This is a genomic window from Ensifer sp. Root423 (assembly GCF_001426275.1).
Classification (GTDB): Bacteria; Pseudomonadota; Alphaproteobacteria; order Rhizobiales; family Rhizobiaceae; genus Ensifer; species Ensifer adhaerens.
The window spans coordinates 279,159-388,909 of the sequence record NZ_LMEG01000001.1 but is presented as its reverse complement, the minus strand read 5'-3'; the positions used below and the strand labels follow the sequence as shown (position 1 = coordinate 388,909).

The following is a 109,751-nucleotide window of genomic DNA, read 5'->3' as shown; positions in this document are numbered from 1 at the left end:
TGGCCCTCTGCTTGCGGCACCGGGCGACGCCAATGATTTTCTCGGCGACGGCTGGGCGCATGAGGCCGACTTGCTGGCAGTCCCGGTCGAACGGCTGGGTCCCCATTTCCTCGATCTTTCGACCCGCGTCGCCGGCGAGGTGTTCCAGAAATTCGTCAACTACCGCATGCGGCTCGCCATCGTCGGCGATATCAGCACCAGGCTCGAAGCCAGCAAGGCGCTGACCGATTTCGTGCGCGAAACGAACAAGGGTGATTCGATCTGGTTCGTGCCGGATTTCGAAACGCTTCGCGCCCGGCTCGAGCGTTTGCCGACCGCCTGAACGCGGTAGTGTCTGACGATCAGTGCGGATCGATGGGGAAACCTCTGACAATGCGCCCATCCGCAGCGAACACTGGAAATCGCCCCGCGGTCACGCTGACGACCGATCGACTCGCGCTGCGCCCGACAACGCCCGCCGATGCGCAGCGCGCCTTTGAGATCCAGTCGGATTGGGACGTCACGCGCATGCTACGCATGGCGCAGTTTCCACCCGATCCCGACGACATGACCGGCTGGTTCGGTGTGCACCGGCAGGAATGGATCGCCGGCACGGCCTTTCGATTTGCCATCGAGCGCAAAGGCCACATGATCGGCCTGGTCGATCTCGACGAGATCGACGGCGAAGAAGGCGAACTCGGCTACTGGCTGGAGAAGCCAAGCTGGGGCCAGGGCTATGCCTTCGAGGCAGCGCAGGCAGTGGTGTCCTTCGCCTTCGAGCAGCTCGGGCTCGCGAGGCTGAAATCAGGCCACGCGGCCGACAATCCGGCCTCCGGCAAGGTCCTGCTCAAGCTCGGCTTTCGCCCTGAGAAAACCATGCGGAAGGCCTCCCGCTCGAGGGGCGAAGAGATCCTCCACCAGAGCTACAGCCTCGCGTCAGAGGCGTGGCGCAATCGGTCGGGTGCCGATCGCTGAGCGGCGGCGTGTCGGTGCGGTCCGTCTCTTGCGGGATCATCACTCTCCCGCTGGCTCCGCGGCGACGGCCCGTTGTGCGCGCCTGAACGCCCTGCCCGCAACGGCAATCGCCAGCGCGGTCACGGTCAACAGCCCAGCCACAGCAAAGGTCACCTGCATGCCCCTGGCGACCAAGGCTGGCGCCGCCCCGGCCATGTCGCTTGCCACCACGGCTGAGGCAAAGACCGCGCCCATGACCGATGCGCCGGTGACGAGGCCGAGATTGCGCGAAAGGTAGAGCAGGCCGGAAACGACGCCGCGCCGGTCCGCGCTCACATCCGCCATGACCGCCGTGTTGTTGGCCGCCTGGAACAGCTGGTAGCCGGGCGTCAAAAGCGCGATCGCCGCGACATAACCGGCAACGCCAAAAAGCCCCGGCAGCAGCACAAGCGCCGCGCAGCCCGCAACCATCGCGGCAAGACCGATCGTGACTACGAAGCCCGCGCCCAGGCGATCGACGATACGGCCGGCGACCACGCCACCAAAGGCCGAGATGACGGGACCGACCGACAGGACGAGCCCGACCATCGCCGCATCCAGCCCCAGCCCGCGCGACAGATAAAACGGCCCGACCACCAGCGTCGCCATCATCACGGTCGAGACCAGCGCATTGGTCGAAAGCCCGCGGCTGAAAACCGGATCACGCAACATCGCCGGCCGGATCAGCGGCGAGGCTACCTTGGTCTCGACCCGCAGGAACAGTGCAGAACCCACAACGGCGGCCGAAAGCAGCGCGACATTGAGCGCGCCGAAACTGCCGCGGCCCACCGTCATCGCCAATGCATAGGCGCCCAGCGAAAGCGCAAGCAGCAAGGTGCCGGCGACGTCGAAGCGTGGGCGTTCCCTGCCCTCATACCCCTTGTCCGCCGGCAGATACCGATGGGCGAGCACGAGCGCCAGAAGCCCCAACGGCACGTTGACGAGAAAGATCGCCCGCCAACCGGGCCCGGCAATCAGCGCGCCGCCGAGCGACGGCCCGAGCGCTGTGCCGATGGCCGACATGGTGCCGAGCAAGCCCATGGCGCTGCCGGTCTTCTCCTTCGCCACCGTCTCGCCGACAAACGCCATGGTCAGCGCAATCATGATCGCAGCCCCGATGCCCTGCATCGCTCGCGCCGCGACGAGCAGCGGGAAAGCGGGCGTCAGGCCGCAAAGCACCGAGGCTGCGATAAAGAGCGCGATGCCGGCAAGCAGAAGCCGCCGCCGGCCGACGATATCGCCAAGCCGCCCGACGCTGACGATCAGCGTGGTGATGGCAAGCAGATAGGCAAGCACCACCCATTGCACCGCCTGGAACGAGACACCAAAAGCGTCCGCCAGCGCCGGAAGCGCCACATTGGCGCTGCTGGTGCCAAGCGAGGAGAGCAGCATCGACAGCGACAGGCTGGTGAGCACGCAGCGAACCGAGGCGGTGGCGGGAGCGTTTGCAGTCTTCGTCGCGCTCATCGACCACCTCCCGCGCGCGAGGTTTCGCGCCGATCTTTTGCAGCACGGGAAATCGCGGGAAAACAAGGCGATAGCGCGCTTTCATGATTCAAAATATGCGGCAACGACTTCCGATCAGACAGGGAAATCGGGGCGGGCATCAGTGGGCATGGGATCATCGGAAAACCCTCCAAGGTCGGTTCTCCGAAAAATTAGACCTCGGCTTCATATGGCGGAAGGCGCAGCATTTGCACTTCATTCGTGCGTTTGACGCCACATCATGAGCCAACTGTGTTATGGATGGGCATGACCAGACCGGATCTCAACCTCCTCGTGACCCTCGACGTGCTGCTTGCGGAAGGCAGCGTCGCCCGCGCCGCCAGGCGCCTGCGGCTCAGCCCCTCGGCCATGAGCCGGGCGCTGGCAAGGCTGCGCGAGGCGACCGGCGATCCGCTGCTGGTGCGCGCCGGCCGCGGCCTCGTTCCAACGCCGAGGGCGTTGGAACTGCGCGATCGCATCGGCCCCATCGTCGAAGCGGCCGAAGCCTGCCTTCGCCCGGCCGAGAGCCTGGACCTGAAGACGCTTTCCCGCACCTTCACGCTCAGGAACCGCGAGGGTTTCGTCGAAAACTTCGGCGCTGCACTGATTGCCCGTGTCGAGCGAGAGGCGCCCGGCGTACGCCTGCGCTTCGTGCAGAAGCTCGACCGGGAAAGCAGCCCGCTTCGCGAAGGAACCGTCGATCTCGAAACTGCCGTTGTCGGCGACATGACGGGCCCGGAGCTTCGCGCCCAGGCCCTCTTCCACGACCGTTTCGTCGCCGTGGTCCGCCCGGGCCATCCGCTGACATCAGGCGAAGTGACGCCCACCCGCTACGCCGAAGGCCACCACATCCATGTCTCGCGCCGCGGCAACGACGTCGGCCCGATCGACACTACCCTCCAGGTCCTCGGCCTTAGCCGCAAGATCACCGCTTCCGTCGGCAGCTTCTCCGAGGCCCTGGCGCTTGTCCGCGCCACCGACCTCGTCGCCAGCGTGCCCGAGCGCTACACCGGAAGCTTGCGCGAAAACCTCGTCACCTTCCCTTTGCCCGTCGCCCTGCCCGAAATCACCATCTCGTTGCTCTGGCACCCCCGCCTCGACGCCGACCCGGCGCACCGCTGGTTGCGGGCCTGCGTGCGGGAGGTCTGCACCGTGTGACGCGCCGCGCGGCAAGAGGCTAGGCCCCGAGCGCATACCGATGCGCCCCCAAGGACCTACGGTTGCCTGCAACAGGCCATCGGGGTATCAGCCCAATCCCGGCCGCAAATGCGCCGCCTCGCCAGCGCACGTCAAACCCGCACACAGGAGAACGCGATGTTCGACCACGTCAAATTCGGTGTCCGCGACTATGCGGCAAGCCTCGACTTCTACCTGAAGGCGCTCGAACCGCTCGGCGTTTCGGTGGTCGATCACGGCGCGCATGGCGTGGAGATGAGCACGGACGGCAAGTCGTCGCTGTGCCTCTACCAAACCGAGGAAACGCCGGCGCATCTTCACCTCGCCTTCATGGCCACGACCCGTGAGCAGGTCGACGCCTTCTACAGCGCAGCCCTTGCGGCCGGCGGCAGGGACAACGGCGCGCCGGGCCTGCGCCCACGCTACCACGCCAACTACTACGCCGCCTTCGTTTTCGATCCGGATGGCCACAACATCGAGGCTGTCTGCCACGAGCTTGAGGCCTGATCCGACCAAGATCGCAGCAAGGAGCCGTCATCTATGCCCGGCAAGCGAGCTGGGCCTTGATGGCGACAGGCTGAAGTCTACGTGGCGTTGCGCCCCCGCTTCAGGGCGGACGGCGCGACGCTCAAAACCAATAGCGTCTCATCCGCGCCAGGAATTCGACCGTCGTCACGGGAAAGCCTGAGCCACTGCCGATGACGGAATCGATGCCGCAACGGGGACAGATCGCCGTTGTGTCATCGTCGATCCATTCGTTTATCTCGGCCGCCGGAAAGATCTCGCAACAATAGAAGCATCCGCAGGACGGGCTCGCTTCGATTTCGGCTCGATGGTTGGCGCAATGCTTGTGCGCCTGGATGACGATTTCGTCCATCCGTCATCATTGGCGCATGTATCAAGGGTTGTCCAGCGAGCGCGACACGCGCCTCCATCGCTCATGCGCCTTTCGAGACGGAATTCCGGGCCACCGCCGGCGCTACCTCGTACCAGTCCCTGGACCTGTTCACGATCCAGACGACCGACAGCATCACCGGCACCTCGATGAGCACCCCGACGACGGTCGCGAGCGCGGCGCCCGACTGGATGCCGAACAGGCTGATGGCGGCGGCAACGGGCGGAAGAGCCAGCCGATGAACAACCATGCCAGCAGGGCCATAGAGAATGGCTTGATCGCCCAGTTGATGAAGAGCGTCACGCCGATGCCGCGCCAGTGGCGCCCCAGCTCGGACAGCGACCGGAAGTCGATCTTCATCAGCATCGGGCCACGGTAGCAATGGATCGGGACATCCCAGCCCGAACTACTTGCCGACCTCGATCACGAGCGGGTAGCCCTCGTCATCCCACTCCAGAAATCCGCCGGCGAAATAGTAGACGCGGGTGTAGCCCCAGGCGATCGCCTTGGCCGACGCATAGGCGGCATGGGTGCAGTTTCTGCCCTGACAATAGAAGGCGACCTCGTCTGCCTTTCCCACCACCTTGGCGAGGCTTTCCTTCGATAGCGCGGTCAGCAGCGACAGATTGACGGCCTTGGGGAGATGGCCAATGTCATAGGTGAGCGGCGCCCGCACATCGATGAAGGTGACGCCGCGCGCAAGCAGCGCTTTCACTTCCGCAACGTCGACCTTTATCGTTCGCTCGACGCTGAGCTCGCCCTTCAGCGTCATGAACTTGGCATAGTCGTCGAAGGCAAGGTCCGTGCCGGCCCCTTCCGGCAATCCGGCCTTGCGAAGTCCCTCCTGCAACCGCGCGATATAGGGCCGGTGGTAGCTGAAGGCGCTGCCATACCAGTCATAGGCGCTTTCCTGGACGGTGAGCGGATCTCCCAGCGAGGACGTCGCCAGTTTGTTGTACTGGTCGACCAGCCTCTGAATGTCGCCCGTGCGGCCGAGATGTCCGTAGCTCGAAGTCAGCGTGGCGTAATCCCCCAAGAGTTCGGAGCTTTTCTCGAGCACCCGCTCGTAGGTGGCGGCGGCCTCGTCGTATTTGCCTTGAGAAAACAGCGAGACGGCGAGCATGCGCAGCGTTGCCCGCGTCGGGTGAGGATCGAACCGCATCGCCAGGCGCGCCTCCTGTTCCGCCTCGGTCGCGCGTCCTGTCGCGTTGAGGATCCGCGCCATGCCGACATGGTTGTCGGGATCGTTGGGCGCAAGCGTCATCGCTCGGTCGATGGCGGCGAAGGCTTCGTCGTAACGCCCCTGCTGCGCAAGCACCTGCGCCGAGACGGCATAGGCAAGCGGCGTCGGCCTCTCCATGGCCTTTGCGAGATTTCTGGCGAGGTTCCTGGACGCGGCCTCCCTGCGGGAATAATCCCAGGAGAGGATGCTCGCCCGCCAGTTTGCTGCCGCCAGCGACGCGTAGGCGCGGCTATAGTGCGGGTCGAGCACGATCGCCTTCTGGAAAAATGCGGAAGCTGCGACCGTTTCCGCTTCGCTGTCGCGGCGAAGATGCTCCCAGCCGCGCAACAGGGTATCGTAGGCCTTCGGGTTCGTCGTTTCCGGCACCGCCGCCACGTTCTTTTCGGCACTCGTCAGCTTCACGGAGAGCGTCGAGACGATCTGTCCGATCACCTTGTCCTGCAGCCCGAACACGCCGCTCATTTCCCCATCATAGCGCTCGGCCCACAGGTGGTGCCCGTCGATCGCGTCGATCAATTGGGCATTGACCCGAACCTGGTTTCCCTCCCGACGGACGCTCCCTTCGAGGATATAGTGGACGCCCAGTTCCGCCCCCACCTGCTGCGCCTTGGTGGGCTTGCCCTTGTAGGCAAAGGTCGAGTTGCGCGCGATGACGAAGATGCCCGACAGTTTCGACAGTTCGGTGATCAGGTCGTCGGTCATGCCGTCGGCGAAGTAGCTTTGCGCTGAATCGGAGCTGAGATTTTCGAAAGGCAGCACCGCGATCGAGGGCGTCTGCGGCAGCGGCAAGGCGCTCCGCGCAACGGACGCGGGCTCGACGCTCTCGCGCCTCTGCACCAGCCACGTCGCGGCAAGGCCGGTCGCAACGATCACGGCCAGCGCAGCCGCAATGCGCCAGCCGCGAAGGGTCTCGAAGGTGAAGCGCCGACTCTTGAGATCTCCGTCGAACTGCACCCGGTAGACGCGGACGGGCCGCTGGATGTTCTTCACGTGATGCTCGCCAATGAACTCCAGCGGCAGTTCGAACTTGCCCTGCAGGTGGTCGAAGGCGGTGCCGGAGACGAACAGGCCCCCTGGCTCGCACATCTGCTCGAGGCGGGCTGCGACGTTGACGCCGTCGCCGAGCAGATCATCCCCCTCGACGACGACATCGCCGAGGTTGATGCCCATGCGCAGCAGCAGCCGATGCTCGCGCGGGATATCCGCCTGGCGCGCCGCAACCCTGTTTTGCGACGCGACCGCACAGGCGACGGCATCGACGACGGAGCCGAATTCGACGATCGCACCGTCGCCCATCAGTTTGACGATGCGGCCGTGGTAGTCCTGCATGAGGGGATCGAAGATGTCGCAACGCCACGCCTTGATGGCTGCGAGCGTACGGGCCTCGTCGGCCTCCATCAGCCGCGAGTAGCCGACAACGTCGACGGCAAGAATGGCCACCAGCCGCCGTTCTGCGCGAACTGCTTCCATAGCCACCTCTCCCGACGGTGCAGCAGGCTCCGCAATTGCGTTGTCAGGGGCGGAAACGCATCCTCCTCGCCTCCGGATCCGTGCTTGCGTCCACGCGCAGGCCTTGAGCGCGCGGGCCCGCTTTTCACCCCGCCCCCGCCTTCACCAGCCCCTCGCGCAGATGCTGCAGGTCCTCCTCCTGCGCATAGTGCATGGTCGCCAGAAAGGTCTCGATCTCGAAGCTCGGCGCCAGCGCCTTGACCTTGCCGATATGCGCGCCCGCCGCAATCGCATCACCGCGCCAGCCGTGGCAGGCGGCGACGAAGGCGTGCTGGGTCTCGTCCATCGAGGTCAGGTGCATGAAGGCCTCGATCGCCTCGCCATATCGGCGCGCGGCGAAATGCGCCTTGCCGAGGTGGCTCCAGAAGCGTTCCGGGTGGTGCGGGTTGAGGCGCATCGCCTTCAGGATCCATTCCGCTCCCTCCTCCGGCCGGCCGAGCCAGGTCAAGAGTTCGCCCTGCTGCACCACGACGAGGTCGTAATTGGGGTTGAGGAACAGCGCCCGCTCCTGGTGATAGCGCGCCGTCTCAGTTCGTTGGTGTTGACGTTGACGGCGGCAAGGATGCGATGCACGTCGGCGTCGTTGTCGTCGAGCGCAAGCGCCCGTTCGAGCTCGGCATTGACCTCGGCCCAGGTCGCCTCCTTGTCGGCACACCAGCCGTAGACCCAGGATTGCCCGAGGATGCAGGCCCGCCAGGCATGCGCGTGGGCATAGCCGGGATCGAGCGAAACGGCACGGTCGATCAACGCCTGCGCCTGCCTGTTGTCGTCGGCACTGCTGCGGTGATGCAGCACCTTGGCGGCAAGCGCACATTCATAGGCCGCCATGTTGGCCGGCTTGGTGCGCGAAAGCTGGTCGCGCTGGGCGGCCTCCAGCCGACCGGGCACGGTCGCGGCGATCGCCGCCGTCACCTCGTCCTGAATGGCGAAGATGTCGTCGAGCTGCCGGTCGTATTTGTCGGCCCAGATGTGTGCGTCGTTGACCGCGTCGATCAACTGGACGGTGACGCGCACCCGCTCGCCGATCTTGCGCACGCTGCCTTCCACCAGATATTGCGCCCCGAGGCTGGCAGCCACCTCGCGCACGTTGACCGACTGGTTCTTGTAGACGAAGGAGGAGTTGCGCGAGATGACGAAGAGCTCATGCCTTCGCGAAAGCTCGGTAATGATGTCCTCGGTCAGCCCGTCGGCGAAGAACTCCTGGTCGGGATCGCCGCTCATATTGTCGAAGGGCAAGACGACGATCGTCGGTTTGCAGACGCCCTTTTTCGCTTCGCTCCCTCCCGTCGAGGCCGGAAGGTCCAGACCCTCGAGACCGACGCGGTAGAGGCGCACCGGCCGGCTGATGTTCTTCAGCGTCTTCTCTCCGAGATCTTCGATCGGCAATTCCAGCCGGTCAGCCACTTGTGTCGCCACCGCCGCTGTCACGCAGATGCCACCGACCTCGGCCAGCTGCTCGGCGCGCGCGGCAATGTTGACGCCGTCGCCGAAGATGTCGTCGTCCTCGAAGATGATGTCGCCAAGATTGATGCCGATGCGGAATTCGATCCGCCGGTCCTCCGGCACATCGGAGTTCCGCCTCTTCATGCGCTGCTGGATCTCGACCGCGCATTTGACCGCATCGGTCACGCTCTGGAATTCCACCAGCAGCCCGTCGCCGGTGGTCTTGATCAGCCGCCCCTTGTTCTTGGCGATCGCGGGATCGATGAGCTCGATGCGGTGCGTGCGGAGCCGCGCAAGCGTGCCCGCTTCGTCGGCCTCCATCAGCCTGGAGTAGCCGGCCATATCGGCCGCCAGCACTGCGGCTAATCTCTGCTCCATGGGCTTGCCAAACACGTTGAAAAGCGGCCCGTTCCGGACTTCCGGACCTAAGAGATATCCGATCCGATATTATCGCAGCCTGAAACGATCTCCTACCTAAATTAGCAAATGCAAAAACCAAAAGGGGGCGCACATGCGCCGGCGCTCGGCAGCGGGCGGTCCCGCAGGCCTTGGCGCATTCCTGCTTGACAATACTTGCCTTAGGCAACTAATTATCTGATCAAGGCAAACTCATAAAGGCATCCCATGTCTCCGCAGCAAATCGATGACCGCGCCCAGACGGTGCGGCACTTCAACCGCTTTTACACCCGACTGATGGGCCTGCTGCACGAGCATCTGCTCGCCAGCGCCTTCTCGCTGACCGAAGTCCGCATTCTCTATGAGTTGGCGCATCGCTCCGGTCTGACGGCGAGCGACCTCTGCCGCGAACTCGGCCTCGATGCGGGATATCTCAGCCGCGTCATTACCGGCTTCGAGAAGAAGGGGCTGATCGAAAAGACCCGTTCGCCGGCCGACGGCCGGGTCACGCAACTCGAGCTGACGGACGCGGGGCGCGTGATCTTCCAGCCCCTGGAAGATGCATCACAGCGCGAAGTCGTCGCCATGCTGGAGAAGCTTTCGGTGCCGGAACAGAAGCAGCTGGTGGGCGCCATGGGCGAGATCGAAAGCCTGCTTGCCGAGGAGCGTACGCCGGGCTTCATCCTGCGCGATCCGCAGCCGGGCGACATGGGCTGGGTGATCCACCGGCAGGGCGCGCTCTATGCGCAGGAATATGGCTGGACCACCGCGTTCGAAGCGCTGGTCGCCGAGATCGTCGTCAAATACATGCACGACTACGATCCGAAGTCGGATCGATGCTGGATCGCCGAAAAAGACGGCAAGGTCGTCGGCTCGGTATTTCTCGTCCGCCACGATGAAACGACGGCGAAGCTGCGCCTGCTCTATGTCGAGCCCACCGCCCGGGGCCTCGGCATCGGCCGTCGGCTGGTCGAGGAATGCATGCGCCACGCCCGCCTTCTGGGCTACCACCGCATGATCCTGTGGACCAATGCCGGCCTCGACGCCGCCCGCCACATCTACGAGAAGGCCGGCTTCGCGCTGATCGAGGAAGAACAACACCACAGCTTCGGCAAGGATCTCACCGGCCAGATTTTCGCGCGGGACCTGTAGGAACGGCAGGCACGCCATCCGCTTGAAGATCGAGAAGGCCATTAAGAGGCGTCTTCTGCTGGCCTTGCAGGAAAGCGGCGGTCCGTCGGTCACGCCCCCGACGACGGCGGGCTTCGGCACCAGGCTTATCGAATTCTCCGTGAGAAGCGAATTGGGCGCGCGCGTGGAACTGAACTATGCACCAAAGGGTTTGGCAGCAGAGATCGCTACGCCCCTGTCACCGGTCTCCAAAGACAGAGACTGGTTTCATGTCCAAGTCCGTGCTTCTCGTCGAGGATGAGTTCCTGATCGCCATGGACCTTGAGCTGCTGCTGGAAAGGCACGGCTGGCATGTCTTGGGACCCGCCGCGACGGTAAAGCAGGCCCTGCAGCTCTTGCGAAGCGCCGAGCCGGCGGTGGCCATTCTGGACGTTACCCTGAAAGACGGCACCGTGACGCCGGTGGCGGAGGCGCTGCGGGCGCAGAGCGTGCCCTTCGTGCTTGCCAGCGCCTATGAAAAGCCGGAGCAGGTCGGCGGAGAGGTTCTGGCGGGGGTAGTCAATGTCGGCAAGCCGGCGGATACGCGGGCGTTGCTGAGCGCTCTGGAGCAGGTGATGCAAACGTGATGCTTGCGCAGTCCGCGTCTGCCTTTGGCCGATAGCCCTCCAACCGCGAAGAAACGTCGATCCACCGCGGCGGCCACTGGAAAAGCCCGGGAGCCGACCGAGGTGCCGCGCTGGTGCTTTCACTCGGTAGCGGACGCCAGTTGTCGGCCGGTCGATATGCCGGTGACGAGGCTGAACGTCCCTTCGCCGAGACGATAAAATCCATCCTGCGGCACCGGCAGCTCCAGCATTTCCCGCCTGGAGAGGCCGGCATAGACGCCGCGCAGCAACCGGCCGAACAGCCCATGGGAAATCGCGACCGTCGGCCGCCGGATATCCGCAAGCCAGCTTTCCGCCCGCGCACAGGCGGCATCGAAACTCTCCCCATCCGGCGAACGGAAATACCAGTCGAAGACATCGGAACCATCGAGTTTGCCCGGATACTCCATGTCGATCTCGAACTTGGTCATGCCATCCCAGCAGCCGACCGAAACCTCCATCAACCGCGCATCCTCGCGGCTCGCAAGCGGCAGCACCCGCTGCACCCTTTCGGCGGTTTCGCGGGTCCGTCCGAGCGGGCTGACATGCATCTCGAACGACGGCACCTCATCACCAATCTCGGCGCGAAGGAGGTTGGCGACAGCATCTGCCTGCTCGACGCCAAGCCTCGTCAGCGGCGAATCCAGCTGCCCCTGGAACCGACCGAGCGTGTTCCAGACGGTTTCGCCATGGCGGAGAAGATAGAACAAGAGCTGGCCTTTCCATGAGCCTGTGGCTGGCGCAGGCAGCTAGATCAGGTCGCCAAGACAATGTCGAGCACTGAGCTTGCGCTCCCGTCAGGCGATACGACGCTTTTCCAGGCCACCCCTCTCGCACAACACAAAGGATCGTGTTCAGTTTCAGCCGCAATCAAGGAAGGCATCGATGTCACAACGGTACATATGGACGTTAGCTGCTCACATTGGGCGCAAGCTCCAGCGTGCCTCTTCCGGCGTCCGCTGAGCCGGAAATAGCGGCGAACTGTGCGCTTCTCCGCCATGAAGACGTCGCGGGTATCGCTGCTACGGTCTATCGATATGAGCGACAGATCCAAAAGGACTATAATGTCCGTGTCGAAATGTGGATTTCCAAGGAAACCGGGTTGCCGCTAAAATCCCATTTCAGGGCGCTGCCTCTCGATAACATCTCTGAGCGCCGTCTGACCTACACCTACGGCGATGACGTAAAGGCACCGATTTGAGGCGGCAAAGCTGCAGCGGGAGGATCGTGAAGGTTGCCAAAACAATCGTTCACGATATCGCCTTTATCATCATCGCGTACATCGTGTTTCAGGTGGTTATGGCACTTGCGATCGTGCCGTCATTGCTTTGGGCTCAATGGACGAAGTGAAGCGCTTCCCCTTCAATCCACCGGATCCAAGATATCCGGCGTATCGTTCTTCGGCGAGCCGACCTTGCTGCCGATCTTCCACATCGTCATGAGCTCAGGCGGAAACGGCTTCATCAGGTCAGGGGCTTCCGGCTCCGGCGAAAGCCAGCGCTCGTAATCGTCGGGATGCAGGATGACAGGCATGCGGTCGTGGATGTCGGCCATCATCGCGTTGGCGTCGGTGGTGACGATCGCAAAGGTGCGGATATCCTCGTCGGTATCGGGGTTCCGCCAGCTCTCCCAGATGCCGGCAAGGCAGAACGGCTCGCCCGTTTTCATGGCGATTGCATAGGGCTGCTTGTCCTTGCCGGTCCCGTGAATGTCCTTCCATTCGAAGAAACCGTCGATCGGCACCAGGCAGCGCCGGCGCTGGTAGGACGAGCGGAACTTGCTGGCGATCGTGTCGGAACGCACGTTGACGAGCGGCCTGCCCGCCTTCGGATCCTTCGTCCAGCTCGGGATCAAGCCCCAGCGGGCCGAGACGAAGACCGGCCCGAAGAGATCGGGATCGCGGATCACGTCGCGGATGATGATCGGATAGGTGAGCGTCGGCGCTCCGTTATAGCGCGGAAACTGGTTGGCGATCGTCTCGACGCCGCCACGCTCGGCAAAGCCGAAGGCGCGCAGCACCCCCTCCAGATTGGTCTTCAGATAGACGCGTCCGCACATGGTGGCTCCTTCCGCCCGCGGCTGCATGCATAGCTATGGCTCCGCCGGAATGCGTCAACACCGTCACTTTGCAAGTACGGCATTTGCAAGCGCTACGGCATCTTCTCCACGTCGGGCAGCTTCCAGCTTTTCTCGAACAGCGGCTTTTCCGGGCCGTAGAGCCTGAAAAGCAGTTCGAACTTGCGGGCAGGGTCGACGGGCACGAAGTTCGCCTCCTTGCCCGCAGGCGCCTTGGCGCCGAAATAGACGTCGACCGAGCCGTCGGCATTTTTCTTCACCCCCTCGCCGATCGAGGCGACGCTCGCCTTGTCCATGTTGCGGATCAGCGCATGGGTCTCGCGGTCGTAGGCGGTCACCGACCAGTACTGCTCGACCGGCGCATCCTTCGGCACGACGAGGCGGTAGTTAGCGCCGCCGTCGAACGGATTGCCGTCCTTGTCCTTGTTGGCCATCAGGTAGAACTGCGCCGTGCCCAGCCGCTTGATGCCGGTGAAGCCGAGCGTATAGGTCACGCCTCGGGCATCGACCGGATAGAGACCGGGATCGGCATAGGCCTCCGAGGCGGCCTTCACCATGTCCGGCAACCCGGCGGGGAACCAGCGGATGCCCTCGTTGATGACAGGAAAGCCGGCGTCATAGCGCGCCGAAAGCTCGGCTCTGGCTTCGGCCGCCGCCTTGTCGAGCAGCGCCTTGGTTTCGGCGCTTGGCTGGAAGGGCTTGCCCTTCTCGATGCCGAGCGTCTTCAGCTGGTCGATCATCGCCCGGTCGCGCTCGAGCCACGGCTCGGTCTGGACGACCCGGTTCAGATTGTCGAAGAAGCTGGCGTCGAAGCGGATGGTGCTGTCGAACAGCACGTCATAGGCGTCGGTAAAGACCGTTTCCGGCGGCTTGTCGGTCACCGGCATCGGGTAGATCTTGATCTTCTTGCCATAGGCGACCGACTTTTCGATATCGGCGTCGGCATGGCTCTTCAGGTTGGAACGCAGCAGAGCAAATCCGGTGAAGGTGTCCGAGCGAAGCGGAATGAAGCCCTCCGGCACCTCGCCCATGTAATCCGGCGGCAGGATCAGGTACTTGCCGCCCTTGCCCTCGTCGGCGCCATGCGGGCCGGCATCTTCGAGCGGCATCTGCCAGGCGTTGACGATGTTGCCGGCGATCGATCCGCCCTCGGCCGGTGGGATCTCGATGACGATGGGCCCTTCCTTCACGTTCCAGAAGGACATGAAATAGATCGAATCCGGGTTCGGCGTCAGCGTCTGGTTCTTCCAGTTGACCGGGCGAGACCAGTAGACGACTTCGTTGGCCCTGGCCTTCGTCGTCGAAAGCATCGTCTGCAGCATCAGGTCGGCATTGACCGCCGGCATGCCCCAGATCACCGCCTCCGTCGCCCGGCGGGCGATCGCGCGGTCCCGGAGTTCGGCCGGCAACATATCCTGCGCCGCGACGTTCGTCGCGCCGGCCAGAAGCACCACCCCTGTGAGTATAAATCGCAGCATGCCGAATCTCCCTCATACGCCGCGGCCGGCGGCCTTGAAATCTCTCGACCGCCGCTGCCTCGCAAACTCCATTGCGGGCCACCAATGCGAAATTTAGTGCGAATGCATGCCGAGCAGTAGACCCGTTGCGTGCGACGCGCGGAAGTACGTTACGGTTACAGCCGCAAACACAAACGGCGGCGATCGGCCGGCGCATCACCGCATCCTCATCCCCTTTGAAAAACACCGCGTCACTTGACATCGGACCAAAATAGGTAGATCGGTCTACCTAATAGATTGGAGAAAGCGATGAGCGACAAGGCGCCGGCGCGCGAGCGGCTTTTGAAGGCGGCAGCCGAACTGTTCTACCGGGATGGGGTCGGTGCCACGGGCATCGATGCGATCACCGCGCATGCGGGCGTCGCCAAGATGAGCCTCTACAACAACTTCTCGTCCAAGACCGATCTGGTGAACGCCTATATCGAGGCGCGCCACCGGGAATGGCAGGAGCTTTACCGCGAGCGCCTGGCTCATGCGGCAACGCCGAGAGATCGTGCGCTGGCGATCTTCGACAGCTATGTCGACCACGCTGAAATGGCCTATTCCTGGGGTTTCCGCGGCTGCGGGCTCCTGAATGCCGCAGCCGAGCTTTCGGTCGGCGATCCCGCCCGCGACATCGTCGCCTCGCAGAAGGACGAGGTGGAAACGCTCTTCAAGCAATATCTCGCCGAGATGAAGCCCGACGCGGGTGCCGCCATCGACGAGACGGCGGAGCACCTCTCCTTCCTGCTCGAAGGCGCGATGTCGCGTGCCGGACTCGACGGACATGACGCACGGCTGAAGACCGCGCGCCGGATCGCCATCTCGATCATGGACCAGCTATGACCTCCCGAAATTCCGCTTCTCTCGTCGGCTTTGCCTGCGTGCTCACCGCCTCCGCGCTCTGGGGCACGACCGGCACCACCGCCACCTTTGCTTCAGGGGTCAGCCCGCTTGGCATCGGCGCCGTCGCCATGGGCCTTGGCGGCCTGCTCTTGGCGCTGACGGCGCTGCATTCGATCGTCAAAAGCAGGGCGAAGATCGCCGCGCAGTGGCCGATGCTGATCCTCGGCTCGCTCTCGGTCGCGATCTATCCGCTTGCCTTCTACTCTTCCATGCATCTCGCCGGCGTCGCCATCGGCACCGTCATCTCCATCGGCTCGGCGCCACTCGCCGCTTCGCTGATCGAGCGCATCTTCGACGGTCAGAAGCTCACCACTCGCTGGTTGCTGGGTGCCGCCGCCGGCCTTGGCGGCGCCGTGCTTCTCACCTTTTCGGAAAGCCACGGCAGCGCCGGTGCTGCCGACGCGACGGCGGTCCTCTACGGCATCCTGCTCGGCCTGGTCTCCGGCCTGCTCTACGCGCTCTATTCCTGGGTGGCGCGGCGGCTGATGCAGGCGGGCATTCCGCCGCGTGCCGCCATGGGCTCGATCTTCGGTGTCGGCGGCACTCTGCTGTTGCCGGTGCTCGCCTTCACCGGCGCGCCGCTTTTAGCGTCGTCGACCAATGTCGCCGTCGGTATCTACATGGCGCTGGTGCCGGTGCTGGTCGCTTACGTGCTCTTCGCCTATGGCCTCGCCCGCGTGTCGGCCACCATGGCGACCACGCTGTCGCTGCTTGAACCGGTCATCGCCGCCGTGCTTGCCGTCGTCATCGTCGGCGAGCGCCTGCCGGCCGAGGGCTGGGCGGGCATCGGGCTGATCGTCGGCTCGCTCTTCATCCTCACCCTGCCGATGCCGGCCCGGCGCCGCCGCGCCGAACGCCCGCGATCCGCCGCCGCCATCGACGCGGCCCTCCCCAGCCGCTAGAGCCGGAACCCTTGATATGAGCGACGTCGCTGCGCTGCCTTCCCGCCGGCCAAACCGGATGTGGGCCGTCGTCATCCTGATCCTGCTCGAGGCCGCGCTGGTGATCTCCTGGAGCGCCGGCTTCGTCGGCATCCGCTTCGCCATCGATCACGCGCCGCTCTTCCTGATCCTCTTCTGGCGCAGCCTCGTCTCCGGTCTCATACTGCTGCCCTTCGCCCTGACGGTCGGGCCAAAGATCCGGTTGCAGGACGCCGTGCCGCAGATGCTCTTCGGCGCGCTTGCCATGTCCGGCTATCTCGCGGGCTTTGCGCTGGCGATTTCCTATGGCGTGCCCACTGGCCTCGTGGCGCTGATCACCGACATGCTGCCGCTTGCCGTCGCCATCCTCTCCTGGCCGGTCCTCGGCCAGGCCTTGACCGCCCGCCAATGGCTCGGCTCCTTCATCGGGCTGACCGGTGTCTTGATCGCCTCCGGCTGGTCGCTCGATATCGGCAACGTTCCGCTCTGGGCCTATGGCCTGCCAGTTCTCGGCACCCTGTCGCTGGCGCTGGCGACCCTGCTGCAGAAGCGCAGCCCGGCGGGCGCCATGCCGGTGCATCAAAGCCTCTCGATCCAGTGCCTGTCGGCGGCAGCGATCTTCGCGCTCTTTTCCTGGCATGAGGGCAGCGTTCTGCCGGTGCTCGATCCGGGCTTTGTCGGCGGTATCCTCTGGCTCGTTTTCGTCGCCACCTTCGGCGCCTGGAGCCTCTATTATCTGGCGCTGAAAAAATCCTCGCCCGCCCGCGTCACCGCCATCCTCTATTTGAGCCCGCCCGTGACGATGATCTGGGCCTTCGTCATGTTCGGCGAGCCTCTCTCCTGGGCCATGGCCGTCGGCCTCGCCGTCTCGCTCGTCGGCATCGTCATTGTCGCACGAGCACAGCAGCCGGCCGGCGGCCAAAGTCCGGCGCACGCCTAGGAAAGCCATCCACTGACCGCTTGCATCTTGTGGTGGTGTCTGCGACAGCTTCGCCAAAACCACCGGGGGACAGCGGCCATGAGCTTTTCCGAAGTCAAACCACGTCACGTGCTCTGCCTGCTCGGCGGAGAACGCCCCTTCTCCCACCTTTGCGAGATGATCCAGTCGGCGATCGACGATTTCGCCCTGGGTTTCGAGATCGACTATACGTTTTCCGAGGACGCGCCGGATGACCGCATGCCGATATCCTTCGAAGTCTGCCGGGATCGCGTCAAGAAGGGTGCCTGGACCGAAGCCGACGAAGAGGCCGTCAGCGACCATCGCTCGGTCATCTATGTGCTCGGCCCGCCGATGACGGCAGAGGATGCGGTCAAACATTCAGTCATCGCACTTCGGCTGGTCGCCCACACCCTCGATAACGGCATCGTCGCCGCCAAGGGCGAGAGCGCCGGCGTCGCCCACGGCGTTGAGAGGTGGAAAGAGCTTGCTCGCGACGCCGAAGGCCAAACAGGCGCTGCACTTGCCCGCCCCTGCCGCCTCGCCTTTGCCAAGCGGCCGATCGGCACCGACGAACATCTCTACAGCATCGGCTTCCATCTGGTCGGGATACCCGAAGTCTACGCGCCGAAAACCCTCTCCGACGACGAACTGGCCTTGAGCGCGTTGATCGACACCGTTGCCGACGAAGTCTTCAGCGACGGCGTCGAGACGGTGCTGAAGCACCGCGGCGCCCAATTGCTGCCCGTCGACGCCTATGACGAGGACGAGTTCAAGTACAATCCCTTTGGGGCCATCCATCTGGCGTCATAGATTCGAACCGCCCCAGCAATGAAGGTACTTATGCCAGCGTCAGATCGCGAGAAACGACTGCTCCTCAGCGTGCAACGCGCCTTGCTCGGAACAGTCCCGCCGACGATATCGGCCGTAACGTGCGGCTGGAACAACGACAATATCGTCCTCGAGTTCTTAGTAGACTCAGCTTTTGACGATGAAGATCGAGAACGTTGTGAAGTTGTTGCAACTGAGGTGGTCGCGGATTTCAGCTATGAAACGATAACGTCTGTCTTCACGGTACAAGCTTCCGGCGGACCGAAGACCCCAGTCGAAGAGCGGTGGTGGGCATACCGGCGATCTTAGCCGAATGCGCTGACAACAGGAGTGGCACCTCGTCAGGCAAGCCTCTGTCGCTTGGCACTTTTAGGCGTGAGCTAGAGGTACCGCTTGCATCGTACTTCGATTCGTAATAATTGAAGTTACATGAAAAAAGACAGCCGCCTTTCCTCCGTCCTGCACGCGCTCCTGCACATGGCCGAGCGCGGCGAGCCCTTGACCTCGGACGAGCTTGCCATGTGCATGCGCACCAATCCGGTGGTCGTTCGTCGCACCATGGGTTTCCTGCGCGATGCCGGCATCGTTTCCTCCGCCCGCGGCCATGCGGGCGGCTGGGCGATCACTGCCGATCTCAAGACCGTGACGCTCAGGCAGTTGCACGAAACACTCGGCGAACCCGCGATCTTTGCCATCGGCAACCGGCAGGAAATGCCGGAATGCCTCGTCGAACAGGCGGTCAACGCCGCCCTCGATACCGCCTTTGCGGAGGCCGAGGCGCTGCTGCTCGACCGCTTCGCCCACGTGACCCTTGCCGACCTAGCCGAGGACTTTGCCAGGCGGCACCGGCTCCGATCGCACTGACAGCAGCCGATCGATCCGTCCTGACGTGATCGATCCCGACACATCCGATTACACCGGGACCGCATAAGCGGTTTCCGGCCGGAACCCTATTGCCCAAAGCCCGGGTCGAGACACTGGTTCAAGAAACCGGTGGGCTGGCCTGCGCCCAACCGAAAGGAAGACCCATGCAACAGGACGTCATCATCATCGGCGGCAGTTATGCCGGCATGGCCGCCGCCCTCCAGCTCCTGCGCGCCCGCCGGCGCGTGACGATCATCGACGAGGGCATTCGCCGCAACCGTTTTGCCAGCCATTCCCATGGCTTCCTCGGTCAGGACGGCATCGACCCGTCAGAGATTGCCGCAACCGCGTGGGCGCAGCTCTCCAAATACCCCACGCTCACCTGGATCGACGGCCGTGCCGAGAAAGCCAGCGGCAAGCAGGATGCCTTCTTCGTTGCCACCGCTGACGGCGCCTCCTTCGAAGGCCGGCGCCTGCTCTTTGCAACCGGCGTCAAGGACGGCCTGCCGCAGATCGAGGGGCTGACCGAGCGCTGGGGCAAGAGCGCCTTCCATTGCCCCTATTGCCACGGCTACGAGCTGAACCAGGGCGAGATCGCCGTCATCGCGGCAAGCCCCATGTCGATCCACCAGGCGCAGCTCATTCCGGAATGGGGCAAGGTGACCTTCTTCACCAATGGCGCCATCACCCTCGACGCCGAAGGCCGTGCCGATCTCGTCAGGCGCGGCGTGACCATCGACGAAACCCCGGTCGCACGGCTCGAAGGCCATGCCGACGTGGTGCTGACGGATGGCCGCCGCCTGCCCTTCGCAGGCCTTTTCGTCGCCACCCGCACCACGCCCTCATGCGACATCGCCGAGCGCTTCGGCTGCGAGATCGAGGAGACCCCGATGGGCCTGCAGATCCGGGCGACGGCCGCCAAGGAAACCACCATTCCCGGCGCCTATGCCTGCGGCGACGTCGGCCGCGTTCCCCACTCCGTCTCGCTTGCCGTCGGCGACGGCGCCTGGGCCGGCGCGCAACTGCACCGCTCGCTGGTGTTCGGATAGAAGGCACACCGAGCAGGGACGCTGGCATGAAGGAATACCGAACGGACGCAACCGCATTGCGCCGTTCGGCTTCCAGCCTTGCCAAATCGACGGCCTCTGTGCTTCGTTCGCTGCAAACGCGAGTTGGAGCCGCCATCGATGCCCATTGCCCTCACCTGCTTTCAGGGTCGCGCCGGCGATCACAACGACCTCGGCATTCCCGGCGCGAAGTCCGTTGCCGCCCATCTCGCCCGAAAACTCGGCCTCGAAACGGTCACGGTCGGAGATCCGGAACCGGCGCTGAACGGCCACTGGGCGGTCGAGCTCGAAGCCGCGATGCCGGCTCTGAAGCGCATGCGAGATCGCTTCGATGTGGTCTACGCCGAGGGATCGTTTTCGCTGGCAGCGACCAGCCGCTGTGCCGTCTCGCTCGCAACCCTGCCTGCCCTTGCGAGGCACCACGGCAATGCGGTCGTCGTCTGGTTCGACGCCCATGGCGACCTCAATACGCCTGAGGCCAGCAGCACCGGCTATCTCGGCGGGCTGGCGCTGTCCGGGCCCTGCGGCCTCTGGCAGTCCGGTCTGGGCGGCGGGCTTTCGATCGAAAATATCGTGCTCGTCGGCCAGCGCGACCTCGATCCCTTCGAGGCCGAACTCATCGAGGCGAAGCGCATTCCGCATATTCGTCCCGGTGCCAATCTCCCGCAAAGGCTGACCGAAGCCGTCGCCGGCCGACCGGTCTATATCCACCTCGACTGCGACGTGCTGAGCCCCGGCATCGTGCCCACCGACTACCAGCATGAAAACGGGCTGTCGCTCGATGACCTGCGTGCAGCCTGTGCTGTCCTTGCCGGGAGCGAAGTCGTCGGGCTTGAAATCGCCGAGTTTCAGAATGCTTGGGAGGAAGGCGGCGATCCGGTTTCGCCCGAACCGCTGATCGAGGCGCTGGAACCGCTTTTGCAGAAGCTGCGCCGCTGACCTGACCAGAGCCTGCCGGCAGGTTTGCCTAACCGCAGGGGGCTCAGCCGGCCAATCCATCGGCGGCGGACCCCCCATTGCGCTAGGTCGGTTTGGGCGTAGCATGGATATCCCGCTCGCCTTCGGTATCGGCCGCCATGAAGCTCGGATCGACCCTTCTTGCCTACGTCTGCCTTTTCTGCGGGAGTGCTTCCGCCGAACCGCTCCGGGTCGATCTCGAACTGGTGCTCGCCGTCGACGTTTCCTATTCCATGGAACTCGACGAGCAGCGGCTGCAGCGGCAGGGCTATGTCGCGGCCTTCCTGGAGCCCGCCCTCATCGAGGCGATCGAGAATGGTCCTGTCGGCCGCATCGCCGTCACCTATGTCGAATGGGGCGGCTCGGCGGTGCAGGCCACGCCCTGGACGCTGATCGACGGCCGCGGCACGGCCTCGCAATATTCCGAGCTGCTGCGGCGGCAGCCGATCCGGCGGATCGCCTTCACCTCGATCTCCAACACGCTGGCCTTCACCCGACGGCTGTTCGACTACAGCCCCTTTGAGGGCAGCCGCCGCGTCATCGACATCTCGGGCGACGGTCCCAACAATTCCGGCGTCCCCGCCCCTGTCGCCCGCAATTCCACCGTTGCCCGCGGCATCACCATCGACGGCCTGCCGATCATGCTGAAGACGCACGCCGCCTCGGACTCCGCCGCGATCCCCGATCTCGACGCCTATTACCGCGAATGCGTGATCGGCGGCGACGGCGCCTTTCTGGTGGAGGTGACGGACAGCGGCGAGTTCGCCCGCGCCATCCTGCGCAAGCTGATCATCGAAATCTCCGGCCTGGAGATAAGCCGCCTGTCGCCCGAAACGGTGCGCGCAGCCCGGTTCGGTGAGGGCTACAATTGCTTCATCGGCGAAGAAATGCAGGAGCGGATGATCGGGCGGTAGGGCAGGTCTGCCGCCCCATCCACAGCCGACAACGAAGAAGCCGTTGACTCTAATTAGGCGCCTTATTATCTGTCGCCTTATGACAATGCTGGAACAAAAACACCGGGCCATGTTGCAGGAAGCCGAGCGTCGTGCGGTCGCCGAGACCGGCAACATGCGCGCCTGCTTCGAACTGCTGGCGCTGTCAGGCGCGATCGACCGGGATTGCGCCACAAGACTGGCGCCCCACCGGCTTTCGGAAGGCAAGTTCGTTATCCTCTTCCTGCTCAACGATCAACCCGAGGGCCTGTCGCCGCACGAGCTTGCCGATCGCGCGGGCGTGACGCGCGCCACCATCACCGGGCTCCTCGACGGCCTGGAGCGCGATCGCTTCGTCGAGCGCCGCTCGGGCCTTAATGACCGGCGCAAGATCGCGGTAATGCTCACCGAAACCGGCCGCAGGACTGCCCGCGATCTGCTGGGCGAACACAGCGCCTGGATCGCCTCGCTGTTTGCCGGTTTCAGCGCCGATGAACACCAGACGTTCCACCGGCTGCTCAAGCGCATCTGGCAAAATCTGGAGACCGGCGCCACGCCCAAGAACACGCCGGAAACACAGACGTGAGCGAGAGCAAGACCAAGAAACGCGGCGCCAGCGGCATTGGCGCCGAGCGCCTGGCGCAGCTGAACGCCGGAGCGCAAGCCATCACCTTGACCGAATGCCTCGCGGTCGACTTCGCAGCGCTGATGGGCAACATCGTGCCCGGCATCGACGACGATGCCCTTGCCGAGATGACATCGGCCGCGTCGGCCGGCATCTCCCGGCGCATGCCGCTTGCCGCCCGGCTGATCGGAGAGCGCCTCGGCCCCTCGACTTTCGAGACGCTCAAGCAGCATTCCTCGGACACGGTGCGCGGCTGGGCCTGTTTCGTGGTGGCGGCCAGAGAAAACATGACCCTCGCCGAGCGGCTGGCCGCGATCCGGCCGCTGGCCGACGATAGCCATTTCGGTGTTCGCGAATGGGCCTGGATCGCCGTTCGCCCGCATCTCGCGGCCGATCTGGATCAAGCGATCGCCCTGCTGGCGGCAGAGTGGACATCAGATCCATCCGAGCGCATCCGCCGTTTCGCCTCGGAATCCATCCGCCCGCGCGGCGTCTGGTGCGCCCATCTCTCAGTGCTCAAGAAAGAACCCGAACGCGCGCTGCCCGTGCTCGAGCCGTTGCGCGCCGATCCCTCGCCTTACGTGCAGGATTCGGTCGGAAACTGGCTGAACGATGCGGCCAAGGATCGGCCCGAGTGGGTCCAGGCGCTGGCGGCACGCTGGTCCGCCGAAAGCTCAGGACCCGCGACATCGCGCATCTGTCGCCGCGCGCTTCGATCCATCCCCACCAGATCCAGTTCCGGAAACGCTTGAGAGCGCCCGGAATGGCATAACCTCAGACTGACAACAAGAAAGCAGACTATGCCTCACTACCTGACCGAACTTTACAGCGCCAAGCCGGCGTGGCTCGCCCTTCCCCGTCAGGGGCGCCAGCAGTTCCTGGCCGCGATCGGCTCCGCCATGCCGGGCCTGTCGGCGCTCGGCGTCGAGCTCATCACCTTCGGCAAGGTCGACCAGTCGAAGCTGCATGCGGCATCGCAGACCTTCTTCGCCGTCTGGCGCTGCCCGGACGCGACAGCACTCGAAGCCCTCGTCGCCGGCATCGCCCAATCCGGCTGGCACGAATATTTCGACACGATCAACGCCGCCGGCCGCGGCACCGACCTTGCCGGCCACCTCGCCGAGCTCGGCGCGGCCGCCTGAGCCCCCACGCTATCCACCCCCTCAGGTCACGATCGGCTTGGGGGGCTGTAGAAAACGATCTCCGGATCGTTCTCGTCGAGATTGTCGATGTAGCCGCTCGGCCGGAACCCGGCCTTGACCAACAGGTCCTGCATCGGACGGTTCGACATGTTGGTCGAGCTGAAGAGTTTCGCGCCCGACGACATGGATTGAAAGTGGGCGATCAGCGTCCCAGCCAGACCACGCCGGCGCCAGGACGTCCCCACCATCAGCATTTCGATGAAGGCCTGGCCAAAGAAGTGGCGGGTCAGCACGCCATAGGCGGCAGCCTCCCCCTCGATCTCGATGAGATGGCAGCAGCCCTGCTGGATCCAGTCGGCAATGTCGGCGCGTCGCTTCAGATCGTCGGCCGCAACGCTGTCGATCGCGCAAAGCGCCGGATGGTCGTCCTTGACCGCAGGTCGAATTCGCATGGTTCAGCTCCCGGCAGATTTGGCGGGAAACTAGGATGTGGTGTCGCTGGGCGCAATCGCGAAAGCGCTATCTCAACTGCCCCTCTCGCGGCGGCAAGACGAAGTCGCGACCGGACCTCACTGCGACGGCGCGGCGCCCGAAAATCCCCGCCGCGTCCACTGAAAATCCACGACGTCCCCTGTTCTGTACCGGATCGCTCACTGTCCAAGGCCGATGTTCTTCGCCGGGTATTTCTTGAAGGTGGCGGCATGCGCCTTCATCTCGGCCAGCATCGAGGCGAGGAAGGCATTCATCCGGTGGCCGACGGGATATTCCTCCTTCGGATCGATGTAGAGATTGAAGAGCCACGGGGCGAGGCCAACGTCGCTCACCGTCGTCATGTCGATGTTCAGCCACTGGGCCTTGGTTTCCACCACCTTCACGTGGATCTTGTACTCGTACATGCGCATCGCCATCAGGTTCTGCTCGTTCCAGACGAACACCTTCTCGCGGTTCGAACGGCCGTCGTCGGCAAGCAGGAACGAGGTCTGGTCGATGCCGTCGATGTAGCGGTCGACCGGCACCTTGTCTCTGATGCCGCCAAGGCTCAGCGACGTGTTGAAGAGGTCCATCAGGTCGAAGAGCTCGTCGCTTTCGCGGCCGGGCTTGATCATGCCCTTCCAGTAGGCGATCGCCGGGATGCGGATGCCGCCCTCCCAGGCCGATCCCTTGGCGCCGCGAAACGGCGTATAGCCGCTGTCCGGCCAGCTATCGAGCTGCGGGCCGTTGTCGGAGGTGACGAAGATGAAGGTATTGTCCAGGACGCCGGCCTGATCGAGCGCGTCGACGATCTCGCCGATATAGGCATCCACCTCCACCACGTCGTCCTTGTAGGGGTACTTGCTGCCGCTCTTGCCTTCGAAGGCCTTGGAGGCGAAATTGTCGGCGTGCACTTTCATGAAGCAGTGTTCGAGGAAGAACGGCGCCGTTCCCGACGCAAGCTCCTTGATCTTCTTCACCGTGAATTCCTTGAGCATCCGATCGCCTTCGGCCATCTTCTCGATGCTGTCGATCTCTTCGACTTGGCTGACTGGCCCGCCCTTTACCGCCTGTACCAGCGCCGTGCTCGATCCGGTCTTCCTCAGCATCGCCAGCCGCTCCGGGTTCAGCACCAGATCGGGGTAACGCCGCTTGTCGACCCCTTGGGTGATTTCCTTCTCGGCCTCGTAGAAGCCGTAGAACTCGTCAAACCCGACCTCGTGCGGCCGCATGCCTTCGCTTTCGCCCACATGCCACTTGCCCGAGAGCACGGTCTTGTACCCTGCCCCACCAAGCAGCGTCGGCAGGGAAACCTCGTCGGCCCAGGGGTTCTTGGTGATCTTGTCGCCGGCAAGGATCGGCCGCGTCAGGCCGGTGCGAACCGGCAACCGGCCCGTCAGGATCGCCGAGCGCGTCGGCGTGCAGGTGGGTTGCGAATAGGCCGAGGTGAGCCTCAGGCCCTCGCGCGCCAACCTGTCCATGTTGGGTGTCGCAGCGCCGATCGCAGCACCTCCGCCATAGGCGCCGGGGTCGCCATAGCCCATGTCATCAACCACGAGCCAGACGATGTTCGGCCTCTTGCCCAGCCTGGTATAAAGCGTATCGAGCTTCTGTTGCGCCGCGGACTGCTGGTCGGCATGGATCAGCGCTGGCTCCTGCGCCTCGCTCGTGCGTATGGCCTGAGTCATCACCGATTGTGCCGGCGCCACTGTCGGCAACGCCACCAGGATCGCCGTGTGTAGGGCAAGGGCACGCAGATTCCGCAGGCACATCGCACGCTCCTTTTTGCGATCGAACGCAAGGAATTACGCAAGGGATGCCGCCGGACCTTGATCCGCGGCAAGAGGTGGCGGCCTTTTTACAAGCCGCCGGCGCTTTGCGTCCCGCCGCCAGCGGTCGCCGGCGGCGGAGTCTTTCCGCTCTTTACCGCGGCGCCAGGCTTTCCAGTTCGCCCAGCCGCTTCATCGCTGCCTGCTGCGCAAGCCAGCCATAGTTGATGCCGCTGGCGTTCAGCGTGCTGCCGGCCTGGTACGGATAATCGTTGAAGTCGGCGAAGAACTCCTTGATCTTGCCCTGGATCGGCACCAGCAGCCACATGTTGCGGGCGAGGAACTCGATCGCCCCGCCGCCGTCTTCCATGCCGCGCTCGTAGGGGTCCATGCGCAGGTTGGCGATGACGGCCCAGCTCGGCACCTCACGGGTGGCCGTCGCGATGTTGCCGTGGCTCGCCTGGGCGAAGCTCAGCTTCCAGTCGTTCCAGCGGATAGCGTTGAGGTTGCCGCCCTGGTCGAAGTAGTAGACCGAGTCACGCGGCGGCTCCTTCGCCTCGCCCTTCAACAGCCCCGTCAGGTCGTAGCCGTCGAGATGCACCTTGAAGGTCTTCGACGTGCCCTTGAAGCCCTTCTTCATCTCTTCCTTGACGTCGGCGATGCCGGCGGCGGTCGCAAAGGTCGGCAGCCAGTCCATCAGCGTCACCGGGTCGTTGATCTGCGTGCCCGGCTTTACCACGCCCGGCCAACGCACCATCATCGGAATGCGGAAACCGCCTTCCCAGGTCGTGCCTTTCTCGCCGTGGAACATCGTCTGCGCGCCGTCCGGCCACAGCGCCAGTTCCGCGCCGTTGTCGGTGGTGTAGAGCACGATGGTGTTCTCGGCGATGCCGAGATCGTCGAGCTGTTTCAGGAGCTGGCCGACGTGACCGTCATGCTCCACCATGCCGTCGGCATGGATGCCCTTGCCGGTCTTGCCGAGCGAGTCCGGCTTCAGGTGGGTGAAGACATGCATGCGGGTCGAGTTGAACCAGCAGAAGAACGGTTTGTCGGCCTTCACCTGCCGGTCGATGTAATCCTTGGCAGCCGTCAGGAATTCCTCGTCGATCGTTTCCATGCGCTTGGTGTTGAGCGCGCCGGTGTCCTCGATCTTGCCGTCGGCGCTCGACTTGATGACGCCGCGCGGGCCGAACTTCTTCTTGAACTCCGGGTCCTTCGGATAGAAGTAGCCTTCCGGCTCCTCCTCGGCGTTGAGGTGGTAGAGGTTGCCGAAGAACTCGTCGAAGCCGTGTGCGGTCGGCAGATGCTCGTCGCGGTCGCCGAGGTGGTTCTTGCCGAACTGGCCGGTCGAATACCCCTTGGTCTTCAACACGTCGGCGATTGTCGGCATCCAGTCCTGGATGCCGTGCGGGTCGCCCGGCATGCCGATCGTCAAGAGCCCGGTGCGGAAAGGCTCCTGGCCGAGGATGAAGGAGGCGCGGCCCGCCGTACAACTGTTCTGGCCGTAGCTGTCGGTAAAGATCGCGCCTTCGGCGGCGATCCGGTCGATGTTGGGCGTGCGATAGCCCATCAGCCCCATCGTGTAGGCGCTGATCTGCGGAATGCCGATATCGTCGCCGAAGATGACGAGGATGTTTGGCGGCTTGCCGCTCGCCGAAGAAGAGGATTGCGCCTTGGCAGGGCTTACCGAAGCAGCGCCTGCCACCAGCGACGCGGCTGCAAAAATTGTTCCACTTAGAAGGAGATCGCGGCGGCTGACATCCGTTACCCCATTCTCGGCCATCGCTGGCGCAGCCTTGTTATCGTCATGCATGCTCATCGTACTCTCCTAGTTAAGGCGATCGGAAATGCACTGCTGTCGAGGACCGGGCGGATGATGCGCGTGCGGGGGTGGGTGTCCAAGTACGTAACAGTTACGACGTGCCGGCTCGCAACCGTTACTGCGACGCGCGACGCGGGCAATCCGTTGCAAGCCCGGGTAGAACAGCACTGGCAAAACTCACCCAGCGTAACCTCTGACAGATTGACGCAATCGCCCATTCGGCCTCTGGCGCGACGCCCCCGCATGCCTATATGCAAGACGCCAAAGATAAGGGCCTGGGCCTGAGACATGGGCATTGAGACAGGGACATCGGGATGGACGACAACGACTTGCAGGGCCGCGCCGCTCATGTCGCAGCAATCCGCGAACGAGCGGAAGCCGAGATGAAGGCGATCGGCATCGATGCGGCCTTCATCGATCGTCTCGTCGAGACCTTCTACGCCCGCGTGCTCGCCCATCCCGAACTCGGCCCCGTCTTCGACGCCAGGCTTTCCGGCCGCTGGCCGGAGCACATGGACAAGATGAAGAGCTTCTGGTCGGCCGTCGCCTTCCGCAACGGCGCCTATGGCGGCAAGCCGGTGCAGGCGCATGTCGGCGTCGCCAACATGACGCCGGATCTCTTTCCGAAATGGCTTGATCTCTTTTCCACGACGCTCGACGACATCGCCCCGAACGGCGAGGCCAAGGCCTGGTTCATGGCCACGGCCGAACGCATCGCCCGCAGCCTGACGCTTTCGCTATTCTACAATCCGGCGATGGACGATCCGGCGCTGAAGCGCGGGTAATTGCCGAGGCCTTTACGCCCGATGCCGAAGACGGGCGTCAGGGTCAGGAACAGCGCAGCCGTGCTCACCGGCAGGCGCTTGAGGCCGATCAGGTAGAGCCAGAAGGCGAGCGCGTACTGGACGATGCCGGAGATCAGGGCGAGCGCCAGCATGCCCGCCCCCGCGGCGGCAAGGTCCTTGCCGATCGCCTGAGGCCTGACCCAGGCGAACAGGAAGACCAATCAGACAACACGACCTGCCCCCTTGGGTCAGAGCGAGCGGCCTGCAAACAAAATGTCCTCGGCCTCGTCGACCGACATCGCAAAGACCCGCTTGCCCAGTTCGAAGCTGAAGCCGCCCCGGGCAAAGGCGGAGAGCTCCTTGGCCGTACGCTTCTCGTCGAGCGCCGCCTTGCGGAACGGCCCGAAGGCGCGCTTTCGCGCCAAGACGACGGCCGCATAGAGATCGTCGGCTTCCGCCACCGCCGCAGCGACGGCGTCCCGTGCGACGCCCTTTTCCGACAGCTTCTGGGCGATCGCCCGCTTCGACTTGCCGCCGCGCATGGCCGAGCGGGTCTTGATCTCGGCATAAGCTTTGTCGTTGAGCGCGCCATTGTCATAGGCAAAGGTCACGGCGGCAGCCGCCAGCAGCTCCACCTGGTTCACGCTGATATCCTCGAACTTCTCCCGCGCCTTGCGCGAGATGGCGTCGAAGAGCTGCTTTTCCGTCAGCATCTGCCGCGCCAGCCGATAGGCCGCTGAATTGCGCGCCCAGGCATACATGCGCGGCGTCGGTTGATCGGATTGCGCTTGATCGTCGATGAGGTCCAAGCCTGCCCTGCCCTCGAATTGAACCATTGATGGCACCAGTCGATCCGCAGGATGGGATAGACGTCGCCCCAAGATGCGAAATGACCTGACTCTCCGCGACAAGGCAATTGCGCACCCGAGCCCACGACATGTTTTCCCGGCCTTGTTCCGCCGGCATGAGGGCGGCAGGCGCCCCTCAAGAGAGGCGCGCCTGAGGTAACCGCAGCAGGGCCTGCGCGGATCTTTTGATCCGCCGGCCGAGCGTTCCCGTCGTGATGCCCGAGCAAAGGCACCGGAAAGCGTGATGTCTATTCGAACTTCTCGGTGCTGTCGGCCTTGCCCTTCACCCAGTAGCCGGAAGCTTTTAGCCAGCTGAGCGGCAAGCCGCGCTCCTCGACGAGATGGGTGCGGATCGCCCGGGTGACTGCGGCTTCGGCCGCGATCCAGACGAAGGTGCCGGGCTCGAGCGCCACTTGACGCACGACGGCAAGCAGCGCTGACGGATCGTGCGCTTGATCGAGCGGGCGATAGGCCCAATGGGTGGTGAGCGCCGCCTTGGTGCGGAACTTCTGCCGCTCGTCCAGCCCGGTGACGGCGGCGACACTGGTGATCTGATGCCCCGCCGGCGTCTCCTCGATCCGCCGCCCGATCGCCGGCAGCGCCGTCTCGTCGCCGATCAGCAGCCATCGCGTGAAATCTCCAGACACGACCGCCGAACCGCGCGGCCCGCCGATCTCGAGCTTGTCGCCCACGGAGGCCGCCATTGCCCAGGCGGTCACGGGGCCTGCCTCGTGCAACGCGAAATCGAGCGCCAGAACGCGCGCGTCGGTGTCGTAGCGCCGTGGCGTATAGTCCCGGCGCTCTTCGGTGCCGTTTGCGCCGGGCACGAAGATCTTGATGTGGTCATCCGCCCCGAGGCTGACGAAGTCGGCGAGATCCTCACCGGAAAGCGTGATCCGGAGCATGCCCGGCGTCACCCGCTCGATGCCGGAAACGACGAGCGAGCGGCGCTTCAGCTCATGGCGAACACGCTCGATGCGCGGCGTCGGGAGATGGGAATAGTTGGGAGAATTGTCCATTTGCATCCTTTGGAGGGCCTCGAAAAGCTCGATCCGCAGGACACAGTCGCGCAGATCGAAGCCGCTTCTGGCCGTTCGATCATACGCGTTGAGTGACGTTAACGCTTACGTGGCCGGGGGTGGCCCGGTCATGTCACGTTCTAACTATCGGAAGGCCCCGCTTCGATCAATGCGTCATCTTGACTAAAGCACGAAGGTTTTACCAGCCAAAAGAAAAACGCGCCCACAGGAGCAAGCGCGTTTCTCAAAATGAAGAAGGTCTGACGAAGCCTTAAGCCGCCAGAGCCGCAACTTCGCCACGGATGAGGTCGCCGAGCCGGCGGATGCCCTCGTCGATCATCTGATCGTTGGCGCAGGAGAAGGAAACGCGCAGGGTGTTTTCGCCCGAGCCATCGGCAAAGAAGGCGCGACCGGGAACGAAGGCGACCTTGGCGGTCTCGATCGATTTTGCAAGCAGTGCGGCGCCGTCCATGCCCTTTGGCAGCGTCACCCAGACGAACATGCCGCCTTCCGGCTTCGTCCAGGACACGCCCTCGGGCATGTACTTTTCAAGCGCTGCGAGCATGGCGTTGCGGCGCTGCTTGTAGACCCGGTGGATCTTCGCCACCTGCTCATCGAAGCCGCGCTCGGCAACGGTGCAGATCGCCATCTGGTTGATTGTCGAGGAATGCAGATCGGCTGCCTGCTTCAAGAGCACGAGCTTGCGGATCACCTTTTCCGAGGCGCAGACCCAGCCGACGCGAAGGCCGGGAGCGAGCGTCTTCGAGAACGAGCCGCAATAGATCGTGCGGGTGTTGTTGATGTCGCCCTTCTTGGCGATTTCGAGCGCCAGGATCGGCGGCACCGGCTCGCCGTCATAGCGCAGCGACTGGTAGGCCGCGTCTTCGATGACGGCAATGTCGAGCTCTTCGGCAAGCGTCAGCACGCGCTCGCGGCCGGCCCGGTCGACGGTCTCGCCGGTCGGGTTGGCGAAGTCGGCCGAGAGATAGGCAAACTTGACGCGGCCGCCCGCCTCGCCCGCCGCCTGACGGTAGGCTTCCGGCGTGCAGTTGCCGTTGGGGTTCAGCTGGTCGTAGGTCGGCTCATAGGCGTTGAAGGCCTGCAGCGCGCCGAGATAGGTCGGCCAGGTGACAAGTGCGGTATCATTCGGCGACAGGAACAGCTTGCCGAGATAGTCGAGGCCCTGCTGCGAACCGGACGTGATGAAGATGTTGTCGGCGCCGGCGGGAATGCCGAGATCGGCCATCTGCTTGGCAAGCCATTCGCGCAGCGGCTTGTAGCCTTCGCTGACCGAATACTGCAGTGCGGCACTCACGGCCGGGCCGGAAAAGATCTCCGCATAGGCGTCCTTGAATTCCGCATCCGGAAACAGCGCGGGATCGGGAATGCCGCCGGCAAACGAAATGATGTCGGGGCGATCGAGCAGCTTCAACAGTTCGCGGATTTCCGAAGCGCGCATCCGGTTCGAGCGCGTCGCGAAGATATGTTCCCAATCCAGCATGGGGTGTTTCCTCAGAGATTATAAGCGGAAAGCGGTTCTCCGCTTCCTCCCGCGTCATTCTAGAGCGCCGTGCGTTCGTTTGAACGCACAAAGCACGCTCTGGTTTTTTGTTTAGAGCATCTTTCCGCTTCGGGCGATCCCCCTGGAAGGAAGGATGCTCTGGACGGTGATGCGACAGGACCATGACGACCAATTTATGTCAATATTATTGACCTAATTCCGTGCGCTTTTCGGGCCTTTGGGGCTCCGCGCACGTTACGTCCAGGACCTGACGTTACGTCAGCTTGAGCCGAATGCCACGCGCCATGAGGTAAAGCAAGCCATCTGCTCAACCGCTACGCTCGCGCCGCTTGGCCCCAATCGCACAGACGCCCGTCGTCCGCTTGTCCTTGCGCCGGCAGCGGCACCCGGCGCCTGATAACCCAAAGTGGCAAATTGCCGGAGAAGGAGGCGAAGCGTAAAATTTCTCCCCTCAATTCGACCGGAGGGACTAGGCCATGAGCAGACTGTTTATCCTGTCGGCTGGCGCCGCCCTGGCGCTGGCACAAGCGGCGCCGGCGGCACCCGCAGCGCCGGAGACGCGACCCCTCAAGATCGCCAAGGAGTGCAGCCAGTTCACCGGCGACACCCCGAGCTTCTGCACCATTACGGAATCGAACCTCGAAGCGATCCCGGCTGGCAGCAAAATCCTCTACTATGGACCGGTGGTCGCCAATCCCCTCTTCTCCAGCAGCACCGCCGTCATCGCTGTCGGAAACGGCGACTCGGCGCTCGGATACTGCGTCGTCTACGATACGGCCAAGCCGCCGTTCGGCACCTGTGCGTTCCACGCCGGCAGCGGCACGCTCGCTGGCTTCCAGGCGATCGTGAAGGTCACGGTTGACGACAAGCAGATCTGGCACTGGGACGGAGACTACGTGCTCGGCACGACCCAGGCGGCCAAGTGAGACGGTAGGCATTGCCGGCTCCACACCCGGCCAATCGAGACGACGCGGCAGAAGACCTAGGCACTCTGCCATCAAGCAACGTCTTTCAAGTGCTGTCCCCGCCCAGCGGGGACAAGCGCCGCCTTACGTTTTGACCGCCGGCGCGCTGGCGTTGTCTGCAAACAGGAGCCGGAAGCCGAGCCCCAGCATGACGGCGCCGGTAAAACGCTGCTGCCAGACGAGCAGCCGCGGAAAACGATAAAGCGCCTGCCCGACCGTTCCCGAAGCAAGCGCTACCGAACCGAGCGAAAGGATGCCGGCAAGCTTCTGCACGGTGCCGAGCACGGCAAGCTGCAGCCAAACGGGGCCGGCGGTCGGGTCCACGAACTGCGGCAGGAAGGCGAACATGAAGAGCAGCGACTTCGGGTTCGTCAGGCTGTTGATCGTTCCCTCGCGGACCGCGCGCCAGTCGGACACCTCGGTCGCCGCCAGCCGCTTGCTTTCGGCCGCATCGCCGAAACTTGACCAGACCATGCGCGCGCCGAGATAGAGCATGTAGGCTGCCCCCACCCACTGCAGAAGCATGAGCCCGGCGGGATAGGCCTTCAGCAGCGAGGCGACGCCGAGGACCAGCAGGCCTACCTGCACGACGCCGGCGACGAAGATCATGCCGACCACCGTCAGCAGCGCCACCCGGCGCCCCTGCCCGATCCCGCGGGCGAGCACCAGCATCATGTCCGGACCGGGCGTGATCTCCAGAACGAAGAGTGCAGCAACGAAGGTCAGGAGAATGGGGAGATCGGCCATCGAAGGTTCCGGCTGAGGACAACTGCCACATGCTTATCCGGAAGCGTCAGGCCTGTCGACCAGCCCGCTTTAACCGCAGCATGCCGATATTTTTTGCTCCGCCTGCCGCCATCTTCGTCTAGTCTGCTCTCGGGCTTCGAACGGAGAAAAACGATCCATGGCGAAACGCTGACGGAACGGATTTCGCAGCCCAAGGCAATCGCCCTTCCCACGCCGGCGCCAACGCCCAGAAAGCATCGATGACAAAACCCGACGACGACACCCTCGCCTTCTATCGCGACAACGCCGCCACCTATGCGGCGCGCGAACGCAAGCCGCCGGCAACCCGTCTCGCGGCCTTCATGGCCCGTCTCGCCCCCGGCGCCTCGGTGCTCGATCTCGGCTGCGGCGGCGGGCATGACAGCCTTGTTCTGCTGGACCATGGCTTCGACGTCAGCGCCTGCGACGGTTCGGCGGAACTGGCGCGGGAAGCCGAAGTGCGCATCGGCCGCAAGGTCGAGGTCATCACGTTTCAGGAGATCGTTTGGGAAGGACGGTTCGACGGCATCTGGGCCGAGGCCTCGCTTCTGCATGTGCCGCGCACGGAGCTTGCCGACGTGCTCACACGCATTCGCCGGACGCTGAAGCCGGGCGGTCTTCTGCAGGCGAGTTTCAAGGCCGGCGAGACGGAAGGCCACGACCGCTTCGGCCGCTACTTCAACTACCCCTCAGCCGAATGGCTGCGCGCCTGCTTCGAAGACGCCGGCTGGCCCGAGCCTGACATCAGCGAGGCCGATGGAAGCGGTTATGACGGCGAACCAACCCGCTGGTTGCATGTCTCGGCAAGGCGCACGGCTTGAGCCGGTTCAGCGCTACGACCGTAAAGCCATGCAGATCGAAGTGCACGACGCCACGTGTTGTCGCGGTTCAGCGACGGCAAGCTTGAAGCGCCCGCGCCATTGGAACCCCTCCGGGTCGTCCACGGATCCCGTTTTGCTTCCCCGCGCCCTCAGGCCTCGCGGCTGAAGTAACTCAGGATCAGAAGCGTGCAGATCGCCGCAACGATCAAGGCGTCGAAAAGTGCAAAGTGCTCGAAGAACGAGAGCATGGCATGTCCTCCTTCCAACTAAACCTATGAGAGCACATATTTTCCAAACTTGGAAGAAGTCCTGGAAAATATACTGACCAAACAACGCAATTCGCCCGAATAATATTTGCACTGCAGCATTATTTATTTGCACTGCACAAAGCTTAATTCCATGAAAATTATCGTTGACAGTGCCGCGACAGCTCAACGATACAGCCGTCGATAGGCCGTCAACGACGCGCCATTTCCCCCCTTTGCCACCACGACAATGTTAATTGACGGCGCTACCGGAAGGTGCAGATATTAGAAAAATCGAATAGAAGATCCGCTGTCCGGTCGGGTCGCATTTCCAGGGGGTGCGCATGTCTGAACTGCAAGCGAACAACGCCCGTGCAAACGCATGCGGCGGCAAGACGGCTGAGGCGGATCCGGAAGCCGGCCTGACCCGGCGCGACATTCTCATGAGCAGTGCGGCGATCGCCGTTGCCGCCGGGCTGCCGGCGAGCCTTGCGGCTCTTGCCCCGAATGCGGCGCAAGCAGCCGGCGCGACGGCGCCGAACATCGTCTACATCATCGCTGACGATCTCGGCTGGGGCGATGTCGGCTTCCGCGGCTCGGACATCAGCACACCCAATCTCGACAGGCTGGCGGCGACCGGCGTAACCTTCGACCAGTTCTACACCCAGCCGATGTGCACGCCGACGCGCGCAGCCTTCCTCACCGGCCGCTACCCGCTGCGCTATGGCCTGCAGACGGGCGTGATCCCCTCGCCCGGTACCTACGGTCTGGCGCTCGACGAATACCTGCTTTCCCAGGTCATGAAGGATGCCGGGTACAGAACCGCGCTGGTCGGCAAGTGGCATCTCGGCCATGCCAAGCCGGAATATTGGCCCAAGCAGCGCGGCTTCGACACCTTCTATGGCGCGCTGGTCGGCGAGATCGACCACTTCAAGCACGCCTCCCATGGGGTGAAGGACTGGTACCGTGGCAACAGGCCGCTCGAGGAGACCGGCTTCGACAACACGCTGATCGGCGACGAGGCAGCCCGGGTGGTCGAAAGCCACGATCCCGCAAGCCCACTCTTCCTCTATCTCGCCTTCACGGCGCCGCACACGCCCTTCCAGGCGCCCGATGACTATCTCGAGCGCTACAAGCACATCGCCGACAAGAACCGCCGTGCCTATGCGGCGATGATCTCCGTGCTCGACGACGGTATCGGCAAGCTGCTGGCGTCGCTCGAAAAGCGCGGCATGCGCGACAACACGATGATCGTCTTTCACAGCGACAATGGCGGTGTGACGAGTTCGCTCTTTGCCGGCGACAGCAAGGTGAGCGGCGAACTCCCGGCCGACAACGGCCCCTATCGCGACGGCAAGGGCACGCTCTACGAGGGCGGCACCCGCGTGGTCGCGCTTGCCAACTGGCCGAAGAAGATCAAGCCCGGCAAGGTCGCAGGCATGGTCCATGTGGTCGACATGTATCCGACGCTGGCAGCGATCGTCGGCGCGACGCTCGACAAGAACCAGCCGCTCGACGGCATCAACCTCTGGCCCTCTTTGAGCGAGGGCAAGCCGACGCCGCGCACCGAGGTTGTCTACAACGTCGACCCCATGGGCGGCGCCGTGCGCCGGGACAACTGGAAGCTCGTCTGGAAGGCGACGCTGCCGCAAAAGGTCGAACTCTTCGATCTTGGCGTCGACCCGTCCGAGGCACACGATGTTTCGGCCGATTACGCCGACCGCGTGCGCGACTTCCAGGACTGGATCACCAGCCTTGCGGTCGAGATGGACCAGCCGCTGCTGCTGATGGACGCGGCGCGCCTGACCTTCTACGCAGCGCCCGTCGTTGCCGATCCTTCGACGCTGTTCAATATTGGTGATTGACGGCCGGCAGCATGGCCGCGGCCGGGTTGTCTGCTAGACCGGCGTGACCGACTTCACGCTGCCGGCGGTGTCGACGATGCAGGTGAACTTGCGGCCGGCGGCGTCGAGGTCGACGCTGTAGGAGGCGGCATCGAGCGCCCGCGAACTGGTCGGCAAGACCTTGGCGCTGTCGACCTGGGCAGCACCGGCGGCCGCATGGGCACACAGAAGCTGCAGATCAGCCGGCGCCGTCTGCAGGCTGGTGCGCGCCATATCCTCGGGCTTGGGCGCGGACTGGCAACCGCTGATCGCGGCCGTGGCCGCCAGCGCCAGAACAAGGCCTTTCATACGCAATATCCCCTCGCTCACCACGTATCCTCCCCTTCGCATCTTCTGTCCCTGTTTCTTCGCGCGATCGACCACCCGTGTCCCCGGCGGCCGATCGGTTCTTTCCTGGCGCCCGCAAGGTGCCTGCGCCGACGCGCCGCTCTCAAGCGACCCGTCTTGCCTATACTGCCTCAAACGCCCTTGTAGAGCGCTGCCCCCTGCATCAGCACGATCACCTTGGCGCCGATCTCGATGCGCGAATGCAGGTCGATGACGTCGTCATTGTTCATGCGGATGCAGCCGGAGGAAACGTCGAGCCCGATCGTCCAGGGCTCCACCGTGCCGTGGATGCGGTAGATCGTGTCCTGGTCGCCCTCGTAGAGATAGAGCGCGCGGGCGCCGAGCGGATTGTCCGGCCCGCCGGGCATGCCGGCCGCCCATTTCGCCGCATTCGGGTCGCGCGCCACCATCTCGGCCGGCGGCGTCCAGGTCGGCCATTCGGCCGTGCGCCCGACGCGCACGATGCCGGCCCAGCCGAAGCCCTCCCGCCCGACGCCGATGCCGTAGCGGATCGCCTGGCCGCCGGGTTGCACCAGGTAGAGGAAGTGCTGGTTGCCGTCGATGATGATCGTGCCCGGCTGTTCCGCCGTTCGGAAGGTCACCACCTGGCGGCGGAACGCCTCTGGCAGCTGATTGTTGCGGGCGAAATACTGCCGCGCTTTCTTCTTGTCGTAGTTCACCCATTTCTTGGTGCGGGCGTCGTAGATCTGGGTCTGCGCCCAGGCGGCGAGCGGCCCGAGCGTAAGGGCGGCGGCAAGCACCGCGACACCGAGCCTGCGCCGCGTCCACAGGGGCCGGTCCGTGCCGGCAAGGCGATTGTCGTCAGAACGTCCGCTCATGGCTTGGCCCACCCGTCGATGCGCGCCGCATTGTCTTCGGCCCATTTCTTCGCGTAGTCGGCCGGCGCCTGCCGCTCGACCTCCAGCGCGTAGCTCATCTTCGTCACTTCCTCCGGCGAGAAATCCACCTTCTCCAGGAACTTCGCGACATCGGGGTGTTTCTTGCCGAAGGCAGTGGCATAGGCAATCTGGAAATGTGCCGCTTGCCAGGCGGTCGAGGCGCTGGATTTCGACACCCAGAGCGGGTCGCTCGGCGGCAAGATCTTCCACTTGGCGGCATCGTGCGGCGGCTCTTCGAGCCGTGCGATCGGGTGCAGCTCGAACACGTGATGCGGCGCGTAGCAGTAGAACACCATCGGCCTCTCGGTCGCGACGGCCGCATCGACGGCAGCCATCGCCACCTCCTCTTCCGCCTCGAACAGCGTCAGCGTCTTGTCGTAGCCGTAGCCGGCCGCCCGCGCCCGCTCGATGCCGGTCGAAAGCCAGGTGGCGGCGCCGATCCACATCTCGCCCTTGCCGTCGCCGTCGGTGTCGAGGACCTTGGTCTTTTCGGGGTCGCTGAGATCGGCGGCCGACTTGATCGTCTTGGCCGCTTCCGGCGTGGCGCAAAGGCCCTGCCAGGCCGGCACGCTGCGTTCGGTCAGCTGGCCGACCCCCTTTTCGGTCACGTATTTGCGCACGACGTCTTCGAAGTTCGGTCGCCAGACCTCAGGCTGAATGTCGACCGTGCCCGCCTCGAAACCGACGAAGGCATTGAGCGTGCCGAGCTCCTTGACCTCGGCATCGAGCCCGAATTTCTTGGCGATGCCCACTTTCAGGATATTGGCCGTCGCCTGGCCCGACGGCCAGTTCGGCATGGCGATCACCAGATCGGCGGCAGTGGCAGGCAGCGCCACGGATGCGGCCAGCATGGCAGCCAGCACCGCTGGCAGAAACCTCGACTTTTCCTTCACAATCCCCTCCGACCTCGAGCAATCGATGCGAATGACGTCGTGAATGCGTATGTCGTGCTCAAGCGACGCTGAAACGCGTCGCAACTCTGCAGGTTTCCCTTGATCGCGAGCCCCTGCAGCTCTTCAGAATGCCATGGCGACCTGGCGAGACGCACGGGCGCCGTTTGCGAATGCGAAGCTTATCAATGCCTTGGGCCTTTGGCCCTGCTCTTCCCGTGCCGTATCCGGCATCTTCGTTCGTTGGCCGGCAGGATGCATAGAACCGTGGGCTTCGTCAACGTATCAGCGATACCACACGTTGCACGAACACGTCTGCCGATCGTCTATCACGCGCCAATGCCACGGGAGACCTCGGAGACAGTGCGGTCACAATTTCGTTGCTGCGGTAGGGCTCTCCAACGCACGAAGGTTGCCTTGGAGGGGATGAGGCGGGCCGCACCCCCGGCCCGCCCGCCCGCGAACGGCAGGGCATGATCGCCCCGCACGTCCCGCTTTATTCCCTCAGGCGGCCCGCGCGTCGGTCGCGCGGCGACGGTCACCCATGCCGCCCGTTGCCGCTGCCGTGCCCGCCTCGCGCCGCTCGGCACGGCGGTTGAGCTGGAAGCGGTTGACCAGTTCCGTCAGCCGCTGCGCGCCTTCGGCCAGCCGGACGCTGACGTCGGCGGTGCGCTCCACCATGCCCGCATTCTTCTGCGTCATGACGTCGATGTCGTTGACCGCAGCGTTGATTTCGCCGAGGCCCGCCGTCTGCTCGGTCGCAGCCGTCGCGATCGCTGCGATCCGCGTGTCGATCGCCGCGACGAAGTCCTCGATTTCCTTCAGCGCGCTGCCGGTATCGCCGACGAGGCGCACGCCTTCGGCGACTTCGGCGACCGAATTCTGGATCAGCGCCTTGATCTCCTTGGCGGCCTTGGCCGAGCGCTGGGCGAGCTCGCGCACCTCCGAGGCAACGACCGCAAAGCCCTTGCCGGCATCGCCGGCGCGCGCCGCCTCGACCCCGGCGTTGAGCGCCAAAAGGTTGGTCTGGAAAGCGATCTCGTCGATCACGCCGATGATCTGGCTGATCTCCTCGGAGGCCGCCTTGATGCGTTGCATCGCCGTCACCGCATCGCGCACGACGCCGGAAGAGCTGTGCGCCGATTGCCGCGCATTCTGCACCAGTGCGCGGGTCTGCTGGGTATTCTCGGTCGAGGTGCGCACCGTCGCCGTCGCCTGTTCCAGCGCCGCCGAGGTCTGCTCCAGGGCTGCCGCCTGCTGGCGCGTGCGGTCGGCAAGATGCTCGGCGGCATCCTTCATCTCGTGGCTGTTGCTGTTGAGGTCGCGGGTCTGGCTGAGCACGGCCGACAGCGTTTCCTGGAACATGCCGATCGAGGTGTTGAAGTCGCGCCGAAGGATTTCGAGCTCGCCGACGAAGGGCTCGTCCAGCGTCATGCGGATGTTGCACTCGGCTAGGCGGCCGAGCCCGGCGCCGATCTCCTGGACCGCAAGCACGCGGTCGGAAACGTCGACGGCGAATTTCACCACCTTCGACACGCGACCGGCATCGTCGAGGATCGGATTGTAGGACGCCTGGATGAAGACCGTCTTGCCACCCTTGCCGATACGCTTGAACTGGTCGGTGACGAAGCGCCCGGCCGCAAGATCGCGCCAGAAGCCGGCATAGGCGGGCGAATGGACATCGTCCGGCTCGCAGAACATGGAATGGTGCCGGCCGACGATCTCGGGAAGCGCGTAGCCCATGGCCGAAAGGAAGTTTTCGTTGGCGGTGATGATCTCGCCCGAAGGCGTGAATTCGATGATCGCCTGGGCCCGCGACAGGGCGTCGATCTTGCCCTGATCGTCGGTGCTCTTTGCCTTCGACGCGGTGATGTCCGTCGCGAACTTCACCACCTTGTAGGGCTTGCGGCCGCGAAACACCGGATTGTAGGAGGCCTCGATCCAGATCTCCCGCCCGCCCTTGCCGATGCGCCGGTACTGCTGGCTGTCATATTCGCCGCGGGCAAGGCGTGCCCAGAAATCGGTATAGGCAGCGGACGCCGCCTCCTCCGGCTGCACGAACATGCGGTGATGCCGGCCGACAATCTCGTGGAGATCGTAACCCATCGCGCGGCAGAAATTCTCGTTGGCGGTCAGGATCGTGCCGGAAAGATCGAATTCGATGATCGCCTGCGACCGGTTGATCGCATCGAGCATGGCTTTGGCATCGGACGAAAAAAGAAACGGCAGGCCAGTCATGAGGGCGGGACCTATAGCTAACAAATCGAAAAGGGATACATGCGAATTGTAGCTATTCGTATGATAAATTTCTTAAGCGATTCTTTTCGCGCCCCCTAGAATTGCCCTGCTTTTGCTCTCATGCGGCCTCGGTCCCGATCGTGCGCCGCGCTCTCAAATCGTGCAAAGCGAAATGGCCGGCCAGCAGCCAGATCAAAACTTCGAGCGCAAAGGTCCAGTGCAAGAGGAAGTTCAGGTACCAGGGTTTGTAGACCGCCTGCACATGCACAAGGTTCACCCTGAGATCCACAAAGGGAAAGAACCAGCGGATATCAGCCGCGACAGAATCCATCACCAGATGCAGGAGCACGCTCGAAAGCCCGACACCGACAAGGACGAGCTGTTTGCGCCGCCCGGTGGCGATGAGAACAAGCGCAACCGTCGCCGCCAGCACCAGCCAGAAGATCGGCGTGTGCACCCAGTAGTCGTGATGCGGCGTGCGGCGCTGGTCGATCAGGTAGAAATAGGCGAGATCGAAATCCGGCAGGACGGGACAGACAAGCCCGACACCGAAGATGGCGCGGGCCTGCGACGGGCTGCGGCGCGCAAACGGGCGGCACAGCAGATACCCGGCCGGCAGATGTGCAATGAACAAGCAGGTTTCCTCCCGAAGCGCGGCGATACCCGCGCCCAACGGGCGCAGTCTTTACGCGAACTCCGGAGGATTTGCAACCAAACTTGTCGCTTTGATGGCTTCCACCCACAGGCATCGCTGCCAGCGGACGTTACCAGTTGCCCGGATCTGCCGTGTGGTCGACGCTCGCGAATTCGTCCGCCTTGTCGCGCTCGAGCGTCAGCCTGGTAATGTTCTTCGCCTCGTCGGTGACGGCGTAGGAAAGCGGCGCCGGCTCGCGGGTCAGATACTGGTACATCAAAAGGGCCGCCTCCTCGGCGCTATCGGCCTCGAATTCCTTGGCGACGCTGACGAAGAACCTTTGCATGGCCTGCCCCTGCCCGTTTGACTGCGCTGAACGCCTGGATATGACATCTGGATATGACATGGAGCGCTCGCGCCGGGCGTCAATGCGTCGCCCGCCTGTCGGCCGTATTCCAGGCGGCAGGCCGGACGTTCGGCGTCCCTCAAAAACTTCCGGCGAGAGCGGCGGCAGCCAGCAGCCCGCCGGTCAGGATATTCGCCAGAAACAGTCGATAGCTGATTTCGGGGCGATCGAGGTCGAAACGCCGGGCCTGCCACGCGAGATGGGCCGCGATCACCACCATGCCGATGGCATACAGGCTCGACATGCCGAGCATCCAGCCGCCAACAGACCAGGCGGCCAGCGTCAGGCCGTAGAACAGGGCGATACAGGCCTTGCCGCGAGAGCCGAACAGGATCGCCGTCGACTTGAGACCGAGACGCGTGTCGTCTCGCACATCGACATAGGCGTAGGCCGTATCATAGCCGATCTGCCACGCAACGGCGCCGGCCCACATCAGCACAGCGCCCGCCGGAACATGTCCGGCAACCTGCGACCAGGCCATCAGCATGCCCCAGTTGAAGGCAGCGCCCAAGACCGCTTGCGGCCAATGGGTGAACCTCTTGCAGAAGGGGTAGAGGAACACGAGCGGCACGACGCACACCGCAAGCACACGGGTCGCGGGGCTCAGGAAGACAAGGAGCGAAGCGGCGAGCGCAAGTTGCGCAATCAGGAAGACAACGGCCCGGGACATGCCGATCTCACCATTTGCAAGCGGACGAAACCGCGTGCGCTCGACATGCCCGTCGAAATTGCGGTCGGCCATGTCATTGATGGTGGAGCCGGCACTGCGCATCAGAAATGCGCCGAGCGTGAACACCAGAATATCCCGAATCTCGGGAAGGCCATGCGCCGCCTGGAAAAGCGCCGCCCAACAGGGAAAGAGCGTCAGCCAGATACCGACCGGCCTGTCGAGCCGCGCAAGACGGGTATAGGGCCGCACCGCCCGCGGCAACCGGCGATCCACCCAGTCGCCGCGGTGAATGTCTGTCAGGTCGGGGCGGCTTGCTGCGGTCATGAGGCGGGTCATCCAGTCAGCGTGCGGCGCGCTCCGGCGGCGGCCGCAAACAGCGGCACTATAGGCGCGGGCGTGCTCAGATAAAGGAGGGATTCTGTCGCAGAGGAAGCAGGCTTCCGGCGCGGGGTTCGCCGCTCCGGCAACCATGGGTCGTGGGAATGGAAGCTAAACGGCCTCTCCGCCGCCCCCCAGAGGCGGGGAAAAGGAACCGCGGAAAGCACGCCAACGTCCCTTCTCCCCGCATGCGGGGAGAAGGCGCCGGCAGGCGGGTGAGGGTCAGCTCCCTCACCGCGAGATGAGGGGCAGCCCCCTCGTCACGGAATGCGGATAAACCCTCACCACCAGCAACGAAGGACGAACCCGTACGCGGGCGCTTCCGCGCCCTGGCGAAATGTCAGCCCCGCCTCAGCCCTTCGGCTGCGGCACGATGCGGATATAGGGCTTCGGCGCGCGCCAGCCCTCCGGATAGACCTTGCGGGCATCCTCATCCGTGACGGAGCCGGCGATGATCACGTCGTCGCCCTGCTGCCAGTTCACCGGCGTTGCCACCTTGTGCTTGGCCGTCAGCTGCAGCGAGTCGATGACACGCAGCACCTCGTCGAAGTTGCGGCCTGTCGTCATCGGATAGATGAGGATCAGCTTGATCTTCTTGTCCGGGCCGACGACGAAGACGTTGCGCACCGTCTGGTTGTCAGCGGGCGTACGCTTGGTCGGATCGCCGGAAACCGGCGCCGGCAGCATGCCGTAGAGCTTCGAGACGGTGTAGTCGACATCGGCGATCATCGGGAAGTTCGGCGCATGGCCCTGTGTCTCCTCGATATCGGCGGCCCAGCCGGCATGGCGGTCGAGCGGATCGACCGAAAGGCCGATGATCTTGACGCCGCGCCGGTCGAATTCCGGCTTGATGCGCGCCATGTAGCCGAGCTCGGTGGTGCAGACGGGCGTAAAGTCCTTCGGGTGCGAAAACAGCACCGCCCAGGAGTCGCCGATCCAGTCGTGAAACCGGATCGTGCCGTCGGTTGTCCCGACCTCGAAGTCCGGTGCGAGGTCATTGATTGCAAGCGTCACGATACCCTCCAGTTGTGTATGCACCGCGCCCATCCGGAGCGGTGGCAGCGCTTAGATTTTTGGCAACGCGGCGTCCGAAAAGGCGCTCAAAAAGCCCGCTGTATTCCTCTGGCTTTTTCCAACATGTGTTTTCCGACGGAAATCGGCCGGAGAGAAATCCTTTAGAAAAACAAAATATTACAGTGGCCTCCGCCCTGTCATTCAGACGCTTGGCGCCGTCGCGCGAGGCTCAGTGTGCCACTTTTGCCGGTTAAGGCAACTGGAAAGACGGGCGTCGCCAACGGCCCGGTCGAGCCCCGGGAAAATGCCCGCAACGGGGGCCCGGCCGCTGCCCGCCGGAAGCGTCCCTTGCAACCTTCGTCAGGCGAGCAACTTCGCCGCCCAGGCCGAAACATCATCGCCGCTGCTCACGTCCGGCCGCACGATCCCGTCGATCATGAAGGTCGGGGAGACGTGGATGCCGTTCTGGCGGGCGTACCGGCAATGCCATTTGATCTCCCGATCGAGATCGGGGATCGCAAAGGCCGCCTTCAGTTGCACGCCGCTATAACCTTCCAGTCGCTCGATGATCGTGTTGGGGGTCACGTCCATGTTGGGCCCGCCGGCGTGGTGGGTGAACTCGAACTCCTCCCGATGCGCAGTGACGGCCGCGATGACGGTCTTTGCGGTCTCCTTGCCGCCCGCCAGCGTCGAGGCCGCAAGAATACAGCGAACGACGACGCCGGAATACATGTGCCAGGGCTGCGACTGCAGCCGGATCTTGATGGTGATCCTGTCCGCGCCGGCGCGGGCGAGAAGGGCATCGAGCTTGCCGAATGCCTTGGCCGAGTAAGGATCCGTCGGTTCCAGAAAGACCTCGAAGAGGTGCGGACCGGTGCCCCAGGTGAGTGGATCGGCGTGCCAAGGTGCGTCTGTCATGTGATGTCCCCTTCTTCAAGCCGCCTGATCTGTTCGATGAACGTCGAGAGCCATGCGCCCGGTCTGCAAGGCTTCGACGAAATGGCGGGCACCAGGACGGCGGTCCGGGTAAAGTTCACGTCGCCTGCAGCAGCGCGCCGTAGGTCGCCAGATCGACATTGCCGCCGCTCAGGACGATGCCGACGCGCTTGCCGGCGCAGGCAAGCACCCCCTCGAGCACGGCGGCCGCCGCAAGGCAGCCGGTCGGCTCGACCACGATCTTCATGCGCTCGCCGAAGAAACGCATGGTTTCGACCAGCTGTGCGTCGCTCACCGTGACGATGTCGGCGACCGCGCGCTGGATGATCGGAAAATTGTGGGCGCCGATGCTGGGGGTGAGCGCGCCGTCGGCGATCGACTTCGGGATGGCGATTTCGACGATCCGGCCCTGGCGCAGCGACTGCTGGCCGTCATTGCCGGCCTCGGGCTCGACGCCGACGATGGTCGCGCCGGGCGAGCGCTCCCTGGCGGCGAGCGCGGTGCCGCCAAGCAGCCCGCCGCCGCCGAGCGGCGTGACGATCAGGTCGAGCTCACCCACCTCCTCGATCAGCTCAAGAATTGCCGTCCCCTGGCCCGCGATCACGTCCGCATGGTCGAAGGGAGGGATCAGCACAGCGCCGCGCTCGGCCGCCAACCGGGCGCTGATGGCCGAGCGGTCTTCCTTGTAGCGGTCGTAGAACACGACGTCGGCGCCATAGCCGCGCGTTGCCGCCACCTTCATGTCGGGCGCATCGGCGGGCATGACGATCGTCGCTGCGACGCCCTGCAGGCGCGCGGCATAGGCGATCGCCTGGGCATGATTGCCGGAGGAAAAGGCGACGACGCCCTGCCTCGATCCCTTTTCCCTGAGCGCGGCGATGGCGTTATAGGCGCCGCGGAACTTGAAGGCGCCGCCGCGCTGGAAGTTTTCCGCCTTGAAGAACAGCCGGGCGCCGGTGGCGGCATCGGCCGTGCGCGAGGTCAGGACCGGCGTTCGGTGCGCGATCCCGGCGATCCGGTTTCGGGCCATCTGCACGTCGTCGAATGTCGGAATGCGCAATGCCTCGTCCGCCGCTGAAACTGCCATCGAGTCTCTCCCCTGAGCCTGCTTTCCGGAGGCTAGTAAAGACCGCCATGCAAGGCAAGGACGTCAGCCGTGTCCCCCATTTTTGGACACCTGCCCATCTTGGGGCGGGACCGTGCGGTAATGGTCGACGGCGAAGCTGAAGAGCACCTTGAGCATGAAGAGGCCTGAGACCGCCATCATCGCCGGCGTCAGACCGGGCAGAAGCGGCAGGCCGGCAAGGCCAATCGCAGTGAGCAGCCCGCCGACGAAGGTCTGCGCCTCCCGCCCCGCCAGCCGGTTGACGAGCGCGGCCGCTGCGATCGTATAGGCCCAGACGACAACCGCGGCCGCGATCCCGCTGCCAAGAAGCAGCGCGACGAGGACGATGTGGAAATGGATGGCGATGAATATCCAGCGGTTGCGCGGCCGGGCTGCGTAGAAATCATTGGTCGACGGCGTGAAATTGGCGACGCAGCCGGCGGCGATGTCGAGCACGAGAACAAGCGCCAGCGCCGCCCGCCACCAGGCAAGATCGGCAAGCATCGACCCCGTAGACAGCGCAAAGACGACGGCAACGCCGGCTCCGAACAGGAGTATGGCGGCGAGATAGGCGAGTGGTTGCTCTTCACCGAAAACGTCGTGCAGGTGGGGATGGATGCGAAGAGATCTCATGGAGGTCGCCTGGGCAAACGCGGAATGGCCGCCACTATGAAGGGACGTTGGCCGGGCGCAAGCGGCTAACCGTAACGTGCCGCCGGGATGCCCAGCCGCGCACGGGCTCCGCTCCGCCCGCTCCCGACCTAAGACGGCTTCGCCTCCGCCTTCTCGTCGCCCCAGGACCGCAACACCTGCGCAAGTGCTGCCACGCCCTTGCCGATCTCGGCCGCCTCGAGGCTCGCATAGCCCATGACGATGCCGGCCCGGTCCGGCCGGTGGCCGGCATCACCTGCCGCATAGAGGGGCGAAACCGGATAGAGGCCGACGCCAGCCGCCCGCGCTCGCGCGATCAGCGCGTCTTCCTGCGCCTTTTCCAACTGCTCGAACCAGACGACCACATGCAGGCCGGCATCGGCGCCGGATATGGTCACCGCGTCGCCGAGCTCCGCCTTGAGCGCCGTCAGCAGGGCCTCCCGCCGGCGGCCATTGTTGCGCCGGCTGCGGCGGATGTGGCGCTCATAGGCGCCGCTTGCAATCATCGCCGCCAGTGCTTCCTGCTCGAGGCTTGGCGAATGGCGGTCGATCAGTTGTTTGGCGGCGGCAAAGGCCGGGACAAGCGGCGGCGGCACGACGAGATAGCCGAGCCGGAGCATCGGCGACAGGCTCTTGGAAATCGTGCCGAGATAAAGCACGTTTTCCGCCTGTCCCATGGTCTGGAGCGGCGGGATCGGCCGGATGTCGTATCGATATTCGCCGTCGTAATCATCTTCGAGCACATAGGCCCCGGTTCGCCTGGACCAGGCCAGAAGCTCCTGCCGCCGCCGGGCCGAAAGCACGCTGCCGAGCGGGAACTGATGCGAGGGCGTGACATAGGCGAGCCTGGCATCCTCCAATTGTTCGAGGATGTCGGTCCTCAGCCCTTCCGCGTCGACCGCGAGGGGAACCACCGCGGCGCCGGCGGCGGCAAAGACCCGGCGCGCCATCACATAGCCCGGATCCTCCATCGCCACCCGGTCGCCAGCATCGACGAGCACGCGCGCCGCAAGGTCCAGCCCCTGCTGCGAGCCGTTGACGACGACGATCTGATCCGGATCGCAACTGAGCCCCCGCGCGCGCCAGAGATAGGCCTGCAGGGCCATGCGCAGGGCAGACGAACCGGCGGGGTGATCATAGGCAAGCCGCGGCCTTCGCCGGCGGAGCGCCGCGTTGACCGACTGCCGCCACGCCTCCTCCGGAAAATCCGCGGCCGACAGGTCGCCGTAACGAAAGTCGGCAATCAGCCGAGCAGAAACCGGCGGCATCCAGATCGGCCCGTCGCAAAGGGCAGCCCCCAGGCGTGACAGGCGAACCGCCGCCGCACCCTTGTCCCGATGCTTCTGGCTCGCTGGGCGCCCGGGCGCGGCCACCGAGCCGGGACCCTGCCAGGCCGCAAGCAACGCAACCCGCGAGCGCGCGCCCTGCCGGCTTTCCAGATACCCCTCGGACAGAAGCTGCTCATAGGCGGCCGTCACCGTCGTGCGCGAAACGCCAAGCTCGGCGGCGAGCGCCCGCGTCGACGGCAGCAGCGCCTCGGCGCCATAGGTGCCGTCAAGGACCTGTGCCTTCAGCGCCTCATAGATCCGCCGGGCGGTCCCGACCGTCGCCTCTTCTTTCATCGTCACAAACTGGCCCACGTATTTATACGGAAACTGGATATTCTTGGCCGTCCAGTTTGCCTCTATGACGGGACGAGCACAAGGAGCGAGATCATGTACACACCGCCTGCCTTCAAGGAAGAAACGCTGAGCGTGTTGCACGACATCATCGAGGCGGCTTCGCTTTCGACCCTCGTCACCGCCACGGCCGATGGGCTGCTTGCGAGCCCGCTGCCGCTGCTGCTTGATCGCAACGAGGGGCCGAACGGCACGCTCTACGGCCACGTCGCCCGCGCCAACCCGCAAGGAACGACACCGGTCATCGGCGCGGCTATGGCGACCTTCATGGGGCCGGACGCCTATGTCACGCCCTCCTGGTATGCCTCCAAGCGCGAACACGGCAAGGTCGTGCCGACCTGGAACTATGTCGCCGTGCACGCCTATGGCGCGGCCGAATTCTTCACCGACGAGGACCGGCTGCTCGACATCGTCACGCGGCTGACCAACCGGCATGAGGCCGGACGAGCCGAGCCCTGGCAGGTCAGCGACGCGCCCGCCGCCTTCGTCAAGGCGCAGCTTCGCGGCATCATCGGCCTCAGGCTGCCGATCGAGCGTCTCGACGGCAAGCGCAAGATGAGCCAGAACCGCAGTGCCGAGGACCGCACCGGCGTCGCGGCAGGGCTTGCCGCCAGCGCCCGCCGCGAGGATCGCCTCGTCGCTGAGGAAATACCGGTCTGACCACGGACGAACGGACCGCCGGCGGCTGACCCGCCGGCCCGAGCACTTGTGATTTTCCTTCAACTTTCCCGCGCAAGCCCTTACAACGACTCCCGCAAGAGGCCACGCAGCAGCAGACGAGGTATAACCGCATGCCATCGCTCGACATTCTCCTCACCTTCTTCGTCACCACGGCGATCTTCGCCTATATCCCGGGCCCGGCCATGCTCTACGCCGCCGCGCAAACCGTGGCCCGCGGCCGCTCTGCCGGAATGATGGCCTCGCTTGGCATTCATCTCGGCTGTTACGTGCACGTCATTGCCGCGGCTGCCGGCCTTTCGATGCTGTTCCATGCGGTGCCGACGCTGTATCTGGCAGTGAAGCTTGCAGGGGCCGCCTATCTCGTCTGGCTCGGCTTCACGCTGATGCGTACCAAGGCGACGGGCGACGGCAGCCTGCCCCTGACCGAGGCGAAATCGGCACGCCGCGCCTTCTTCGAGAGCATCACTGTCGAAGTACTGAACCCGAAGACCGCGATCTTCTTCGTCGCCTTCCTGCCGCAGTTCACCGATGCGTCTGCCGCCTTCCCGATCTGGGTGCAGTTCCTGCTGCTCGGCGCCCTCGCCAATCTGATGTTCTCCTCGGCCGATATCGTCTGCGTGTTCCTCGCCGGCGCCGTCGTCTCACGGATGCGCCGCTCCGGCAGGGCGCAGCGCCTGATGCAGCGCGCCGGCGGCACAGTGCTGATCGGGCTTGGCGCCCACCTCGCCTGGCAGCGGACCTGATGCCCGTCCGTTGAGCCGGCGCAGCGCCAGCCGATTGGCGCTGGCCGACTGGTGCTGCGCCGGGTGGCTCGCCATGCCCCGGTTGCACCGGCGCAAGTTGCCGCTATCATGCCCTTGAGGGCCATCGAGGGATACGCGCATGGGAGAAGGCGGCCAGGGAATTCGCACCACCGGCGCGGATGTGCTTGTCGATACGCTGCTTGCAAACGGCGTCGACGTCTGCTTCGCCAATCCCGGCACCTCGGAAATGCACTTCGTCGCGGCACTCGACCGCAAGCCGGAACTGCGCTGCATCCTCGGCCTCAGCGAAGGCCTCGTGACCGGCGCCGCCGATGGCTATGCGCGCATGACCGGGCGCCCGGCAGCGACCCTTCTGCACACCGGCCCTGGCCTTTCCAACGGCCTTGCCAACCTGCACAACGCCCGCCGCGCCCGGGCGGCTGTCGTCAACATCGTTGGCGACCACGCCTCCCATCACCTCCCGCTCGACGCACCGCTGACGACCGACATCGAGAGCTTGGCCGCGCCGATGTCGAACTGGGTCCGGCGCGTGAAGGATCCGGCTGATGTCGGTCCCACCGTTGCCGCCGCCGTTCAGGCCGCGCTGACGCCGCCGGGTGTCGCCACCATGATCCTGCCCGCCGACGCCGCCTGGGGAACGCTTGCCCTTGCCACCGCGCCACAAAAGGCGCCCATCGAAGCGCCGCGGCCGGCCAGCGCCGAGACGGTGCGCGAGGTAGCCCGCCTGATACGTTCGAATCCTCAAGGGATCGCCATGGTCGTCAGCGGCGCTGCGGCGCAGGCCGATGGCCTGGCCGTCGCCGGGCGGATCGCGGCTGCGTGCGGCATCCAGCTTTTCAACGAGGTTCTGGTCGCCCACACCCAGCGCGGCCGCGGACGGGTCGCGCCGGCGCGCATCCCCTACCCGATCGACATGGCGCTCGCCACGCTCAAGGACGTCCGCGTTCTCATCCTTGTCGGCGCGCCCGAGCCGGTCGCCTTCTTCGCCTATCCCGGCATGCCGGGCCGGCTGGTGCCGGAGGGCTGCACGGTCGCAACCCTTGCCCGCCATGGCGAAGACCTGAAGGCGACACTGGAGGCGCTTGGTGACGAACTCGGCGTCAGCCCGACCGGGCCGCTGCCAACGGCAGGCACCCCCACCGACACCGGCGAGCCCTCGGGCCCGCTCACCGAAGACGCGATCGCCGTCATCGTCGCGCACAAGGTGCCGGAGGACGCAATCGTCTGCGACGAAGGGGTCACCTCGGCGCGGCGCTTCTTTGCCCTGTCCGCCTTCTCCGCACCGCACGACCTCATCATGCAAACCGGCGGCGCGATCGGCGACGGTATCCCGCTTGCGACCGGCGCGGCCATCGCCTGCCCCGATCGGAAAGTGATCTGCCTGCAGGCCGACGGCAGCGCAATGTACAACATTCAAGGCTTGTGGACCCAGGCGCGCGAAAACCTCGACATCGTCACCGTCATCTTCTCCAACCGCACCTATGCCATCCTGCATGCCGAGATGCGCAATGTCGGCGTCGGGGAGATCGGCACCAATGCGCGGCAGATGCTGAACCTCGACAACCCCGCGCTCGACTGGGTGTCGCTTGCCCGCGGCCTTGGCGTCGAAGCTGCCGTTGCCACTTCCTGCGAGGCCTTCGCCGCGCTCTTTTCCGCAGCGCTGTCGCGGCGCGGACCGTTCCTGATCGAGGCGCGCCTGGCGTGAGTTTCGGCGCCGTTTTCGCAGTCCTTGGGACGGCGATTGGCGAGCAGCCGCGGTACCCCAGATCGCCTGGAAAAGGACCGTCCAGCACCCGATAATCACAGGGTAAGATATTGATATAAATATGATTTTTACAAAGATTCGGGCGCAAACTTGCGCCTGCGGACTTCTCGCTTATATTAGCGACGCCCTAGGTTCGCACTCATCTGCCTTGAGTCGCATTTCAGTTTTGGGCCCCCTTCAACCGGCAGCGTTCTTTGCCGGTGGACCAACGAAGGAGACACTTCATGTCCTTTAAGAAAGACCTAACCAAGGCTCCAGGCGCATCTCTGTCCCGCGTCAAAATCGGAGCCGCCATCAAGCGTTCGCGTGAAACCGCCGGTTATTCGGTTGACGATCTGTCGGTCACGACAGGCCTGACGGAAATTGAAATATCCAAGATCGAGCTCGGCGCCGATACCGATCCCGCCAAGCTGCAGCGCATCGCCGCCGCACTGCAGGTCTCGCCGCAGACCTTCACCTGAAAAGCGGGGGCGGTGCGCGACAGATACGCGTACCGCCGCCTGACCTCCCCTGCCACCGCTGGCCGGCGTGTTTGCTTTACCCCGTAGCCGATTAAAGGACAAAAGCATGCAGGATTTCAAAGTTCTGCAGCGACCTTCGCCCTTCTGACAAGACGCCCGGCGCTGTCGGGCGCGATGCGGAAGGCCAAGCCAGACTTCTCCCGACAGCAATCACACAAATGCACCGCCTCCAAAGCGGTCGCGCTGTCGGCTGACCCATGCGCCATATTCAGTCTCCATTGGCAGGGACCGAGCGTTCAATAGAAAGAAAAATAGCGGCACGAAAACCCGCATTTTCAGGCCTTTGACAAGGCTTATACAAGGACGGGAAAATAGATAATTTAATATTTTCATTGAGTTTCAAAAAGTATCGTCTATATATCAACTCATCGAATATTGCTTGTGACCTTTGACACAGCGCTTATGCGCGGCCAGATCTCCTCTCAAATATCGATCACCGCCAGAGAAATATTTTCTGGCAAACTCCACGATTGAAAGGAAATCGTCATGGCTTCGGGCACTGTAAAGTGGTTCAACAGCACCAAGGGCTTCGGCTTTATTCAACCGGATGACGGCAGCACCGACGTGTTTGTCCATATCTCCGCAGTAGAACGCGCTGGTCTGCGCTCGCTCGCCGACGGTCAGAAGGTGACCTTCGACGTCGTCGCCGACCGCAAGTCGGGCAAGAGCTCGGCCGACAATCTGCGCGCCGAATAATTTGTCATTCGCCCTTCTCTGACCACGGATGTACTGGCAGGAAAGGCTTGAATGACGGGAAGAGGTCGGGGAACAACCCGGCCTTTTTGCATCTTTGGCCCCTTCACTTCCGATATGGAGCTCGTCATGAGCCGCACGGCCTGCGAGATCGGCGACAGGGTCAAACTGAGGGCATCCGCCACACAGTCGGCCTTGGTCAGCCCCTTCGGCGTCATCGTCGGCCTTTTGCCCACGGAAGATCGCGGCGAGCCCCGCTTTCGCGTACGGGTCGACGGTGAGACATTTGAACGCTCGGTCCTTGCGACCGACATCGAACACGCCGAGACCGCCACACCGGACCCCGCTCAGGCGGAAGCTACCGGCCCCTGGCTCAAGAAACTGAGCGCCAAGCGCGGCAGATAGGCGCATGCGCCTCGCCCGCGCTGCAATCGACAACAGGAGAACATGTTTTGCAGGTACTCGTTAGAGACAACAACATCGACCAGGCTTTGCGCATTCTGAAGAAGAAGATGCAGCGCGAAGGGCTTTTCCGCGAGTTCAAGGCCCGCAGCAGCTATGAAAAGCCGTCGGAAAAGCGCGTGCGGGAAAAGGCGGAAGCCGTCCGACGCCAGCGCAAGCTGGCGCGCAAGAAGCTGCAGCGCGAAGGCCTGCTGCCCAGCCCCAAGAAGGCGGCGCGCACGCGCTGACCCCTCTGGGTCGGCAGCACCCGCCCGTTTCAGGAGACAGGTCATGACGCCCAACGCTAACGCAGCATTCAAGCCGGCCAAGACCTCCGCGAGCGACAAGGCGGCCGCAACCGATCATACGGCGAGAGCCATCGTTGCGGCTGAAAAGATCGCCCGCGACAAGAAGACCGAAAAGCTCAAGGCGCAACGCCTTGAGCGCGCCGCCGCCGAACCGGCCGCGGAGGTGTCCGCAAGCAAGCCGGCCCGGAAATCGCGCCGGTCCTGACTGACACAGAAAAACACACACCCTCCTGGCCGCCGGCAACGGGCGTCAACCCTGAGGTCATCCCAGCACGGTCCACCCGAGACGGAAAGACGCTCCGGGGGTAGAGTTCCTGGAAGCGCGCCTTGGGCGCTCGCACGCATGCGCCACGCAAACGACAGTTCCCATCAACAGGAGGGGCCTATGTCATCCGCAGAGCAGCATCCACTGATTCCCTCGGACCTTGCCATGCTCGACGGCGTGCTGCGGCGCGCGGGCTTTCACCAGCATGTCGACCTTGATGACCAGGAAAGCCTCCGTCTTGCCGCCGTCTTTCTGATCGGCAGGTTCCAGGCGGGCGTTATCACCGCCGATGCCCTGCTTTGCGAGCTTCAGGGCCGGAGCGGGCAGCGCACTCCGCGTCAGATTGAAACCGCAAATCTCGAACAGTGGGAGAACGATGGCGGCGCGCCGCAAAGGCGCAGCGCCGTTACCCGCTACACCGGCGCCCGACGCCTCCCCTGGCCGGAGGCCATGCCGCCCCGGGACCTGGCCTCGTTTGCTCGTAAAGGCCCCAAATCGGGATGAGGCTTGTGTGCTGGAACGCAAAAGGGTGCCGCCAAGGGGATCTTCCTTGTGCCGGACACTTTTGAGGCGCATGGTTTGACGATCGACACGGGCCGACTTGGCTTATCGCGGTGTGAGGGGCTCTCGAGCCGCCATATCCTCCTTTATCGACAGCAGCGCATGCGCGCGTTCGCGCCAAGGCGAGCCGCCGTCTGGCCAATTTCGCGGGCTGGGTAGCAATTGTCGTCACTGCCGAATTGCGGGCACCGCATTTCGCTCGAACGAACGGCGACGAGCCGCCGCTTACTCACGATTGGACGAACCCATGTTCCACACGCTGACACACAGACTTCGCCGATACGACTATACCCTGGCGGCAATCAAGGCGTCACTCGTCCTGTCCCTGCTCTTCGTCGCGTTCGTGACGCTAAGCGGCCTCTTGTGGTGACGGCCGCCGCAAATCCATGATGTTCCGTGAGATGACACGCAGCCATCCGCGACGGAGTGCTTCCCCATATTGCGCCGACGTGGCGATCGGGGGCAAATTGCCTCACGATTCTCCCTGAGCTCCGTCACACCGGGGCACCCATCGGCATCGCGCCCGCAACGGAACATCTCATGCCACTTCACCTCGAAACTCCGCTGATCGAATCCCTGCCGCTGGGTCTTGCCTCGGGCCGCTCAATCTTTCTGAAGATGGACGCGCTGCAGCCACCGGGTTCGTTCAAGATCCGCGGCGTCGGCGCTGCCTGCGAGCACCACGCGCGCGCCGGCAAGCGGCGCTTCGTCTCCTCCTCCGGCGGCAATGCCGGCATGGCGGTCGCCTATGCCGGGCGCATGCTTTCGATCCCTGTATTCGTCTTCGTTCCCGAAACGACGACCGAGCGCGCGAAGGGCCTGATCCGCCAGCAGGGCGCCGACGTCATCGTGCACGGCACCGCCTGGGATGAGGCGAATGCAGCCGCCCTCGCCTCCCTCGATGCCGACACCGCCTTCATCCATCCCTTCGACGACCCGCTGCTGTGGACCGGTCACGCGACGATGATCGACGAGGTCGCGCGATCCGGCCTCGCCTTCGATGCCGTGGTGCTTTCAGTCGGCGGCGGCGGACTGTTTGCCGGCGTTGCCGAGGGGCTCGCGCGCAACGGGCTTGGCCACGTGCCGATCCTTGCCGTCGAGACCGAAGGCACCGCTTCGCTGGCCGCCTCGATGGACGCGGGCTCGCTGACGGAACTCCCCTCCGTCAGCGGCATCGCAACGTCGCTCGCCGCCCGCAAGGTCAGCGAGCGCGCCTTCGAGCTGAGCCAGACGCGCCCAGTCGAGAGCGTCGTCGTCAGCGACACGGACGCCGCGCAAGCCTGCATCCGCTTCCTCGACGACCACCGCGTGCTGGTCGAGCCCGCCTGCGGCGCCGCCCTCGCCGTCGCCTACGCCCACGCCGACCGGCTGGCGCGCTTCGAGCGCATCCTGATGATCGTCTGCGGCGGCGCGACGACCACAGTCGAGCGGCTGCAGGCCTGGCAGGAGTTTTGAACCAAGCGCCCGAGCTCCCGGCCATTGATATCAGGTTGATCTGGAAATCACCTCTGCGCGAACTTATGTCCGGTACGTAACCACAGCGTGTTCCGGCTCGCGGCAGGGAAGGCAGATGCTTGATACGTTCATTCGCCATGCGACGACCACCCTCCGGGTTCTCTGGTGGATGACGATCGTCGGCACGGCGACCACTTTCGGCACCCTTTACGGCTGGCAGGGTTACGGCTTGGACGGCGCAATCGGCTTCGGTCTGGTTGGTTTCACCGCTGGCGCGGCCTTTGCCGCCCTGTTCCCCGAAATCTGTCTTGAGCTGTTCGGAAGGGTCTTTCTGGGCGTCTTTCGGCTTCTCTGGGATTAGTCTGACCCAATTCCAGGAAAAGCGTGAAGCTATCCGGGAGATGTATGCCAAACGAAAAAAGCCGGAGCATGCGCCCCGGCTTTTCTCATTCAACCGTTCGATAATGCTTAGTTCTTCGCCTTGTCGACCAGCTTGTTCTTGCCGATCCAGGGCATCATGCCGCGGAGCTTGGCGCCGACTTCTTCGATCTGGTGGCTGTCGTTGACGCGGCGGATGCCCTTGAAGCGAGCCGCACCCGACTTGTATTCCTGCATCCACTCGGAGGTGAACTTGCCGGTCTGGATGTCCTTGAGGACGCGCTTCATCTCGGCCTTGGTTTCTTCGGTGATGATGCGCGGACCCGTGACGTATTCGCCCCACTCGGCCGTGTTCGAGATCGAGTAGTTCATGTTGGCGATGCCGCCTTCATAGATCAGGTCGACGATCAGCTTTACTTCGTGCAGGCACTCGAAATAGGCCATTTCCGGGGCGTAGCCGCCTTCGACCAGCGTTTCGAAGCCGGCGCGGATGAGCTCGACGAGACCGCCGCACAGAACGACCTGTTCGCCGAAGAGGTCGGTTTCGCACTCTTCCTTGAAGTTGGTCTCGATGATGCCCGAACGGCCGCCGCCGACGCCGCAGGCGTAGGAGAGAGCGAGGTCAAGGGCGTTGCCCGAAGCGTCCTGGTGAACGGCAACGAGGCAGGGAACGCCGCCGCCCTTCTGGTATTCGCCGCGAACCGTGTGGCCCGGGCCCTTCGGCGCGATCATGACGACGTCGAGCGAAGCCTTCGGCTCGATCAGGCCGAAGTGAACGTTGAGGCCGTGGGCGAAAGCGATCGCAGCGCCGTCACGGATGTTGCCGGCGATTTCGGCCTTGTAGATTTCGGCCTGGAGTTCGTCCGGGGTCGCCATCATGATGAGGTCGGCCCACTTGGCGGCTTCTGCTACCGAGAGAACCTGGAGACCGTCGGCCTCGACCTTGGCAGCCGTTGCCGAACCCGGCTTCAGAGCGATGCGGATTTCCTTGGCGCCGGAATCCTTGAGGTTCAGCGCATGGGCGCGGCCCTGGCTGCCGTAGCCGACGATGGCGACCTTCTTCGACTTGATCAGGTTGATATCGGCATCACGATCGTAATAGACGCGCATTGTTGTGGTCCTTCCCGTTGTTTGTCAGTTGCTTCCGCTGCATTACCCGGGAGCTCCGGGCCCTGCAGCAATTCCTGGTGTCGCAGCGACCTTTGCGCTTCTTTCGAAGCGCGGCGCTGTGACTTTTCTTTGCCGCAGCGACCTTACGCTTCTTTCGAAGCGCGGCGCTGCGGGCCGTTACCTTTTCGTGCCGTAAAGCGAAAGGAAGGCGGATACCGCCTGCTCCGCCTTGCGGCCAAAACTTTGTCTCATCTCGCCGGCCTCTTCGCCGAGCAGCATCTTCAGATGCCAGTCGGAGACGATCAGCCCATAAAGCGCGCCATAGGCCTCGTCGGCATCGTCGAACGTCAAGAGGCCCGCCTTGCGGCCGGCTTCGAGCAGCGCTGCGGCCCGGCGGCCGATCTGCCGACGCCCGCGTTCCTGCAGCATGTGGCCGAGCTTGGAGCCGTCGCGGCTCGCCTGGCCGATCGCCAGACGGTTGAGCGCCAGCGACACGTCACCGGCGAGAACCTCAAGCAGATCCTTGGCAAAAACGATCAGATGCCGCTGCAGGCTCTCGGCATCGAGCGCGCGGGCGGCAACGTCCTGCGTGCGCACCTTGCTCGCCTGGAAGCCGATCATCGCCGAAATCAGCCCGTCGCGATCGCCGAACCACTTGTAGAGGCTTTCCTTGGAGCAATTGGCAGCACGCGCGATGCCGGCCGTCGTCAGCGCCTTTTCGCCGCCGTCGACGAGAAGTCGCAATGCCTGCTCGAGAACGGCGCCCTGACGTTCCGTCAGCCCCTCCCCGGCATTCGCCTCTCTCATCGCCACAGTCATCTGCACGCTGCCTCGCCCTCGATCAGTACCGTACGGTACGGTTCGCAGTGTTCTAGTGAAGCCTCTCCAGAGCGTCAAGACGATTCTTGCAAAGGGGCGAAATTTCGACGGTGACGGCGCAGAAGCCGCGCCATAGGGTGCGAACCGACGGAATGGAGGTCGACCTGCCCTCGTCAGACGTAGGTGTTTGATCGTGGCGCGGTCGATCACGCGATCGATGGAATGGAGTCCAACGCATGCAGCAGCCGGCCCTCGGGATCCTGATTGGAGGAAGCTCGCATGTCGGGAAGTCGACACTCGCCAGGGCTCTCGCAAGTTCGCTCGGGCGGGAGCTGATCTCGACGGACGATCTGGGCCGCCATCCCGGCAGGCCCTGGCCGTCGGTCCGTCCTCAGGTCGCCGAGTACTATGCAAGCCTGACCGACGAGACCATCCATTGGTTCCTGAAGGTGCACCACGAAAACATGTGGCCGCGCATCCGCCAGATCATCGAAAGCCGCCTAAAACACGCTCAACCCTTCGTGCTTGAAGGTGCCGCGCTCCGGCCGGAGTATATGGCTCAATTCGAACAAGAGGACATCCTCCCCCTGTTTCTCTACGCGGATGACGCTTTCCTGCGCCGGCGTATGCTGGAAGAATCTCGGCGCGCAGATGCTGACGGGACGAAGGCCGCGATCATCGACAAGTTCATCGAGCGCTCGATCCGCGAAAACAGAGAGATGCTGGAGGCTGCCGGAACCGCCGACATCCGGTGTATCGATGTCGCGGCGCCCGGGACGCTCGACGCCTTGGTGAAAGAGTTTTCGGCGGCCTGATCACCGAGGTCGGCCAACCGAACGTTACATGCGCCGCACCGGCTCCATTCCAAGAAGCTCCAGACATTTCCCGATGACCTGTGCGACGAGCCTGCATGTGGCAAGCCGACCCGACGGATCATCTGCCTTCAGCACCGGGCAATCCGCGTAGAAGCGGCTGAACGCATCTGCCACCTGGTAGGCCCGGTCGGCGATCTCGAAGGATTCGAGCTGATGCGCCGCCTGCGAAAGCGCATGCGGATACCAGAGACATTCCATCAGCACGGCCCGCTCGGACGGATGGCTGATCGAGACCATCTCGGCTGGAACCATGCCCGCCTCCTCGGCCTTGTCCAGGATCGATGAGATCCGGGCGTAGGCATATTGAAGATACGGACCCGTCCGCCCCTCGAAGGAGGTCATCCTGTCGATGTCAAAAACATAACCTGTGTTTCGCGGCGTGGAGAGGTCGGTAAACTTCAGGGCGCCGAGACCGACGGCCGTGGCCGCCTCGCCGTCAGTCACCTTTTCCGACGACTTGGCAAGCGCCAGATCGATCATGTCGCCGACCGATGCGGCCGACCCGTCGCGGGTCTTGAAGGGCTTGCCGTCGCTGCCACGAACGGTGCCGAAGGTCGCGTGCCGCAGTTCGACGCCATCGGCATAACCTGCCGTCCGCGCCGCCGAAAACACGCTGGCAATATGCAGCGCCTGCCGGTCGTCGGTGCAATAGACGATCTGCTCTGTACCGAGATCGCGCACCCGCTGGCGCAGCGTCGCGAGATCCGTCGTGCCGTAAAGCGCAGCGCCGTCGCTCTTCTGAAGAAGCAGAGGTGGCGCATTGTCTGGAAGTCCGTCACCGGCGACATCCATGACAAGAGCACCGTCGCTCTCCCGAGCGAGCTTGCGGGCAACGAGGTCGGCAAGCATGGGCGCGACTTCGGCATGCGCATCGCTTTCCCCCTTGAACAGGTCGAAATGCGCCCCTAGCACCTCTGCTGTGGCCGAGATCGCGACCAGGGAAATGGCCCGCATGCGCCCCCAGGCCGCGGTCAGGAGTGGATCTCCGTCCTGCAGTCTCGTGGTCAGCATCCGCGCCTGCGCAAGCGACGTCTCGTCCTCGCAGGCCGCATTGCCCGACCTGTAGAGAATGCCAAGTTCATCGACGGTCATGGCATCGAATGCGCGGGGATCGATGAAGGGCGCGGGATCGCCGGCTTTCCATCCGGCGGCCAAGGCCGCACCCAACAGAAGCTTGCCCATCTGCAGGCCCCAGTCGCCGAGATGGATATCGGACAGCACGTCGTGGCCGATCTCAAGCAGGATGCGCCGCAGGCTTTCGCCGATGACGAAGGAACGCAGGTGCCCGACATGCAACGCCTTGGCGACGTTGGGTCCGCCGAAATCGATGATGGTGCGCAGCGGCTGCACCTTCTCGGCGGCAAGCGACCCATCGGCCAGCATCGCCGTCGCCTCCGCGGCAACCGCCGCATCCGTCAGCCGGACGTTGATGAAACCCGGACCGGCGACGGACACTTCCGCGAATTCTTCGCCGCGTGCCGCCTCGGCAACCTCAGCGGCAAGTTCGCGCGGATTCCGGCCGGCGGATTTTGCCAGCCGCATCATGTCGTTGCATTGGAGATCGCCGAACTCGGGCCGTGTCGACCGGGCGATGGAGGGTTCGGCTTTAAGGCCGTTCAGTTCATAGGCGCGAGCAAGGGCTGCGAGTGCTGCCGATTTGACGGACATGGATCATTTCCTGAAATTGCATGAAAAGGAGCGCAAAAGCGTTGAGAGCTTCAGCGTCGTCGTTCTGCAATTTTCGGAACCATGTTCATGGCAAGCCTCGAGATTGGAGCCCTTCAATAGTCCGTTCGGTGACCGCTGGCAATGTTATGATCGGCTGCGCCGTCACTACGTTGGTGTGGCTCAGAAGGCCCCCTCTTCCGCCTGACGGCACCCACTCGCCCAACAAGGCCCGCCCGATTTCCCGCTAATCGCGGACCCCGTTCGCGGTGCCGGCAGCATGGCACGTCACCTATATCCCCGCCCGCGGGGAGAGGGTTATTCCTCGGGTTAAACCCGATGAGCGGGGCAATGCCTCTGGACACGCGAACACCACGCCTCAACCAACACCTACTTCCACCCCCGAACCGCCTCTTCGATGAAAGCCGCGACCGCCGCCACGCTCGGCACGCGCGCCCGTTCCGGGTGCATCATCAGATAGACTGGGCGCTCGGCGGCCGCCCCCGGTTCGTCCACCGCCTCGAAACGCGGATCGCGTGAGGCCGAAACCTCCGGCAGCATCAGTTCGGCGCCGAGCGAAAGGGCCGCCTCCATCAGGATCTCCAGCTTGTCGGCCGTCAGCGCCACGCGGGCATCCGGTCTGAGCCGGTCAAGCGCCTGCATCTCCGGCACATGGGCGAGTGCCGGGCCGTAGCGCACGACCGGGCATGGGCCTTCTCCCTGCCCCCTCGGCCGGAACAGGCGGAAACGCAGCGTGCCGAGGCTCTTCACCCGCACACTGTCTTCGCCGGTGCGGGCCATGCGGATGGCGATGTCGGCCTCGCGCCGCTCGATGCTCAGCATCTGGTTGTCGGCAACGAGATCGAGGGTGAGGCCCGGATGGCGCTGTTCGAGGCGGGCAAGCGCCGGCGCCAGGATGGCGCTCAAGACGAAGCCGATGCTGGTCACCCGTACCTGGCCCTGCAGTTCCGCCGTGCGCCGCAGCAGCGTCGCCAGCGACAGCGACGCCTCCTCCGAGATCGTCCGAAGCCGCTCGACGACGGGGGAAAGCACCGGCGTCGGCGTCAGCCGGCCGTCGATGCGGTCGAAGAGCGCCGCCCCCACCCGCCGCTCCAGCGCCGCAAGCCGGCGCGACACCGTGGTCTGGTCGACACCAAGCGAGCGCGCCGCCTGGCTGAGCGTCGCACCGCGCACCAGATGATCGAGCAGTTCGAGATCCGCCCATCCCCCTGCATTCATGCAGATAGTCCTCCGAAAAATTCGGATCACTCTGCGCCAACGCAGCCGCTAAGATCAAGCCCATAGACCGACCGCTTCGACGAACCAACGCCAGGGCTACGGCCCCGAAACCACCGCCCGGCCAGGGCGGCCTTCCACCAAACACCCTGCACCGTCCGCACAAACAAGGAGCCTTCCCATGTCCGATTCCGCGCCCGCAGCAACCCTTTTCACACTTGCCGGCGTCACGCTCGCCCCGCCGCCGCTTGGCGAAGCGACGCTGGTGCTGATCGACTACCAGAACGAATATCTGGCCGGCCCCGTGCGCCTGGTCGAGCCGGAAGCGGCGATCGAAAAGGCGCGGCAGTTGCTGGTCGCCGCTCGCGCCGCCGGCGCGAAGATCATCCACGTCGCTCATAAGGGGGCCGCCGGCGGCATGTTCGACCGGGGGGCGCACCGCGGCGCGATCGTCGATGCGCTGACGCCAATCGCCGGCGAAGCGGTGGTCGAGAAGATCCGGCCCAACGGCTTTTCGGACACCAACCTTGCCGAAATCATTGGGCCGGCCGGCACGCCGGTGATCTTCGCCGGCTTCATGACCCACAATTGCGTGTCGTCGACGGCCCGCGCGGCCAAGGATCTCGGCTACGGCATCACCATCGCATCCGATGCCTGCACCACACGCGACCTGCCATCGGCAAGCGGCACCATCTCCGCCCGTGCCCTGCATGACGCCGAACTTGCCGGCCTTGCCGACCACCACGGCGCGGTCGTCAATGTCGCCGCGCTGATTGCGGCACGCAGCTGAGAGACCCGTCGTTCCCTTCGAAAACGGGCGTCCGCAGCTGCGGGCGCCTTTCTCTTGCCATGCAGATGGCGAAGATTACGAAAATATAATGATCTCAATGCTTTTCGCCGGGTCCATTCGCTTCTATTTTTGAACCTATCCATTTTGGCATCGGCGATGCCGGTTAGGCGCAAGCGATGAACAAGACAGCCAAGACGGCGCGAGCCGACACCACGCCCCGAGACGATGCGGCGCCCAACGTCACCTTCATTCCCGGTGCGGTGAAGACGGTGAAGCGCAGGCGCCGCTCGCGAGCCTGGCTGTGGCTGCCGGTCATCCTCGCCGTCGCCGGCGCCGGCTATTACGGCTGGACGCGCTATGGAGAGAACCCGGCCTCGACCGCAATGGTGACCGAGGTGGTGACCCGCGGCGACATCGAAAACAGCGTGACCGCCGTCGGTACGCTCGACGCGGTCAATTCCGTCGATGCCGGCGCCCAGGTCTCCGGCCAGTTGAAGGCGCTGCATGTGGCGATCGGCGACACGGTCACGCAAGACCAGCTCGTCGCCGAGATCGATCCGGCCACCATCGAGAACCGCATAGAGATCGACCAGGCGGAGCTTGCCAACCTTCAGGCCCAGCTCATTTCCAAGAGGGCGCAGCTCGTCCTCAAGCAGGCCAATATCGACCGCCAGCGCAATCTCGTCGAAACCCGGAGCGTGGCGCAATCGACGCTCGACCAGGCGATTGCCGATCTCGCCGCCGCCGAGGCCGACGTCAACGCCATCGAGGCGCAGATCCGCAAGCAGCAGGCGACCCTTGCCGGCGACAAGGTCGATCTCGGTTACACCAAGATCTACGCGCCGATCTCGGGCACCATCGTCGCCAACCCGGCCAAGGCCGGCCAGACGCTGAATGCCAACCAGACGACGCCGACCATCGTCACCATCGCTGACCTCTCGACCATGACCGTCAAGGCGCAGGTGTCGGAAGCAGACGTCACCCGGCTGAAGGTCGGCATGGATGCCTATTTCACCCTGCTCGGCCAGCCCGGCAAACATTTTGCCGGCAAGCTTCGCCAGATCCAGCCGATGCCGGACACGGCCAACAACGTCGTGCTCTATTACGCACTCTTCGACGTGCCCAATCCCGAAGGCGAACTGATGATGTCGATGAGCGCCCAGGTGTTCTTCGTGCAAGCCGCCGCCAAGGACGTATTGATCGTGCCGAGCGGCGCCTTGAGCCATCCGGCCAAGGGTACGGGAGATGCAACGGGTGAGAGCAACGGCCGACGCGACGGCCAGAGAAACGGAACCGGAAGCGGGCCCCGCAAGGCGCAGGTGACCGTGGTTACGGCTTCCGGCGCGCTCGAAACCCGCGACGTCGAAATCGGCATTCGCAACCGCGTCAGCGCCGAGATCAGAAGCGGCCTCCAGGAGGGCGAGAAGGTGGTCGTCAGCACCGGATCGACAGGGAGCGGCAACGCCCGCGACAACCGAAACCAGCGTGGCATGCGCATGCCGCCGATGTTCTGATCCAAGCTCGATAGTGGCCATGACCCCGCTTCTCTCACTCAGGCACGTCAGCAAGACCTATTTCAACGGCGACCTCGCCGTCGAGGTTCTGCACGGCCTGTCGCTCGATATCGAGGCGGGCGAGTTCGTGGCGATCGTCGGCCAGTCGGGTTCCGGCAAGTCGACGCTGATGAACATACTCGGCTGCCTCGACCAGCCGACCGGCGGCGACTACCTGATCGATGGCGAGAGCGTCGCTACCCTCGACAGTGACGAGCTCGCGGCCCTTCGCCGCCGCACCTTCGGCTTCGTCTTCCAAAGCTACAACCTCATCCCGACAGCAAGCGCCAAGGAAAATGTCGAAGTACCGGCCGTCTACGCCGGCATGTCCGCCCGCGACCGGCACGACCGCGCCGAGGCGCTGCTTGAAGCGCTGAAGCTCGGCGAGCGCCTCGACCACCGGCCGGGCCAGCTGTCGGGTGGCCAGCAGCAACGCGTCTCCATCGCCCGCGCGCTGATGAACGGCGGCCGGGTGATCCTGGCCGACGAGCCGACCGGCGCGCTCGACAGCCAGAGCGGCTCGGATGTGATGGCGCTGTTGCGCGACATGAACGATCAGGGCCATACGGTCATCGTCATCACCCATTCGCGCGAGGTCGCCGAACAGGCCGACCGGCTGATCGAGATCCATGACGGCCGCATCGTCGCCGACCGCGCCAAGAAGGCCCGCGTCAACGCCGAAGGGGCGGCCGCCCTCGCCCGCCATGTCAGCGAAGGCTCGGCCGCGATCGCCGATGTCACCGAAGCCGTCAAGATGGCGTTCCGGGCGCTGAAGGCCAATCTGTTCCGCACCATCCTGACCCTGCTCGGCATCGTCATCGGCGTCGGCTCGGTCGTCGCGATGCTGGCGATCGGCACCGGAGCGCAGGATTCCGTTCTGAGCCGCATCTCGTCGATGGGCTCGGACCTGCTGGTGGTGCGGCCGAGCATGGCGAATTTCCGCGGCAGCGCGGGCGGCAGCAACGTGACGCTGGTGCCCGCGGACGCGGACGCGATCCTGGAGGTGCCGAATGTCGCCTTCGCCGTGCCGGAGATGACCAGTTCCGTCACGCTTCGCCGCGGCAATGTCGACTATCAGACCACCGCCAACGGCACCGTACCGCAGTTTACCACCGCCAAATCCTGGAAGATGGCCAAGGGCGAGTTCATCAACCAGAACGACATGGACACCTACGCACCTGTGGCCGTACTCGGCCAGACGGTCGTGAAAACGCTTTTCCCCGACGGCGACAACCCGATCGGACAGTATGTGCTGGTCAACAAGATCCCCTTCCAGGTGATCGGCGTGATGGCGGAAATGGGCGCCACCTCCTTCGGCAACGACCAGGACGACGTGGTGCTGGTGCCGCTTTCGACCGGCAGCATCCGCCTCTTCGGCCAGCGCAACATCCGAACCATCACCGTTCAGGTGAAGGACGGTTCGGCGATCGACATCACGCAGCAGACGATCCAGGCGCTGCTCGACCAGCGCCACAAGCGCCAGGACACGCAGATCACCAACATGTCCTCCGTGCGCGAGGCCTTCACCGAGACCTCGAACACATTGAAGCTGTTCCTCGCCTCGGTGGCCGCGATCTCGCTGCTCGTCGGCGGCATCGGGGTCATGAACATCATGCTCGTCTCGGTCAGCGAGCGCACCCGAGAGATCGGCGTGCGCATGGCGACCGGCGCCCGCCAGCGCGATATCCTGCTGCAGTTCATCATCGAGGCGCTGGTCGTCTCGGCGATCGGCGGCACGCTCGGTGTGGCGCTCGGGCTTGGCACCGGCGCGCTTGCCGGCCAGTTCGGCATGCCCGTTTCCTTCACCCTCGGCCCGGTGGCGCTCGCCTTTGCCTGCGCCTTCCTGACCGGCCTCGTCTTCGGCTTCCTGCCCGCCCGCAACGCCTCGCGCCTGCAGCCGGCGGTGGCGCTGAGCGCGGATTAGGCAAAAGCCACGCTCCTGCCCGCCAGACGATAGACAAGTGTCGCGACACGACCCAAGATGGCAGGCACTGCATGCTTGGGGGATGATTCGCGATGTGGAAGGCGTTTGCAGTTCTCTATGGGCTGCTTTTCATTTTCATGCTGTCATCGGCTTTCGTCACGCTACCCCCTGAAATCGCGGTGCAGCTGTCGTCCGCCGACCGAGCCCTGTTCTATGCGGGCCTGGCCGTGGAATTTGCTGCCATGATAGGCGTCTTTGCCTATGCCTTCGGCCTGAGGGTCCCGCCCTTGTCATTCTGGCGGCCATTCAGCTGGGTTCTCGCCTGCTGGTGTCTCTACACGTTGATGGCCGATGCCTGGGATCTCGTCACGCTCATTTCCAGCCCCCAGCCCGGAGACGAAGGCCTGCTGTCGGCCTCCCTCGGTTTGCTGTTCCTGCTCCTTCTCAGCTATTTCGGCTGGCTCGGCGTCTGGCGCTATGGCCGCCGCATAGAGCAGCAGCCGGCCGCCATCGGCTGACAGCGGAACGTCAGCGCGCCAAGCACTCCGGTGAAAGAATGAGAGAGCGGGCGGCATGCAGGCCGTTTGAGGCGTAAGGCCTTGCGACAACCTCGCCCGCCGAACGATAGACAAGGCGCCCATCACCGCCGAAGCTGCCACCAACGCAGATACAGGATGATTCGCGATGTGGAAGGCATTTGCAATTTTCTACGTGCTCAGCCTTGCTTTCGGCCTGGTCATAGGCGCGACGCTGCTCCTGAGCTTTTGGGACGAGATGGCATACGGGATCAAGATCCTCGGCGGCGTCAGCCTGGTCATGGCGCTGGCAACGGCGATCGGTCTCGTCGCTTACGCCTTTAATCTGCAGGTCCCGCCGTTCGGGTTCTGGCGGCCCTACAGCTGGCTGCTCGGCATCCTTCTCGGCGGCCTGTCGCTGATCAGCGTCGTGCGATTTGCCGGTCAGTTCGAAGGCGGTGACGACCTCACCACTCTGCTCTGGCTTTGCCTGTCGCTTCTCGTCAACTATTTCAGCTGGCTCGGGATCTGGCGTTACGGCCGCCGGGTGAAGGCGATCGCGGGCTAGCCCGAGCGAACCGGGCTATGGCCCTTCGTCACGACAGGAAAGACATGCTCAACCTCGTCCTCTATAGCGACCAGATCGTGCCCGCCTGCTCGGCGATCGACCTCAGGCTTGTGGAGATGATGGCGGCAGGCGGCGCTGGAAAACGCATCGCCTATGTCGCCTCCGGTCCGGAACGGGACCGCGGCTTCTTCCTTGCCGGGCAGGCCTATTACGGCAGGCTGGGTCTCGATCTCGCGCTGTTCTTCGATCTCGACGAACCGCATTCGGCAGACGACATTGCAGCGCTCTTCGCCTCAGACGCCATTCACCTTGCAGGCGGTCACACCGGCGGCTTTCTCGAACGGCTGAAGCGAAGCGGCATGCTCGGGCCGCTTCGCGACTGGGCACAGTCCGGCGGCATCCTCATCGGCGTCAGCGCCGGCGCCATTCTCATGGCGCCGACGATCGCGACCGATGCGCTCTTCATCGGGCTGGAGCCGGAGGAAATCACCGACGGCGATGCGCTTGATCTCGTGCCCTTCGAGTTCTTCCCGCACCTGAGCGACGACAAGAGCTACCTGCCCGCTCTCTTGCGCTACAGCCTGTCGACGCCGCGACCGATCCTTGCCTGCAACGACGGCGACGGCATCGTCGTTGCGGGCACTCGGATCGAGTGCTTTGGCGATCCTCTATGGATCTCCGCGGGAGCCGCGCGAGCGCCGGCGGAACGCATGCTTCAAGGCTTCATGCCGATGCATATTCCATGACGGACCTGCAGACTATCATCCTGAAGAGCCCGCTCTTGGCTCCGATCCTCGATCGCTGGGTCCGGATTGCCCTGCCCGATGGCTGGCTGGCGGCCGGCGCGATAGCGCAGACCGTCTGGAACCATGCGTTCGCCCTGCCGCCGACGCACGGCATCGGCGATATCGACATCGTCTATTTCGACGGTGACGACCTCTCGCAAGAGGCGGAGGCCACGCATGCGAAGCGGATCGAAGGCCTGTTTGCGGATCTACCCGTGCGGATCGACGTCAAGAACGAGGCACGCGTTCACCTCTGGTACGAGGAAAAATTCGGCACGCCGATCAGGCCCTATCTATCGGCGGAAGAGGCGATCGCGACATTTCCGACGACTGCGACCGCCGTCGGACTTCGCCCGTCCCGGGGCGGACTGGAGATCTGCGCCCCTTTCGGCCTTGTGGACCTGCTCGCACCGATCGTGCGCGCCAACAAGAGCCAGATCACCCGCGCCATCTACGAGCGCAAAGTGGAACGGTGGCGCGCCCTTTGGCCGGGCCTTGCGATCGAAAGGTGGGACGTGAGGCCGGCTTGAGACGAGACGCTCCTGTCACTGGCGCCCCACCAGTTGTGGTCGGGAACAGTGCGCGGGCCGAAACCGCTACATCGCGCCCGCCCGTGCGGCGTCCGCATGCGGAACGACGACGGCCCCTTCGCGCGCCGGAACCGGCGCAACCTTGCGCCTTCCCAGCTGAGCTTCCGCCTCCGTCAGGCCGATATCGGCCAGATGCTCAGCATCCAGTTCGCGCAGTTGCTGCAGTTGCCAGTACCGCGAGCGCGGCGAAGCAACGAGATAAAGACCGAGTTCCCGGATCATGTCGAACATCCATGTTTCTTTTCCAACCATGGACACAGTCTGCGCCTCGACATCTCCTAAAAGAAGCTTAGCATTCCTATTCCACGCATAAGAGAAACTTTGACAATAAGAGAAACCTGGCCATGAGTGCTCTCAACCTCGATTATCTCAAAACCTTCGCGCTGGTCGCCGAACTCGGCAGCTTCTCGGCCGCCGCCGAGCGCCTGGGCCTGACCCAGCCGGCGGTCAGCCTGCAGGTGCGGGTGCTGGAGAAGCAGCTCGGCGTGCGCCTGGTCGAGCGGGTCGGCCGCAGGGCGCGGCCGAGTGCGGCCGGCGAGGAGCTGCTGGCCCATGCCGGCAGCATCGAGGCTGCCACCAGCCGGGCGATCGAGGCCGTCGCCCGCCACGCCAAAGGCGTTCTCGGGCGCGTCCGGCTCGGCACCGGCGCCACCCCGTGCGCCTTCCTGCTGCCGCCGCTTCTGGCCGATCTCAAGCGCCGCTTTCCTGATCTAGACATCACCGTGACAACCGGCAACAGCGCCGACATCGTCCGCGCGGTCGACGAGAACCTCATCGACATCGGCCTCGTCAGCCTGCCCGTTTCCGGCCGCATCTTCGATATCACGCCGCTCTTCGACGAGCGCTTCGTGGCGATTGCGCCGCTCGGAAGCGCCCTGCCCGATACCGTCACGCCCGCGATCCTGGCTGAACGGCCGCTGATCCTCTACGAGCCCGGCGCCAACACGCGAAGGATCACCGACGAATGGCTGGCCACCACAGGCACGACCGTCAAGCCGGTGATGGCGCTCGGCAGCGTCGACGCGATCAAGGAGATGGTCGCCGTCGGCCTCGGCTCAGCCCTCGTTCCGGAAATCGCCCTTCGCCCCGGCGACCGGGAACGGCTGGTGGTGCGGCCCGTCACCCCAACGCTCTTCCGCCGCTTCGCCCTGGTGCTTCGAAGCGACAAGCGGCTGGACCGGGCGCTGCGCGAAACGCTGGCCGCGCTGAAGACAACGGCGACTGGACTAGATACGCCCGAGGGCCGGACGCAGGGCCGCCAAAGGCGCCGCAGCGACGACGGGCGGGCTGTCGAAGCATGCCAGAGCCTTTACGATGTAGGTCTTGACCTCATCGCTTAGTTTTGGTTTGGCCATTGATCTGTCAAAGTGCAGTCAAAGGAGCAAGCAGTGACGAAGTACGATCCCGACAGATTGAAACTCCGCATCCAGGGACGCGGCCTGAACACATGGAACTGGCAGCTACTGCTTGATGGCAAGCAGCTCATAAAATCCGGAACCATCTCGGGCTCAAGACGCAATGCCGAAGTCGCGGCTGAGGCAGTCATGCGCGATATGTCAACTGCGCCGGATAAAGACTAAGCGAATAGAAGCTGGCAGGTGCCGCAGGCATGGGCGATCTGCACTCTGGCGATCTCGGGTTTCTGGTTGGCTGTATCGACCATGGCCCGGACGCCGGCAGCATCTGCACCATTATGTCTGACCACGCCGGCGAACGCCTCGGACGCCGTGTGCACGGATGACGAAGACTGGGCGGCCGGGTTGTGGCCGCGATAGTCGGTCAGTGCCGCCTCCCCGGTGATCAGCCGGAAGGCGTCGGGCTTCGCCACCATCGACCAGAGCCGCCTCTTCATGCAGGCCGTGCCGTTGCATTCTCCGTGCCGACGCTGAAGTCGAGGTCCGTCTCGATCCGCGCCGCGCCGCAATGGCGGCTGCCGCCATAGGTCCTCAGCATCCCTTCTTCCCTGCCCTCGTTGTCGGCCCGGACTATGCCACCGGGGCGATTGAGAATCTGCGCCGTCACAATCACCGATCGGAAATCGGGTGGGCGCTGATGCCCGCCGGCAGTAGTCAGGGCGCATCAATCAAGAGAAGGGAAAAGTCCATGACCATGCTGCAAGACAAGATCGTGATCGTCACCGGCGCCTCCTCCGGCATCGGCCGTGCGGTCGCCAGGCTCTTTGCCGCCGAGGGTGCGAAGATCGTCGCCAACGCCCGCGGCGAAGAGCAGCTTGACGCCGTCGTCGAAGCGATCCGCGAGGACGGCGGCGAAGCGATCGCGGTTGGCGGCGACGTCACCGCGGAAGAAACCCATATCCGGCTGGTGGAAGCGGCGCTCAAGCATTTCGGCGGCCTCGACATCGCCGTCAACAATGCCGGCGCGGTCAACGTCATGAAGCCGGTCGCCGAGATCACGTTCAAGGAATGGCAGCAATCGCTTGCCACCAACCTCACCTCCGCCTTCCTCGGCGCCCGCCACCAGATCCCGGCAATGCTCGCGCGTGACGGCGGCTCGCTGGTCTTCACCTCCACCTTCGTCGGCACCAGCGTCGGTATTCCCGGCATGGCCGCCTATGGCGCGGCAAAGGCCGGCCTGATGGGCCTCGTCAAGGGCATCACTGCCGACTATGGCGCAAAGGGCATTCGCGCCAATGCGCTCCTGCCCGGCGGCGTCGACACGCCGGCGGCCGGCAGCAAGGAAAACAAGGAATGGGCGGCCGGCCTGCACGCCATGAAGCGCATCGCCCAGCCGGAAGAAATCGCCCAGGCCGCCCTCTTCCTCTCAGGCCCGATGGCAAGCTTCGTCTCCGGTGCGGCGCTCTTTGCCGATGGAGGGAACGCTGCGGTGAAGTAACGGCAGCTCAAGCGCCGGGGGCAGATTTCCAGTCATGCTCCCGGTCAACCGGCCTTTTCGGTCCAGATAAGACGACGCCTGTCAGAATGGTATAGCCGGAAAACGCCGGGTTGTGTCACACCAGAAACAATCATTGCGAGCGTTGCCAAATTGCAAGATCTTCGGCTTTGCAAAAAATCGGGATTCATCGAAGACGAGAGTTGAGCTTCGCTCAGCAAGCGCAGGGTTTCGCAAATGGCCTTCATCCCCTTCAAGGGTGCAAAAATCGCATTGCTCTTTCAGGGGCTTTTGATTGCCTACCAGCGTGATCAGAAGCCGGAAATCCCCTTCCCCGGCATGTGGGATCTTCCGGGGGGCGGACGGGAGGATGATGAGAGCCCGGTCGAGTGCGCAATCAGGGAGACCCGCGAGGAGTTCGATATCGCGGTCGATCCGGCGTGGATCGTGTGGACGCGGTATTATCCGGCGCAGAATACGATCGCCCCTGGAAGTTACTTCCTTGTTGGCAAGCTCGAAGAGGGTTTCGGGCCTGTAAGGTTTGGCGACGAGGGCCAGCAGTGGGCAATGATGTCGATCGCTGACTTCCTGAAACACCCTGAAGTCGTCGAGAGTTTGAAGATTAGATTGCGCGATTATCTCGTCGAAAACACTTGATCGGGATCCCGTCGGGACCGCCGGCCCGCCAGCGCCTGTCGTTTCGGGTCGTCCCCCGTGGTTCGGTGTCTTCTCACACCGGTATCTCCGTCGTCTCCTTGCCGGTACGGATCACGAAGGCGGTGTAGTAGCGCGCGACATTGGTTTCCTCGCGAAACAGCCGCTCGGTCAGCGCGTCGAGCTCGTCCATGTCTTTCAGCCGCAGCATCAAAATGGCGTCGGTCTCGCCGCTGACGCTGTAGGCCTGGATCACTGCCGGCTCCTTTTCCGCCATGTCGAGGAAGCGGCGGATATATTGCTCGCCGTGGCGCTCGAGCTCGACTGTGATGATCGCCTTCATGGTGCGACCAGCCTTTGCCGGATTAAGCACCGCGACGATCCGGTCGATGACGCCGGTCTCGTGTAGCCGCCTGATGCGACGCAGGCAACTCGATGGCGAAAGGCCAACCTCTTCCGCAAGCTCGGCATTGGTGCGAGAGGCATCCACCTGCAAGAGCCTCAAGAGCTTGCTGTCGATCTTGTCCATCCCCGTCCGTCCCCCTGTTGCGGTCATTTGCAATTTTATTGCACAAAGGTGCATATTTTGACCACAACTGCGAACGGCCTGGCGTTAGTCCTTGGACAACATCCCAAGGAGAGACAGCCATGACCGTCCTGATCATCCTCTACCGCAAGACCCTTGCTACCCTCGAAGTCTACTTCGATCTGGTGCGCATCATCGTGCCCGTCACCATCGTCACCCATGTGCTGCAGGAACTCGGCGTGATCCGCGCGGTCGCACCCGCCTTCGAGCCGGTAATGACGGTGATCGGCCTGCCGCCCGAGTTTGCCTTCGCGTGGCTCACCGGCCTGCTCGTCGGCATCTGGGGCGCCGTCGTTGTGGTCTTCGCGCTGGTGCCGGTCTCGGAACTGACGACTGCCGACATGACGGTGTTTTCGGCGCTGATGCTGGTGGCCCATGCCATCCCGATCGAACAGCGCATCATCCAGAAGGCGGGCCCAAGCTTCCTCGTCACCGCCGCGATAAGGATCGGCGGCGGCCTCATCTTCGCAGCCCTCCTGCATCAGCTCTTCGCCGTCACCGGATGGCTTGCAACCCCGCTCGCCCCCACCTGGATCCCGGCCAACGAGGGCTCCGGCTGGGTCGCCTTCGCCTTCGGCACGCTGAAGACGCTTCTGACCATGCTCGTCGTGCTGCTCGTGCTCAGTTGGACGATCGAGATCCTCAAGCTCGTCGGCATCCTCGCATGGCTGAACCGGGGCATGGCGCCGCTCTTTCGCCTTGCGGGCGTCAAGACCGAGACCGTGCCCTTTGCCGCCGTCGGCGTGCTGCTTGGCATTTCCTATGGTGGCGCGCTTCTGATCCGCGAGGCGCGCGAGGCCAAGGTCGAGCCGCGCCAGGTGTTCCTCGCCTGCGTCTTCATGGGCTTTGGCCATAGCCTCATCGAGGACACGCTGGTGGTCGTGGCGCTGGGGGCGGATTTCACCAGCGTCTTCTTCGGCCGGCTGGTCTTTGCCATCGTCGCCACGGCCATCGTCGCCCGGATTGTCGCCTCCGCGCCCGACGCCGTGTTCTTCCGGTCGTTCTTCCGCAAGGACGACTTCAACCTTGCGTCCCCTCAGGCCGAGCTCAACGGATGACCGTGTGACAGGGCGGCGAACGCCGCCCTGTCACATTGTAGCCCTGGTTCACCCGACGAAATTGGGCGTGCGCTACCGGGCGCACGCCTTGGGGCGAGCACCCATCGTTCTAGCATGCCCCTGGATTTTTTAACTGTTACGTACTTACGGGCTTGCCGCTTTTCTGTCTTGCTCCGGCACGCACAACGCAGTGTCGGAAATGCAGTTCGGCCATGCCTGAAACCAGAGCCGCCAAGTCCGGTCGCAAGGACGGGCAGGTGCGCACCAGTTCGGCCATTGCTTTCAGGACTGCACGTGGCTGGAGCCAGAGACGGATCCAGACCGACTGAAAGATCATCGACAATCCCATACCCCAATGAGGAGTACGATTGATGAAGGCCTTCAACTATCTTCTCTCTTGTTCCCTTGCAGCTTCGTTCACGTTGCTCGCCACCACGTCGCACGCCCAGGAGGCAAAGGGGTGGGACCGTACGGTCAGAACCGCGGACTATCTGGAGCCGGCCATTCCGCGCCCCGCTCAGGAGCAGACGGCCGCGGACCGGCTTCGCGAGTTTGAGACGAGGACCGGTCGCAAACCCAACATCCTGATCCTGCTCGTCGATGACCTTGGATATGGCGACCTGGGTGCGTTCGGCGGCGGCGCGATGCTCGGGGCTCCGACACCGAACATCGACAAGCTGGCAACCGAGGGCCTGAAGCTGACATCGGCCTATGCGACGCCGGTGTGCACGCCCTCGCGCGCGGCCCTGATGACGGGTCGTATTCCGGCGCGAAGCGGCCTTACGCGTCCCCTGCTTGCGAGCGACCACCCCACCAAGAACCCCTGGGCCGACGAGGTCTCGGCGGCAAAGCTCCTGAGCGACAACGGCTATGTCACCGGCCTCTCGGGCAAGTGGCACATCGGCGAAGCCAAGGGCATGCAGCCCCAGGACGTCGGCTATGACGAATTCCATGGTTTCCTGTCGGTCGTCAGCGAATACACGCAGTACATGGACAGCCGGAAATATTCGCAGCTTATGCTCGATCCGCAGCGGCTGGAGACGTTCAAGAGCCTCAGCGAGTATAACGGCGTGGTCGAAGGCAAGAAGGGCGGCGACCTGAAGATCGTCTATCCGCTGGAGACGCAGAAGCAGATGGGAAATGTCGACCAGGATTTTGCCAACTGGTCGGTGGATTTCATCAAGCGCGCGGCCAAGGACAACAAGCCGTTCTACCTGATCCACGCCTTTGCCAAGGTCCATTTCGACAACTATGCCGCTGATGGCTACGAGGGGCGCAGCCCCGCCAAGCTGCCCTACCGCGACGCCGTGGTCGAGGTCGACGACATCGTCGGGCGGCTGACGAAGACCCTTCAAGACGCCGGCCAGGCCGACAACACCTTCGTGTTCTTCACCTCCGACAACGGCCCGGAGGAAGACAGCTACCCGGACTCCGGCTTCACCCCGTTCCGCTCCGGCAAGGGCACGACCTGGGAAGGTGGCGTGCGCGTGCCGGGCATCGCCTACTGGCCCGGCATGATCAAGGCGGGGCGCATCAGCGACGGCCTGTTTGACCTCATGGACCTGTTCAACACGTCGCTGGCGCTTGCCGGCATCAAGGACAAGATCCCGACCGAGCGCTATATCGACGGTGTCGACCAGAGCAGCTTCCTGCTGGCCGACGACGGTCAGACGTCCCGCCAGGCGGTCTTCTCCTATAACCAGGCCGAGTTCTCGGCCATCCGCTGGGAAAACTTCAAGGGCTATTTCAAGGTCATGCAGTACGACCAGCCATTTTCCAACATCAGCATGTCGACATTCTCGCCGGTCGGCGTCGCCCCCTGGATCTTCGATATCTATCGTGATCCCAAGGAGCGCATCACCCGCAGCAATGGCGACTATGAATGGCTCTACGGCCCCATCCTGCAGCTGCAGACCCAGCACGCAGCGACCTTCGTCAAATATCCGAAGAAGGACATCGGCCTCGGGATCGGCGGCGGCGGCGATCCCAAGTAGGCTAGCATACCCGGCTGACATTCTAGACCGTGACTGGCGGCCCCCATCGAAATCGGTGGGGGCCGTTGTTTGAGGTGGGATGCGGCACCGACGATGCGGCCTATTCCGCAGCGACCCGCCCAAGCCCGCCTTCAGAAATCGCCATCCGTCCGAAGGCGGCACGGTAGGCGGCGGGTGTCGTCGAAAGCTGCTGGCGGAAGTGATGACGCAGCGTCTGGGTGGAGCCGAAGCCGGAGGCTTCCGCCACCTGCTCCATGCCGAGCGCGGTCTCCTCCAGCAATTGCCGGGCGCGCGACAGCCGCTCGGACAAAAGCCAGCGCGCCGGCGTCGTGCCGGTCGCCGCCTCGAAGCGGCGCAGGAAGGTGCGCTCGCTCATGCCCGCAGCCTTTGCCAGCGCCGCAATCGAAAAGTCCTCACCGAGCCGTTCGCGCATACGGTCAAGCAGCGGCCCGAGCCGGGCGCTCTCATGCACGTCGGGCACCGCCCGCTCGATGAACTGCGCCTGGCCGCCATCGCGATGCGGCGGCACGACGAGACGGCGGGCGACGCGGTTGGCCGCCTCGCTGCCGAAATCGCGGCGGATCAGGTGCAGGCAGAGATCGATGCCGGCCGCACTGCCAGCCGAGGTCAGAACCTCGCCGCCATCGACATAGAGCACATCCGGCACCACCTCGATGTCTGGATAAAGCGCTTTCAGCTTGTCGGTATAGCGCCAGTGGGTCGTCGCCCGCCGGCCCGATAGCAGCCCGGCAGCCGCCAGCACGAAGACGCCGGAGCAGATGGAAAGCACGCGCGCGCCCCGCGCGCAGGCGTCCCTCAGCGCCTGGCACACCGCCTCGGGCACGGGCTGATCGGCGCCGCGCCAGCCGGGCACGATGATCGTGCCGGCCTGGCCCAAAAGCTCGATGCCGCCGTCGGCGACAAAGCGAACGCCGCCGGTCGCCCTAAGCTCACCCGGATCGACCGAGGCGACGGCAAAACGGTACCAGCCCTCGCCCATTTCCGGCCGCGGCAGGCCGAACATCTCGACGGCGACGCCGAACTCGAAGGTACAGAGCCCGTCATAGGCGAGCGCCACGACGAGCGGGTTTGTGAGTGGTGCGGCAACGGAAAACGACTTTGGCATGATCTTGAGCATATATGGCAATGTTGCCAACTGCCAGCCCTGATCCAGTGCTGCTACACATTTCCTCGTCAACGCGCACCGAGCCAAGGAGAACCCCGATGAGCACCGTCACCGAAATTCCCGCCGCATCGCCTGAGATCGCCATTGCCCATTTTGCCGGGCGGCTCAGCGTCGAGACCGATTGCTCCGACGTCGCCCAGGCGCTGAAGAGCGGCGAGCAGGACTTCGTGCTGCTGCACGTCGTCGGCTCGGATGCGGCCTATGCGCGCCGCCACGTGCCGGGCGCGATCCACCTGCCCCACCGGCAGATCACTGCGGAGCGTTTGGCAGAGTGGCCGGCCGATACCCTCTTCGTCGCCTATTGCGCCGGCCCCCATTGCAACGGCGCCGACCAGGCCGCACTCAAGCTCGCCAGGCTCGGCCGGCCGGTGAAAATCATGATCGGCGGCATCACCGGCTGGGAAGACGAAGGCCTCGCGTTTGCGACCGGCGCTACCCCCGGCGAAGCGCTGTCTCTGCTCGCTGCTTAAGCCGGCGCCAAACGCCCTTTGCAGCGCCGCACGCCTTGCCGGATGCGCGGCACTGCAGCATTTTGGATCGCGATCGATTTCAGCCTGAAATCGATCGCGATTGCGGCAAATGATGCGGCAAGTTCGGCCTTCCACCGGCCCTCGGTAACCCGCCCCGGCCAGCTAACCCCTTTGCACGAGATATCGCGATGCCCGCGTCACCCGTTATCGTCCGCCCATTTAAACGAGATGACGTCGCCTGCGTGCTGCGGCTGATGCGCGGCCTTGCAGTCTTCGAAGCTTATATTGACGCGTTCCGCGTGACCGAGAGCGATCTGATCGAGCATGGGCTTGGCGACAACCCACGCTTTGGCGTGCTGGTCGCGGAGTTTGGCAGCCGTGTCATCGGCATCGCTGTGCATTACGTCATCCCCTGGACCTACGATCTGAAGCCGACGCTGGTGCTGAAGGAACTTTTCGTCGATGAAACAGCACGTTCCCTGGGGGCCGGCGCGGCGCTGATCGACGCCTTGAAACGTCATGCCGCAGCGATCGGCGCACCGCGCATCGAATGGTCGGTGCTTGCGAGCAACGAAAATGCCAAGCGCTTCTACCTGCGCCAGGGCGCGATACACGATGCGATATGGGAGCCCTGGACGCTGCCGATCGGGACCGACGAGACCTAAAAGGGAGTGTGGGGGATTTGTCTTTGTCCATGCGGGCTACCGTCAGGAAAATCCTGACCCGATTGGGTGAAAAAGCTGGGGATTTTCCCGTAACCCAAATTGACTATTAAAATCCCCTTAAAATCCATTGCTTTCAGATCACGCTTTTGCCACACTGTACTTGCGATTGCGCCCCGGAAGTATGCAATCCCCGGAAGAGTATGCATGCTTGTGGTTATATTGCAGTGCAGTTGCTTTATTAATTTTATTGCGCGCTTGAGCCTCCGTCCCCACGGGGGCTCAATCATTTTTGGACACCCCTTTTCCCTCCGTGACGGCCCGGCGCTCTCGGGGCCTTCCAGAGAAGGAGGCAAGGCATAGACGCAACGGAAGATAGCGCCGCATAGATCGCTCCCGCAAACATTGCGGCCTTTCAGGTGGGAAGCTGTCCGTTGAATTCCACGCCCTTGAAACCATCGATCCCGGCAAGATCGACGATGCAGCCGAAGCGATCTTGCCGCGCGAAGATGCGCTGTCTCGCATCGCAATTCGACGGCACACGCGACCGCTTCAACCGCGAGGACCCCGCGCGGGCTTTGGCGCTGGAAGATGGGACCCGCCTGCAAGGAGGGGGTTCAACGTTTGCAGGCCGATCGGACGAGGCTGAAGGAAGCGGTGGCCCGCCTGAAGGGGAATATCTGCAGGCGGCAGGCGCCGGCCGGGATCGGAAACCCCGGCCGCGTGTCTTCGTGCTTAATGCCCGCCGAGCACCAGCGTCTGCACCGGCAGCATCAGCGCCTGAATGCGCAGGATCGCCGCATGCACGAGGCCAACGGCATCGACACCGTGCAGATAGGCCCACTGCAGCGTGCTGATCCCCGGCTTGTCCAGTTCGTCGTGGTTGCTGGTGTAGGCATTGGCGATGCAACTGCTGCCGGGCGGAACGTCGTCGAGCACGCCGGGATAAAGCGGCTCCATGACCACGGTCAGCGTGCCGGGTTGCGAGATCTGCGTAACGTCGATCAGCTGGTCGCTGGCGCGCACCTGGCCGGAGGCAATCACGTCCTGCACCTCTGTGACGACGAGCGGAATGATGGTGAACGGCTTGCCGACGCAGGTCGCCTCGCCGATCATGCCGGGCTTCATCACCTGAGCCTCGATCTGCCCGAAGCCGGCCACCAGCCGGGCCCGGCCCGCGTCTTCCGGCACGAGCACGCCCGCTGGCCTCAGCAGCGGGTTGACGATTTCGCCGACCCGAAGCGTGAACTGCTGCAGCGTGCCGGACACGCCGGCGCGCACGGTGGTCTTGGTAATATCGACCTCCGCCTGCTTCAGCGCCGCTTCGGCGCTGGCCTTCTGCGACGGCAGCAGCGATTGCAGCTTCGTCTCCAGCGTCTGCTTGTTGGAAAGCACAGCGGTCAGCGCGCCCTTGCGCCCTTCGAGAAGCACCTGCTTGCGCTCGATTTCGCGGCGGGCAACGACGTTCGGGTTGAGCCGGTTAAGCTCCACCTGTGTGTTGTATTCGTCCTCGGCCTGCTTCACGTCGGCCTGTGCCTGGACGATCGCGCCATCAGCGGCAACAAGCTCGGTGCGACCGACAGCCAATTCGGCGTCAACCTCGGCGATCTGGCGGCGGGCGACCTCGGCGGCCGCTTCCTCCTCCGAACTGTCGAGCTTGAACAGCGGCTGGCCGGCCTTCACCTTCTCAAAGCGCGTGGCATAGATCTCCGTGACGCGCCCGTTGGTCTCCGGCAGCACGGCGACCGTACGGAACGCGGCCGTCACGTTCTTCGTCGACGGATGGAAGTAGAAGATCAGCGTGATCAGCGAGATCGTCAGCACGATGCAGGCGGTGATGCCCCAGCGCAGCTCGAACCAGACCGAATAGATGGTGATCTCGCGCCCGATGCGTTTTCCCTGGCCGTAACGGCGGAAGAGATAGTCGGGCAGGATGGTCAGCATCGAGCAAAGGATAAACTCGAACATGGCTTATGCCTTCCCTTCCGTCGATGGCTGAGCGGGCGATGCGTGGCCGTGGCCGGGCAACGCGTGCGGCTGTGGGTGGCTTGCTGCAGGCTCGGCCTCCACGTCCCTCGCCTCCGGCACGGTCGGCTGGTCCACCTTACCGGCAATCCGCTCCAGCGAACCGGCGATCGATGAAAGCGGCGAGGAGAAATCGGGAAGGTCGATCAGGGCGAGAAGCAGAGCTGCGCCCCACAGGAGGTTGTTGTGGGTGAGCAGCGACAGGAGCGCCAGGACCGCCACCAGCTCCAGCTGGATCTTGTTGGTCTTGTGCGCCATGACCTCCGGCAGCGAATGCAGCCTGAGATAGAGTGTACCGAGCGCGAAAATCGCCACGATCAGAAAAACGGCAACCGCATTCAAAAGCCAGTCGGACTGGCCCGGGGCTGTAATAAAGCCCGGCAGGTGATGGATGGCTGCAGGATGGATGGCTTCGGACATTACGCCTCCGCAAATCGGACTGGACCACGAGAATCGAACATTAGCACCCCTCAAAAAAAACGAAATAGAAGCTTGCACTTCAGCCGCAACTTGACCTTGCGGCAACACGCGCCCTATCAATCGACGCGCCGGCACTTCGAAGCGCCGCCGGTTTCGAGCAGGATCGAAAGGCACATGCTGTTCCCGCGGTAACGGCACCGGATGCCCACTCGCCCTAACGCGCGCAGACGCCCGCGCCTCTCGCGCGGCGGGTGCCGGCACAAGCACAGCCAGAAGGAGAGACCGCCATGGCCCAGAACATCTATGATCGTCAGGAGTTTTTCGAGGGCTACAGCCAGCTCGGGCGCTCGGTGCATGGTCTTGCCGGGGCCGCGGAATGGCCGGCGATTCGCGCGCTCCTACCGGATCTTTCCGGAAGCCGCGTCGTCGATCTCGGGTGCGGCTATGGCTGGTTTTCGCGCCACGCCCGCGAGGCCGGTGCCGCCCATGTGCTCGGGCTCGATCTCTCCGAGAAGATGATCGCCCGCGCCAAGGCCGACACATCAGATCCAGCAATCGACTACAAGATTGCCGATCTCGACCAGCTCGACCTGCCCGAAACGAGCTTCGACTTCGCCTACAGCTCGCTTGCCTTCCACTATGTCGAGGATTTCGGCCGGCTGGTCGCGACCATCCACAAGGCGCTGGTACCCGGCGCCCATTTCGTCTTCACCATCGAGCACCCGATCTACATGGCCTCGCACAATCCCGGCTGGCGCATCACCGATGGCGAGCGCACCTGGCCCGTTGATCACTACTCAGCCGAAGGCCCGCGCACGACGAACTGGCTGGCCAAGGGCGTGATCAAGCACCACCGCACCATCGGCACGACGCTGAACACGCTGATTGGCGCAGGCTTCGCCATCCGCCACGTCGAGGAGTGGCGGCCGACGCAAGAGCAGATCGCCGAGATCCCGGCTCTGGCCGAAGAGATGGACCGGCCGATGATCCTGATCGTGAAGGTGCAGAAGTAAGCGACGACGGCGGCCGTTACATTGGCCGCCTCTCGCCCTTACCCCTTCTCCTTCAGCGTCTCCTTCTGGGTGATCAGCCGGGCACTGTGCTGTCCGCTCAGATAGGTCCAGAACCAGCTCCAGGCGACGGCGAAGCGGCTGCGCGTGCCGATCAGGAAGTAGATGTGGGCGATGCCCCAGATCCACCAGGCAAGCGCGCCCTTGAGCTTGAAGCGGCCGAAATCGATGATCGCCGCGCGCCGGCCGATGGTGGCAAGGCTGCCCTGGTGGCGATAGCGGAAGTCTCCGGGCGGCTTGTCGCCTGAAAGCCGTGCGCGGATGACGTCGGCCACATAGGCGCCCTGCTGCTTGGCGGCGGGCGCAATGCCCGGCACCGGCTTGCCGCCGTCATAGGTGACGGCAGCCGTGTCGCCGATGACGAAGACGTCGGCATGGCCGGGAGCCGTGAGGTCAGCGCCGACGATCGCCCGGCCGGCGCGGTCGGCCGGGATATCCAGCCAGCGGGCAGCGGGCGAGGCCTGCACACCGGCGGCCCAGACGAGCGTACGGCTGCCGACGAATTGGTCGCCGATGACAACGCCCTCTTCCGTGCAGGATGTCACGGGTGTACCGGTGCGAACCTCGACGCCGAGCCGCTCCAGTTCCTTGACCGCATAGGCCGAAAGATCCTCGCTGAAGGCGGCGAGAATGCGCGGCCCCGCTTCCACCAGGATCACACGGGCCTGCCGCGTGTCGATGCGGCGAAATTCGTCGGGAAGCGTGCGGTGCGCCATCTCGGCGATGATGCCGGCAAGCTCGACGCCGGTCGGGCCGGCACCGATGACGGTGAAGGTCAGGAGGGCGGCACGGAGATCAGGATCCTCTTCGAGCTCGGCGCGCTCGAAGGCGAGCAGCACCCGCCGCCGGATCGTCGTCGCGTCTTCCAGGGTCTTCAGGCCGGGGGCAAAGGGCTCCCATTCGTCATGGCCGAAATAGGCGTGCGTCGCCCCGGTCGCCAGCACCAGCGTGTCGTAGCCGATCCGCTTGCCGTCCCTGAGCACCACGGCCTTTCCGGCCTCGTCGACATCGCTCACCTCGCCAAGCAGCGTCGTCACCTCGGGCCGGTCGCGCCAGAGGCTGCGGATCGGCCAGGCGATTTCGGAGGTCGCGATCAGCGTTGTTGCCACCTGGTAGAGCAAGGGCTGGAAGAGATGATGGTTGCGCCGGTCGATGAGGGTGATCCTCACCGGCGCGCCGGCAAGCCCCTTGACGAGTTGCAATCCGCCAAACCCGCCGCCGACAACGACCACGTAATGCCTGTCCTGCATGTTCTTTCCAGTCGGCTTTGCGACCGGCCTTCCGTTGGACATGCCACAACATTGGGGTTGTGACCGCCAAGGACAAGCGCAACCACCTCATGTCACCCTTGCAAAAAATCAAGAACAGCCCGCAACCGTCAGCGCTCGTCCGGCGCGAGATGCCGGATCCGCGCCACATGCGCCGCAATATCCTCAGCCGTAAACGGTGAATGGCGACGTACGTCGCTGGCGGGATCAAAGCCGAGACCCAACCGCTTTTCCGGGCGAAAGGACCGCTGGGGCCGGATCGGCCTTGGCGCAAATCCGCCGCCGCAGGTCGGGCAGACATTGTGAAGCACCGTTTCCACGCAGCTTGCGCAATAGGTGCATTCGTAAGAGCAAATGCGCGCGTCCGCGGACGCCGGCGGCAGGTCGCGGTCGCACAGTTCGCAGTTCGGTCTGAGTTCCAGCATGGTCGGCTCCATCGGTTGCGGATGATGTCCCCGCTTGCTCCCATGAAAAGCCTTTGGCATAAATGACAATATGCCCTCGTTTTATGCCAAACCCGAAAAAGACGTGCGAACGGTCGCGATCGTGCTCTTCGACCGCACCAAGCTGATCGATGTGACCGGCCCGTTGCAGGTCTTCAACGACGCCCGCACCGCGTCGGGCTCCCGGGCCTATTCCATCGCGCTGGTCTCCGAGTTCGGCGGCCCGGTCGCAACGGACACAGGCGTTGCGCTCGATACCCGCCCCTTTTCCGATTGCGCCGCGCCCGACACGCTCATCGTCTCGGGCGGGCAAAGCGCGCTCGAAGCGGCGAATTCGGAAGGGCTGCAAGCATTCCTGGCGGCCATGGCCGGCCAATGTCGGCGCCTCGGCTCCATCTGCCTCGGCGCCTTCATTCTCGCGCGCGGCGGCCATCTTGATGGGCGGCGCGCAACGACCCATTGGGAAGATTGCGCCCAGTTGCAGCAGGATTTCCCAGATATCGACGTGCGCGAGGATTCGATCTACGAGCAGGATCGCGGCATCTGGACCTCCGCCGGTGTGACCGCCGGCATCGACATGGCGCTTGCGATGGTCGAAGAGGACCTCGGCCGCAGCGAGGCCCTGCGGCTCGCGCGCTCCCTGGTGCTCTACGTCAAGCGCACGGGCGGCCAGCGCCAGTTCAGCGCCGCCCTGCACCAGCAGATGACGAGCCGAGGCGACCGCTTCGATGCGCTGGTGGCCGAGATCCGCTCCGATCTTACAGCCGACCTCTCCGTGCCGCGGCTTGCGGACATGGCGCGCATGAGCGAACGGAGTTTCTCCCGCCTGTTCACGCAGGAGGTGGGCGCAAGCCCGGCGCAGTTCGTCGAGGAATTGCGGGTCGATGCGGCCTGCGAGGCGATCGAGCGCAGAGACGTGTCCGTCTCGCAAGCCCCGTTCCTCTTCGGCTTCGGCAACGCCGAGCGCATGCGCCGCGCCTTTCAGCGCCGCAAGGGCATCGCGCCCTCGGACTATGCGGCCCGCTTCGGCCCGCCCTGACGGACGAAACCCGGAGGGGAAGCTTAAGCGGACGGAGACGCGACGGCGAAGGCGATGTCTTCCACCGCATCCGTGAGCACGATCTCGTCACCGAGCGACCATTCGGCCGCGCGTGCGGCGAGACGCGCAGGCACCATCGGCGAGCGGCCAGGACCGGGCGGCACGTCATAGGTGGCGTGTGCGTCATTGGCGAGGATCACGGTGAAGTCCTTCGCCATGGCCGTGCGGGCTGTCGCCGCCAGGCACATTTCCGAAAGCATGCCGCAGATCGCGATCGTCTCGACCTTGCGCGCCCGGAGCTGGTCTTCGAGATCGGTGCCGTCGAAGCCGTCGTCGTGCCGTTTGCGCACGACCACCTCGCCTGACTTGGCGGCAAAGAACAACTGCCAGCCATCGGTCTCCGGTTCGTCGACAGCGCCCTCAGGCCCATCGTTCTGCAGGAAGATCACCGGCACGCCGGCCGAACGCGCCTTCTGCAGAAGCAGGCCAACGGCCCGTTGCAGATCGACATGGCCGGGCACGGCTTCAGGCCCGGAAATGAAGGCCCGCTGCACATCGACAATCACCAGCGCATCGGCAACGTCGCCACCGACCGCCTTGCTCACAGCGTCATTCGTCATTTCGCCTCACACCGCATAATCGACCGGCACCGCCGTGCCGCTCTTCAGGATTTCCATCGAGATCGAGGCGGAGACGTCGAAGAGTTCGACCTTGCGCACGATCTGCTTGTAGACCACGTCGTAGTGCTCGACACGCGGCAGCACGACCTTGACGATATAGTCATGATTTCCCGTCAGACGATGGGCCTCGACGATTTCGGGGATATCGCTGATCGCCCGGCGGAAGGTCTCGATCCATTCGTCCGAGTGGTGCGCCGTCTTGATCAGGGCAAACACGGTCGTCGGCACGCCCATGCGCTCGCGGTCGAGCACGACGATGCGCCTGGCGATGTAACCCGCCTCCTCCAGCCGCTGGATGCGGCGCGAACAGGCCGAAAGCGACAGGTTCACCCGCTCCGCCAATTCGCCGACGGCCACACTCGCATCCTGCTGCAGCAGCGCCAGCAGCTTTCTGTCTCTATCGTCGAGCACGCCGATCCCTCCCATGATCAGAAATTCATACGCTACATAATTGCACATTCACTCCAACATGCGCAAACCATTCGCGCGCATGGCCGCTTTTGCTCCCATTAAAGCGAACCATTGCCGCCGACCCTGCGGCATAGTTCAGCCCATCAAACGACGGTCGCCACGGACGGCGGCGGTAGCGGACAGAGAGGAATGGTTATGCGCAAGATCGGTCTTATCGGCGGCATGAGCTTCGAAAGCTCGGCGGTCTACTATCGCATGGTCAACGAGGCCGTTCGCGACCACCTGGGCGGGCTGCATTCGGCCGAGGTGCTTTTGCATTCCGTCGACTTCCAGTCGATCGTCGACCTGCAGAAGGCCGGCCGCTGGGAAGACGCTGCCAAGCGGCTTGCCGATGTCGCCCAGAGCCTCGAAGCGGCCGGTGCGGACTGCGTGCTGATCTGCACCAACACCATGCACCTGATCGCCGATCAGGTTCAGGCAGCAATCGACATCCCCCTCATCAACATCATCGACGAGACGGCAGCGCGCCTGAAGGCCGCAAGCAGCCGCCGGCCGCTGCTGCTTGCCACCCGCTACACCATGGAGCACGGCTTTTATGCCGAGCGTATGAGAAGCCACGGCATCGACATCCTGGTGCCGGATGCGGACGGCCGCACCCTCGTGCACGATGTCATCTTCGACGAGCTTTGCGCCGGCAAGGTGCTGCGCTCGTCCCGCCGGGCGCTGATCGAATTGATCGACAAGGCCGAAGCGGAAGGCGCGGACGCCGTCATCCTCGGCTGCACCGAAATCTGTCTGACCCTCGACCCGAGAGCCTTGCCGCTGCCGGGCTTCGATTCCACCGCGATCCACGCGGAAGCTGCCGTCGAATTCGCACTGGATGGGGCTTGCCTCAAGCGGGCCGCGTAGTTAGCCGAGGGCTAGGCTAGGCTGCCCAATCGCGCCACATCGATCAGCCGCCACAAAGACGGCTATCGGCGGCGCGCAAGCGGCTGCAGGAAGACGCGCTCATAGCTCACGAACGGCGGATCGTCGGCGTAAAGCGCGTTCGCTGCCATCCCATCGGGATCCGCGGCCACATCGCTGCGATAGCGCAGATACGCCGCCTCGTCCGCAAAGGTGAAGAGCGCGACGGCGATGTCGCCGGCTCCGTCTTCGCCCACCCCCGGAAAACTGGCGCCGACGCCCTCAGGTTTTTCGCGCGGCACGAAATAGCCGTGATGCGTCCCGCCGTGCCGCTCGATCAGCGTCATCCAGGTTTGCGCATAGGCCTCGAATTCCGCCAGGCGGCCCGGTTTCAGCCGGTAACGGATCTCGCAAGTGACTGTTGCTTGCACCATGGCGGACCGATCTCCTGTCATCCGGTCTTCGCGGTCGACGATCGCGTCGACGAAGCGCGTCTTCTCAGCGGTGTAGCGATCGCCGTCATATCGATAGGCCTCGGCGAGGCGTGCCTTCAGCGCCGCGTAGGCCAAGGCGGTGTCCGCATGGCTGCGCAGATGGTCGCGGAAGACAAGACGCCGTCGATGGGTCTCGTTGTCCGGCGGGCAGAGATAGACGCGCCGATTCGGCTCGACCCCCTGCAGCATAAAGGCCCAGACATCGTCGTCGTACCGGTTGCCGCGCGCCTGGTAGCCGGCCGCAACGAGCAAGGCGCTGGCAGCCGCAATGTCGGGCAGCCCTCTCAAGGTGACATCGATGTCGATGACGGCCTTTGCCGCCATGCCGGGAACGGCCGTGCTGCCGATATGATCGACGGCGATGACCAGCGCATCCAGGATGCGCCTGAGATCCTGCGCGATCTCCCGGTAACGCTGCGGCCAGATGGGATCATAGGCAACGATTTCCACCCGTGTCGCCATTCAGAGCTCCGTCTCGTGGTCGATGCCACCCTTTCCCGGACGCGGCCCACGAAGGCCGATACAATTGCCCCAGGGGTCGCGCACCTGGCACATCCACAGCCCCTCCTGGATCGCCATCGGCCCGCGATAGAGATGCGCGCCGAGCGCCTCGAAATGGGCGAGCGCCCGATCGACGTCCGCGACCGCCCAGTAGACGACGGAACCGGCAGCACCGCTCGCCACCTTCTCGTCGGCCTGGACGATCTCGAGATCGATGGTGCCGATCCGCAGATAGGAAAAATCAAAGGCGGCAAGAAACCGATGTTCAGCGTCAGGAAATGCGCGCTGATACCAGGCAAGACCCGCCTGCGTATCGGCCACATGCACCAGAATGGCCGCCACGCCGTCCGCCATCACCCCCTCCATCCGCCATCCGGATCGCCTTGATACAGGATTCGCGGCCGTCTCAGGTGGAAATCGCCGGAGCGGCCGCTTGGCCGCGCCCGTCCGCGCCGCCCCGCACCGCCTGCCAATCGCATTCGGCAAGCCCCGCCGGCTTGAACGGGTCGATCAGCGTGCCCGAGACGATCGAGGCGAGCAGCCCCTGCATCGGCGGGGTGCGCGCAACTGTGGCTACCAGCCTGTCGCGCAGCCAGGCGAGAGCCGTCGAGTCCGACTGGTAGAAGGGCGTGAAGAGGAGCGACAGCAGCTGGAACAGCGCGACGTGGTTGCGGCGTGCGGCGGCATAGGCGGCAAGTGCGGCATCGAGATCGCCAGCCGTCTCCAGCGCATGCGAAAGTGCTGCGACGTCGAGCAGCGCCATATTCGCCCCCTGTCCGAGCTGCGGGCTCGTCGAATGGGCGCTGTCGCCGACAAAGGCGATGCGGCCGGAGACCGGCCGGCGCATGGTGCGGTGCGCATAGCGCGCCAGCGTCAGTTGCTCCCAGTCACTGATCTGATCCAGCAACGGCGCACAATCCGGCCAGTAATCGAGAATGCGCGCCTTCCAGCGATCGAGCCCGGCCTGCCATATCACGTCTGTGTCCGCGACCCTCAGGCTCCAGAAGAAGGCGACGCGGTCGCGCTCACCCATCCGCGCGCGGCCCGCCGGCAGGATGCCGATCATCACCTTCGCCCGGTCGTAGCGCTGCACCAAAGCGTGCGCATCATGATTGAGGCCGTCGCTGTCGAGCGTCGCCCAGAAGGCGCCATAGGCAAGCTCGCGCACCTTGGGCGCGGCGGTCGAACCGGCAGCAAGCGCCGAGCGTGCGCCGCTTGCATCGATCACCAGATCATAGGCGCCCGCCTCATGCCCTTGCGCATCCAGCATCACGGCCTTGCCGCCAGCCATGCGAACCTCGGTCAGCGTGACGCCGGTCTTGACCGGCAGCCCGACCGCGGCCACGGCATCGTGAAGCGTATTGAAGAGGGCCGCGCGCTGCACCGCCAGCCCGAAGCGCCCACCGGCGAGCGCATCATAGCGCACGTCGAGCACGGTGCGCCCGGATTTGGCATCGGCGCCATAGAGCCGGTCGATCCGGCTGCCGAGGACCAGCATCGGCTGCAACAGGCCGAGTGTGTTCAGGACCGTCAGCCCCGTCGGCTGCAGCATCAGCCCGGAACCGACAGGTGAAGCTGCGTCGAACCGCTCGAGGATCTCCACCCGATGACCGCGCCGCGACAGCATCAGTGCCGCTGCCAGCCCCGCCGGGCCGGCGCCCGCTATGCCGATATGAAGTGTCTTCATGGTTCCCCGAGGTGACGCGGATGATCGGCGAAACTATAGGGAAAATCAAAGTGCTAGGGCAAGGTCACGCTACCGGGACACGACGTCGCGCGTGGCGCATGACGTTGCGTCATGCTGCAAAGGAGTGGCCGCCCCTCATCCGGCCTGCCGGCCATCTTCTCCCCGCAGGCGGGCGAAGGGTACGCGTGGCACCCGCTCGCTCCATCGTCGCTCCCGCCAGTTGTGTCACCGTGGCAACGATCGGCGCGCCCTCGGTCTCATCTGACGGCTGCCCCACTCGGCAACGCTCCGACCGGGCGCGTCCCCTCTCCCCGCGTGCGGGGAGAGGGTTAGGGTGAGGGGCAAGCCCCACGAAACGATCACCGGACACGAAAATAGCAGGCGCGCCACAGCGCAACCAACCCGCGACTAAGGGGCATCATCGCCGCTACGAAACGCCCTACCCCTGCGCGTCATACACCTCGCGCGCGGCCCGAATGGCGCCGTGGTTTTCCACCGACCAGTCGACGAAGTGCTTGAGCAGGCCGAGCAGCGAGCGCCCGAGATCGGTCAGCGCATATTCGACGCTCGGCGGCTGTGTGGGGTAGACGGTGCGGTGGATGTAGCCGTCGCGCTGCAGGTCCCGCAGCGTCTGGGTCAACATGCGCTGGGAGATGTCGGGGATCAGCCGGCGGAGCTGCGAGAAGCGCAAGGGGCCGTCGGCGAGCGACAGGATCATCAGCGAGTTCCACTTGCCGCCGATATTGTCCATGACGTCGCGGACCGGGCAGTTTTCCATATCCATCGGCACGCCGCAGACGATCGCCACGCGCTTGCCCTTCATGTCCCCGGTCGGCTTGTTCATCGGCGGTACCCTTTTTGTAACCACAGCAGAAAAAACTGCCTCCTTTACAGCCCTACTGCGATTACGCGATAAGAGCAAGTCTCAAAAAGAGACCATGTGCCGAAGCATCTCCCAGGCAACGGCAGGAAGAGCCGGCGAGGCCTGCGCCGCGGCGTTCTGCGCGCGTTTCCGTCTCGGCCAAAACAGAAAAGGTAAAGACCATGTCCGATACATTGCTCGTCACCGGCGCAACCGGCCAACTCGGCAAGCTCGTGCTCGACCAGTTGCTTGCGTCCGGCATCGCACCGGCCCGGATCATCGCCACCAGCCGCGATACGACGAAGCTCGCCAATTATATCGCCAGGGGTGTTCAGGCCCGCGTCGCCGATTTCGACGATCCCGCTTCGCTCGACCAGGCCTTTGCCGGCGCCGACCGGATCCTGATTATCTCTACCGACGCGCTGGACCAGCCCGGCAAGCGGCTGAAGCAACATCTGGCCGCCGTTGCGGCTGCGAAGAAGGCCGGCGCCAAGCACATCGTCTACACCTCGATGCCGAGCCCGGAAACCTCGGTCATTCCCTTCGCACCCGATCATCTCGGCACTGAAAACGCCATCAAGGCGACCGGCATTCCCTATACGATCCTGCGCAACGGCTGGTACATGGAGAACCTGTTCATGGCGCTGCCGCATGCCCTTGAGACCGGGCAATGGTATTCTTCTTCGGGCGAAGGCCGCCTCGCCCACATCGCCCGCGGTGATGCCGCCAAGGCCGCAGCCGCAGCCCTTGCCGCCTCCACAAGCGAGAGCCACACCTATACGCTGACGGGCGGCGAGCTGCGCTCGACGGACGAGATCGCAGCCCTCGTCGCCAAGGCGACCGGCAAGTCCCTCAACGTCGTGCACATCTCCGACGAGGCGCTCGCAGGCGGCCTGAAGAGCGCCGGCCTGCCGGACTTCCTGATCCCGATCGTCGTTTCCTTCGACGCCAACACCCGCGGGGGCCACATCGACATGGTGACGGGCGATGTCACCGCGCTGACCGGCGCGACGCCGGTGACGCTCGCCGCCTTTCTCGAAGCGAGCAAGGCGCGACTTGCCAGCTAAGCGGTAAGCCAGGCAGCGGGAGCCCGGCCGTTTGCGTCGGGCTCTCGAAACGACCTTTGCCATGCTGTCGGCACCGGGAGGGCACGAGCTGCCCGCCCTGCCGGCCAGACAATCTTCGCCATGGTCGTCACCGCCATTTGTTCTTGCTTTGTTCACGTTTTCGCTCTATGAATTCTCCTGGCTTCACCGCTTAAAAAAGGGGAAATCATGAGCGTTTATCTGACCGTCGGTGCATTGGATTCCGCCAGGTCCAATGCCTTCTACGATGCCACCCTGGCGACGATCGGCTGGAAGGCGCACACGGACTTTCCGGACTGGCGCGCCTATTCCGAAGGCGGAACCGGCAATGGTCCCGTGCTGTGGGTCTGCAAGCCCTTCAACAATGAACCGGCAAGCGCTGGAAATGGTTCGATGGTCGGCTTCATGGTCCAGTCCCGTCAGGACGTCGATGCCTTCTACCAGGCAGGCATGGCCAATGGCGGAACGGATGAGGGCGCCCCCAACCCGCGGCCGCATTATGGGCCGCACTGGTACGCGGCCTACATGCGCGATCCCTCCGGAAACAAGATTTCCGTCGTCTATAACGGTTAGCCCATCGCTGCCTTGGCCGGGCACGGTAACCGGGCATCCGAAGCACCGCGCTCGCCGGCATGGGAAGGCTGATGCCTGGCACGCGGGCTTGCCAGCTTTTGCCGTCGCCTACCGGAAGGCCTCCACCGGCGAAGCATCAGCCCTCAGCGCAAGCTCGGCCAGAACGAGCGCGCCGACGCCGGCGAGAAAGAAGCCGGCCGAAAGATTGAGCGTCGTGCCATCGTAGAAGGCGCCCACCGCGATCGAAAACACCGTCGCCACGAGGCTGGAGCCGGAGGCGATCAGCGATGCGCCGAGCCCGGCCACCTGCCCGAGCGAACGCATGGCCATGGCGTTGAGATTGCCGAACAGCACGCCGACCGCAAAGAAGGCGGCAAAACCGAGCACCAGCAGGATCGCAAGCGGCGGCCGCCCGCCCCAATAGAGCGATGCCGCAAGCATCGCCAGCCCTGCCGCGGCAAGGCCCACAAAACCTCGGCGCGCCATCGCCTCCGCGCCGAAGCGCTGCACGAGCTTGGCATTAAGGAACGAGGCAAGCCCGATGCCCGTCGCCAGCATGGCAAAATAGAGCGGGAAGGTCTCACCGATCCCGTAGGCGTCGAAGAAGAGGTCGGCCGCCGTGCTCAGATAGAGAAGCTGCGCGCCGAAGACGAGCCCGGTCGCGACGATCAGCAACGTCACCCGCCGATGCGACAGGATGCGCCGCCCGTTCGATACGAGCAGCCCCAGGCGAAAGGGAATGCGTTTGTCGGCCGGCAATGTTTCCGGCTGCCGCATCACCAGCCACAGGCCGAGAACGCCCGCCGCCGCGAGATAGACGGCAAAGATGCTGCGCCAGCCGGCTACAGTGATGATCCCCTGCGCCAGTGTCGGCGCCAGCATCGGCACCAGAATGAACAGCGTGAACATGAACGACATGACGCGGGCCATCGCGTCACCCTCGAACTGGTCGCGGATCATCGCCCTCGTCGCGATCTTCGGCCCGGAGACGCCGACACCCTGAAGAAACCGGCCGAGGATGACCATTTCGAGCGAGTTCGCCACCATGGCGATGACCGTTCCGAGCGCATAGACGCCAAGGCCCAGGACCAGCGCCCTCTTCCGCCCCATCGCATCGGAAAGCGGCCCGAGCAGCAGTTCGCCGAACGCCATGCCGAGAATGAACAGCGAAATCACATGCTGGGTGGAAAGCGGCGGCGCGACGCCGACGTCGGCGCCGATCTGGCGCAGACCCGGCAACAGCGCGTCGATGCTGATCGAGGTCAGCGATGTCAGAAGCGCATAGAGAACGATGCGCTCGCGAAAACTGGTCTGAATGATCATGGGCCGGAGATGGGCGAGAGGACGGGCTTACTCTATAGCAGCCCCCGTTGCAGATTGCATTGCGTTCGCGCCTGCGTAGCCCTGAGTATTTTCAGGATGTTACGGCGTCTCATTTGCCAGATGCGCGGCATCCGCCAGGCAGACGACGGCGCGATTCCTGAAAAAATCATCCTCGCGCAGATGAGTGATGCTTCCGGATTTCGCCGGGAAGCTCAAGAAACCGGCGGCCTCGATCGGAACCTTCATCCAGGCCGCCATCACCAGCGTCAGCGTGAAACCGTGGGTAACGATGATCTGCGTCGGACAGGGCCTGGCGACGATGGCCTCGACGCAAGGGTAGACCCGAAGCGCCACGTCGCGGCGGGTTTCCGCGCCGTCGATACCGCAATCATGATCCAGCCGATTGTCGTCCGGCGCCGCGGTATAGCGCGCGTCGAGCCAGGCCTGCGGCCCGCCGCCGGCCACGCCATAGCTGATTTCGCGAAGAGCGGCGGTTTCCGTCACGGGCGCGGCAAGGCGCGCGGCGATCGCCGCCGCCGTTTCAGCGGTGCGCAAAAGGTCGGAGCTGAAGATCTCGACCTGCCTCCCGCCGACAAGGGTCGCAAGACGCTCGGCCGTGGCCGCCGCATCCTTTCGGCCGCGCTCGCTCAGGCCGGTATCGTACCAGCCGCCCACCCTGCCCTCGACATGGTGGACGGATTGCGTGTGGGTGACGACGAAGAGTTCCTTCATGCGAAGGCGCCTCAGACCTCCTGCCCGCAGGCGCGACGGAAGCGGCGCACGGTCTCGGCCATGCCGTATTCCAGCGCATCGGCGGTCAGGCCGTGGCCGATCGACACTTCGGCAAGGTTCGGAATGTGCCTGGCAAGCAGCGGCAGGTTGGCGACAGTCAGGTCGTGGCCGGCATTGACGTCGAGACCGAGCTCGGCCGCCAGCGCCGCCGTGCGGCCAAGCTCGCCGGCGATCTTCTCGGCCTTTTCCGGATCGTCATAGCAGCCGCCATAGGGGCCGGTGTAGAGTTCGATGCGGTCCGCACCCGTTTCCTTGGCGATGCGCAGCGCCTCCATGTCCTCGTCGCCATCGGCAAACAGCGAAACGCGAAAACCCTTCTTCTTCAGCCGGCCGACCACATGGCCGAGCAGATTGTGGTTCTTGCGGAAATCCCAGCCGTGGTCGGAGGTCGCCTGCGCCGGATCGTCGGGCACCAGCGTCACCTGTTCCGGCCGGTGCGCTTCGACGAGACCGAGAAACTCCTCGTTCGGGTAGCCTTCCATGTTGAATTCCGTCTCCGGGAATGCGCCGTCGATCAGGTCGCGGATCGGCTGCAGGTCGGAAAAGCGGACATGGCGCTGATCCGGCCGGGGATGCACCGTCAGGCCGGCGGCGCCGGCTTCGAGCGCAATGCGCCCGAGTGCGGTGACGGAGGGCCAGGGTAGATCGCGCCGGTTGCGAAGCATTGCGACGGCATTCAGATTCACGGACAGTTTTGCAGGCATGTCTGAACTTTCCAGAGGCGGGGCCGCTCACGGCCCGATGCGGGCAATGTGGATGCAATGTTCTACTGCATATTTAACGAAAGCAGAAACGGTTTGAGGTCGGGATTATGCAGCAATTCCAAGGAGTACCAATGCAATATCCGCGTCAATGGCGCGCAGTGCGTTTGCCCGCCTTGTCTTGATCAAATCTTGACAATCGATCTCTCTAATATGCAGGAAAGCTGAATCACCGGAACGAAACCTTCGGGCCGCCGGCACGCCGGCACTGGGCGAGCGAGCACCGCTACGATCTGTCACAGGGATTGAGGACGCAATTTTTACGTTTATTTCAGAAAAAACTCAAATTTGGCGTCTATCACCCCTGACAACCACTTCTTTTGGCCTTAAATTTCCGAATCAGATCGAATGGCCCTGGCCTACGCCGCGATCGCCTTCATAGATTTTTAGATCACATGACCCTGGAGCAAGCACCGATGACGACGGTCGAAAGACCCTGCGATGAGACGATACGGCGGACGCTCCGTCGCATCCTCGAAAGCAAGGCTTTCGCGCGCTCCGAGCGCTTGCGGGCGTTCCTCGCCTATGTCGTCGAAAAGGAGATGATCGGCGAAGGCCATCAGCTCAAGGGGTACTCGATCGCCATCGACGTCTTCGACCGGCCACAGGCCTTCAACGCCGACAGCGACCCGCTGGTGCGCGTGCATGCCGGCAAGCTGCGCAAGCTGCTCAAGGCCTTCTACGAGGGCGACGGCGCCGACGAGGATTGGCGCATTGCCATTCCCAAGGGAACCTACGTTCCGGAATACCGCCACGCGCGGACGGAAGTGGCCGAAACTGCCGCCCCCGCGCCGCGTCAGCCGAAGCCGGCCAAGCGGCGCTTTGCCGGGCATCGCCCCGCCTGGCCGCCAGCCCCGCTCTCCTCGCCGCTCTCCGTTCTGAGCGTCCTGCCGCTGTTGCTCTTTGCACCGATGCCGTCGCAGGAAATGACGCTGGACCTCGACGCCCAGGCCAAGCTCTTCAACGCCCGCCACGCAACCGAGCGGGTGCTGCCCGCCGTTACCGTGAAGCTCAGCGGCGCCGAAAACAGCGATGCGAAGGCCTTCGCCACGGCGCTGCGGCTTGCCGCCCAGCGCCACAAGACGCTGGCGCGCGCCACCGATGGCGACACCGGCCGACCGGTCTCGCGCAACTCAGCACTTTCCTTCACAGTCCAGGTGACCTGGTACGACGCACCGGCCCAGGGCATTCGCGTCACCCTCTCCCATGACGGCGAGAACGTGCCGATGCGCCAGGACTTCATCACCTGGAAGCGGCTCGAGACCGAGCCTGACCTGCTTTTCGAGAGCATGTCGCTCGCCGCCGAACTGTTTTCGCTCGATGGCGAGATCTATAATCACGCCCGCGAAGAGCAGATCGAAAGCCCGCTGATGGGCTGCATGGCCGCCACCCAGCGCTATCGCAAGCACCTCACCCGCGACACCTTCGAGACCGCCTGGTCCTGCCAGCAAAAACTCTCGCCGCTGCGCGGCGACGAGCCGCTGTTCATCCTCAGCGCCAACAGCCCGCTCAAGGTCATCGGACACTGAGCCTGCCCGGCGGGGCGGGCAAAGGCCGGTCCGCATGAAGCGGCTGCGACCCCCGGTCCGCCACATTCGCCTGCCATACTGGGACTGGTCATATTAGCGATTCGCGTATACGGTACACGCATGCGTTGGGAATGGGTGCCTGGGTGCTCGTCAGGCAAGCATCGATGTCCTGAGTAAACCGTGCCTTGCGCGCGGAGGTGCCCCAACCGAGCAGCAGGTATTGTCGTTGACGATCAACGAGTGCCTCACCGCGCGGATCCGTCCGCACCTTTGAGACCCGACGATCGCCACCGCTTCCGGACGCGGATTGCGCGCGCCCCTGGGTCGGTCTCGATTCAGGAAATTGCAGAAACAGCGCGTCGAAAGACGCGCAGGCTGTAGACCGGGGACCTTCGACATGCCGCGAGACCACTGGAAATTCGAGGGCGTGCTGGCCGCGCCCGATCGTGTCGGCTTTCTGCCCGACCTGCCGCTTCCCCACCACGACCCCACGACGCCGCTGGCGATCGCCGACATGGCCGACGCTTTCGGCGTCACCCATCGCACGCTGCACTTCTACGAGGAAAAGGGGCTCCTGACCGCCGCCCGCATGGGGCCGATGCGGGTCTACAACGAAGATCACATTCGCCGCATGGCCGTCATCAACGCCTGCCGCGAGATCGACATGCCGATCTCGACCATCCTGGAACTGCTGACCGGACTTGCGGGCACCGAGGAGCAGGCCGAAGCCGACAAGCTGTTTCGCGACGCCCTGCTGGCCCGACGGCGTGAGCTTGCCGCCCAGCAGGCAAACCTGCGCCGGCAGATGCAGCGCATCACCGAGCTGCTCGAAACCACCGACGGAGGCGAAGCCACCGATGAGGACGGCCATGTCCATCTCTCGCCGATCGAAAGCGAGTGCCTGACCTTCATGGCCGACGGCTATCCGGCGGCGCGCATCGCCGGCCTGATGGACATGGACGTGGCAGCAGCGCTTACCCTTGAAGCCGGCATCATCCGCAAGTTCGGCGCTAACAACCGCTTCCAGGCGATCGCCAAGGCGGTGCTTTCAGGCATGATCTCGCCGGAATAGCGAGGACACGGCAGCCTCCCCCGATGCCTTGCCGTCCGCATCCTCGTGCGTGAAGAGGACGAGGTCGCGTTGCGCCTCGCCTCGGTCACGACGCTCTCCTGCAGCCCCCTGCCCGCAGGCCTGCCACAGTAAGGCGCGCCGAACAGTTTGCAGGTCCACGCGGCACAATTCTCTTGAACGGCAGACATTGCGGTGTCGCCATTATCCCGCACGTGTTACGAGGGCGCCTGAACAAATACGGACGAGAGACCCCGATGCTTCCCTGGATAGAGCTGGACCGCGCAACCATTCCCGGTGACGGCGACGAGCTGCGCCTGAAGCAGCGCGGGCAGGAATTCTCGATCATGCTCGGCTCGAACGAGCTGATGAACAGCCGGTTGAGCGGCTCGGAAGAAGCGCTGGCGACGCTCGCCCATGAGCGCATCGCCGGCGGCAAGAACCTGAGCATGCTGATCGGCGGCCTGGGCATGGGCTTTACCTTGCGCGCGGCCCTTGCCGTGCTGCCAGGCGATGCCCGCGTGACCGTCGCCGAACTGGTTCCGGCCGTCGTCGACTGGGCTCGCGGCCCCATGGCCGAGCTGCACAAGGGCACGCTCGACGATCCCCGCGTCGATATCCATGTCGGCGATGTCGGCGCACTGATCCGCTCGAAGAAGGCCGCCTACGACGCCATCCTGCTCGATGTCGACAATGGCCCGGATGGCCTGACGCGCCCCTCCAACGACAGCCTCTACAGCCACACCGGCCTTCGCGCCGCGCAAGCCGCCCTTCGGGCTGGCGGCGTGCTTTCCGTCTGGTCGTCGGCACCCGACAGCGCCTTCACCCGCCGCCTGCGCGAAGTCGGCTTTGCCGCCGACGAGGTGAACGTGCGCGCCAACGGCAAACGCGGCGGCGCCCGCCATATGATTTGGATGGCAACGAAGCGGTAACAGCTCAAGACGGCTGCACCTCAGATCTTGCGGAAGGCGCGGCTCGATATCGAGATCGGATTGCCTGATGGGTCCTTCGCATTGGCGAACTGATAGCCATCGGCCTGATGGATGGCCCCGAATACCAGCCCTTCCTGAGCGCACCCTCGGCTGAAGGCTTCGACATCCCTGACATCGAACACTAGCTTGATGAGGGATTGGCCTTTCCGCGCGCCCTTGGCGGTCGGATGGACCATCAGGCTGGCGCCACCGTCTTGCGGGATCAGCTCGACGATACGGTCGCCCGCCTCGCGCGATGCCTGGAAGCCGAAGTGTTTTTCGTAGAAGCGAACCGTCGCTTCCACGTCATGGGCGTAGAGAATGATCCTGTTGATCGGCACGTCCGCATCCCTTCCGGCAGTGCGGTCTAGCGAACGATGGTCAGCCGCTCCGCAGCGCGAGTGATCGCGGTATAGAGCCAGCGCTCGCGGGTATCGCGGAAGGCCCAGCTTTCGTCGAACAGCACGACATTGTTCCACTGCGAGCCCTGCGCCTTGTGCACCGTCAGCGCGTAGCCGTAGTCGAACTCGTCGTAGCGCTTGCGCGTCGTCCAGGGGATCTCGCCCTCGACATCCTCGAAGGCCGCCTTCAACAGCTTGATCTTGGCGGCACCGCGATCCATGTCGTCGTCTTCGGGCCGGATCATCAGGTTGATCCCCGGCTTCACCGTCTCCTTCGAAGAACTCATCACCTGCCACAGCGAGCCGTTGAGCAGGCCCTTGGCCGGATCGTTCCTCAGGCACACGAGCTTGTCGCCCGATTGCGGATACTCGCTGGTAAAGCCTTTCAGTTCGCGCAGACGCTGGTTGTAGCGCCGGCGGGTCTTGTTGGTGCCGACCAGCACCTGGTCGGCCTCGAGCACCAGTTCCTGGTTCACCTGAGAGCGACCGATCACATGCGTCGTGCCATAGTCGCCATGCATGATTTCCTTGCCTTCGCGCACCTGCATGGCGAGCTGGATGATCGGATTGTCGCGCGCCTGGCGGTGAATGTCCGTCAGCAGGTAGTCCGGCTCTTGATTGGTGAAATAGCCGCCGCCCGTAACCGGCGGCAGCTGGCCGGGGTCGCCAAGCACCAGGATCGGCGTGCCGAAGCTCATCAGGTCCTTGCCGAGTGCCTCGTCCACCATCGAGCATTCGTCGACGATGATCAGCGCCGCCTTGGCGACCGGGCTCTGGCGGTTGATCGCAAACATCGGCGCGATCGAGGTCTTGCCGGTTTCCTCGTCGGAAACCTCCTCTTCGCCGCGCGGCCGGTAGATCAGCGAGTGAATGGTCTTGGCGTTGCTCGCGCCCTTGGAGCGCAGCACCTGCGCCGCCTTGCCGGTAAAGGCGGCAAACAGCACGTCGCCATCGACATGCTCGGCAAAATGCCGGGCCAGCGTCGTCTTGCCGGTACCGGCATAGCCGAACAGCCTAAAGAGCGGCGAGCGGCCCTCTTTCAGCCATTGCGAAACGGCCTTCAGGGCCTCGTCCTGTTGCGGTGCGAATTGCATGAGGTTGAGTGTCAGGATTCGGGCCGCACACGCAAGCCCGGAATTGCGGCCCCACCGGAGGACCAGGAGCCGCCAGCTTCGCGAGCGTCACCGCCGTGCGCAAAATTACCCCGTAAAATCAAGGCCGCGCCTCGTCACCGCTCCTTCCGGCGCGGCTTACGCCCGGCCGAATCTGTTCACGTTTTTTTCTCATTTCGCCTCCTGCCCGCACGGTGCTCGCATTGCCCGCTGGCAATCCTGTGGCACTTTCTTGCTCTGCCCCTTGAACGCAACGCCGCATTGTTGCTAACGAGCGTGACGTGATGGCGCCCGCGCTTCTGCTGGCGAAGACCATCGCTCAAAGCCCGTCAAGGCCGGCCCCGGTGGCCGTTCCCGCCTTTCCGGGTCATGCCGGAGAGTGCCCGTGAAAACCGACAAGCCAGCTGCGCCGCCCACCCCGGACAAGGTCGGCATCGGACGGTTCGCGCCCTGGCTGCAATGGAGCCTGCTGCTTGCGGTCTCCATCGTCCTTGCCTCGTTTTTCGAATTCATCGGCCTTCCGGCCGGGCTGCTCATGGGCCCGATGCTGGCCGCCGTGCTCGTCGGCATGAACGGCGGCACGATACGCCTGCCGCGCCAGCTGTTCTTCTGCGTGCAGTTCATCCTGGCAATGATGATTGCCGGTGCCATGACGCCGGGCATGCTCGCCACCTTCTCCGGCAACTGGCCGCTGTTTCTCGCCGTCATCCTCTCGGTCATCGCCGTCAGCACGCTCTGCGGCTGGGTCATCACCCGCATGCGCATCCTGCCGGGCACAACCGCGATCTGGGGATCGTCGGCAGGCGCCGCCTCGACCATGCTGCTGATGGCTGACGCCTATGGGGCCGATGCACGCCTCGTCGCCTTCATGCAGTATCTGCGCGTGATCTTCGTCGCCAGCACCGCGACCGTGGTTGCGCATATGTGGGTCACCGGCGCCGAAGCCGAGCAGACCACCCACTGGTTCGCACCGATCGACGGCCTGCTTTTCCTCGAGACAATCGCCGTCGGCCTTGGCGCAGCGCTCGCCGGCCGCTTCCTGCGCGTGCCCGCCGGTGCCTTCCTGCTGCCCTTCCTTCTCGGCGCCGTGCTGAACGTCTCAGGCGTGATGACCACCGCGCTGCCGCAATGGCTGCTGGCGATCTGTTTTGCCATGCTCGGCTGGAACATCGGCCTCGGCTTCACCCGCCAGATCCTCATCCATGCCCGCCGCGCGCTGGTGCCGACGATCATCTCGATCGTCGTGCTGATCTCGTTCTCCGGCCTGCTTGCCCTGCTTTTGATCAAGGTGGTCGGCATCGATCCGCTGACCGCCTATCTCGCCACCAGCCCCGGCGGCCTCGACTCGATCGCCGTCATTGCCGCCTCGAGCAATGTCGACCTCTCCTTCGTCATGGCCCTGCAGACAGCCCGCCTGCTGATCATCACCATGATCGGGCCGGCGCTCGCCCGCTTCGTCGCCGACCGGGCTTGACGATGTTGGCCCGGCACGTTTCCAATGCGCTGCCGGGAGAACACTCGTGAAGACGCTCAGAATCTATGGACCTCCGGAAGCCGCGCTTCCCTTCGACCTGCGCGACATCCTGCAGCGCCTCGCACCCCGCTCGCTGAGAGCGTCGTGGAGAGTTTCCGCCGTCGACGCAGGTTATCAATGGTTCGATGCCACCGGCCCCGGCGGCGACGTTCTGGAGAGTTGGGCCCAGTCCGGGAGCATGATCGAGGGCCGGCACCTGGCCGCCGCTGTGCAAGACGTTCTCCAGATCATCTGGGGAGAGTTTACCGGTTTCCTGCCCGGCACCCCGAACAGCCCCTGGATCGTCATTCGCGCCATCGACAGCACGTTTTACGAAATCACCACGGACGACGAGACGGTTCTGCAACGGGTGGAGACCGGTTTCCAGGGCGCTCGCCGTTCTGATGCCCCGTGGAAACCGGCCGACTAGCACCATCGGCTGCTCCCTCACGAAAGCGTCTGCAATCCTCAGGCGCTTTCCGCCAATCGCGCAGCGAAGCGCGCCATCACGGTGGAGACCGCCTCCTTGGTGAGCCGCACGCGCGGCAGTTCGGCCGATTGTTCATGGACCAGCAACCAGAGATCCGGGGCCAATGGCGGCGCCTCCGGCAGCAGCGGAGTGAAGCCTGCCGCCTCGGCCGCAAAGGCCGGAAGCACGGCAAAGCCGAGCCCGTTTTTCACCGCCGCCATCTGCGCGCCGAGCGAGGAGAAGCGCATCGCCGGCTGCAGGCCGGGGCATAGGGTTTCCAGCCAGGCGACCATAATCAGGTAGCTCAGCTCCTCGCTCCAGCCGATCAGCCGGTGGCGGTAGAGGTCGGCAGGTGCGCTCGGCATGCCGTGACGCGCGATGTAGCCAGGCATCGCATAAAGGCCGAAGGCGAGTTGGCCGAGCCTGCGCTGGCGATAGTTGCCCTGCTGCGGCCGCACCAGGCGCAGAACGATGTCGGCCTCTTCGCCGGCAAGCCGCACCGGGCGCACGCTCGAATGCATCTCCAGGCGGATTTCCGGATGCTCCAGCAGGAAACCGGCGAGGCCCGGCAACAGGACCTCCTGCCCCAACAGTTCAGGCACGTCGATGCGCACCGGGCCGGCAAGGTCGTTGTCCTTCTCCCGCGCCGTCCGCTCGAAGACCCGCATCTGCGCCTCGGCCCGTTCGGCCGGCGCCAAAAGCGCCTCGCCCGCCGGCGTCAGGTCGTAACCGTCGCGGTGCGGCCGGAAAAGCCTGACCTGCAACGCCGCCTCCAGCACCTCGATCCGGCGTGACACGGTCGATGCGCTGACACCAAGCCTGACGGAGGCCGCAGTCAGCGAGCGCGCATTGGCAACGGCAAGAAAGAATTTGAGATCGTTCCAGTCCATATTGCTTTCCATTTTTGGAAGTCAGAATTGCGGAATGGTTTCTCGACCGAAGCCAGGAAATCAAGCAGTTTCTTCTGAAATCCGGAGAGAAACCAGCATGACGCCCAACATCGATACCTTTCGATTTTCCGAATTTGGCGAGCCGTCAGTGCTCGCCTTCAAGGCCGAGACGCTGGGCGAGCCCGGGCGCGGCGAAATCCAGATCCGCCATCTCGCCATCGGCGTGAACTACATCGACATTTATCACCGTCGGGGTTCGGCACCCCTGCCCCTGCCGAGCGGGATCGGCGTCGAAGGCGTCGGCGTGATCACCGCGCTTGGCGAAGGCGTCGAAGGCTTCTCGATTGGCGCACGCGTCGCCTATGTGGGCGGCCCGCCCGGCGCTTATGCCACCCACCGCAACCTGCCCGCCGCCCGGGCGCTGGCGCTGCCGGAGGAACTGGACAGCCGAGAGGTCGCAGCCCTCGTCTTCAAGGGACTGACCGTCGAATACCTGATCCGTCGCTGCATCGAGGTGAAGCCCGGCGACACGGTGCTCTTCCATGCGGCGGCCGGCGGTGTCGGCTCGATTGCCTGCCAGTGGCTGAGCCACATCGGCGCGACCGTCATCGGCACCGTCAGCTCCACAGAGAAAGCCGAAATCGCCCGGGCCAATGGCTGCCATCATGTCATCCTCTACAGCCAGGAGGATTTCCGGGTCCGCGTCGGCGAAATCACCGGTGGCAAGGGTGTCGGCGTCGTCTATGATTCCGTTGGCGCCGACACCTTCGCCAGGTCGCTCGACTGCCTGCGCCCGCGCGGCACGCTGGTTTCCTTCGGCGCCTCCTCCGGTCCGGTTCCCCCGCTCGACGTCGCCTCGCTCTCGGCCAAGGGCTCGCTCTATGTCACTCGTCCCTCGATCGCCCACTACACTGCCGAGCGAGGCGAGTACGAAGCGGCGGCGCGAGAGTTGTTCGGCGCCATGCAGGCAGGTGTCGTTCGTGCCCCAGCCATCACCACCTATCCGCTTCACGACGCCCGCAGGGCTCACGAAGACCTGGAGGCCCGGCGGACGACCGGATCCGTGGTCCTGCTGCCCTGAACGGCTGTCGCCTCCAACTGGTCAGCGCCCTATTCCCCCTCTCGTCGGCCGCGCGATGAACGTCGCGTGGCCGGATGCGTCCTGTGGCCGACCTGCAAGAACCGAACCGAAACTTCCGCCAGTTCTCCGGGAATAAACCCTGTGCTTGCCGTGTCTTACGGTTGGATCTGCACCATGCGGCTCCCGCGGAAACGGGACGAGGAGGCTTTTCGCCCGTTTCCGGACAGGAAAACCATCTTGAGGAAGGACAACTGCCATGAGAACGTTTCCACTGACGATCGCCATGCTGCTTGCGGCCAGCGTTACGGCTTTCGCCGCGCCGCCGGTCAAGGAAGTCGAGACCGCCAAGGGCAAGGTGCTGGCCGGAGAAAACGGCATGACGCTCTACACCTACAAGGACGATCATGGCGGCGTGTCCATGTGCTACGATGATTGCGCCAAGAACTGGCCGCCCTTCTTCGCGGAAGCCAGCGCCAAGGCAGATGGTGCCTATACGGTCGTCGAGCGCAAGGACGGCAAGAAGCAATGGGCCAAGGACGGTATGCCGCTCTACTTCTTCATCAAGGACAAGAAGATGGGTGACATGACCGGCGACGGCATGAAGAAGGGCGAATGGAATGTCGCCAAGCCGTAACGGCGGCAACGAGGATGCGGGGGCACCCCCCGCCTCCGACCGGTTCGAAGAGGATGTGCTGGCCCTGGTGCCGGCACTGCGGCGCTATGCCCGCAGCCTGGTGCGCTCGGACCCGGATGGCGAGGACCTGTTGCAGGATTGCGTGGAGAAGGTGCTTTCGCGCCGCGCGCAGTGGCGCGGCGTGAACCTGCGCGCCTGGGCCTTCACCATCATGACCAATCTCGGCCGCAACCGGCACCGCTATGTGGCGATGCACCCGCAGGTGGCGCTGGACGAGGACTTGGGCCTTGAGGCCGAGACCCACGAGAGCGACCCGCTGGAGCGCTCGCGGCTCGAACGGGCGCTGAACGGGCTCTCCACGGAGAACCGCTCGGTGCTGATGCTCGTGGTGATCGAAGGATACCGCTACCAGGACGTGGCCGAGATGATGGCCATACCGATCGGCACCGTGATGTCGCGCCTGTCGCGCGCGCGGCGCCAGCTTGCAGAAGCCATGAAGGACGACAATGTGATCAGCATGCGGAGACCGAAATGACGGAAGGCCACAACACCGTCTCCGAAGACGACCTGCACGCCTATGTCGACGGCGCCCTTGGCCCGCGCGAGCGGTTGCGGATCGAGCAATGGCTCGAGCAAAACCCCACGCAGGCCGAAGAGGTCCGGCAATGGCGGGCGCAGGCGGTCGAGTTGCGCGCGCTCTTTGCCGGCTATGCCCGCAGCGACGCCGATGACCGGGCTCTGCTTCTGAGCAACGGCAGCGAACGCCCGCAACAGGATCCCGGCAAGGACACCCGATCGTTTGCCAGCATCGCCCGCGCCGTCGCCGCCGGCCTGGTGCTCTTTGCGGCCGGCGGCCTCACCGGCCTTTACGCGCCCTCCTTGCTCGCACCCGAGCAAAGCCCCCGGCTGACGCAGACGGCCGACAGCCTGCCGCGCCAGGCGCAATCGGCCTTCCTGGTCTATGCGAGCGAAGTGCGCCATGCCGTCGAGGTCGGCGCCGACGACCAGACCCATCTCGCCACCTGGCTTGGCAAGCGCCTCGATCATCCGCTCTCGATCCCTGATCTCTCCTCGCTCGGCTTCTCGCTGGTCGGCGGCCGGCTGCTGCCGGTCAACGGCAAGGCAGGCGCGATGTTCATGTATGAGGATGGCACCGGCCGACGGCTGACGGTGCTGCTCGGCCGCAACGACGACAACCGCGAAACCAGCTTCCGCATCGACGAGAACGACGGCGTCGAGACCTTCTACTGGATCGACGGCCCGCTCGGCTACGCCGTCACCGGCGAGGTGCCGCGCGATCTGCTGCAGCAGGTGGCGGATGAATGCTACCGGCAGTTCGAAAAGAGCGAGGCGACGAAGAGCTGAGGGGTAACCCAGCCAACGCCGACTGGGCTTTGTTGGCAAGGTATTTCAAAGAGTTACAGTCGAGCCCGCACATTCGTCTCACCCTGCGTGACCCGAGACGCCCTGCGCTCAAAATCGCCGGGACGCTCACAATTTTCGGGATGCATCAGGTGCCGGCGCCCTTCGCCACGAGATAGGCCGAGAACATGTCGGCCATCGCATCCGCATAGGCCTCGATCTCCGCATCGCTGCGCGCCGTTCCCGAAAAATCCTTCCCCACCGTCGTCATCGTCGTCATGATCAGGTCACCGGCAAGTTCCCTGAGGTCGGTGGGTGCGTTCGGAAGAAGCTCGATCATGAACTGGTCGATGAGCGGATCGTTGGCCTCCTTGGCTTCCCGGGCTTCGGGCGCATCGCGATAAAGGGGTGCCGCGTCGCCCAGGGCAACCCGAACGGCCGCTTCCTCGCATTCCGAGCGCAGGAAGGCGTGAACCAGTGACCGCAGCCGATCGAGCGGCGACCACGACCCGTCACTGAGGATCGTCGCCAGCAGCCCCGACGTCTGCCGCCATTCGTCGCTTTGCAGGCGGAACAGGATCGCGCCCTTGTTGGGAAAATACTGGTACAGCGACCCGACGCTGACGCCCGCCCGTTCCGCGACGCGGGCCGTGGTAAATCGCTGCGCTCCCTCCTCCTCCAAAACCTGAACAGCAGCCTGGAGAATGGCCTTTACCAGCTCGTTCGAACGCGCCTGCTTGGGCGCTTTTCGTGAAGAAATACGGGCACTTGATCTGTTGGCCATTGGCACTGTCCGCAATGCGATTAGCGAATGCGACGAATTATTCGTATTTTTCCTCGTGAACGCAAGCCCATCGAAAACGAAGGAACATCCGATGACCACGCTCACCAGCCAGCCTCTCAAGGGCCTTCTCGACCGCCTATTCGACGAGGCCGATGCCGCGACCAGCCCCGCAGTCGCGCAACTGCCCGCAAGCGAACGCGAACGATTGCTGCACAGCAAGACCGAATATCTGCAGCTCTACGGGCTCTTGAAGGATCTGTGGCTTCCGGTTTCGCGTGAGACCGGCAACCTCCTCTACATGCTCGCCTGCGCGAGCCGCGCCCGCCGGATCGTCGAGTTCGGAACGTCCTTCGGCATTTCGACGCTCTTTCTCGCAGCGGCGCTGCGCGACAACGGCGGCGGCGAGCTGATCACCAGCGAATTCGAACCGGCGAAGGTGGCGCGGGCCGGACAGAACCTCACCGCAGCCGGTCTCGAGGATCTCGTCGAGATCCGGCAGGGTGACGCGCTGACGACTTTCACCGACCTTCCCGACGCGATCGATCTGGTGCTGCTCGACGGGGCAAAACCGATCTATCTCGACGTCTTCAAGCTGATCGAGCCTCGCCTGCGTCCAGGCGCCCTGATCATCGCCGACGACGCCGACAGTTGCCCGGAATATCTCGACTACATCCGTTCGGCCCCCGGCACCTACCTGTCGACACCGTTTGCCCAGGACATCGAAGTGACGATGCGCCTCGCCTGATCGGCGCCATCGTTTCGGTTGAGCGCCGGCGCTTACGCCCACGCAAGGCCACCACATCAAGGAGAACTGCAATGCATGTATTCGTAACGGGCGCGACCGGCTGGGTCGGGTCGGCCGTGGTCAAGGACCTGATCGCGGCGGGGCACAGGGTGTCCGGCCTGGCACGCTCCAGGGAAAAGGCCGCAACCCTCGCCGCAACCGGGGCTTCGGTCGTCGAAGGCGGGCTTGAGTCCGCGGCGGTCCTGCAGCGGGCCGCAGGGCAAGCCGATGCCGTCATTCACACGGCCTTCAGGCATGACTTCGTCCATGGCCCGCTCGACCAGGACTTTTCCAGTTTCCTGGAAAGTGCGGCCGAGGATCAGCGCGTCATCGCGCTTCTGGGTGAGGGTCTCGCCGGATCGGATCGGCCGCTACTCGTAACCTCGGGTCTCGCCGGGCTGCCGCTCGGTGCCACGGAAACCGATCGGCCCAATGCCGCCGTGCCGCGCAAATCCGAAGCCGCTGCCCGTGCCCTTGCCGAGCGCGGCATTCGGGCGGCAACGGTCCGGCTCGCGCCTTCGGTTCACGGCGTGGGTGACTATGGCTTCGTCCCCATCCTCGTGCGTCTTGCGCGCCAGACGGGCGTTTCGGCGTATCTGGATGATGGCGCCAATTGCTGGTCGGGCGTCTACCGGGATGATGCAGCACGGGTCTATCGGCTTGCGCTTGAAAGCGGCACGAGCGAGTGCGTCTACCACGCTGTGGCGGACGAAAAGATCCCGTTCCGACAGATCGCCGAGATCATCGGCCGAAATCTCGGCCTGCCGGTCGAAGCCCGCCCGCCCGCGCATTTCGGCTGGTTTGCCGGCATGGCCGGCGGCAACATGGCCGCGTCCAGCGCCCGGACGCGAGCCTTGCTCGGGTGGAAACCTGTTGGGCCTGACCTGCTCACCGATCTGGATCAGGCAACCTACTACGGCACCTGACAAACACGTCCCTGCCGATGACGTCTCGGCAGTTCCCGCGCCGCGACAGTGTCCGTGCACGACTGCAGCCACCGAATGCCACATATTCCAAACTGCTTGTTTACGGTTGCAGGGAGCGTAATCTCAATTCATCCAGTCTGGGCCAGAGCGTGGCAACTTTGGCTGTGGCCGACTAGAGAGCAACTTTGGGGGTCTGGGCAATGTTCACGCTTCTCGCTGTCGTCGCGCGGGTCGAATTGGCGCGCGCCTTTTTTATCCTTTCCGCCCTAGGTCTTGCAGGCCTTTCGCCCGGCAACTCTCGGGCCCAGGAGCAGACACCCGGCTACCGCGCCTGGACTGGCGATTTCGACGGCATGCAGCAACGCCGCCTGATCCGCATTCTCGTCCCCTTCAGCAAGACGATCTACTTCATCGACCGCGGCGAGCAATTGGGCACAGCGGTGGAGACCGGCAATGCGCTCGCAGAGGAACTCAACAAGGACCAGAAAAAGGAGATCGACAGGATCAAGGTCGTCTATGTGCCAACCAGCCGGGATCTGTTGCTTCCGGCCCTTGTCGAGGGACGCGGCGACATCGTTGCCGCCAACCTGACGATCACGTCCTCGCGCAAGGAGGTCGTCGACTTTACCGATCCGCTGGCAACGGGCGTCAACGAAATACTAGTGACGGGTCCGTCGGCCCAGTCGATCGCAACGCTTGACGACCTCGGCGGAAAGACGGTGTTTGCGCGGCAGAGCAGCAGCTACTTCGAACACCTCGGCGCGCTGAACGCCCGCCTGAAGGCATCCGGCAATACCGGGATCGATATCCGGCCGATCGACGAAAACCTGGAAGACGAGGACCTGATGGAGATGGTCAATGCTGGCCTTCTTCCCTGGTGCGTCGTCGATGATCACAAGGCGCGCATATGGGCAACCGTGTTCGATCGCGTCGTTCTGCATGAGGATATCGCCATTGCTGCGGAAGGCGAGATCGCTTGGGCCATCCGCAGGGACAGCCCGAAGCTCGCGGCCACCTTGAATGCCTTCATCAAGACCCACAAGGTCGGTACCGCCTTCGGCAACGTTCTGAAGAAGCGCTATTACCAGAGCGAGAAGATGGTGCGTGCCGCCTACGAGCGCTCCGAGCTTGAAAAGTATCGCACCCTGCGTGGCTTCTTCGAGACACACGCCACCACCTACGACTTCAACATGCTGCTGCTTGCCGCGCAGGGCTATCAGGAATCGCAACTCGACCAGAGCAAGCGCAGCCCGCGCGGCGCCGTTGGCATCATGCAATTGCTGCCGACAACGGCCGCCGACAAGTCGGTCGGCATTAACGGCGTAGAAAAGGATCCGAACCGCAACATCGAAGCCGGCGCCAAATACATGCGCTATCTGATCACCACCTATCTCAATGAGCCGGGCCTCGATCCCGTCAACCGGACATTGCTTGCTTTCGCCGCCTACAATGCCGGCCCCGGAAACCTGCGCAAGATCCGCCGTATCACCAATGAAATGGGGCTCGATCCGAACATCTGGTTCGGCAATGTCGAGAACGGGGCGGCGAAGGTGATCGGCCGCGAGACCGTGCAGTATGTCGGCAACATCTACAAATATTATGTCGCCTACTCACTCTTCACCGATCTGGAAGCTCGCAGGGCCGAGAGCGCCGCACAGTCACCGCAATGATGCGATGCCTTTGCAGCGCTCCGAGTTGCCATATGATGGAACCGGCAGGCCGCCTCACCGCAGCGGATCGTTCTCGATCACGAT

General features: G+C 64.2%; 117 protein-coding genes and 4 pseudogenes (2 of these 121 cut by a window edge). 65 read left to right on the top strand and 56 right to left on the bottom strand.

The annotated features are described in order from the left end of the window. A protein-coding gene (locus tag ASD01_RS01945) for a DUF4180 domain-containing protein (protein ID WP_034793127.1) crosses the window boundary here: on the top strand, positions 1-322 show its 3' portion. 53 nt of this gene lie to the left of the window's left edge; only the last 322 of its 375 coding nucleotides appear in the window; the start codon falls outside the window, past its left edge; the stop codon is at positions 320-322. Positions 323-372: 50 nt separating this feature from the next. Further along, positions 373-954 carry a GNAT family N-acetyltransferase gene (locus tag ASD01_RS01940; protein ID WP_051659266.1) on the top strand — a complete coding sequence of 194 codons (582 nt, stop codon included), beginning with the start codon at positions 373-375 and terminating at the stop codon, positions 952-954. Positions 955-993: 39 nt separating this feature from the next. On the opposite strand, the gene ASD01_RS01935 is transcribed toward ASD01_RS01940, so the two are convergent. Then, positions 994-2,439 carry an MFS transporter gene (locus tag ASD01_RS01935; RefSeq protein ID WP_060643533.1) on the bottom strand — a complete coding sequence of 482 codons (1,446 nt, stop codon included), beginning with the start codon at positions 2,437-2,439 and terminating at the stop codon, positions 994-996. A gap of 285 nt (positions 2,440-2,724) precedes the next feature. Here ASD01_RS01935 and ASD01_RS01930 point away from each other — a divergent pair, with 285 nt between their 5' ends. Together ASD01_RS01930 and ASD01_RS01925 are read left to right on the top strand one after the other, a co-directional pair. After that, positions 2,725-3,615 carry a LysR family transcriptional regulator gene (locus tag ASD01_RS01930; RefSeq protein WP_060643564.1) on the top strand — a complete coding sequence of 297 codons (891 nt, stop codon included), beginning with the start codon at positions 2,725-2,727 and terminating at the stop codon, positions 3,613-3,615. 156 nt (positions 3,616-3,771) lie between these two features. Further along, positions 3,772-4,140, top strand: a complete 369-nt coding sequence (locus ASD01_RS01925) for a VOC family protein (protein WP_034793121.1) — start codon at positions 3,772-3,774, stop codon at positions 4,138-4,140. A 121-nt stretch (positions 4,141-4,261) separates the two neighbouring features. Here ASD01_RS01925 and ASD01_RS01920 read toward each other — a convergent pair whose 3' ends face one another. The 5 genes and pseudogenes from ASD01_RS01920 to ASD01_RS01905 form a co-directional block, all read right to left on the bottom strand. Then, positions 4,262-4,510: a hypothetical protein gene (locus ASD01_RS01920; protein WP_034793118.1), complete on the bottom strand. Its 249-nt coding sequence runs from the start codon at positions 4,508-4,510 to the stop codon at positions 4,262-4,264. Positions 4,511-4,571: 61 nt separating this feature from the next. Further along, entirely contained in the window at positions 4,572-4,778 is a 207-nt protein-coding gene (locus ASD01_RS37495; RefSeq protein ID WP_034793116.1) for a hypothetical protein, read from the bottom strand. Further along, positions 4,739-4,897 (bottom strand): annotated as a pseudogene (locus ASD01_RS37490) (arsenical-resistance protein); the annotation flags it as partial. The pseudogene ASD01_RS37490 and the gene ASD01_RS37495, both read right to left, overlap by 40 nt. A gap of 37 nt (positions 4,898-4,934) precedes the next feature. Further along, a complete protein-coding gene (locus ASD01_RS01910) occupies positions 4,935-7,241 on the bottom strand; it encodes a rhodanese-like domain-containing protein (protein WP_034793113.1) in 2,307 nt (768 codons plus the stop codon). 124 nt (positions 7,242-7,365) lie between these two features. Continuing rightward, positions 7,366-9,101: pseudogene (locus ASD01_RS01905) on the bottom strand (adenylate/guanylate cyclase domain-containing protein). A gap of 246 nt (positions 9,102-9,347) precedes the next feature. Here ASD01_RS01905 and ASD01_RS01900 point away from each other — a divergent pair. Both ASD01_RS01900 and ASD01_RS01895 read left to right on the top strand, forming a co-directional pair. Beyond that, positions 9,348-10,271: a bifunctional helix-turn-helix transcriptional regulator/GNAT family N-acetyltransferase gene (locus ASD01_RS01900; protein ID WP_034793110.1), complete on the top strand. Its 924-nt coding sequence runs from the start codon at positions 9,348-9,350 to the stop codon at positions 10,269-10,271. Between the two features lie 248 nt (positions 10,272-10,519). Next, on the top strand, positions 10,520-10,876 hold the full coding sequence (locus tag ASD01_RS01895) for a response regulator (protein ID WP_034793109.1): 357 nt from the start codon (positions 10,520-10,522) through the stop codon (positions 10,874-10,876). Between the two features lie 119 nt (positions 10,877-10,995). Here ASD01_RS01895 and ASD01_RS01890 read toward each other — a convergent pair whose 3' ends face one another. From ASD01_RS01890 to ASD01_RS01875, 3 genes are all read right to left on the bottom strand, one after another. Next, positions 10,996-11,604 (bottom strand): histidine phosphatase family protein, encoded by a 609-nt coding sequence (locus ASD01_RS01890; RefSeq protein WP_034793105.1) that lies wholly within the window; start codon positions 11,602-11,604, stop codon positions 10,996-10,998. A gap of 652 nt (positions 11,605-12,256) precedes the next feature. Beyond that, positions 12,257-12,952 carry an SOS response-associated peptidase gene (locus ASD01_RS01880; protein ID WP_034793099.1) on the bottom strand — a complete coding sequence of 232 codons (696 nt, stop codon included), beginning with the start codon at positions 12,950-12,952 and terminating at the stop codon, positions 12,257-12,259. A gap of 92 nt (positions 12,953-13,044) precedes the next feature. Further along, complete coding sequence (locus tag ASD01_RS01875) at positions 13,045-14,448, bottom strand: DUF1254 domain-containing protein (protein WP_034793096.1); 1,404 nt, start codon at positions 14,446-14,448, stop codon at positions 13,045-13,047. A 288-nt stretch (positions 14,449-14,736) separates the two neighbouring features. On the opposite strand from ASD01_RS01875, the gene ASD01_RS01870 reads away from it, so the two are divergent. From ASD01_RS01870 to ASD01_RS01820, 11 genes are all read left to right on the top strand, one after another. Next, positions 14,737-15,312: a TetR/AcrR family transcriptional regulator gene (locus ASD01_RS01870; protein WP_034793094.1), complete on the top strand. Its 576-nt coding sequence runs from the start codon at positions 14,737-14,739 to the stop codon at positions 15,310-15,312. Beyond that, entirely contained in the window at positions 15,309-16,274 is a 966-nt protein-coding gene (locus ASD01_RS01865) for a DMT family transporter (protein WP_034793090.1), read from the top strand. The genes ASD01_RS01870 and ASD01_RS01865 overlap by 4 nt, the downstream gene beginning before the upstream one ends. A gap of 16 nt (positions 16,275-16,290) precedes the next feature. After that, positions 16,291-17,232 (top strand): DMT family transporter, encoded by a 942-nt coding sequence (locus ASD01_RS01860; protein WP_034793088.1) that lies wholly within the window; start codon positions 16,291-16,293, stop codon positions 17,230-17,232. A 78-nt stretch (positions 17,233-17,310) separates the two neighbouring features. Then, positions 17,311-18,042, top strand: a complete 732-nt coding sequence (locus ASD01_RS01855) for a hypothetical protein (RefSeq protein ID WP_051659265.1) — start codon at positions 17,311-17,313, stop codon at positions 18,040-18,042. A gap of 447 nt (positions 18,043-18,489) precedes the next feature. After that, on the top strand, positions 18,490-18,924 hold the full coding sequence (locus ASD01_RS01850; RefSeq protein ID WP_034793085.1) for an RrF2 family transcriptional regulator: 435 nt from the start codon (positions 18,490-18,492) through the stop codon (positions 18,922-18,924). 164 nt (positions 18,925-19,088) lie between these two features. Continuing rightward, positions 19,089-19,973, top strand: a complete 885-nt coding sequence (locus ASD01_RS01845; protein WP_060643532.1) for an NAD(P)/FAD-dependent oxidoreductase — start codon at positions 19,089-19,091, stop codon at positions 19,971-19,973. A gap of 138 nt (positions 19,974-20,111) precedes the next feature. Continuing rightward, the gene (locus ASD01_RS01840; protein WP_051659264.1) at positions 20,112-20,930 is read left to right on the top strand and encodes an arginase family protein; all 819 of its coding nucleotides are present in this window, start codon (positions 20,112-20,114) and stop codon (positions 20,928-20,930) included. A 137-nt stretch (positions 20,931-21,067) separates the two neighbouring features. Then, positions 21,068-21,862 carry a DUF1194 domain-containing protein gene (locus tag ASD01_RS01835; protein ID WP_034793076.1) on the top strand — a complete coding sequence of 265 codons (795 nt, stop codon included), beginning with the start codon at positions 21,068-21,070 and terminating at the stop codon, positions 21,860-21,862. A 79-nt stretch (positions 21,863-21,941) separates the two neighbouring features. After that, a complete protein-coding gene (locus tag ASD01_RS01830; RefSeq protein WP_034793072.1) occupies positions 21,942-22,466 on the top strand; it encodes a MarR family winged helix-turn-helix transcriptional regulator in 525 nt (174 codons plus the stop codon). Then, complete coding sequence (locus tag ASD01_RS01825; RefSeq protein WP_034793069.1) at positions 22,463-23,257, top strand: DNA alkylation repair protein; 795 nt, start codon at positions 22,463-22,465, stop codon at positions 23,255-23,257. Before ASD01_RS01830 ends, ASD01_RS01825 begins: the two co-directional genes overlap by 4 nt. A 48-nt stretch (positions 23,258-23,305) precedes the next feature. Then, positions 23,306-23,647, top strand: a complete 342-nt coding sequence (locus ASD01_RS01820; protein ID WP_034793040.1) for a DUF6616 family protein — start codon at positions 23,306-23,308, stop codon at positions 23,645-23,647. Positions 23,648-23,673: 26 nt separating this feature from the next. On the opposite strand, the gene ASD01_RS01815 is transcribed toward ASD01_RS01820, so the two are convergent. The 3 genes from ASD01_RS01815 to ASD01_RS01805 all read right to left on the bottom strand — a co-directional run bounded on the left by ASD01_RS01815 (position 23,674) and on the right by ASD01_RS01805 (position 27,706). Then, positions 23,674-24,099: a GNAT family N-acetyltransferase gene (locus ASD01_RS01815; protein ID WP_034793009.1), complete on the bottom strand. Its 426-nt coding sequence runs from the start codon at positions 24,097-24,099 to the stop codon at positions 23,674-23,676. 198 nt (positions 24,100-24,297) lie between these two features. Continuing rightward, positions 24,298-25,890, bottom strand: a complete 1,593-nt coding sequence (locus ASD01_RS01810; protein WP_082572751.1) for an arylsulfatase — start codon at positions 25,888-25,890, stop codon at positions 24,298-24,300. 151 nt (positions 25,891-26,041) lie between these two features. Then, a complete protein-coding gene (locus ASD01_RS01805; RefSeq protein WP_034793006.1) occupies positions 26,042-27,706 on the bottom strand; it encodes an arylsulfatase in 1,665 nt (554 codons plus the stop codon). Between the two features lie 317 nt (positions 27,707-28,023). On the opposite strand from ASD01_RS01805, the gene ASD01_RS01800 reads away from it, so the two are divergent. After that, entirely contained in the window at positions 28,024-28,494 is a 471-nt protein-coding gene (locus ASD01_RS01800; protein ID WP_034793003.1) for a group III truncated hemoglobin, read from the top strand. Here the strand turns inward: ASD01_RS01800 and ASD01_RS01795 are convergent. The 4 genes from ASD01_RS01795 to ASD01_RS01780 form a co-directional block, all read right to left on the bottom strand. Continuing rightward, positions 28,452-28,715 (bottom strand): EamA family transporter, encoded by a 264-nt coding sequence (locus ASD01_RS01795; RefSeq protein ID WP_034793000.1) that lies wholly within the window; start codon positions 28,713-28,715, stop codon positions 28,452-28,454. The genes ASD01_RS01800 and ASD01_RS01795 overlap by 43 nt on opposite strands. Positions 28,716-28,742: 27 nt before the next feature. Continuing rightward, positions 28,743-29,330: a recombination regulator RecX gene (gene recX / locus ASD01_RS01790; RefSeq protein WP_034792997.1), complete on the bottom strand. Its 588-nt coding sequence runs from the start codon at positions 29,328-29,330 to the stop codon at positions 28,743-28,745. 260 nt (positions 29,331-29,590) lie between these two features. After that, positions 29,591-30,361, bottom strand: coding sequence for a siderophore-interacting protein (locus ASD01_RS01785; protein ID WP_034792990.1), 771 nt, complete (start codon positions 30,359-30,361; stop codon positions 29,591-29,593). A gap of 271 nt (positions 30,362-30,632) precedes the next feature. Then, on the bottom strand, positions 30,633-31,862 hold the full coding sequence (locus ASD01_RS01780) for an aminotransferase-like domain-containing protein (protein WP_060643531.1): 1,230 nt from the start codon (positions 31,860-31,862) through the stop codon (positions 30,633-30,635). Between the two features lie 497 nt (positions 31,863-32,359). Between ASD01_RS01780 and ASD01_RS01775 the strand changes: the two genes are divergently transcribed. After that, positions 32,360-32,809, top strand: coding sequence for a hypothetical protein (locus ASD01_RS01775; RefSeq protein WP_034792986.1), 450 nt, complete (start codon positions 32,360-32,362; stop codon positions 32,807-32,809). A 123-nt stretch (positions 32,810-32,932) separates the two neighbouring features. Here the strand turns inward: ASD01_RS01775 and ASD01_RS01770 are convergent, their stop codons facing one another. Next, positions 32,933-33,595 (bottom strand): LysE family translocator, encoded by a 663-nt coding sequence (locus ASD01_RS01770; RefSeq protein ID WP_034792983.1) that lies wholly within the window; start codon positions 33,593-33,595, stop codon positions 32,933-32,935. Between the two features lie 239 nt (positions 33,596-33,834). Between ASD01_RS01770 and ASD01_RS01765 the strand changes: the two genes are divergently transcribed. Both ASD01_RS01765 and ASD01_RS01760 read left to right on the top strand, forming a co-directional pair. Beyond that, positions 33,835-34,434, top strand: coding sequence for a class I SAM-dependent methyltransferase (locus tag ASD01_RS01765; RefSeq protein WP_034792981.1), 600 nt, complete (start codon positions 33,835-33,837; stop codon positions 34,432-34,434). Between the two features lie 589 nt (positions 34,435-35,023). Further along, positions 35,024-36,544, top strand: a complete 1,521-nt coding sequence (locus ASD01_RS01760) for an arylsulfatase B (RefSeq protein ID WP_082572750.1) — start codon at positions 35,024-35,026, stop codon at positions 36,542-36,544. A 33-nt stretch (positions 36,545-36,577) separates the two neighbouring features. Here ASD01_RS01760 and ASD01_RS01755 read toward each other — a convergent pair whose 3' ends face one another. The 12 genes from ASD01_RS01755 to pdxR form a co-directional block, all read right to left on the bottom strand. Continuing rightward, positions 36,578-36,871 carry a hypothetical protein gene (locus ASD01_RS01755; protein ID WP_226020593.1) on the bottom strand — a complete coding sequence of 98 codons (294 nt, stop codon included), beginning with the start codon at positions 36,869-36,871 and terminating at the stop codon, positions 36,578-36,580. 170 nt (positions 36,872-37,041) lie between these two features. Beyond that, the gene (locus ASD01_RS01750; RefSeq protein ID WP_051659263.1) at positions 37,042-37,749 is read right to left on the bottom strand and encodes a L,D-transpeptidase; all 708 of its coding nucleotides are present in this window, start codon (positions 37,747-37,749) and stop codon (positions 37,042-37,044) included. After that, positions 37,746-38,660 (bottom strand): ABC transporter substrate-binding protein, encoded by a 915-nt coding sequence (locus ASD01_RS01745; protein ID WP_034793684.1) that lies wholly within the window; start codon positions 38,658-38,660, stop codon positions 37,746-37,748. Before ASD01_RS01745 ends, ASD01_RS01750 begins: the two co-directional genes overlap by 4 nt. Positions 38,661-39,203: 543 nt before the next feature. Then, entirely contained in the window at positions 39,204-40,937 is a 1,734-nt protein-coding gene (locus ASD01_RS01740) for a methyl-accepting chemotaxis protein (RefSeq protein ID WP_034792979.1), read from the bottom strand. 118 nt (positions 40,938-41,055) lie between these two features. Continuing rightward, positions 41,056-41,571, bottom strand: coding sequence for a metal-dependent hydrolase (locus tag ASD01_RS01735; protein ID WP_060643563.1), 516 nt, complete (start codon positions 41,569-41,571; stop codon positions 41,056-41,058). 130 nt (positions 41,572-41,701) lie between these two features. After that, a complete protein-coding gene (locus tag ASD01_RS01730) occupies positions 41,702-41,917 on the bottom strand; it encodes a hypothetical protein (protein ID WP_034792977.1) in 216 nt (71 codons plus the stop codon). A 139-nt stretch (positions 41,918-42,056) separates the two neighbouring features. Then, positions 42,057-42,971 carry a 4-hydroxybenzoate octaprenyltransferase gene (ubiA, locus tag ASD01_RS01725; RefSeq protein ID WP_034793682.1) on the bottom strand — a complete coding sequence of 305 codons (915 nt, stop codon included), beginning with the start codon at positions 42,969-42,971 and terminating at the stop codon, positions 42,057-42,059. Positions 42,972-43,376: 405 nt separating this feature from the next. Beyond that, the gene (locus tag ASD01_RS01720; protein ID WP_034793680.1) at positions 43,377-44,039 is read right to left on the bottom strand and encodes a peroxiredoxin; all 663 of its coding nucleotides are present in this window, start codon (positions 44,037-44,039) and stop codon (positions 43,377-43,379) included. Positions 44,040-44,399: 360 nt separating this feature from the next. Continuing rightward, on the bottom strand, positions 44,400-44,957 hold the full coding sequence (locus ASD01_RS01715) for a DsbA family protein (RefSeq protein ID WP_060643530.1): 558 nt from the start codon (positions 44,955-44,957) through the stop codon (positions 44,400-44,402). A gap of 115 nt (positions 44,958-45,072) precedes the next feature. Next, positions 45,073-46,062, bottom strand: coding sequence for a threo-3-hydroxy-L-aspartate ammonia-lyase (locus tag ASD01_RS01710; RefSeq protein WP_034792973.1), 990 nt, complete (start codon positions 46,060-46,062; stop codon positions 45,073-45,075). Between the two features lie 63 nt (positions 46,063-46,125). After that, positions 46,126-46,713, bottom strand: coding sequence for a hypothetical protein (locus ASD01_RS01705; RefSeq protein ID WP_060528764.1), 588 nt, complete (start codon positions 46,711-46,713; stop codon positions 46,126-46,128). Positions 46,714-46,841: 128 nt separating this feature from the next. Next, on the bottom strand, positions 46,842-48,353 hold the full coding sequence (gene pdxR, locus ASD01_RS01700) for a MocR-like pyridoxine biosynthesis transcription factor PdxR (protein WP_051659291.1): 1,512 nt from the start codon (positions 48,351-48,353) through the stop codon (positions 46,842-46,844). A 93-nt stretch (positions 48,354-48,446) separates the two neighbouring features. Between pdxR and ASD01_RS01695 the strand changes: the two genes are divergently transcribed. From ASD01_RS01695 to ASD01_RS01645, 11 genes are all read left to right on the top strand, one after another. After that, on the top strand, positions 48,447-49,070 hold the full coding sequence (locus ASD01_RS01695) for an FMN-binding negative transcriptional regulator (RefSeq protein WP_034792971.1): 624 nt from the start codon (positions 48,447-48,449) through the stop codon (positions 49,068-49,070). 131 nt (positions 49,071-49,201) lie between these two features. After that, positions 49,202-49,834 (top strand): LysE family translocator, encoded by a 633-nt coding sequence (locus ASD01_RS01690; protein WP_034792969.1) that lies wholly within the window; start codon positions 49,202-49,204, stop codon positions 49,832-49,834. Between the two features lie 139 nt (positions 49,835-49,973). Further along, positions 49,974-51,560, top strand: a complete 1,587-nt coding sequence (locus tag ASD01_RS01685) for an acetolactate synthase large subunit (RefSeq protein ID WP_034792967.1) — start codon at positions 49,974-49,976, stop codon at positions 51,558-51,560. A 284-nt stretch (positions 51,561-51,844) separates the two neighbouring features. Then, positions 51,845-52,081, top strand: a complete 237-nt coding sequence (locus ASD01_RS01680; protein ID WP_034792964.1) for a helix-turn-helix domain-containing protein — start codon at positions 51,845-51,847, stop codon at positions 52,079-52,081. 546 nt (positions 52,082-52,627) lie between these two features. Further along, a complete protein-coding gene (locus tag ASD01_RS01675) occupies positions 52,628-52,837 on the top strand; it encodes a cold-shock protein (RefSeq protein ID WP_034792962.1) in 210 nt (69 codons plus the stop codon). A 126-nt stretch (positions 52,838-52,963) separates the two neighbouring features. Continuing rightward, on the top strand, positions 52,964-53,239 hold the full coding sequence (locus ASD01_RS01670) for a hypothetical protein (RefSeq protein ID WP_034792960.1): 276 nt from the start codon (positions 52,964-52,966) through the stop codon (positions 53,237-53,239). A 47-nt stretch (positions 53,240-53,286) separates the two neighbouring features. Next, a complete protein-coding gene (gene rpsU / locus ASD01_RS01665; protein ID WP_034792958.1) occupies positions 53,287-53,523 on the top strand; it encodes a 30S ribosomal protein S21 in 237 nt (78 codons plus the stop codon). A gap of 43 nt (positions 53,524-53,566) precedes the next feature. Next, positions 53,567-53,788, top strand: a complete 222-nt coding sequence (locus tag ASD01_RS01660) for a hypothetical protein (RefSeq protein ID WP_034792918.1) — start codon at positions 53,567-53,569, stop codon at positions 53,786-53,788. 180 nt (positions 53,789-53,968) lie between these two features. After that, positions 53,969-54,352, top strand: coding sequence for a hypothetical protein (locus tag ASD01_RS35240; protein WP_060516030.1), 384 nt, complete (start codon positions 53,969-53,971; stop codon positions 54,350-54,352). A 597-nt stretch (positions 54,353-54,949) separates the two neighbouring features. Continuing rightward, positions 54,950-55,864 (top strand): pyridoxal-phosphate dependent enzyme, encoded by a 915-nt coding sequence (locus ASD01_RS01650; protein WP_034792908.1) that lies wholly within the window; start codon positions 54,950-54,952, stop codon positions 55,862-55,864. A gap of 115 nt (positions 55,865-55,979) precedes the next feature. Next, on the top strand, positions 55,980-56,225 hold the full coding sequence (locus ASD01_RS01645) for a hypothetical protein (protein ID WP_034792901.1): 246 nt from the start codon (positions 55,980-55,982) through the stop codon (positions 56,223-56,225). Positions 56,226-56,332: 107 nt separating this feature from the next. Here the strand turns inward: ASD01_RS01645 and ilvC are convergent, their stop codons facing one another. Both ilvC and ASD01_RS01635 read right to left on the bottom strand, forming a co-directional pair. After that, positions 56,333-57,352: a ketol-acid reductoisomerase gene (gene ilvC / locus ASD01_RS01640; RefSeq protein WP_034792899.1), complete on the bottom strand. Its 1,020-nt coding sequence runs from the start codon at positions 57,350-57,352 to the stop codon at positions 56,333-56,335. Between the two features lie 177 nt (positions 57,353-57,529). Next, positions 57,530-58,177 carry a TetR/AcrR family transcriptional regulator C-terminal domain-containing protein gene (locus ASD01_RS01635; RefSeq protein ID WP_034792897.1) on the bottom strand — a complete coding sequence of 216 codons (648 nt, stop codon included), beginning with the start codon at positions 58,175-58,177 and terminating at the stop codon, positions 57,530-57,532. Between the two features lie 230 nt (positions 58,178-58,407). Here ASD01_RS01635 and ASD01_RS01630 point away from each other — a divergent pair, with 230 nt between their 5' ends. Then, positions 58,408-58,986 (top strand): AAA family ATPase, encoded by a 579-nt coding sequence (locus ASD01_RS01630; RefSeq protein WP_034792881.1) that lies wholly within the window; start codon positions 58,408-58,410, stop codon positions 58,984-58,986. A 24-nt stretch (positions 58,987-59,010) separates the two neighbouring features. Here ASD01_RS01630 and argS read toward each other — a convergent pair whose 3' ends face one another. Further along, positions 59,011-60,714, bottom strand: coding sequence for an arginine--tRNA ligase (argS, locus tag ASD01_RS01625; protein WP_060528763.1), 1,704 nt, complete (start codon positions 60,712-60,714; stop codon positions 59,011-59,013). A gap of 387 nt (positions 60,715-61,101) precedes the next feature. Beyond that, positions 61,102-61,950, bottom strand: a complete 849-nt coding sequence (locus ASD01_RS01620) for a LysR family transcriptional regulator (protein ID WP_034792878.1) — start codon at positions 61,948-61,950, stop codon at positions 61,102-61,104. Between the two features lie 178 nt (positions 61,951-62,128). Here ASD01_RS01620 and ASD01_RS01615 point away from each other — a divergent pair, with 178 nt between their 5' ends. From ASD01_RS01615 to ASD01_RS01585, 7 genes are all read left to right on the top strand, one after another. Then, positions 62,129-62,737, top strand: a complete 609-nt coding sequence (locus ASD01_RS01615) for a cysteine hydrolase family protein (RefSeq protein WP_034792874.1) — start codon at positions 62,129-62,131, stop codon at positions 62,735-62,737. 176 nt (positions 62,738-62,913) lie between these two features. Beyond that, positions 62,914-64,251: an efflux RND transporter periplasmic adaptor subunit gene (locus ASD01_RS01610; RefSeq protein WP_034792871.1), complete on the top strand. Its 1,338-nt coding sequence runs from the start codon at positions 62,914-62,916 to the stop codon at positions 64,249-64,251. 19 nt (positions 64,252-64,270) lie between these two features. Then, positions 64,271-66,214, top strand: coding sequence for a MacB family efflux pump subunit (locus ASD01_RS01605; protein ID WP_034792868.1), 1,944 nt, complete (start codon positions 64,271-64,273; stop codon positions 66,212-66,214). 92 nt (positions 66,215-66,306) lie between these two features. Continuing rightward, positions 66,307-66,732 carry a hypothetical protein gene (locus tag ASD01_RS01600; protein ID WP_034792865.1) on the top strand — a complete coding sequence of 142 codons (426 nt, stop codon included), beginning with the start codon at positions 66,307-66,309 and terminating at the stop codon, positions 66,730-66,732. A gap of 166 nt (positions 66,733-66,898) precedes the next feature. Next, on the top strand, positions 66,899-67,297 hold the full coding sequence (locus ASD01_RS01595; RefSeq protein WP_034792862.1) for a hypothetical protein: 399 nt from the start codon (positions 66,899-66,901) through the stop codon (positions 67,295-67,297). Between the two features lie 44 nt (positions 67,298-67,341). Beyond that, positions 67,342-68,043 (top strand): Type 1 glutamine amidotransferase-like domain-containing protein, encoded by a 702-nt coding sequence (locus ASD01_RS01590; RefSeq protein ID WP_034792859.1) that lies wholly within the window; start codon positions 67,342-67,344, stop codon positions 68,041-68,043. Next, complete coding sequence (locus tag ASD01_RS01585) at positions 68,040-68,612, top strand: nucleotidyltransferase family protein (protein WP_034792856.1); 573 nt, start codon at positions 68,040-68,042, stop codon at positions 68,610-68,612. Before ASD01_RS01590 ends, ASD01_RS01585 begins: the two co-directional genes overlap by 4 nt. Positions 68,613-68,678: 66 nt before the next feature. Here the strand turns inward: ASD01_RS01585 and ASD01_RS01580 are convergent, their stop codons facing one another. Beyond that, the gene (locus ASD01_RS01580; protein ID WP_034792853.1) at positions 68,679-68,903 is read right to left on the bottom strand and encodes a DUF1127 domain-containing protein; all 225 of its coding nucleotides are present in this window, start codon (positions 68,901-68,903) and stop codon (positions 68,679-68,681) included. Between the two features lie 113 nt (positions 68,904-69,016). On the opposite strand from ASD01_RS01580, the pseudogene ASD01_RS01575 reads away from it, so the two are divergent. After that, a pseudogene (locus ASD01_RS01575) lies at positions 69,017-69,877 on the top strand (LysR family transcriptional regulator); the annotation flags it as partial. Between the two features lie 60 nt (positions 69,878-69,937). On the opposite strand, the pseudogene ASD01_RS36410 reads toward ASD01_RS01575, so the two are convergent. Next, positions 69,938-70,027: pseudogene (locus ASD01_RS36410) on the bottom strand (DUF2280 domain-containing protein); the annotation flags it as partial. 33 nt (positions 70,028-70,060) lie between these two features. On the opposite strand from ASD01_RS36410, the gene ASD01_RS01570 reads away from it, so the two are divergent. Then, positions 70,061-70,252: a hypothetical protein gene (locus ASD01_RS01570; protein ID WP_034792850.1), complete on the top strand. Its 192-nt coding sequence runs from the start codon at positions 70,061-70,063 to the stop codon at positions 70,250-70,252. Here ASD01_RS01570 and ASD01_RS01565 read toward each other — a convergent pair. Beyond that, a complete protein-coding gene (locus ASD01_RS01565) occupies positions 70,249-70,524 on the bottom strand; it encodes a hypothetical protein (RefSeq protein WP_034792847.1) in 276 nt (91 codons plus the stop codon). The two genes, ASD01_RS01570 and ASD01_RS01565, sit on opposite strands and share 4 nt — an antisense overlap. A gap of 251 nt (positions 70,525-70,775) precedes the next feature. Between ASD01_RS01565 and ASD01_RS01555 the strand changes: the two genes are divergently transcribed. Together ASD01_RS01555 and ASD01_RS01550 are read left to right on the top strand one after the other, a co-directional pair. Further along, a complete protein-coding gene (locus tag ASD01_RS01555) occupies positions 70,776-71,525 on the top strand; it encodes an SDR family oxidoreductase (protein ID WP_034792821.1) in 750 nt (249 codons plus the stop codon). A gap of 234 nt (positions 71,526-71,759) precedes the next feature. Continuing rightward, positions 71,760-72,179 carry an NUDIX domain-containing protein gene (locus ASD01_RS01550; RefSeq protein ID WP_060643527.1) on the top strand — a complete coding sequence of 140 codons (420 nt, stop codon included), beginning with the start codon at positions 71,760-71,762 and terminating at the stop codon, positions 72,177-72,179. A gap of 73 nt (positions 72,180-72,252) precedes the next feature. Here ASD01_RS01550 and ASD01_RS01545 read toward each other — a convergent pair whose 3' ends face one another. Continuing rightward, entirely contained in the window at positions 72,253-72,705 is a 453-nt protein-coding gene (locus ASD01_RS01545; protein WP_034792802.1) for an Lrp/AsnC family transcriptional regulator, read from the bottom strand. A 119-nt stretch (positions 72,706-72,824) separates the two neighbouring features. Between ASD01_RS01545 and ASD01_RS01540 the strand changes: the two genes are divergently transcribed. Beyond that, positions 72,825-73,820, top strand: coding sequence for a nucleoside recognition domain-containing protein (locus tag ASD01_RS01540; protein ID WP_034792799.1), 996 nt, complete (start codon positions 72,825-72,827; stop codon positions 73,818-73,820). Positions 73,821-74,191: 371 nt separating this feature from the next. Beyond that, positions 74,192-75,814, top strand: a complete 1,623-nt coding sequence (locus ASD01_RS01535) for an arylsulfatase (RefSeq protein WP_034792797.1) — start codon at positions 74,192-74,194, stop codon at positions 75,812-75,814. Between the two features lie 100 nt (positions 75,815-75,914). On the opposite strand, the gene ftrA is transcribed toward ASD01_RS01535, so the two are convergent. Then, complete coding sequence (gene ftrA, locus ASD01_RS01530) at positions 75,915-76,952, bottom strand: transcriptional regulator FtrA (RefSeq protein WP_113080969.1); 1,038 nt, start codon at positions 76,950-76,952, stop codon at positions 75,915-75,917. 86 nt (positions 76,953-77,038) lie between these two features. Between ftrA and ASD01_RS01525 the strand changes: the two genes are divergently transcribed. Both ASD01_RS01525 and ASD01_RS01520 read left to right on the top strand, forming a co-directional pair. Beyond that, entirely contained in the window at positions 77,039-77,470 is a 432-nt protein-coding gene (locus tag ASD01_RS01525; protein WP_034792795.1) for a rhodanese-like domain-containing protein, read from the top strand. A 188-nt stretch (positions 77,471-77,658) separates the two neighbouring features. Continuing rightward, entirely contained in the window at positions 77,659-78,135 is a 477-nt protein-coding gene (locus ASD01_RS01520) for a GNAT family N-acetyltransferase (RefSeq protein ID WP_034792793.1), read from the top strand. A gap of 732 nt (positions 78,136-78,867) precedes the next feature. On the opposite strand, the gene ASD01_RS01515 is transcribed toward ASD01_RS01520, so the two are convergent. Then, a complete protein-coding gene (locus ASD01_RS01515) occupies positions 78,868-80,100 on the bottom strand; it encodes an HlyD family secretion protein (protein ID WP_034792791.1) in 1,233 nt (410 codons plus the stop codon). Between the two features lie 3 nt (positions 80,101-80,103). Next, positions 80,104-80,577, bottom strand: a complete 474-nt coding sequence (locus ASD01_RS01510) for a hypothetical protein (protein ID WP_051659258.1) — start codon at positions 80,575-80,577, stop codon at positions 80,104-80,106. Between the two features lie 287 nt (positions 80,578-80,864). Between ASD01_RS01510 and ASD01_RS01505 the strand changes: the two genes are divergently transcribed. Further along, entirely contained in the window at positions 80,865-81,590 is a 726-nt protein-coding gene (locus tag ASD01_RS01505; RefSeq protein ID WP_034792789.1) for a class I SAM-dependent methyltransferase, read from the top strand. Positions 81,591-81,628: 38 nt separating this feature from the next. Here the strand turns inward: ASD01_RS01505 and ASD01_RS01500 are convergent, their stop codons facing one another. Further along, positions 81,629-82,897 carry an NAD(P)/FAD-dependent oxidoreductase gene (locus tag ASD01_RS01500; RefSeq protein WP_060643562.1) on the bottom strand — a complete coding sequence of 423 codons (1,269 nt, stop codon included), beginning with the start codon at positions 82,895-82,897 and terminating at the stop codon, positions 81,629-81,631. Between the two features lie 128 nt (positions 82,898-83,025). Beyond that, positions 83,026-83,340 carry a DUF1272 domain-containing protein gene (locus tag ASD01_RS01495; RefSeq protein WP_034793634.1) on the bottom strand — a complete coding sequence of 105 codons (315 nt, stop codon included), beginning with the start codon at positions 83,338-83,340 and terminating at the stop codon, positions 83,026-83,028. 103 nt (positions 83,341-83,443) lie between these two features. On the opposite strand from ASD01_RS01495, the gene ASD01_RS01490 reads away from it, so the two are divergent. Further along, the gene (locus ASD01_RS01490; RefSeq protein ID WP_159415449.1) at positions 83,444-84,397 is read left to right on the top strand and encodes a GlxA family transcriptional regulator; all 954 of its coding nucleotides are present in this window, start codon (positions 83,444-83,446) and stop codon (positions 84,395-84,397) included. A gap of 23 nt (positions 84,398-84,420) precedes the next feature. On the opposite strand, the gene ASD01_RS01485 is transcribed toward ASD01_RS01490, so the two are convergent. Beyond that, positions 84,421-85,017, bottom strand: coding sequence for an isochorismatase family protein (locus tag ASD01_RS01485; protein ID WP_034792783.1), 597 nt, complete (start codon positions 85,015-85,017; stop codon positions 84,421-84,423). 6 nt (positions 85,018-85,023) lie between these two features. After that, positions 85,024-85,488 (bottom strand): Lrp/AsnC family transcriptional regulator, encoded by a 465-nt coding sequence (locus ASD01_RS01480; RefSeq protein WP_043622517.1) that lies wholly within the window; start codon positions 85,486-85,488, stop codon positions 85,024-85,026. Positions 85,489-85,677: 189 nt separating this feature from the next. Here ASD01_RS01480 and ASD01_RS01475 point away from each other — a divergent pair, with 189 nt between their 5' ends. After that, the gene (locus tag ASD01_RS01475; RefSeq protein WP_082572749.1) at positions 85,678-86,397 is read left to right on the top strand and encodes an aspartate/glutamate racemase family protein; all 720 of its coding nucleotides are present in this window, start codon (positions 85,678-85,680) and stop codon (positions 86,395-86,397) included. A gap of 62 nt (positions 86,398-86,459) precedes the next feature. Here ASD01_RS01475 and ASD01_RS37335 read toward each other — a convergent pair whose 3' ends face one another. From ASD01_RS37335 to ASD01_RS01455, 4 genes are all read right to left on the bottom strand, one after another. Next, entirely contained in the window at positions 86,460-87,350 is an 891-nt protein-coding gene (locus ASD01_RS37335; protein WP_063979479.1) for a GrpB family protein, read from the bottom strand. After that, positions 87,351-87,743, bottom strand: a complete 393-nt coding sequence (locus ASD01_RS01465; protein ID WP_034792769.1) for a VOC family protein — start codon at positions 87,741-87,743, stop codon at positions 87,351-87,353. 52 nt (positions 87,744-87,795) lie between these two features. Then, positions 87,796-89,076, bottom strand: coding sequence for an FAD-dependent oxidoreductase (locus tag ASD01_RS01460; RefSeq protein ID WP_051659256.1), 1,281 nt, complete (start codon positions 89,074-89,076; stop codon positions 87,796-87,798). 439 nt (positions 89,077-89,515) lie between these two features. Next, positions 89,516-89,920 (bottom strand): winged helix-turn-helix transcriptional regulator, encoded by a 405-nt coding sequence (locus ASD01_RS01455; protein ID WP_034792759.1) that lies wholly within the window; start codon positions 89,918-89,920, stop codon positions 89,516-89,518. Positions 89,921-90,120: 200 nt separating this feature from the next. On the opposite strand from ASD01_RS01455, the gene ASD01_RS01450 reads away from it, so the two are divergent. Further along, positions 90,121-91,005, top strand: coding sequence for an SDR family oxidoreductase (locus tag ASD01_RS01450; protein WP_034792757.1), 885 nt, complete (start codon positions 90,121-90,123; stop codon positions 91,003-91,005). A gap of 207 nt (positions 91,006-91,212) precedes the next feature. Continuing rightward, positions 91,213-91,596 carry a VOC family protein gene (locus tag ASD01_RS01445; protein WP_034792755.1) on the top strand — a complete coding sequence of 128 codons (384 nt, stop codon included), beginning with the start codon at positions 91,213-91,215 and terminating at the stop codon, positions 91,594-91,596. 108 nt (positions 91,597-91,704) lie between these two features. Here the strand turns inward: ASD01_RS01445 and ASD01_RS01440 are convergent, their stop codons facing one another. The 3 genes from ASD01_RS01440 to ASD01_RS01430 form a co-directional block, all read right to left on the bottom strand. After that, entirely contained in the window at positions 91,705-92,919 is a 1,215-nt protein-coding gene (locus tag ASD01_RS01440) for a multidrug effflux MFS transporter (RefSeq protein WP_034792753.1), read from the bottom strand. Between the two features lie 99 nt (positions 92,920-93,018). After that, entirely contained in the window at positions 93,019-93,651 is a 633-nt protein-coding gene (locus tag ASD01_RS01435; RefSeq protein ID WP_034792751.1) for a histidine phosphatase family protein, read from the bottom strand. 11 nt (positions 93,652-93,662) lie between these two features. Then, positions 93,663-94,415: a pyridoxine 5'-phosphate synthase gene (locus ASD01_RS01430; RefSeq protein WP_034792749.1), complete on the bottom strand. Its 753-nt coding sequence runs from the start codon at positions 94,413-94,415 to the stop codon at positions 93,663-93,665. Between the two features lie 473 nt (positions 94,416-94,888). On the opposite strand from ASD01_RS01430, the gene ASD01_RS01425 reads away from it, so the two are divergent. The 3 genes from ASD01_RS01425 to ASD01_RS01415 all read left to right on the top strand — a co-directional run bounded on the left by ASD01_RS01425 (position 94,889) and on the right by ASD01_RS01415 (position 98,002). Continuing rightward, positions 94,889-96,001 carry a hypothetical protein gene (locus ASD01_RS01425; protein WP_034792748.1) on the top strand — a complete coding sequence of 371 codons (1,113 nt, stop codon included), beginning with the start codon at positions 94,889-94,891 and terminating at the stop codon, positions 95,999-96,001. Between the two features lie 397 nt (positions 96,002-96,398). After that, entirely contained in the window at positions 96,399-97,073 is a 675-nt protein-coding gene (locus ASD01_RS01420; RefSeq protein ID WP_034792747.1) for a MerR family transcriptional regulator, read from the top strand. Between the two features lie 254 nt (positions 97,074-97,327). Then, complete coding sequence (locus ASD01_RS01415) at positions 97,328-98,002, top strand: spermine/spermidine synthase domain-containing protein (RefSeq protein ID WP_034792746.1); 675 nt, start codon at positions 97,328-97,330, stop codon at positions 98,000-98,002. Positions 98,003-98,022: 20 nt separating this feature from the next. Here ASD01_RS01415 and ASD01_RS01410 read toward each other — a convergent pair whose 3' ends face one another. Continuing rightward, positions 98,023-98,382, bottom strand: coding sequence for a VOC family protein (locus ASD01_RS01410; RefSeq protein ID WP_034792745.1), 360 nt, complete (start codon positions 98,380-98,382; stop codon positions 98,023-98,025). 26 nt (positions 98,383-98,408) lie between these two features. Next, positions 98,409-99,536 (bottom strand): ATP-dependent DNA helicase, encoded by a 1,128-nt coding sequence (locus tag ASD01_RS01405; protein ID WP_034792744.1) that lies wholly within the window; start codon positions 99,534-99,536, stop codon positions 98,409-98,411. A 451-nt stretch (positions 99,537-99,987) separates the two neighbouring features. Between ASD01_RS01405 and ASD01_RS01400 the strand changes: the two genes are divergently transcribed. Together ASD01_RS01400 and ASD01_RS01395 are read left to right on the top strand one after the other, a co-directional pair. Beyond that, entirely contained in the window at positions 99,988-101,028 is a 1,041-nt protein-coding gene (locus tag ASD01_RS01400) for an AbrB family transcriptional regulator (RefSeq protein WP_371273166.1), read from the top strand. Between the two features lie 46 nt (positions 101,029-101,074). Next, the gene (locus ASD01_RS01395; RefSeq protein ID WP_051659255.1) at positions 101,075-101,497 is read left to right on the top strand and encodes a hypothetical protein; all 423 of its coding nucleotides are present in this window, start codon (positions 101,075-101,077) and stop codon (positions 101,495-101,497) included. A 38-nt stretch (positions 101,498-101,535) separates the two neighbouring features. Here ASD01_RS01395 and ASD01_RS01390 read toward each other — a convergent pair whose 3' ends face one another. Next, entirely contained in the window at positions 101,536-102,426 is an 891-nt protein-coding gene (locus tag ASD01_RS01390) for a LysR family transcriptional regulator (protein ID WP_034792740.1), read from the bottom strand. Between the two features lie 97 nt (positions 102,427-102,523). Between ASD01_RS01390 and ASD01_RS01385 the strand changes: the two genes are divergently transcribed. The 4 genes from ASD01_RS01385 to ASD01_RS01370 all read left to right on the top strand — a co-directional run bounded on the left by ASD01_RS01385 (position 102,524) and on the right by ASD01_RS01370 (position 105,506). Next, complete coding sequence (locus tag ASD01_RS01385; protein WP_034792738.1) at positions 102,524-103,507, top strand: quinone oxidoreductase family protein; 984 nt, start codon at positions 102,524-102,526, stop codon at positions 103,505-103,507. Between the two features lie 256 nt (positions 103,508-103,763). Further along, entirely contained in the window at positions 103,764-104,141 is a 378-nt protein-coding gene (locus ASD01_RS01380) for a COG4315 family predicted lipoprotein (protein ID WP_034792736.1), read from the top strand. Then, positions 104,125-104,676, top strand: coding sequence for an RNA polymerase sigma factor (locus ASD01_RS01375; RefSeq protein WP_034792734.1), 552 nt, complete (start codon positions 104,125-104,127; stop codon positions 104,674-104,676). The genes ASD01_RS01380 and ASD01_RS01375 overlap by 17 nt, the downstream gene beginning before the upstream one ends. After that, on the top strand, positions 104,673-105,506 hold the full coding sequence (locus tag ASD01_RS01370; RefSeq protein ID WP_060528762.1) for an anti-sigma factor family protein: 834 nt from the start codon (positions 104,673-104,675) through the stop codon (positions 105,504-105,506). Before ASD01_RS01375 ends, ASD01_RS01370 begins: the two co-directional genes overlap by 4 nt. A 145-nt stretch (positions 105,507-105,651) precedes the next feature. On the opposite strand, the gene ASD01_RS01365 is transcribed toward ASD01_RS01370, so the two are convergent. Further along, the gene (locus ASD01_RS01365) at positions 105,652-106,287 is read right to left on the bottom strand and encodes a TetR family transcriptional regulator (protein ID WP_034792728.1); all 636 of its coding nucleotides are present in this window, start codon (positions 106,285-106,287) and stop codon (positions 105,652-105,654) included. 91 nt (positions 106,288-106,378) lie between these two features. Here ASD01_RS01365 and ASD01_RS01360 point away from each other — a divergent pair, with 91 nt between their 5' ends. From ASD01_RS01360 to ASD01_RS01350, 3 genes are all read left to right on the top strand, one after another. Continuing rightward, positions 106,379-107,032, top strand: a complete 654-nt coding sequence (locus ASD01_RS01360) for an O-methyltransferase (protein WP_034793622.1) — start codon at positions 106,379-106,381, stop codon at positions 107,030-107,032. 71 nt (positions 107,033-107,103) lie between these two features. Beyond that, positions 107,104-107,997: an SDR family oxidoreductase gene (locus ASD01_RS01355; RefSeq protein WP_034792725.1), complete on the top strand. Its 894-nt coding sequence runs from the start codon at positions 107,104-107,106 to the stop codon at positions 107,995-107,997. A 200-nt stretch (positions 107,998-108,197) separates the two neighbouring features. Further along, positions 108,198-109,667: an MltF family protein gene (locus tag ASD01_RS01350; protein ID WP_060515989.1), complete on the top strand. Its 1,470-nt coding sequence runs from the start codon at positions 108,198-108,200 to the stop codon at positions 109,665-109,667. Positions 109,668-109,721: 54 nt separating this feature from the next. Here the strand turns inward: ASD01_RS01350 and ASD01_RS01345 are convergent, their stop codons facing one another. Next, positions 109,722-109,751, bottom strand: the final stretch of a protein-coding gene (locus ASD01_RS01345; RefSeq protein WP_090294265.1) for a nitrile hydratase accessory protein. It continues 360 nt past the right edge of the window; 30 of the gene's 390 nt are visible here — the last part of the coding sequence; its start codon lies off the right edge, out of view; it ends in the stop codon at positions 109,722-109,724.

Bases quoted from the DNA above. Each gene is read 5' to 3' on its own strand.
- ASD01_RS01745 (WP_034793684.1), bottom strand. From the start codon at position 38,660: ATGCTGGCCGCATCCGTGGCGCTGCCTGCCACTGCCGCCGATCTGGTG.
- ASD01_RS01755 (WP_226020593.1), bottom strand. From the start codon at position 36,871: ATGAAAGGCCTTGTTCTGGCGCTGGCGGCCACGGCCGCGATCAGCGGT.
- ASD01_RS01615 (WP_034792874.1), top strand. From the start codon at position 62,129: ATGTCCGATTCCGCGCCCGCAGCAACCCTTTTCACACTTGCCGGCGTC.
- ASD01_RS01920 (WP_034793118.1), bottom strand. From the start codon at position 4,510: ATGGACGAAATCGTCATCCAGGCGCACAAGCATTGCGCCAACCATCGA.
- ASD01_RS01485 (WP_034792783.1), bottom strand. From the start codon at position 85,017: ATGACGAATGACGCTGTGAGCAAGGCGGTCGGTGGCGACGTTGCCGAT.
- ASD01_RS01780 (WP_060643531.1), bottom strand. From the start codon at position 31,862: ATGCTGGATTGGGAACATATCTTCGCGACGCGCTCGAACCGGATGCGC.
- ASD01_RS01775 (WP_034792986.1), top strand. From the start codon at position 32,360: ATGAGCAGACTGTTTATCCTGTCGGCTGGCGCCGCCCTGGCGCTGGCA.
- ASD01_RS01900 (WP_034793110.1), top strand. From the start codon at position 9,348: ATGTCTCCGCAGCAAATCGATGACCGCGCCCAGACGGTGCGGCACTTC.
- ASD01_RS01385 (WP_034792738.1), top strand. From the start codon at position 102,524: ATGACGCCCAACATCGATACCTTTCGATTTTCCGAATTTGGCGAGCCG.
- ASD01_RS01830 (WP_034793072.1), top strand. From the start codon at position 21,942: ATGACAATGCTGGAACAAAAACACCGGGCCATGTTGCAGGAAGCCGAG.
- ASD01_RS01350 (WP_060515989.1), top strand. From the start codon at position 108,198: ATGTTCACGCTTCTCGCTGTCGTCGCGCGGGTCGAATTGGCGCGCGCC.
- ASD01_RS01750 (WP_051659263.1), bottom strand. From the start codon at position 37,749: ATGAGCGGACGTTCTGACGACAATCGCCTTGCCGGCACGGACCGGCCC.
- ASD01_RS01555 (WP_034792821.1), top strand. From the start codon at position 70,776: ATGACCATGCTGCAAGACAAGATCGTGATCGTCACCGGCGCCTCCTCC.
- ASD01_RS01860 (WP_034793088.1), top strand. From the start codon at position 16,291: ATGAGCGACGTCGCTGCGCTGCCTTCCCGCCGGCCAAACCGGATGTGG.
- ASD01_RS01870 (WP_034793094.1), top strand. From the start codon at position 14,737: ATGAGCGACAAGGCGCCGGCGCGCGAGCGGCTTTTGAAGGCGGCAGCC.
- ASD01_RS01495 (WP_034793634.1), bottom strand. From the start codon at position 83,340: ATGCTGGAACTCAGACCGAACTGCGAACTGTGCGACCGCGACCTGCCG.
- ASD01_RS01405 (WP_034792744.1), bottom strand. From the start codon at position 99,536: ATGCAATTCGCACCGCAACAGGACGAGGCCCTGAAGGCCGTTTCGCAA.
- ASD01_RS01715 (WP_060643530.1), bottom strand. From the start codon at position 44,957: ATGACAGACGCACCTTGGCACGCCGATCCACTCACCTGGGGCACCGGT.
- ASD01_RS01595 (WP_034792862.1), top strand. From the start codon at position 66,899: ATGTGGAAGGCATTTGCAATTTTCTACGTGCTCAGCCTTGCTTTCGGC.
- ASD01_RS01465 (WP_034792769.1), bottom strand. From the start codon at position 87,743: ATGGCGGACGGCGTGGCGGCCATTCTGGTGCATGTGGCCGATACGCAG.
- ASD01_RS01850 (WP_034793085.1), top strand. From the start codon at position 18,490: ATGAAAAAAGACAGCCGCCTTTCCTCCGTCCTGCACGCGCTCCTGCAC.
- ASD01_RS01815 (WP_034793009.1), bottom strand. From the start codon at position 24,099: ATGCGAATTCGACCTGCGGTCAAGGACGACCATCCGGCGCTTTGCGCG.
- ASD01_RS01930 (WP_060643564.1), top strand. From the start codon at position 2,725: ATGACCAGACCGGATCTCAACCTCCTCGTGACCCTCGACGTGCTGCTT.
- ASD01_RS01420 (WP_034792747.1), top strand. From the start codon at position 96,399: ATGCCGCGAGACCACTGGAAATTCGAGGGCGTGCTGGCCGCGCCCGAT.
- ASD01_RS01690 (WP_034792969.1), top strand. From the start codon at position 49,202: ATGCCATCGCTCGACATTCTCCTCACCTTCTTCGTCACCACGGCGATC.
- ASD01_RS37335 (WP_063979479.1), bottom strand. From the start codon at position 87,350: ATGGCGACACGGGTGGAAATCGTTGCCTATGATCCCATCTGGCCGCAG.
- ASD01_RS01520 (WP_034792793.1), top strand. From the start codon at position 77,659: ATGCCCGCGTCACCCGTTATCGTCCGCCCATTTAAACGAGATGACGTC.
- ASD01_RS01450 (WP_034792757.1), top strand. From the start codon at position 90,121: ATGTCCGATACATTGCTCGTCACCGGCGCAACCGGCCAACTCGGCAAG.
- ASD01_RS01855 (WP_051659265.1), top strand. From the start codon at position 17,311: ATGAGCTTTTCCGAAGTCAAACCACGTCACGTGCTCTGCCTGCTCGGC.
- ASD01_RS01610 (WP_034792871.1), top strand. From the start codon at position 62,914: ATGAACAAGACAGCCAAGACGGCGCGAGCCGACACCACGCCCCGAGAC.
- ASD01_RS01500 (WP_060643562.1), bottom strand. From the start codon at position 82,897: ATGCAGGACAGGCATTACGTGGTCGTTGTCGGCGGCGGGTTTGGCGGA.
- argS (WP_060528763.1), bottom strand. From the start codon at position 60,714: ATGTCCGTCAAATCGGCAGCACTCGCAGCCCTTGCTCGCGCCTATGAA.
- ASD01_RS01550 (WP_060643527.1), top strand. From the start codon at position 71,760: ATGGCCTTCATCCCCTTCAAGGGTGCAAAAATCGCATTGCTCTTTCAG.
- ASD01_RS01445 (WP_034792755.1), top strand. From the start codon at position 91,213: ATGAGCGTTTATCTGACCGTCGGTGCATTGGATTCCGCCAGGTCCAAT.
- ASD01_RS01630 (WP_034792881.1), top strand. From the start codon at position 58,408: ATGCAGCAGCCGGCCCTCGGGATCCTGATTGGAGGAAGCTCGCATGTC.
- ASD01_RS01910 (WP_034793113.1), bottom strand. From the start codon at position 7,241: ATGGAAGCAGTTCGCGCAGAACGGCGGCTGGTGGCCATTCTTGCCGTC.
- ASD01_RS01605 (WP_034792868.1), top strand. From the start codon at position 64,271: ATGACCCCGCTTCTCTCACTCAGGCACGTCAGCAAGACCTATTTCAAC.
- ASD01_RS01545 (WP_034792802.1), bottom strand. From the start codon at position 72,705: ATGGACAAGATCGACAGCAAGCTCTTGAGGCTCTTGCAGGTGGATGCC.
- ASD01_RS01865 (WP_034793090.1), top strand. From the start codon at position 15,309: ATGACCTCCCGAAATTCCGCTTCTCTCGTCGGCTTTGCCTGCGTGCTC.
- ASD01_RS01455 (WP_034792759.1), bottom strand. From the start codon at position 89,920: ATGAACAAGCCGACCGGGGACATGAAGGGCAAGCGCGTGGCGATCGTC.
- recX (WP_034792997.1), bottom strand. From the start codon at position 29,330: ATGGTTCAATTCGAGGGCAGGGCAGGCTTGGACCTCATCGACGATCAA.
- ASD01_RS01435 (WP_034792751.1), bottom strand. From the start codon at position 93,651: ATGAAGGAACTCTTCGTCGTCACCCACACGCAATCCGTCCACCATGTC.
- ASD01_RS01525 (WP_034792795.1), top strand. From the start codon at position 77,039: ATGAGCACCGTCACCGAAATTCCCGCCGCATCGCCTGAGATCGCCATT.
- ASD01_RS01820 (WP_034793040.1), top strand. From the start codon at position 23,306: ATGCCTCACTACCTGACCGAACTTTACAGCGCCAAGCCGGCGTGGCTC.
- pdxR (WP_051659291.1), bottom strand. From the start codon at position 48,353: ATGAAAGAAGAGGCGACGGTCGGGACCGCCCGGCGGATCTATGAGGCG.
- ASD01_RS37495 (WP_034793116.1), bottom strand. From the start codon at position 4,778: ATGGTTGTTCATCGGCTGGCTCTTCCGCCCGTTGCCGCCGCCATCAGC.
- ASD01_RS01440 (WP_034792753.1), bottom strand. From the start codon at position 92,919: ATGATCATTCAGACCAGTTTTCGCGAGCGCATCGTTCTCTATGCGCTT.
- ASD01_RS01695 (WP_034792971.1), top strand. From the start codon at position 48,447: ATGTACACACCGCCTGCCTTCAAGGAAGAAACGCTGAGCGTGTTGCAC.
- ASD01_RS01355 (WP_034792725.1), top strand. From the start codon at position 107,104: ATGCATGTATTCGTAACGGGCGCGACCGGCTGGGTCGGGTCGGCCGTG.
- ASD01_RS01925 (WP_034793121.1), top strand. From the start codon at position 3,772: ATGTTCGACCACGTCAAATTCGGTGTCCGCGACTATGCGGCAAGCCTC.
- ASD01_RS01895 (WP_034793109.1), top strand. From the start codon at position 10,520: ATGTCCAAGTCCGTGCTTCTCGTCGAGGATGAGTTCCTGATCGCCATG.
- ASD01_RS01680 (WP_034792964.1), top strand. From the start codon at position 51,845: ATGTCCTTTAAGAAAGACCTAACCAAGGCTCCAGGCGCATCTCTGTCC.
- ASD01_RS01785 (WP_034792990.1), bottom strand. From the start codon at position 30,361: ATGGACAATTCTCCCAACTATTCCCATCTCCCGACGCCGCGCATCGAG.
- ASD01_RS01430 (WP_034792749.1), bottom strand. From the start codon at position 94,415: ATGCCTGCAAAACTGTCCGTGAATCTGAATGCCGTCGCAATGCTTCGC.
- ASD01_RS01760 (WP_082572750.1), top strand. From the start codon at position 35,024: ATGTCTGAACTGCAAGCGAACAACGCCCGTGCAAACGCATGCGGCGGC.
- ASD01_RS01810 (WP_082572751.1), bottom strand. From the start codon at position 25,890: ATGTGCCTGCGGAATCTGCGTGCCCTTGCCCTACACACGGCGATCCTG.
- ASD01_RS01935 (WP_060643533.1), bottom strand. From the start codon at position 2,439: ATGAGCGCGACGAAGACTGCAAACGCTCCCGCCACCGCCTCGGTTCGC.
- ASD01_RS01875 (WP_034793096.1), bottom strand. From the start codon at position 14,448: ATGCTGCGATTTATACTCACAGGGGTGGTGCTTCTGGCCGGCGCGACG.
- ilvC (WP_034792899.1), bottom strand. From the start codon at position 57,352: ATGCGCGTCTATTACGATCGTGATGCCGATATCAACCTGATCAAGTCG.
- ASD01_RS01880 (WP_034793099.1), bottom strand. From the start codon at position 12,952: ATGTGCGGACGCGTCTATCTGAAGACCAATCTGGAGGGGGTGCTGCGC.
- ASD01_RS01840 (WP_051659264.1), top strand. From the start codon at position 20,112: ATGCCCATTGCCCTCACCTGCTTTCAGGGTCGCGCCGGCGATCACAAC.
- ASD01_RS01380 (WP_034792736.1), top strand. From the start codon at position 103,764: ATGAGAACGTTTCCACTGACGATCGCCATGCTGCTTGCGGCCAGCGTT.
- ASD01_RS01535 (WP_034792797.1), top strand. From the start codon at position 74,192: ATGAAGGCCTTCAACTATCTTCTCTCTTGTTCCCTTGCAGCTTCGTTC.
- ASD01_RS01565 (WP_034792847.1), bottom strand. From the start codon at position 70,524: ATGAAGAGGCGGCTCTGGTCGATGGTGGCGAAGCCCGACGCCTTCCGG.
- ASD01_RS01585 (WP_034792856.1), top strand. From the start codon at position 68,040: ATGACGGACCTGCAGACTATCATCCTGAAGAGCCCGCTCTTGGCTCCG.
- ASD01_RS01620 (WP_034792878.1), bottom strand. From the start codon at position 61,950: ATGAATGCAGGGGGATGGGCGGATCTCGAACTGCTCGATCATCTGGTG.
- ASD01_RS01600 (WP_034792865.1), top strand. From the start codon at position 66,307: ATGTGGAAGGCGTTTGCAGTTCTCTATGGGCTGCTTTTCATTTTCATG.
- ASD01_RS01705 (WP_060528764.1), bottom strand. From the start codon at position 46,713: ATGAGATCTCTTCGCATCCATCCCCACCTGCACGACGTTTTCGGTGAA.
- ASD01_RS01365 (WP_034792728.1), bottom strand. From the start codon at position 106,287: ATGGCCAACAGATCAAGTGCCCGTATTTCTTCACGAAAAGCGCCCAAG.
- ASD01_RS01685 (WP_034792967.1), top strand. From the start codon at position 49,974: ATGGGAGAAGGCGGCCAGGGAATTCGCACCACCGGCGCGGATGTGCTT.
- ASD01_RS01730 (WP_034792977.1), bottom strand. From the start codon at position 41,917: ATGCAAAGGTTCTTCGTCAGCGTCGCCAAGGAATTCGAGGCCGATAGC.
- ASD01_RS01370 (WP_060528762.1), top strand. From the start codon at position 104,673: ATGACGGAAGGCCACAACACCGTCTCCGAAGACGACCTGCACGCCTAT.
- ASD01_RS01515 (WP_034792791.1), bottom strand. From the start codon at position 80,100: ATGTTCGAGTTTATCCTTTGCTCGATGCTGACCATCCTGCCCGACTAT.
- ASD01_RS01425 (WP_034792748.1), top strand. From the start codon at position 94,889: ATGACGACGGTCGAAAGACCCTGCGATGAGACGATACGGCGGACGCTC.
- ASD01_RS01675 (WP_034792962.1), top strand. From the start codon at position 52,628: ATGGCTTCGGGCACTGTAAAGTGGTTCAACAGCACCAAGGGCTTCGGC.
- ASD01_RS01805 (WP_034793006.1), bottom strand. From the start codon at position 27,706: ATGAGCATGCATGACGATAACAAGGCTGCGCCAGCGATGGCCGAGAAT.
- ASD01_RS01740 (WP_034792979.1), bottom strand. From the start codon at position 40,937: ATGACTGGCCTGCCGTTTCTTTTTTCGTCCGATGCCAAAGCCATGCTC.
- ubiA (WP_034793682.1), bottom strand. From the start codon at position 42,971: ATGACCGCAGCAAGCCGCCCCGACCTGACAGACATTCACCGCGGCGAC.
- ASD01_RS01510 (WP_051659258.1), bottom strand. From the start codon at position 80,577: ATGTCCGAAGCCATCCATCCTGCAGCCATCCATCACCTGCCGGGCTTT.
- ASD01_RS01390 (WP_034792740.1), bottom strand. From the start codon at position 102,426: ATGGACTGGAACGATCTCAAATTCTTTCTTGCCGTTGCCAATGCGCGC.
- ASD01_RS01580 (WP_034792853.1), bottom strand. From the start codon at position 68,903: ATGTTCGACATGATCCGGGAACTCGGTCTTTATCTCGTTGCTTCGCCG.
- ASD01_RS01940 (WP_051659266.1), top strand. From the start codon at position 373: ATGCGCCCATCCGCAGCGAACACTGGAAATCGCCCCGCGGTCACGCTG.
- ASD01_RS01670 (WP_034792960.1), top strand. From the start codon at position 52,964: ATGAGCCGCACGGCCTGCGAGATCGGCGACAGGGTCAAACTGAGGGCA.
- ASD01_RS01375 (WP_034792734.1), top strand. From the start codon at position 104,125: ATGTCGCCAAGCCGTAACGGCGGCAACGAGGATGCGGGGGCACCCCCC.
- ASD01_RS01650 (WP_034792908.1), top strand. From the start codon at position 54,950: ATGCCACTTCACCTCGAAACTCCGCTGATCGAATCCCTGCCGCTGGGT.
- ASD01_RS01460 (WP_051659256.1), bottom strand. From the start codon at position 89,076: ATGAAGACACTTCATATCGGCATAGCGGGCGCCGGCCCGGCGGGGCTG.
- ASD01_RS01835 (WP_034793076.1), top strand. From the start codon at position 21,068: ATGAAGCTCGGATCGACCCTTCTTGCCTACGTCTGCCTTTTCTGCGGG.
- ASD01_RS35240 (WP_060516030.1), top strand. From the start codon at position 53,969: ATGTCATCCGCAGAGCAGCATCCACTGATTCCCTCGGACCTTGCCATG.
- ASD01_RS01710 (WP_034792973.1), bottom strand. From the start codon at position 46,062: ATGGCAGTTTCAGCGGCGGACGAGGCATTGCGCATTCCGACATTCGAC.
- ASD01_RS01475 (WP_082572749.1), top strand. From the start codon at position 85,678: ATGGTTATGCGCAAGATCGGTCTTATCGGCGGCATGAGCTTCGAAAGC.
- ftrA (WP_113080969.1), bottom strand. From the start codon at position 76,952: ATGCTCAAGATCATGCCAAAGTCGTTTTCCGTTGCCGCACCACTCACA.
- ASD01_RS01590 (WP_034792859.1), top strand. From the start codon at position 67,342: ATGCTCAACCTCGTCCTCTATAGCGACCAGATCGTGCCCGCCTGCTCG.
- ASD01_RS01415 (WP_034792746.1), top strand. From the start codon at position 97,328: ATGCTTCCCTGGATAGAGCTGGACCGCGCAACCATTCCCGGTGACGGC.
- ASD01_RS01800 (WP_034793003.1), top strand. From the start codon at position 28,024: ATGGACGACAACGACTTGCAGGGCCGCGCCGCTCATGTCGCAGCAATC.
- ASD01_RS01540 (WP_034792799.1), top strand. From the start codon at position 72,825: ATGACCGTCCTGATCATCCTCTACCGCAAGACCCTTGCTACCCTCGAA.
- ASD01_RS01770 (WP_034792983.1), bottom strand. From the start codon at position 33,595: ATGGCCGATCTCCCCATTCTCCTGACCTTCGTTGCTGCACTCTTCGTT.
- ASD01_RS01765 (WP_034792981.1), top strand. From the start codon at position 33,835: ATGACAAAACCCGACGACGACACCCTCGCCTTCTATCGCGACAACGCC.
- ASD01_RS01645 (WP_034792901.1), top strand. From the start codon at position 55,980: ATGCTTGATACGTTCATTCGCCATGCGACGACCACCCTCCGGGTTCTC.
- ASD01_RS01360 (WP_034793622.1), top strand. From the start codon at position 106,379: ATGACCACGCTCACCAGCCAGCCTCTCAAGGGCCTTCTCGACCGCCTA.
- ASD01_RS01505 (WP_034792789.1), top strand. From the start codon at position 80,865: ATGGCCCAGAACATCTATGATCGTCAGGAGTTTTTCGAGGGCTACAGC.
- ASD01_RS01845 (WP_060643532.1), top strand. From the start codon at position 19,089: ATGCAACAGGACGTCATCATCATCGGCGGCAGTTATGCCGGCATGGCC.
- ASD01_RS01660 (WP_034792918.1), top strand. From the start codon at position 53,567: ATGACGCCCAACGCTAACGCAGCATTCAAGCCGGCCAAGACCTCCGCG.